This is a genomic window from Candidatus Falkowbacteria bacterium (assembly GCA_013336275.1).
In the GTDB taxonomy this organism is placed as follows: domain Bacteria; phylum Patescibacteriota; class Patescibacteriia; order Patescibacteriales; family GWE2-39-37; genus JAAXUA01.
This window is the reverse complement of record JAAXUA010000002.1, coordinates 1-115,343: the sequence shown is the minus strand read 5'-3', so window position 1 is coordinate 115,343 and position 115,343 is coordinate 1. Positions and strand designations below refer to the sequence as shown.

Sequence of the window (115,343 nt, the reverse complement as noted above, 5' to 3'; positions counted from 1 at the left end):
TATCAATCTGATAAAACTTACCCTCCCTGATCAAGGACTTGATAGCCGGCGTACCGATAAGGACTTCCGCGGCTGGAATCAGTCCTCCGCCCCGCCGCGGCAGCAACTTCAGGACCACGATCGCTGAAAGCACGTCAGCGATAGCGTGGCGGGCGACTTCCTCAGTCATTCCCGAGGCTACAGCACCGACCATCAGGTGCTCTATCGCTTTGACGACATTGCTTGCAGTTATCTCTGCTATCACCATGGCATTCCCTGCGGCCAGCTCTAGGGCCAGCGAAGCAGCAGAATTGAAATTCTCTCTTGCATCGCCGACATAGACCAGGTCAACATCTTCTTCCAGACAATATCTTAGGCCTGACAAAAAACTTGGCGTATCGACCCCGACTTGGCGCTGTTCGACGATCGACTGCTTGCTGACGAATGAATACTCGACCGGATTTTCGAGAGTGACAATGCGTCTTTTTTCTGTCCGATTTATCTCTTCGATCATGCTGGCAACTGTTGTGGTCTTGCCTGCACCGTAAGACCCAGCGATGACGCACAAGCCATTCTTGTATTTGGCCATGTCGCCGATAATCGGCGGCAGGTTAAGGGTCGCGAATGTTTCGATCGTATCAGGAATATAATAGAAAGTGATGGCCGGTAATTTTTTCTGATAAAAAAGGTTGATGCGGAAACGGAAGGCGTCAGCGATTTTTTTGACCACGACCAGCTCCCTTTTTTGGTTCAGCTCCGCCAGCTCCTCCTCGGTCAGAACCACGCCCAAAATTTTGACGATAAGATCGCTCGTCATGATGTCCGTATCGGGCATGGGCATAAGTTCGGTGCTCAGGCGCCAGATAGGCTGGCTGCCGACGGTCAAGTGCAGGCTCATCGCCTTCTTGCGGGCGGTTTCCGATAATATGCGATTCAAAAAAATTGAGGGGACTTCCATATTATTGCTTAGCCAATATCTTGTTTACTTTGTCCACCACTTCGGATGGCATATAGTGAGCTTTGATCAGATAATCTATCGCCCCCAAGGCTAAGCCCTGCTGGACTTCGCCCCTTTGGCTCAAGTTGGTCAAAAGCAGCACTTTTATATCTTTGGTCTCCGAATTCTCCTTAAGGGCCTTAAGCACCTCGAAGCCGTTCAACTTAGGCAGCAAGACATCCAAGAGGATGATGTCCGGCAATTCCTTCTGGGCTAATTTAAGTCCTTTTTCACCATCCTCGGCCGTAACTACCTGGAAATTTTCCAACTCGAACTTGGTGGCGTACATGGTAAGCAGGAACGAATCGTCCTCGATTATTAAGATTTTGCTTTTGGTGGCTGGCATATATTTGATTATAGCAATAAATAAGGTTAAACAGAATCAATCACGCATTACCCGCATTACCTCCTGGATAGTCGTCAAGCCCTTCAGGGATTTGATGATGCCATCCTGCATCATTGAAATAAAAATTTGGCTTTCCCTGATGTCATCATCCTTGATGGCATGGCCATGCTCGATTATCTTGTGTCTCAGGTCATCATTGACGTCGACTATCTCAGCAACGGCGACTCGTCCAGCATATCCTGAATTGCCGCAGCGAGGGCAACCTTTGCCTTTGAAAAAGGTGAACTTATCGAATTTTTCATCACCGAATTCATCAGCGATGATCTGCTTGGGTATTTTTTCGAACTCTTCTCTGACTTCAGCGATCAAGTCGTCGGGCATAGCATCTTCAACCTTGCAGTTTTGGCAGATTTTTCTGGCTAGACGCTGAGCCAGGACAGTACTTAATGTCGAGCCTAACAAGAAAGCCTCGACTTTCATGTCCAACAATCTCGGAATGGTGCCGACAGCGCTGTTGGTATGCATCGTCGAGAGCACGAAGTGACCGGTCAAGCTGGCATGGATGGCCAGTTCGGCGGTCTCGCTGTCACGGATTTCGCCGACCATGATGATGTTCGGGTCCTGGCGCAAAAGAGCGCGCAACCCGCTGGCAAAAGTGAAACCGACTTCGGATCTCACTTGAGACTGATTGACTCCTGGCATAAAATATTCGACCGGGTCTTCGAGCGTCGAGATGTTAACCCCCTCCTTATTGACCATATGAAGCACTGAGTACAATGTGGTCGATTTGCCTGAACCGGTAGGACCGACTACTAGGAACATCTTGTTAGTCTTCTTGATGTTTTCATTGATAGTGGCTAGCGACCTGCCGCTGAAGCCCAAGTCTTCCAAGGTCGGAGCGCCCTTGGTCACATCCAAAACGCGCATCACGACTTTTTCCTCGCTGACCAAAGGCAGGGTTGAGACACGGAAGTCAACCTCTTTGCCGTTTATGACCTGGCGGATGCGTCCGTCCTGCGGGACGCGAGTCTCATCAAGCTTCAGATTGGACAACACCTTGATGCGAGCAACGATAGCTTCATGGATATTTCTGGGCAGCACCAAGGAAGTGCGCAGGATGCCGTCGATACGATAGCGTACACGAGCCTCTTTCTGCATCGGCTCGATATGGATATCACTAGCACCGCCCTCCACGGCATGGCGCAAGATGACAGAGACGATCTTGATCACCGGCGCGCTGCCGATGATCTCTTCAATCTCCTCTTCTTCTTTTTTCTGCTGCTCTTTGCGCTCTTCATCCTCATCTTCCTTAAGCTTCAGGGCCACTGAAATCTCCTTGGACAAAGAGCGGTACTGACGGAAGACATGATTGAAGCTATTGTTTGAAACCAGGAAGAATTGGACGAACAAACCCTGTTCTTTGGCCAAAAACTGTACGGCCTCGATCGCCTTGAAATTATCGGGGTCGATTACGCCGACCTTGATATGGGTGGCCTCACGATCGAAACAAATCATCTTATAATTCTCTGCGACTTCGGTCGGCAAGGTGTTAAGGGCAAATTCGATGACTTTCTTGGTCGTAAGATTCTCATACTGCAACCCGTAGGCGCCAGCTTTCAGTTCGGTCAGTTTCTCCAGTTCGATCAATTTATTCTCCAATAAAAAATCTTCGACCGCCTGCTGCTTGGCCGCCGCTTGTTCTATTGCCTTATCGACCTGTTCTGCGGTCAATATTTTTTTCTTTTTCAACAGTTCAAGAATCTCTTCTTGTTTTGTCATAATCTTTATTGGACGGGTTTTTGAGGCCTGGAAAACGGATTCAGGTTACCGAGCGCCGGCGTCGAACTAGGAACTACAGTCTCGGCTAGACCATTCAGCTCAGAATTCTGCAGAGCTTTTAGGTTCAGTGACTTTATGGCTCGTACGGTACTGGCCCTGGCCTTGTTGGTTCCAGTCAGAAGTTCAGGAAGGTCATTCGGCATCTTGGCCCAACTCAAGCTTTTGAGCCAGAACAAGCCTGCGCCAGTCAGGACGAACAGGATCACCAGTATTATCATGCCAGCTAAATTTTTATCAATCTTTCCCATATGCTATTGTACGCTCTTTAAATAATATGCGTAGATTTCCAAATTCACGGTTCCCAAAGCCGGATAATAATTAACGCTGAAGACATCCAGCAGGCGCAGGCTGTGCTCAAGACTGACCAAAAAATCCTTCACCAGATTATAATCGACATTTTTCGCGGCTAAACTTATTTTGACTCGGCCGATGTCGGCGGCCAGACTGGTGTTTCCCCCGCTATTATTGGCAAACGGGCTAGAAGCAGCCTTCTTACCCTCAGGCGACATATTCAGATTGGTCATGCTCAGACTGTGCCTATTGGCAAGGGCTTCTATCTGGACTAACAAACTCTCCGTTTCCGGCTCAGTAGGCAAGAACCTCCTCATTCGCTCCAAGCTGGCCTGGTCGATTGCCCGGTATTCCGCATTGACTTTTCTTAAGTCGGAAACATATTGGGAGACGGTCCGATACTTGTTCTCTTGGTCGGTCAGGGTCTCGTTTATTTCACGAGAGACCTCTTGATATTTCGGCAAGACGACAAAAAAAGCGCCGATTGAAAAAACCGCTAAAACCATGATGGTGGCCAGCCAGCGGAAATAGTCGATCAGAAAATCATTTGCCGCTTTGATCAATTGCTTTTTGTCTCTTTCGATCTTCATTCAGATTATTTTTTTTCAAGGAAGACGTCGCTCTTAATGACGAGGCCCAAGTCGAAGTTGACGCTCTTACTCACCGGATCGACGCTGCCGCCGGAAACCTCCACGGATATGACCTTGGGGTTGTGCCTTAGAACATCTATCTGGTGGGCTACCGAATAAAAACTGTCCGCATGGCCCTTAAGCGAATAACTGCCGTTGATCGACCCGCCGAAGCTGTCAAAGTAGACGTTGGATAAGGTATTTTCTTCCAAAAATTTGAAAAAGCTGGTCCAGCGGATATGCCGATTCAGCAGGAAGGTGACCTGATCCAGTTTGCGCTGGAGATCGATAATCTTGTCCAGGTCGACCTCTTCGCGTTTCTTTTCCATATCCAGCAGATTGAATTGCTGGATTACCGATTCGATCTCTTTCTGCTTCTGGGCCTGCCACCATTCTACGCCGCGATAACCGGCGAAAATTATGATGAAATCTATGGCCAAAAACGTCGCGAGCAGGGTCAGGTTGCGCTGCCAATCAAAAAAGGTTATGACTTCGCTCTTGATCAGGTCGGTTGCCAAAACGCCTTCGCTCCGCTTCGGTCTGGAAAGGGCTTCTAACTTCGCTTTGATCTTTTCGGAAATCCGCTTAAGCTGTTCTGTGACCATCTCCGGTTTCGGCTCCTCTTCTTTGATTCCCAATGACAAATCAATGGGCGCTTCCCCATTTCTACCAGACTCACTGGATCTTTTTATTTTCTTATTTTCTGACATCTTAATTTGAGTCGAGCTGCCTCAAGGCCAAACCGACTGCAACGGACATTCTCGGACCGATTTCGTCAAGCACCGGCTTTAGTTCGCTCGGGTATGATAATCTATTCCACGGATCGCCGATGATTACGTTAAGGTTCAGTTCCTTGGCCAAATAACCCGAAAAACTGGCCAAGAGCGATGCTCCGCCAGAAAGCACGATCTTTTCAACTCTCTTATTATTCTTGCTTTCATACATATTCAGAACATATTTGACCTCATTCAGGATCGGGTTGATCGTCTCGATAATGGTCTTAGGAACGACATCTTGGCCTGAGGACTCCAAAGCATTGCCGCCCATATCGTACTTGAATTGCTCAGCCCTTTCGAGGCCGACGCCCAAATTGTCGCCGATCGCCTTGGTAATGGTCAGTCCGCCGACATCGATGCTCCTCGAAAGGACCGGGATGCCCTTATCTACGACCGCTATGTCAGTGGTATTGGTGCCCAGCTCGACCATCATGATTACGCTCTTATCCTTGCCTAAAAGCGCTCGGACGAGCGAGAATGTCTCCGTCTCCAGGCTCAACAGGTTTATTTGCGCCTCTTTGAAAATATCGATGTATTTTTTGACTAATGTCCTGGGCGCGCCCGTAAGCAAGATTTTGAAATTACCCGGTACTGCCGCCTGGCCAGGCTCATCTTCGATGCGCCGCCAGTCAAGAATCATGTCTTCTAAAGCTACCGGGATGACTTTTTTTGCTTCCCAGCGCACAGCGGCATCAATTTCCTTAGGATCGACGTTGGTCAGATTCAAAACTGAGGAGAAAACCGCGTAAGTCGGCAAAGCGGCCACGGCCTGACGGCCAGCGATACCAGCCTCTTGCCTGATCTTATTGATTACCTGCGCCGCTTTCTTGGGATTATTCTGCCAATCGATACTCAGGCTCGAATCCTTGCCCTCGCTGAAACCGTAAGAAGAAAGTGCCGGCCGGCCCTTAACCTTCTTCAATTCTACTATTTTAATGCTTGAGGTGCCGATATCGATTCCTAGATAGCTAACGCTTGATAATAATCCCATATATATGGCAGTTACTCTTTAATAACTTTCGTTAATATTATATAATATGATTGAGTTCACGGCAAAACATTTCTTCAATTAATTATAACACAAATCAATAATTCAATAAAATAGCTCTATGGATTTTTTCAATAGATATAAAAAAATATTCCTAGTTCTGGGCTTTGTCGGAGTGGTGATATTCATCGGCTATTTTCTCTATTCCCTATTCTTTAAATCAACGACTCCAGAGGGTCTGGAAGGCGACCAAAATGCGACTTCTACCGGCCCTGGCAGCGGCCTCCCGGCCGCCAACACCGGCACCGGCGGCCAAATAATCGATAACGGGGGCAAGACTGACGGATTATCCGGTGCGGCCACTACTTCCGCTGGAACAGCCAAACAGCCCGACCAAATCGCTTCAGGCGGCGTCACCAAGACTGAAACCCTCACCAAGACACCAAGCTTGGGCGCCACTATCTCAAGCGATGGCAACGGCTTGCAATACTACGACAAGAATGACGGAAAATTCTACCGCATCGACCCAGCTGGCAACGCCAAGGCCATCTCCGACAAGGTCTTTTACAAAGTCGACAGCGTAGTCTGGTCGCCGAACAAGAACCAGGCCGTATTAGAATACCCCGACGGTTCTAATATTATCTACGACTTCAACAACCAGAAACAGATAACTCTGCCCGCTCATTGGAAAAATTTTTCCTATTCCCCAGACGGAGGCAACCTAGTCTTCAAAAGCATGGGCCAGGACCCCGACAATCGCTGGGTGGCCACGGTTTCAAGCGACGGTAGTCAGGTCCGAGGCATCGAGCAGCTTGGCGACAAGGATGACGAGGTCTATACCGAGTGGTCACCCAACAACCAGGTGGCAGCGCTTTACGCCGAGGGTAAGGATTTTGATCGGCAGGAGGTTTATTTCATTGGTTTGAACGGAGAAAATTTCAAATCGACCATCGTCGAGGGCCGCGGTTTCGACCCGAAGTGGTCTCCTCAAGGCAATCAGCTGGTTTACAGCGTCTACTCCAGTCAGACGGAAATGAAGCCTGGACTATGGGTAGTCGATGCACAGGGCGACAATATCGGCTCAAACCGCCGCAACCTGAACATCAATACCTGGGCCGAAAAATGTAACTTTTCCGGTGGAACTAACCTCTTCTGTGCTGTCCCTCGCGAACTCGATGAAGGCGCTGGCCTATTCCCAGAGCTGGCCAAGAACACAGTAGACGACCTTTACCAAATCGATTCAGCCACAGGCGCCAAAAAACGCATCGCCATCCCCGAGGGAGACTACACCATAGATAACATCATGGTCAGCGCCGATCAGAAGTACCTATACTTCAGCGACAGTGCCTCAGGCCAGCTCCACAAGATAAATCTAAAATAACGACTGCGTGTGAGCAGTCGGTTCTCCGCAGGGTCCGCAAGGACCAAGGAGAACGGCCTTAAGAAACTTCTCCGCAGGGTCCGCAAGGACCAAGGAGAACGGCCTTTAATAAAATCCAACCTCTCATGAAAAAATCCATCTTCAAACAGAAATTCTTCACCCCCTTATTCATCGCTTCATCAGCTGTTGCCATCTTCATCTTTATCTTCAGCGTCATGCTCTTGCGTGGCATCATTTTTTATAACCAACCGGCCGCGGCCGAACAGTCAACCTCCCCTGATCCATATGCCGAATTTCAGACCGACCCCTTCATTACCAAAGTGCCGACAGCCAAAGATCTTATCACCAAGCCGATCATCAACGGCAGCGACCCCATCCTCGGAGACATGAAGTCGCCCATAACCATAATCCAATTCTCAGATTTTACCTGCTCATACTGCGGTTCTCAAGAATTGCAGATCCGTAAGCTGATGGACGAATACCCGGGCAAAATCAAGCTGATTTGGAAAGACTACCCGGAAAAAGACACCGCCTCTATCTCCCACCGGGCAGCCATCGCTGGCCGCTGCGCCGCCAGCCAAGGAAAATTCTGGCAGTATCACGACCTAGTGTTCCAGGGCGGCTCCAAAATCAGCGCCGAGTCTTTGACTTCGATTGCGAAAAAGCTCACCCTGAACATGATCGATTTCAACAAATGTTTCAAAGACAGTCTGACTGCTCAATCGATCAACAACAACATGATTGAAGCTAATGCTCTTGGCATCACAGGCATCCCCTTTCTCTTCGTCAACGATAAGGAATTCATGGGTGAGGTTACTTTCGCCGAACTGAAGCAGACCGTAGAATCGTTGCTAAAATAATAAGTTATAAATCAAAAATTAACATAAAAACAGCAAGGGGTGCTGTTTTTGTTTGAACATATGGCCAAACTATCAACAGTCTTCGTTTGCAAGAAATGTGACGCGCAATTTCCCAAATGGAGCGGTCGCTGCACCGAGTGCGGCTCTTGGGGCACGCTCGAAGAACAGAGCCTAACCCCCCAAGAGCAAAAGTCGCAGAGCCAGAAGCCGGCAGCTGCCAATATCATCAATCTCAAAGAGATCAATGAACGCAATTTCAATCGGCTATCTACCGGTTTGGCCGAGTGCGACCGCGTCCTGGGCGGCGGCTTGATGCCTGACTCGTTCGTCTTGCTGGCTGGCGAGCCTGGTATCGGTAAATCGACGCTGGTGGCCCAGCTGGCCGGACATCTGGCCAAAAAACAGCCGGTCCTTTATGTCAGCGGCGAGGAATCAGCCCACCAGGTCAAAGAACGGCTCGAACGGCTATCGATCGACCCGGGAACTATAGGCTTCCTCAATGAGACCAATGTCGAAAAAATTGTCGCCACTGCCGAAGAATCCAAGCCGGTCGTCTTGATCGTCGACTCAATCCAGACCATCTACTCTTTCAATCTACCCTCTGAGGCTGGCAGTGTAAGTCAGATACGCGCCAGCGCCGTCAAGCTGCTCGAACTGGCCAAACAAAAAAGCGTGGCAGTCATCCTGATCGGCCATATCACCAAGGATGGCGCTGTGGCCGGACCGAAAAGCCTTGAACACATCGTCGATACCGTCCTGTACCTCGAAAGCGAAACCCAGCATGATTACCGCCTTCTTCGGGCTAGCAAGAACCGTTTCGGCTCAGTCAATGAACTTGGCGTCTTCTCCATGACCGGCTCAGGCTTCGAAGAAGTGGTCAATCCTGGCGGCATCTTCTTGGAAGCGGACAGCGAACATCTGGCTGGGGCGGCAGTAAGCTGCATCCTTGAGGGTACGCGCCCCTTCCTGGTCGAAGTACAGGCCTTGGTCACCAAGACGGTCTTCGGATATCCTCAGCGGAAGGCTTCCGGCTTCGACCTCAACCGCCTGCAAGTCCTGATCGCCGTCCTCATGAAACGAGCCAAAGTTAATCTCTCCAACCAGGACGTCATCATCAATGTCGTCGGCGGCCTCAGAATCAACGACCCGGCCCTGGACCTGGCAGTCTGCGCCGCCATCATCTCTTCCCTTCTGAACGAACCGTTACCTGCGCAGACCATCGCCCTGGGCGAGGTCGGCTTGGGCGGCGAAGTCCGTCCGGCCTCCAAGCTAGGGCAGCGCCTGAATGAGGCGGAAAAACTCGGCTTCGTTCAGGCCATGGTCCCGGCCAAAGCGGAAGGCGGCAAGAAGATAAAAGCCCTGCCGGTCAAGAACGTCGACAACCTGGCCTCTTTCTTCACTTTCAAATAATGCTGCTACCAAAAATATTCTACGATCAACCGACTTTGAAAATAGCCCAAGACTTATTGGGCTGTTTTTTGGTGCGCCGCTTACCTGACGGAAAAACCGCGAAATACATGATTGTCGAGACCGAAGCTTACGATGGGCCGCTTGATAAAGGCTCGCACGCCAGCCGGGGACGCACGCCCAGAAACCAACCGATGTTCGAGACCGGCGGCATCGCTTATGTCTATTTCACCTATGGTATGCACTACATGCTCAATGCCGTAACCGGGACCAAAGACTACCCGGCAGCCGTGCTTATTCGCGCACTTGAACCCTCGACCACAAGCTCCGGAAAAACCGATGGCCCTGCCAAGCTAACCAAAACTCTTGAGGTCGACAAATCATTCAACGAGCTTCCACTATATACCAAAAAGCACGGCCTTTGGATTGAGGGCCGTGCTAAAAACTTCATTTTAAAACCCGAGGACATCGTTGCTAGGCCTCGCATCGGCATCAACTATGCCGAAGAATACAAGGATAAGCCGTGGCGATTCTATATCAAAAACAGCACCTTCATTTCAAATAAATAACTCAAAGGCAGGATTGTTTTATTTCTCACTCCCAATGGATATTGCCGCGCCAATGCGCCGACTCACTTCTCAATAATTCGCTGCCGGCCAGCTCCGGGTCGCGATCCAACAGATCGCTAACCGCTTTCTTGGCCATTTCCATCAGATCATAATCGAACAACGAAGCCAGTTTCAGCTCTGGAAAGCCTTTCTGCAATTGGCCATAGACCTCGCCTGGCCCGCGCAGCTCCAAATCTATCTTGGCCAGAGCAAAGCCGTCATTGTGCTGCTCCAGGGCCTCAAGCCGCTTCAGGGTCTCTGGCGAGTTGCTTTCCGTAAACAGCAAACAATATGATTGATGGTCGCTTCTACCGACCCGGCCACGGAACTGGTGCAACTGGGCTAAGCCGAAACGCTCAGCCCCTTCGATCATCATGACCGTGGCATTCGGCACATCCACGCCGACCTCCACCACCGATGTCGAGACCAGAATCTTGGTCTTGCCGGATGCGAAGTCAGACATGACCTGCTCCTTCTCAGCCGCTTTGAGCTTGCCGTGAAGCAGCCCTACTTCCAAGTCCGGAAAAATCTGCTTATTCAGTTTCTCGTGCTCATCATTGACCGATTTGACTCCTAGCTTGTCCGAGGGGTCGATCAACGGACAAATGACAAATACCTGCCGTCCAGCCTCGATCTGTTCGCGGATAAATTTATAGGCCAACAAGCGCTTCTCTTCGGACACGATCCTAGTCTTGATGGGTTTCCGGCCAGCTGGCAACTCGTCCAAAATCGAAATATCTAGATCGCCATATAAGGCCAAGGCCAAGCTTCGCGGAATCGGTGTCGCCGTCATAGACAAAAGATGCGGGGAGGACCCTTCAATTCCTGATTTTTCCAAAAGATTCTGCCGTTGAGCCACGCCGAAACGGTGCTGCTCATCCACCACCACTAAACCAAGCTTCTCAAATCTGACATCCTCCTGGATCAAAGCATGCGTACCGACAATGATGTCCGACTGCTGGACAACGGCTGAGGCGTTCAGCTTCTTAACCTTCTTCTTCGCGTCATCGCTTGCCGTCTCTTCGTCATCTTTGCTCAATTTCTTATCACTCCGCGTAACCAGGCCGACCGTTATATCGAAACTTTCGAGCAGCTTGGTGATGCTAGCGAAATGCTGCTTGGCCAGAATCTCCGTCGGAACCAAGATGGCCGACTGCCACCCATTGGCTACCGCATTGAGCGCAACCAAAGCAGCGACGACCGTTTTGCCGCTACCGACATCACCCTCGAGCAACCGAGTCATCGGACTGTCTTGCTCCAGATTCTTCAAAATCGCCCACGCCGCCTTGCGTTGGGCGTCGGTCAAGGTAAAAGGCAGATTAGCCACGAACTTCTTGGTAAGCTCCTCGTCGAAGACGATGGATGGTGCCTTGGATTTCGAAATGCCTCGCTGGTTCTGCTGCGCCACCAGCTGGATCAAAAATAGCTCATTGAAAGCCAGGCGTTTCTTAGCAGAGTGGATATCGTTAACATCCCGCGGAAAATGTATCAGTCGCACAGCTTCGGCCAAAGTCAGCAGCTTGTTCTGCCTTCTGATCGATTCCGGCAACCAATCGCTCAGCCTGGATGATAATCCGATAACCTGCTTCATCAAGAAGCGCAATTGCTTCTGTGTTAGGTTGGCTGTCAGATGATAATTCGGCACCAAGCCCTGGGTGTGCACAGCGCTATCATCATCTGACAACTTCTCATAGGTCGGACTAGCCAAGAATGGCCCGGCATAATCCTCCTCAACCTTGCCCGCCAGCGATATTTTATTTCCCTCCTTGAGGTTCTTGATGATGAATGGCTGGTTGAACCACACGACTTTGACCGAGCCGGTCTCATCGCTGACCAGCGCCTCGGTTACTGAAATGTGCTTCCGAAAGCTGCGCTTATTCTGCAAAAGTTCGACCTGGCCAGTCAAACAGGCATTGGTGCCGGGAGTTAATTGGTTGATTTTGACCGGCTGACTATAATCGTCGTAACGAAAAGGAAAATACAGCAAAAGATCCTCGACCGTCTCGATATCAAGGCCTTTGAGCTTTTTGGCTGTCAGTTCCCCCACCCGGCTCATTTCTTTGATTGAAGTCCCTAGAGTTAGCATACGAACAGCATAACACAAACCCCCTGTTTTTCAATAAAACAAGGGGTTTGTATACTGTGCACTCGCTAGGAACCTGCCTGCCGGCAGGCAGGTCTAAGGGGCGGAAGCCCCACGCCGACACTTAGCTTTTCGCATCTAACAATCCCACAAAAAGAAAAATCCCCATTCGGGGATTCTTCTTTTTGTGCACTCGCTAGGAATCGAACCTAGATTACAAGCTCCGCAAGCTTGTGTCCTATCCGTTGAACGACGAGTGCAAAATTGCCAAATATTGGCTAAAAATAAAATAAAGTCGGTCAAAATCGACTCAACTCATGCATAGTAACACAAAACTACAGTTTTAGCAAGCGTGACAGATTTTCAGATAACGGGCGGTTGGTCCGATCCAGGTCTTCTGGCAGATACTTAAGTAACTCCTTTCTGACGGCTAAAGGATCCTGCTCCATTAGGGGAATCGATAATCGCTGTTTCATTGGCGACTTAAACTCGAAATAAAGATTCTTGGCACCTATATTAGGTTTATATACGATACCGAAATTATTCAGTTGATCATAGTCGTAAAACTTGCGGCCAACAACCACCCCCTCATCTGTTAGGGAAATTTCCACCTGCGGCGCCTCTTGGGTCTCATTTAAAACCAGAATAAACGAACCCAGAAGGATTATGCCCATAAATAGGAAATTATCAGTCCAAAAAGCGTAAACAACCAATAAAACAACAACCACGCCGGCTAAGATATACCAGCGGCGATCGCGTTCATGCTTTTCGTATTCTGGCACGCGCCAAGTCATTTCGGCTACACCAAAATCCTGTTCAATCTGTTCTTTCATATCTATATTATGCCAAAAATTTCGGATTGAGTAAAGCTAAAAACTGGACATTAAATAACGCCCGCCTGGGTTAACGCCACAATTTGCAGCTGCTGACGCTTTTTTCATCCCCGCCACCGCCCTTCTTGACTGGCAAGCCCAAAGAATTCCATGTAAAGACGCCCCCATCCAAGTTGGCTACCTTATTGTATCCTTTGCCAACCAGGAACGTGGCCGCATACAGGCTTCTGCCGCCGCCAGCGCAAGCGATAACCAGCTCGCGGTCTTTGGGCAACTCTTGATAACGCTGCTGCAGTTCAGATAAGGGCAGCACCAGTGTCTCCGGAACGTCGCAGGCGAACTGATCGACTTCATAGGCTTCACGAACATCGACCAGCAACGCTCCCTTCTCCAACTCGGACTTCGCCTCGTTTGGGCTCAATTCTTTTACCATTTCAAATAAATTAATTTATAATTCTGCCGCCAACTCCTTTGTAAGGGTTTCTTTGTCTCGATAACCGATATAGTCACTGATGACCTTACCTGATTTAAACAGCTTTAGGGCTGGAATAGACTGAATCTGATATTTTACGGCAATTGCCTGATGGACCGGGTTATCAACATCCAGCTTGGCAATCTTCAGCTTGCCTTTTAAATCAAAAGACAGGTCATCCAAGACTGGCGCCATCATGCGACAAGGACCACACCAAGGGGCCCAAAAATCAACCAAAACAGGCACTTCTGTCTGCATCACTTCCTTATCCCAATTTTCATTTGTAAGAGTAATTACGTTGCTCATAAGTTTTATTATTATTTATTATTTAATTTATTAGCTAACCAGAACGAGCTCGGTATCTGCACCAAGTATGCCATCACCGCGACAATAAGCGTCAGACTATAAGTCGGGTCCTGATAAACGATGGAAATTGCCAAACCGAGCGCCAAGGTGATGTAACGCAAATAAGTCCCCCAGACCAACGACCTGCCCCTCTCGCCCCCGACAACTTTTCCCAAGCGCCAAGACAAGAGCAAGCTCGCGCCATAGAAAGCCAGTAGAGCCAGCAGAGCTTTCGGAATCAGATCAGGACGCGAAAAGATGATTTGATTCTGCTTGATGGACATCAACAGGAACAAGACCAGCAACAAGCCAAGATTGCTGAAAGATGCGTACCTGGCCTTGATCGTCTCGAATCTTTCTCGTCCGGCTTTCAGATAATGCTTCTGCGTAAGATACGCCAACAACAGTGGTATAGCAACGATAAAGATGATCGGCAACGCTATCTTTGCCGGACTTATCGAACCCGCTCCGCCGAAAGCGCAATCAAATATGCCTCCGGTAGCTTCGGACACCGTGCAGCTGCCAGCCGGCTGATTCACAGCCATCGTCGCCAGCTTATTCATGGCCGCGGAAAGATAGAAAGGGGACAAGATTATGGCGGCCAGCAGGTTGGCGGTCACGATATTCACTGTCAGCGCTATATCCGCTTTCGACCGATAGGCCCAGATCGTCACCATACCGCCACCGGGCAAGACAGAAAGCAGAATCAAGCCCAGCCACAAAGCCGGCTCATCAGCCAAAAATATCCGGCCGACAACCACCGCCAGCAATGGCGCAATGATGAAATTAGCGGCCAAGGAAACGGCCACCAACATTTTGTGCTGGCGGACCGAACCGATTTTCTTAAAGTCCAGCGGCACCAATGAGGGGTATATCATCAACAGGGCCGCCAATAGGCACAACAAGGGCGTAAACGCGATGCCTCCCATCAAGCGGACAGCCGACAAGCCGGCCGCGATCGAAAGGACAATCAGTAAGAACAGATTCTTCTGCACATACTCTAGAATTTTATCCAGCATGGCTATTTAAAGTTTTGCTTAAGATACTTACTAATGCTGGCGGCGGCAATTGCGCCTTCAGCTGCCGCCGTAACAATCTGCCTGAACTTGTTCGAACCATCTGTCAGGTCGCCGGCAGCCCAAATACCTTTGGCTGTCGTCGAACCGTCGGCACCGATCTTCACGAAGCCCTGCTCGTCAGACTCCACTCCCAACTCTTTGAACAGCTCCGTATTCGGCTCGGAACCAATCTCGACAAAGACGCCATCCACTGTCAGTTCCTTCATTTTACCAGCCAAATTAAGAGTCTTGATTCCGCTAACTTTTTCTGTTCCGACTATCTCGGTCAAATTAGTATTATAAATGATCTCAATTTTTGGATTATTGGCGATGGCTGTCTGCCAGAAATGTTCAGCGCGCAACGGTTCCTTGCGGTAGACCAAGTAGACTTTTGCTGCAATATCTCCCAGATAGGTGGCAGCCATGGCTGCGGCATCGTTGCCGCCGACAACTGCCACAACCTTATTTTTATAAAAGAAGCCGTCGCAAGTCGCGCAATAAGACAGGCCTTTGCCGATATACTTGGCCTCATCCGGCAACCCGAGATGCCGGTGGCTAGTGCCGGTTGCCAGAATGACCGCCTTGGCTTCGATCGGTTCTGAACCGGCGATCGCCAAACTGAATCCCCCGTCAACGGCCTTAATGTCTTCGACCATCCTTTCGATGATCGGCGTCTCATAGCTTTTGGCGTGGTCAAGCATATTCTGCACAAGTTCGAAACCGGTAATCTTTTTCACCCCCAGCCAATTGCCGATTTCGTGGGTCGTACCGGCCAGTCCGCCGGTCACTGCGCCGACGACGACCGACTTCAGGCCGTATCGCGCGGCATAGATCGAGGCGTTCAAGCCGGCAGGACCGGCACCGATGATTGCGATGTCGTACATATTTCCGATATTTTAGTTACTAATATTTCACCCCCTTTTCAGATATACCTTGACGAAGCTTGATTTGAGTTCTGCTACTTGCTTTGCCAGCTCATCTTTATTTGCCTGTCCCTTGGCAAGTTCGAGCAACTGATCCAAATTTTTCCTGATGGCCTTGATCTCATCATCACTCGCCTCCTCTTCGACCGCTTTCAGCTTCGAATCGGCGTCAGCGTAAGCGTCCTGGACTCCTTGCGCATTGCCGGCACTTGCTGGGTCCAGCATCTTTTCCATGGAATCGTGGAAATCGACCAAAGCGACGGCCAGCATTGAATAGCCATTGCGCTTGAAGATATCCTGCCAGAGAGGGCGAACTTCCTCTAGCTTAGTGTGCGCCACTTTCAAATCGCCGCTCCGCACCTCTGTTTCGACATCCTTGATCAGATTATCGACCTTAATCAGGTCGCTGGTCAGCTCCTTGTCTCTGCGCAATGAAACCGGTCTGAATTTTCCATATTTGTCCTTGAACTCAGCGTAAGCGCTTACGAGCTGGCTATAGTTGTCTATCGATTCCTGACGCTTTTCCTGACCAGTATTAAACAGTGCCTGTTTGTAATAATTATTCATGTAATTGAAGTCCTCTAAAAAGAACTTTTTGCTGAAAAAGCTGCTTGCGTAGCTTCCCGCCAAGGGCAACACGACCAAAACTGCCACCAATCCGGTGATAAAATATTTTCTTGGTGCCGCAAATGACTTTTTAGTGTCCACTCCCATGACTAAGTACAAGCTGCAAAAACCGGTAACGGAGGTAATCAGCATGGCTGCACCCAGGACGTAGGCGACTGCTTGCCACGCCCCTGCAAGCCAAAAATAGCCGACAACAAATAAAGCCTCGGCCAATACCCCCCTCAAAAGCCTGTCAGTCAGATTTTCGTTTTGTTTTAACATAATTTTACTCTTTAATTTATATGTGAGTTATTCAAGATAGCTCCCCAAGCGCTTTAAGCCCCTGGCCAGTTCCCGCTCATTGAGGCGGTAAACGACCTTCAAGCCTCGCTTCTCAGCAGAGATTAGGTCGGCATCCTTAAGCACCCGCAGATGATGCGAGGCGAGGTTTTGCGATAAATCCAGCTTTTTCCAAATTTCCCCTACGCAGCACTCGTTTTTCAAGTGCCTCAAGATACGGAGTCTGGTCGGCTCACCGATCGCTTTGATGAATTGCAGAAGACTTTGGTCCATACTGCCTACTATATCAATTTATATTGATATAGTAGGCTACGATGCATTTCTTGTCAATAGCCGCCGACTATCGATCATTATTTGCTGGATTTGCGGATGACTTCGCGGAAATCCTCAGTTTCCAGCGCAGCACCCTCTGAGTTCTTGAGGTCGTATTTCAATCCTATTTCTTTAAGCAAAAGCGAGGTGTCGACATTCGCAGGCAGATTCAATTCCCTGACAAAAACCTCGAGCGGCACACCAGTCTCTTCGATCACCTTTTTCAGCGAATTACTCCCGCGGATGTTAGCGACATCGACCTGCCCCTGGGAATCGACGATATTTGACGGGGCCTTGCTCTGCCACAACGGGGTCATGACCGCAGCGCCCAGCGGGATAAAAAATGCTGCTACGGCTATAATCGCGAACTTCTTAGGCGTCACCGCCCTGCCGAAGACTTTAGCGCTCAAGCTGCTTTCGGGGCAGCCATTCACGCAGTTCAGGCAGCTGATGCAATCGGCCGAGTCAGTGATGTCGGCATCCTTGATGTCCAAGTTCGCTGGACAGGTCTTGTCGCACAGACCGCAAGACACGCAGGTGGCCTTGTCCCGTACGATTTTGAAAGGGCTGATTTTTTTTATCATGCCCAAAAATGCGCCCATCGGGCAAAGATAGCGGCACCACCAGCTCTTCGAGAAAACAGACGAAATGGCCACGACGCCCAAAATGCCGTAAGCGAACATCTTTTCTTCGAACTCATTGCCAAAATGCATCAAGGCGTTATAAGGGTCATAATTCCGGAAAAAAAGATCACCTACCCGGTAAGAATAATAAGCTACGAAAACCAGAACCAGGTATTTCAGATATCTGGCATATTTATCAACCTTTGCCGGCAGCTCCACATCTTTCTTGATGCCCATTTTTCTGCCTAGCCCCCTGAGCCACTCCTGGAGCGCCCCCAGCGGACAGAGATAGGAACAGAAAACCCGCCCGAAAAACAGCGTGACCAGGATGGTTATGGCCATAAGGATAAATGAGCTGGTCCAGATACGATTCAGATAATTGCCGGAGGAAACCTTGGTTAAAAAACTCTCCACGGCGCCGTAAGGGCAGTAGGCGTCAATCGAAGCGGCTTTTTCGATGCCATATTTGATATGGCTCAACGACAAGAAGATCAGCAAGGAAAAAACGGCGATTTGGACGGTTCGCCGAAAGAGATTATTTTTTTTCATAATATTTTGATAATTTCGAGATCCTGGGCTAAAAACCGCTTGAGCGGTTTTCGGATCATTCGAACAGTTCCCCGCCCGAGCAAGCCGGGCGAGGAACTGTTGGTCATTATTTACTGCGCGTTATTCTGCTCGGCACGATCGCAGATGCCGTTATTATTGGCATCCACGAAGCCTGTACCGGCGCCGCGCATCCCGCAACCGCCTTGGCGGCCGGCGCTGTTATTCATGCCGCAGCCCCTGCCCTGGTTGCCACTACCTAAGCCGAGATCGGTACGGACTTTTTGCGCCTCATCATACTTGCCTTCGGCCATCAGCCGATGCATCTCGGTGAACTTGTCGAAATTCTGCTCGTTCACCACGGTAGTGGCCCGGCCGGCGCGGGTACCCATGGCATTCCGCCAAGCCTCATAGCTGCCGCTTGCGGCATAGGCGGCCGAAGCGGCCGTCAGAGCCAGACCGACGCCCAGGCCGGCCAAAAGATACGTCTTTTTCATATTCTTTCTTTAATAAATAAGAGTGAAAGCTAAACCTTTCACTCTTACTACGCACCCTATCTCATTTTTCTTTCACTATCTCATCATCCCGCAAGAACCGCCATTCTGCATCATCCCGCAGCTGCCAGGCCCCATCCAGGGACGAACATCATCGGCCGTGAAGCCATCCCCCTTGGGCGTGCCGATCAGCTTCACTTTGACACCGGCCGCTGGCGCCAAACCATGCCGCCAAATCGCCCGCGAGCCGTCGACCAGCCAATCGTGGCCGTCGAAATCGCGGAAGGTAAAACGGCCGTCAGCGCCAACACTCGATATTTCTCCCGCCAACAAACCCTCGCTTGGCCGCTGCCAGACGCTTTTCATATAGGACTCCCGATCCTGATACAAGGGCGAACTGCTGAAAGCTCGGTCCATGCGCTGGCTGACACCGAAGAAATTCAGAGCCCAGCCCGAAATCACTGCCAGAAGCAGGAGCGCCACTCCGATTTTAATAAGCGGGTAGCGATAACCTCGGCCGGTGCTGCTGAAATCAACCAAGGCCAACACCCAGCCCAAAGCGATCAAGCCAAGAAAAACCAGAGGCATCGGAGAGAAAAACAGGCCCATGGAGCGCCCACCGTGCAACCAAGGGCCGTCAGACCAGAAATACCATAACAGACCGAGGGCGAAAGCCGCCAGCAGCGAAAGCATGATGAAGCCCGCCCACCGTCCGCCGTCGCGCAGCCAGAACTGCCAACGTGGGCGCGGCATTATGTGCTCTTTTTTGATTTTGTCTAATACTTTATCGGAAATCGTGCTCATATTATTCATTTTAATAATTCCCCCTCTGCAATTTTAGCCAATTGCTTTTTTGCCCGATTGACCAAGGTGGCAATCGTACCCATCGGTTTTTTCAGGATGTCGGACATCTCGGAATAATCCTTGTCTTCGAAGTATTTCAATACCAGAACTTCGCGATATTTAGGCTCGAGCTGCTCTAACATGGCCTTGATCCTGCTCGCAAGAAGATCTTGATCGAATTTTTTTCCTGGGCAGCTGTCGCGCACCATCTCCTGCCACGGTTCAAGATCAGATAGTTCTACGGTCGGCCTGACGTTCGATTTGCGAAAAGCCGTAATTGCCTGATTGTGGGCGATACGATAAATCCAGCTTGAAAACTTCAGATTTTTGTCAAAATCATTCAGATGCAGATAAGCGCTCAAAAAGACCTCTTGCAAGATATCATCAGAATCAGCGATGCTAGCACCAAGCCGAATCACGTAACGCCGCAAAGCCTCAGAATAACGATTGACCAGACAAGCGTAATAGTCAGGGCCTTCCAACACCAATCCGACCAATTCCTCGTCATTATATTTTTGACAGTCTGTTTCCGTAACCATAATTAAAGTGTAGCATTACTATTACGCTATGCAATCATCATTTCTTTCAAATTAGCAATCATATAATAAAACACCGGCTATAAGCTGGTGTTTTAAGTGCGGAGGGAGTGAGATTCGAACTCACGGGCCCCGTGAAGAGCCAACAGTTTTCAAGACTGTCTCCTTAAACCGCTCAGACATCCCTCCTAGAGAAACACAAGGTGATTAGGCCTTGTGTTTCTTAGTATTGTGGTAATATAACCTATTTTTACTCTTCTTGCAAGACCATGGGCTGACCGCAGCAGACTAACTCGCCACCGCCGGCATCAACTACTTTGACGCCATTTCCACAGACATTACACTTATAAATCTGATCTACTTGTACCATATTTTTACTAATATTAAATTAATACTGCTCACATTTGACCTGATAATAGGCCTTCTCATGATCGCAGGACGGACACTTTTCCGGTGGGCGCTTGCCGAAGTGCATGTAGCCGCACTCACGGCAATACCACCAAACCTCAGTATCTTTCTCAAAGACCGTGCCAGATTCAATCTCCTTCAACAGCTTCATGTACCGCTCTTCGTGGTGTTCCTCGGCCTTAGCAATCGAACGCAGGCGAGCAGCTACCTGGGGCAAGCCCTCTTCTTTGGCAACCTCAGCAAATTCCGGATACATGATGGTGTGCTCATAATTCTCACCGCCGATGGCTGCGGCCAGATTTTCCTTGGTGGTGGCATAAACGGTTGGCACTCCGGCTGGGATGCTGATTTCTTTGTTTGCCTCGCCGGCCTCGGCCTGCAATGCGCTGATCATCTTGAACAGCTGGGCGGCATGCTCGCGCTCCTGGTCAGCAGTCTCTAAAAAAATCGCTGACATCTGTTCGTATCCTTCCTTTTTGGCCACTTTGCTATACATGGTATAACGGTTGCGGGCCTGGCTCTCTCCGACGAAAGCCTTAGCTAAATTTTCTAGTGTTTTCATCATACGGTTTTATGTCCTTAACGGCTCGTAAACCGCCTCGGACCGATTACATAAAATCTTTATATAAAGGCTCCAGATTGCGCGTAACGATAGGTCTAGTCGCGATCGCCTTGCCCTTTTCCTGAGGCAGATCGTCTTCATAGGCCTCTCGAGTATCCTGATAAACCAGGCCCAACGGAATCTTTTCTCCCCACTCGCGCGCCTTGATGAAGGCGGCATTGAAATCGGATGAGTCGTGCTTGGCCTCAGCCAAATCATATACCCTTTCATTATAATACTGATACGTATTGATCTTATTGAATGTAACACAGGGCTGCAAAATGTCAACAAACGAAAAGCCCTTGTGCTGGATGCCCAATTTGATCAGGTCCTTAAGCTGTTGCGGCCGTCCGGCATAACCGCGAGCCACGAAACCGCCGCCAGCCGTCATCGCCAGGCTGACCGGATTGGTCGGCACTTCGATGAGGCCTTCGGGGGTGGATTTGGTTACAAACCCCTTGTCCGAGGTCGGAGCCGATTGGCCGGTAGTCAGGCCATAGACCTTATTCTCATGGATAAGGTAGGTGATATCCACATTGCCGCGCAAGGTGTGGATGAAATGACCCATGCCCTCACCTAAGCCGTCGCCGTCGCCAGCAACCACGATAACGGTCAAATCCTTGTTAGCTAGTTTGGCCCCAACGGCGGTCGGCAAGGCGCGGCCGTGCAGCGAATGCCAAGCATAAGTATTGACTGTGTTATACATATTGCCAGCGCAGCCGATGCCGTAAACGATCAGCGTCTTGTGTGGCGGGATCTTCAGCTCATCCAGGGCGCGCTTGATCTCGTTCCAGATGCTGTAATTGCCGCAGCCGGGACACCAGGTCGGCGGATTGATGGTGTTGAACTGTTCAATGGCCATATGTTTATTTCATTAATTTATTAATCTTTTCCGCCAGCTCCTCCGGGAAAAATGGCCGGCCGTCATACTTGAGAATCTTGTCCTTGATTTCGATACCGGTTTCCTGGCGGATGATCTGCCCGAGCTGGGCCTGGGAATTGTTCTCGATCAAAACCACCTTCTTAGGCTTAGCCAAAAGACCCGTGACCGGCTTGATGGCCTCAGTCACTTTCTTGTTCGGGAAAGGCCAGATGATGTTCAGATGCAGCAAGGCGATCTGCTTCTGCTTGTCTGCCGGCAACAGTTTGATGGCGTCCAAAATCGGACCCTTGGTCGAGCCCCAAGCCACCAGAGTGATTCTGGCCTTAGGCGAACCGTACCAGTTGGCGCCGTCCAAGTCCTTGGCGGCGGTCACCAGTTTGCGTGCGCGCTTATCCACCTGAGCGATGCGGTCTTCGATCGTCTCGCTCGAAAAACCTTGCTCGGTGTGTTCATAGCTATCAGCCCAATAAATGCCGTCCTTCATACCTGGCAGAGTACGCGGTGAGATGCCGTCATCAGTAACCTTATAGCGCTTATAATTCTTCGGGATCTTGCCTTCAGCCAAAAGCTTGCCTCTTTCTATCTTGACCTTGCTGGTATCGAATGGGTTGACCGTCCCAGTTCCCTCGCCCAAAAACTTATCAGACAAAAGAATGACTGGCAGCTGATATTTTTCGGCCCAATTGAAGGCCTCGGCGGTAATGGAGAAACATTCTTCGATGTCTCCAGGCGCGGCCACGATGCGGGGGAACTCACCCTGGGCACTGTGCAGAACAAATTGCAGGTCTCCCTGGTCGGTCCAGGTCGGCATACCGGTTGCCGGGCCGGGACGCTGGACATCAACCATGACTAACGGCGTCTCACTGACCGCACACAAGCCTAGACCCTCGCCCATCAAGGCGTAACCTCCGCCCGATGTACCGCACATGGCACGAGCGCCGACATGAGCTGCACCCAGGGCCATATTGATGACCGAAATCTCGTCTTCGGCATGTTTGACAACCAGTCCGGTCTTGACCGCCTGGGCTGCCAAGAACAGCATCAATGAAGTCGAGGGCGTCATCGGATAGGCGGCGAAAAAATTGACTCCAGCCGCCAAGGCCCCCATGCCCATGGCCTCGTTGCCAGCAATCAGCAAGCGCTTCTCACGGGCGATGGGCTCAAGTTTGACCTTGAAATCGATCTTGCCATAATGCTTCTTGACGTATTCTTGCCCCTGTTTCAACGCCTCTATATTCTGGTCTATGACCTGGGGCTTGGCCGCGAATTGTTCCTTGATGATATCGTTCAAAATTGACAGTGGTAAGTTGAGCAGTCCGGCGGTGGCGCCGATGGCCACCACATTGCGCATGATTTCGCCGCCCGTCGCGGCGCTAATCTCTTTCAGCGGCACGGAAACCAGGCTGATTTTTTTGGCTTTGAATTTGGCCGGATTCAGCTTGATCTCACTGCCGTCATAAATGATGGCCGATCCCTCGGTCATTTCTTCGAAATGCTTGTCGATCGTCGTCTTATTCAGGGCAACCAGGACTTCCACTTCCCGGCTGGCGCTGAAAACCGGCTCCGTAGCGATGGTGATCTGATAGGTGTTGTGGCCGCCGCGGATTAGTGACGGATATTCGGTATAATCGAAGGTGTGATAGCCGGCACGCATGCAAGCCTTGGCGAACGACAAGCCAGCCAGCTTGATGCCGAAACCGGCCTCGCCGCCAACCTTCCAGGTGAATCGAAAATGATGCTTGAGCATATATGTTTTTATTTAATTACGCTCTTTCATTATATAAAAAAACTGCCCTTCTGAACAGTTTTTATCGACTTCCTTCGGTTTGTCTGCCTACTCTTGGGCCTGTCTGCTCTTCGCAAGCAAAAGCGATAAGATTACCAATAAAAAAGCGGTCAGGGACATCAGAGGAATCGTGACATAGCCATATTCGACTATATATTGCTGAGTGCAGGATATTTCCCCGATAGCCGAACAGAAAGTAGCAGTTACTGCCTGATAAACGATGTAATTATGATACAAGGAAATGGCTAAGCCGATGAAAAGCAGGGGTAGACTATAGCAGATGACAACCATCTCCCGCCTCAGGAGGGCTAGCCCCAGCAGGATTGCCTGGGGATACATAAAAATGCGTTGGAACCAGCAGAGGTCGCAGGGTTTGAAACCGGCGATTTCCGATAAATAGAGGCTGCCCAATGTCGCAACCAAGGCCGTGGCAAAGGCCAGGGGCAAGGATAGGTGCGCCAGAAAGCCATGCAAGCGGGGCAACTTGCCCCGGAAAACCAATGAAACCAGAATTATCGCCGATACCGCTTGGGCGGCTATAACTAGCGTAGCTAAAAATTTGATCACCATGTTGCCTGTTTAGTTTATTTCGATATCGATGTGGATAATGCTCGGTATCTCACTCTGGATCTTTTCTTCGATTTCGTTGATGTAATTGCCAACGATCCGGGGCACCCGGTCAATATAGCGAACAGCGAACTTCTTGAATTCCTCGAAGTCGCCATCGATTTCCTCGAATTCTTCCTTGAGGTTGCCTTGGAGCTTCTTCAGGAGATGGGCGCCATTGAACTCGATCTCGCACAAGACGTGATAAGCTCCGACATCCAAAATGGATGATTTGAAATTAATGACCCGCTCGACCGCCGGTTCGGCCTCAAGAATGTGGATTATCTGCTCTTTTACCTCTTCAGGGATGGCTTTGCGGATAAGGTACTGGCGATTTTTCCTGATCAGCACCACAGCTATGACAGCCAGCATCAACCCGATCACGACAGAGCCCAGGCCATCCCAATAATGTTGGCCTGTGAGCTTCACCAAGGTGACAGAGGCTAAGGCGACCAGTACGCCGATCAAGGCGACACCATCTTCGTAAATCACCGCGATGGTGGTCGGGTCGCCGTCCTTGAGCAGCTCACCGAAGCTTGCCTCCGGGTCGGAAGACTTGAGCTCGCGTACGGCGACAATGAAAGTCACGGACTCCACGATGAACGACACCGCCAATATGGCAAAAACCAGGGGTCCGATAGTGATCGATTCCGGATGCTGCATCGAGTTTATTCCATTGACTGCGGTTACGCCAGCGCCCAAGAAAAAGATGCCACAAGCCGAAATCAACGCCCACAAAAATCGCTCTTGGCCGTAACCGTAGGTGTGCTCGGAATCGGCTTTCTTGATAGAGCGTTTGATGCCGACCATCAGCAAGGACTGGTTCATGGTATCAGCAAAGCTATGGACCGACTCGGAAAATAAGGCGCTGGAGCCTGAAACCAAAAACCCGACGAATTTAATAACCGTAATTGAAGCATTGCCTAAAATAGCTAAAGAAACCGAAAAAAAGCCAGAAGCATGGTTATGCTTTCTCATATTTATTATTATTCATAACTTATTCTTTACAGTACTAATATTAGTCCTTTTTTTAATATAGTACAAATGTTCAAATTATGACCGCATAAATTAGGGCAAACATATTGACTGGCCGACTATTTATGATAAAATACCGGTAATGATTACCATGACTTACACAATCAGGAAAAAACGCCAACTGCTTTGGCGTTTTTTTAAAAATCCGACCGTTCACTGATATCCCGTGAATCGGGATATTTTTTTGTCCTTTAAAACCAGAGAAAGGAGAACGCCGATGAAAAAAATCCTTGAAAAACCAGCGTATGTCTTTGAACCGTCCAGCTATGAACAGATCCTGATCGATTTAGCACGGCGGCACGGCGGCTGGATCAACGCCCACACCCACCTGGACCGAGCCGACACCCTTGGAGCCAACTTCTGGGTCCATGCCGGCATCGATCCGCTTGAGGCCGCTACCCTACCCCTGTCAGTCAAGCAGAACCTGACCGGCGAACTGCACAAAGGGTTGGCCTACACCAAGGAAAGCCTGAAGGAGCGGATGGAGAAGCAGCTGCTGCAAATGATTGCCAACGGCACGAAGGAAGTCGTGTCATTGATCGACGCCACCCCGGATATCGGCATGGTCGCTATCGATACGGCCTTAGCCCTCAAGAAGAAGTACAAGGGTCAGATCGATTTCAAGATTGGCCCGCAACCTATCTTCGGCTTCAAGCAGGAAAAATCCGAGCGTTGGGATTTCTTCAAATCCGCTGCTCAGGTTTCCGACGTACTGGGCAGCTTACCGGAAAAAGATGACGCCCCGAATAAAATCGGCTACGACGAGCATCTCAAGCTGGTACTGAAATTGGGCATCGAACTGGGAAAGGAAGTCCACATCCATGTCGATCAGGCCAACAACCCCTCGGAAAACGGCACCGAAACCTTGGTCGAGGCGGTCAGATGGCTCGGCAGCCCGAAGATAAAAGATTCGACCGAGCCCGGCGTCTGGGCTGTCCATGCCATCTCCCCGTCATGTTATGACGAGTACCGCTTCAAGAAGCTGCTGGACAACCTCAAACGCTACAATATCGGCATTATCTGCTGCCCCCGAGCGGCTCTGTCGATGCGCCAGATCAGGCCGATCGAAGGTCCGCTGCACAACAGCATTGCCCGTTTGCTCGAGATGATCAAGTGGGAGATTCCGGTCCGCCTCGGCACCGACAACATTGCCGATATCTTCATCCCCAGCGGGTCGAACAACATGCTCAATGAAATCGGCTACCTGTCAGACTCCCTCAGATATTACCTGACCAAGCTCTGGGTCAAAATCGCTTGCGGCGAAACCCCCAATGACATGGATCGGGCCAGCATCTCCCGAGCTCTTTATGAGGACAGCAAGGTCTTCCGCGAATACCGCCCCGATTTCCCACGGATAGACATCGGCTGATTCACCTCAATTAAAACCAAAAGCCGCGACACAAGTCGCGGCTTCTTTGTTTGTGCGGAGAGGGAGAGATTCGAACTCTCGAGACTATTTCTAGTCTAACACCTTAGCAGGGTGCCCCTTTCAGCCACTCAGGCACCTCTCCAAAATTTAATCTATTGATAACAAGTATTTTATTCGTTCTCTTCCTTTGCCAGTTTTTAAAAACTGCTCTTCTTTTCTTGCATCATCTTTGCTCAGGAAAGCTTCATAATACACCAAATCCCAAGGTCCATTATTTCTGGTAAAGTCTGAATGGCCAGAATTGTGTTCCGAAACTCTTCTCTTCAAATCATTAGTAAAGCCTTTATAAAGCTTTCCGTTCCTTCTACTTTTTAGTATATAGACATAGTACATAAAACAGCCACTCCCCGCCCAAGGCGGGTCCGCCTTGGGCGGAAGGCACCTCTCCTTTTTTTGCTATTTTTACACAAAAATAACCAAAATTCTTGGTTATTGAGCGATATACACATTCTAATATATACCACTCTTTTTGTAAACCCTCCAAGCCACGTCTCGCCTATCCCCTGATCAGTGCTAAGACATCGACAGATTTGGCTCCAGCTCGTTTCAAGACTAAGGCGCAGGACTCGACTGTGGCGCCAGTCGTAACTACATCATCGACAAGCATCACCCTTAATCCTTTCAAATTCAAACCGGATCTGACAGAAAAGCAGCCATCAACATTAAGGCACCTCGCGCTTGATTCCATTTTCGCCTGAGGCTTTGTGGCCTTATGACGGAATAAGATACCGCTATCATAGCTCCAGCCGAAATAGCTAGCTATGGCTTCAGCTAATAACGCCGATTGATTATAACCCCGCCAACGATGACGCTTGCCGTGTAGTGGAACGGGCAAAACTAGCAACTCCTTGGGAATATTGTCCTGTCTCGCCAAAAAATCCGCCATCAGAGTCCCAAGAACCTGGTCCGCAGATCTTACAAAATCATATTTGAATATTTTTACCAGCCTCACGGGTATATCTTGATGATAGCTGAAGGCGCACAACACCCGTCTGCTGTGTGCCAAGGGTGCGCAATGGGTACATTTGCCGCCATCCTGGTTCGGTTGGCCACAAACCAGGCAATCCTGCTGCGGCCGGAAAAATAATATGCCAGAACAGGCTTTGCACAGCCATTCACCTTGCTTGCCGCAGCCCGCACATCGTTTTGGAAAAATGGCATCAAAAAAACAAGATCCGAGAATCGAAATCTTGTTTTTCAATATCTCAAGCCTGCACATTATTGCCTATCTTTCCAATACGCCTGATCCACCTTCCAGGTACCTCCCTGCTTCAAAAGAGTAATTTCAATAGCTTGCCCAAAACTGACCGGCGCTCCGGCCTGGCCGATTGTTTCCCTTCGTTGCGACTGAATTGAAACCTTGGCCACGCCCTTCGCCTCATCAAACTCCACCATCTTCTTGGTTATAGCCTTGGTCGTAATGCCGTAGTAGTCGGTCTTGCCGGCCTGTTTCAAGGCCTGTGTTTTAACGAAGTCCTCAGACCAGGCCTTCATCTTGTCTGTCATGAACAGCTTCAAGTCATCCATATTCTGAAAATTGGAGTGGCTGGAATAGCTGCCGAAACGCTCGGCAAAACTGGCAGCTAGACGCTTGATCCCCTCTTGATCAAGCTCCGCTTTAGTAACTGGCCTGGCATCGATAATTTTCGGGGGCTCGACTACGGTCTTGACGACCGGCTGTTCCTTGGCCGGTTCTGGCTTAGGAGTTTCGGCCGCGGGCTTGTTGAACTTGAAGAAAAACAGGAAATAAATTATCAGGATCAATATGATGACCCCCAGGCCGATAAAGAAAAAGCCAATAAATCGACGATCCATATGTTTGGTTGCGCCGAAGCGCGGTTATTATAAATCAATATCCATGTCCTGCGGCTGTGAAGATCCGGCATCATTGCTTGCCGCGAATTCACGCTTAGCCTCCTCGATCTCCAAGAGCTGCTTCGGGTCAGTGGTGATTAGCTGGTCTTCGGTGTATGAAGCCACAACCTTGATGGCGGCATGCCGCGGTCCGGCAAAAAATATCCCCTCGCCCACGCCGCACTCCATCAGCAGATATTTCTCGCCCTCAGTCAGGCTGAAAGTTTTTTGGATCATCTCGATCGAGGCCGGCGACTGCTTCAATAGAAGCTGCAACGACGAGTTGGTCACGATGGCCTGACCATAGGGAGAGCGCAAAAAGTCATTGACATCCTGGGTGATCGTAGTGACACCGAGATAATATTTACGGCAGCGCTTGACCAGAGCGAAAATGAACTTCGCCGAATCCTCATGCTGCATCATCCACCACGCTTCGTCAATTACCAAAATGCGGCGCTTGGTTTCTGAGCGGACGATATTCCAGATATAGTTGATGATCGTATAAATGGACATCGGCCGCAATTCGTCTTCAAGGTCTCGGACAGAGAAACAGATCAGTTGGTTATCCATTTTGACATTGGTCGGGTTATTCAAAAGACCGGCGAAAGTGCCCTCGGTATATTTTTTCAGACGAACAACCAAGTCAGACGAGCCCTCCATGCCCTCAAGGATATCCTGAAAGTCCTGCAAAATCGGCGACTCGACCTTGGAAAGATCGGCGTCAGGCGTGATATCCTTCTTGGCATAGGTTTCCAAAAGTGCTCTATCGATTATTGAATCCTCTTCGTTGGTCAAGGTGCCTAACATGATTTTCAACAGGCCTTTGACCGTTATGACCGCGCTGCGGATGATGTCCTCAGCTCTAGCGTCACCGCCGATGGAGCGCGGCAAATCGAAAGGATTGATTTTGTTTTCGCTAGACAAGGAAATGTTGATATAAGTGCCGCCGACAGCATCTGAAAGGTGCTTATATTCATACTCCGGGTCGATGATTATCACATCCGTACCGACCATCAAGCTGCGCAATATCTCAAGCTTGACGGTATAGCTCTTACCCGAACCTGAGGTGGCAAACACGACCGAATTGGCGTTCTGCAGGCTGAAACGATCGAATAAAATCAAGCTGTTGTTATGGCGGTTAATACCGTAAAGGACGCCATTGTCCGTTGTCAGCTCCGAGGACATAAAAGGAAAAGATGAAGCGACCGGCGATGAATTCATGTTAAAGCAGATGAATAGCTCGTCATTGCCCAAAGGCATGGTTGAATTGAATCCCTGCTCAGCCTGGAAAAAAACCCGGCGGGAATACACCAGCCGCGAACCGAAAATATTCTCTATCTCATCAGAGAGGTTATCAAGCTCCTCCTTAGAATCGGCGTACAAGGAAACGTACAGGGCGAATTGGAAAAACTTTTCAGTTCCCTGGGTCAAGGCATCGCGCAAAGCCTCGATATCGCGCAAGGCCGTTTCACGCAACGGGTCGCGGGCGGCTCCCTTTTCCGCATCAGCGATAATCTGGGCCTCCAGGGCGCCTACCTTGTTCTTTAGCTGCTTTAAGACTACGCCGGCCGCCACCGGATAAAAAAACATAGCGATATCGAAGGTTGAATTCAGGTTGATGATGGGGGAAAACCAGCCCACACTGATGTAGCGGGGATAATTGATGACGAACAAGGTACGAACATACTTCTCGCCCAAACGGAGATAGTCTGAATTTATCTGGAAGCTGGCAGGGGCGATAAGGTCACGAATCGAAACGACACCCCGACGAAAAGCCTTTTCCTGTTCGATAATGTCGCGAGCCTCTTTCGATTCTTTGGGGTCAACCACAGGCATAACCGGCTTCTGCGCGGCAGCCTGCCCTGGTTGCTGGGTATTTTGGTTTTTTACATCGTTTAAGTTGAACATGCTATTCTGTTACACGCAATTTTTTAACGTCGACCAGCTTCTCATGAGCCGAGACGACCGGATTGTAAGTATTGTAGTAAAGCTCTATCAGGCTCTGCGTGTCCAATTCTACGGACTTGAGGCCGATTGAGGCCAAGCCGCTCATCACGTTATCAACCCGGCGGGTCAGCTCGTGGCGGCGTCGCAAAAAGGTTTCCCGTTTCATTTTGACCAGATTAACCGGCTTGAATGCCTCTTTCATCGAACTAAAGAAACCCTTCTGCTTATCCGATAGCGGATTGAACGAGATTACCACGTAAAATCGCTTGCTCATGATCTTGCCGATGGAAATCAGTTCGCCGATATACTGGATATAGTCGTTGATCTGAATCTTCAAAAGCTCGTTGGTCTGCTCCTTCTCCTTCTGCTTAAGGCTGTTCAGGTATTTCTCTATATCCAGCTCACGTGACTGGATTACGATCTGGACAGGAAAATCGATGTTATTCAAAAAACTGACATAAGACGAAATGACGGCGTTCTGCTCATCTTCGCTCTTCAGGGAGAAGTTTATGCTGGAAACCAGCAGCACCGAACGCATGGTGCTATCTTTCATGATTACCGTATCATCGCGTATTTCCGCTATGTCTAGATAGTGCTGCGTCGATTTATTTATTTTGCCTGTTGCTAACTTATTTTCCATAATTGCTTTTTATTTTCTGATTTCGCCTCGGTAAGCGCCCTGCGTATCGACGATCAATGACATCTCATCCAGCCTGGAACCGCCCAAAGTGTACTCCTTGACCGGAACAGGTTCGAACCGTTTAAGTGAAGGATCTTCTGCTTCGACCGAAGATTCGACGCTTTCGTCCTTGAGCCAGATTCTGGTCTTTGGTCGCTTGAAGGTCTGGATGACATTCAACATAAAAAAATGAAACGGTCGGCCGTTGATCTTCACGAATGCCAGCACAATCATAATTGCAAAAATAATTATTCCGAAAAAAATGAAGGCTGAAAAATCAAACAATCTGTAACACAAAGCGATAATCAAAAATGATGCCAGGATAATAACGAATTGGCGCGTGGTAATCGGGCCGATAATCTTATCTTCAACATCGATAAACTGAGGTACCGTGAATTGTTGCATACCCTAGAATCTTAACTCTTGATTTAACTTCATTATAGCCTCAAACTCGGCCTGATTCAAACAGTCCTCATTGGCCTGGCTTTTCTGGGTGATTACCTGGTCGATACTCAACCCTTGACTTAGCGCATTTTGCGTCATTGAGACATACAGCTGATTCAACGGGCTTTGCCGCCAAGCCTTGATGCCCTCTAACTTTTTAGCATATTGCTCTTTTTCCAAAAGAGTAATTTTGTCCCTGAGCTTAGCTGTACTTTCAGCCGCCACCTTGCCCAATCGACGAAAGCTCACGGTATCCATGAAGCGCAGCTCATCGATCGGACCCATAGTCTTGGGGACGAATTTGACGTCTTCCATCTTCTTTTTGCCGATGGCATCAGAATTGCGAAAAAACGAGAATGTCTTTTTGGCCGGTTCGGCGGGCAGTTGAGGTTTTAACTGGATTGTTGCCGCTACTGGTGCGGCGGGAGCTGGTTGAGGTGCTGCCGTCTCTGCCTGCGCCTTTTGGCCATCACTCGGCTGAGCCTGATTCTTGCGCTCCTCTATCGCTTTGCCTAAGTCGTACTCAACATCACGAGCTCCAATCTCCTTTAGCACGGCCATTCTGTCGGAAGCCAGCTTGTCCTCAGGCAATACTATCTTTTTCGGTTGCTCCATTTTTGCATCTCCATCGACCGCCACGTACTTCTGGGCCAGCTGCATGATGCGTTCTATTTCCGCATCATCAAGATTCAGCCCACCCGCCTCAATCGGCTTGAGCATGGCATCTTTAGTCTCAATCTTCTTCCGAATGCCTTTCAAATAGGTGCTGAATATCTGCCTGAAACGGTCGACTAGGATTTGGCTGGAAAAACTGATCTTACACTCTTCGATCAGCTTGGATAGATTTTCTTCGGTCGGGTCCGTGGCCGGTTTTTCAATGACATCCATCTGCTCTGTCAGAACTTTAATTTCCGTTTCATCTTCTTCATTGAAAATATCATCCTGTCTTCCGGTCTTGAGGTCTAGCTGTAAAGTCTTTTCCCGATTAAGCTCTTTCAATTCCTGAGAAAGATCCAAAACCTCCTCCTCGGCATGGCTATGATTGGCTGGAGCGTCAGGAAGATTGTGCTCGATTTCAACCAATTCCTGTCCTTTAGCCACTGGAGTCGGGCTCTCGGTCATAAGATATTTCATTGCTGGCGACAGGATCTTCTCCCTTAGGGCGGCAGCAACTGCGACCGCCTCGGCCGGACCCATCTTCAAATCTATCAATAAATGATTGTCTAATTCGGCCAATCTGACCTCCTTGACCAGGATGCGCATGACCAAGCTGGCCAGGTTGACGTGGTACTTCTCTTCCAATTCATCCAAAGAAGCCATCGCTTCAGGCGAAGAAGCCGCCGCCTTGACTTCGGCCGGCAGCTCGTTGAATTTTCTCAAATAATCGAAACTCATAATTGTTTTATTTATTCAAACTTGCAATTTCCTGCTCAATAGCCCGCCGTTCGAGGCTATTGGGCGGAAAAGATTCAGACATCTTCTTAAGCTCCTCTGCCCTTGTCTGTTCTTTTTTTTCTTCCGTAATGAGCGGTACATTTTCATTTTTCTTAATCACTTCAACTCGTTTAGCCAGGCTTGCCTTCTTCTGTTCGGGGCGGTTATGTGGCACGATAGCCCACTTATGTGCAGGCAAAGCTTCCATGCTTTGGGGGAAAAACTTCAAATTTCTGTAAGTTTCAAAAACGTCACCGAGCAAAGTTCTTTCTTGACCTGAAAGCTGCTTGGTATTCTCAGAATTTGTAAGATACTCAGTCAGAGAAATATTATTGAAATAACTACTGCCATTCTTCTGTATAAAATCCTTTATCCAATTAGCTATACTCGGCTCAACTGCCTTCCCGTCAATATTAATGTTGCTTGCTGTCAACCTCTCCTGGTTTGTAACAAGTCGTTTGACTAACTCATCCTTAAAATCTGCCTGATGATTTAAAAGATAAATCAGTCCGGCATTGAGCGAAGACAAGGTTTCAGATGAGCTAGATTTTATCACGTCGACAAAATTGAAGGAAAAAAGTTCCAATGAAGCTGAAGCTTCGCTTTTTAAATCAATAGTTTTTTCATATTCATCCATATACTCATCCAAAGCATCCAGCAGCTCTTCTTCTAATTCATTATTGAACTCCTCAAGATAAATCGCATACTCATCTTCATGACCTCCAATTTTAGCAAATTCCTGCTTTATATTTACATTTTTTAAAAATGCAGATAAGGGCAGCAATAAAACCCCAAAAAAATCTCTCAATAAATCACCCTGCTTCTCCCCAACGGCTGAAAAAAATTTTGATTCTATTTTTTTTGGCAACTTTGCCAAGTCAAAATCATCGACCGCTAAATCCAACATCAATTCATTTAATGAACCTGCTGCAAGATTATATTTTTCTGCTAAATCTGCCACCGCTATCACCAGTGACTTCGATTCAAAATAAAACTGGACCTCTTCGGGATATTTAGAAATCTTGCTGAAAAAATTAGAGATATTTGTATTCATATTTTTATTAAGGAATCTGATTCTGATTTTGAGGCGGGTTCGGAGCAGCAGGTTGTCCGACTCCCAGATCGGCTCTCATCTGCTGCGCCGCAGCACTGTTGCCATTGATATAAAGCCTGACGTTTTGCGAAAGATTATTCTGATCACCCCCGACCGCTGATCTTATGGCGTTGGTTTTCGCAGGGTCAGACTCCTCTTCGAATATTTCCTTGATTTGCTTGACGCTCAAACCTTGCATGAATCGTGTTGCCCCAGCCTGATCATTTCTAAAGGCTCTTTGGATATTCGTTACAAAAGCCAGTTTTGCCTTTGCCTCATAAGTAGTATTTCTATCAAGAGCATCGATAAGCGCTTGCTGTTTGGCAGGGTTAAGATCTTTATACTCTTTAACGAACTGCCCATTCTTCATGCCCAAGGCCAATTGATTTATTGAGTCACGCAAGGCATCCACACCCAGATCTTTTAACTTGACGTCGCCACTTGCAAAATCATCCTGAATCGAAAGCTGAGCCCTGCGTGCATCATCCTGTTTTCCTGGAGTTTGGTCTTGGGCAGTGTGCCATCCGAGACTAGCGCCTTTATAATTCTTATCAACAATAGCTTCGAAACGGCTGTTGATTTTCTTGTCGGCCCATGGCTGAGCTGCAGCATCTGGAGCGACATTCGGTCCTCCTAATTTTCCTTGGAATATGTTGCGGTATCTGTTAACGTCCTGTTGGCTGAGCAAATGACGGTCCATTGCTTCCATGACAGCTGCCAGCCTAACAAAAGCACTCTTGCTTTCATCATTGATATTTGCCAAAACAGTGCCGTGATTATCATCCTTCATGTCTCCCTTGGCCTTAGTAATCTGTTCAATTCTAAATTTAGAAACTAAATTGCCGTCAGTCTTGCCAGCGCCCTTGAACCTTTTGCCCATTTCACCAAGTGATCCATATGCCATCGGGGCAGCAGCTACCGCACCAAGACCAGCTGAAGCTGCCAAGGCGCCGCCAGCTAGGGCTGCACCGCCGGTAGCCGCACCAAGTGTTGCGGCTAAGCCGAGTTTACCCAAACGATCAAATCTCTTCTGTCTAGCTTGAGCAGACTGAGCCAAAGACTCTCGACGATCCATGTGCCGCTGAAGAGTAGCCTGCCTTTGTTGTATCACTGGAGTTAACTGAGCCTTGAATTGGTCAGTCTTAATAAGCTTCTCTTTTATTGCGCCGTCCTCAAAATAGCGCCCAGTATTATCAGTCCAGCCCGTCCCGGTCCGGCCATACCTTTCGTTACCTATGGTCACCGTACGTTGACTCATCATGTTAGATGCAAGGCGATCTTTTGCCTTTTCAAATGCCAAGCCCTTGCCTTCATTCAGTTCTTGCATCTTAACCCGATCCTTATTGTTGGTGTCACGCAATTTCTTGGCACTATTGCCGCCGAATCTACCCCACTGCTCAGTTGCAAAACCGCTCACCTTGCCAACTGTCATTTCTTTTGCTTTGCCAACACCATAAGCCATCTGATTGGCCTGCAGCTGAATTTTTTCCGTTCTGGCACCCTCTTTAGAGGCTCGGTACTGTGAATAGTACTCCTTTGCAGCGCTGATACGGGTTACATCTTGGAAGCCACGATTAAACTTGTTGCCAGCCCAGGCCTGACCGCTCTTAATCTTATTAGTGCCCCAGTTGACAGCCTTGGCGCCTGCGCCACCCACAGATTGGGCAGTAATAAGCCCACCCACCATCATGCCAAGCATGATAATAAACTTCTGTAATTCACCTGTACAAAACATACCACTAACGCCGGCGCAAACCTCTGTGCTGCTGGCCGATAATGACATGGTGCTGGAACTTGCTGTTCCAAAGGCCAATGCTAGCCACAGGAAAAAAGCCAGCACAGGACCGACAATAAGCTGCTTAATGAAGTCAGTCCAAATCTGTTCGGTATATTTGCCGACTGGCGGGAAGGCCCAGCCCAGGAACACAAAAGGTGATAAAATAGTATAAATCCAAAGCATGACAATACGTATAACTAGAACCGCAAGAATGACCATCACCATTATCAATGCAACAGCAGCTGCAAATACGGACAAAACCATAGCAACGACAGTTCCCCATTGAGTAGCCGCGCTCGAGTCCTTATCGTTCATGTTAAAGGAATACCACTTCTGCACTCTGAACGCATCCATGAACCAGCCGCCCCCATTCTTAAAGGCGACCACAAAGGTCAACATGACGATCTGTGAAAAATCAATCAACAAGCCGAAAATAGTCTTGGAAAAATTAATCAAGATAGCCATTATAATCAGCTTGGGCAACAGCCGTTTAGCGCTGTAATTCTCTATTCGCAAAATCGTCGCAAAAGCGATGATCAAGAAAATCAGCACGAAGAACATATTGCACAAATCACGGATAATGACCCACCCCTCCCTAACTGCCGGAACATTGATTATGTCGCTGTACAGAGCAACCTGGACCAAGAGGGCTGCCATGGCCGTTAAGGCCAGGCCGAAAACGGTGGTTAGCAAATAAGCAAAAATACCCACAACCGTAGTAACGGCAACGCCGACTGCGCCAAAAACCGTACTCAACTTATCCTCACCAGAGACAGCATAAACATGCTGTCCCAAGAATAATGAAGCACAGAACAAAAGAAAAACGACTGCCTTGATTTTATGATCTTTCAACTTTTTTATAGCTTTTTTCATTTTGTCGTGTTATCTCATTAAGTCCCACAATGACTTGAAAAATTCCCACCCGTTTTGCTGTATCGTTTCCCATGGACTCGTGATAAGTTGGGCTAGTAAGTAAAGCCAGAAACAGACGAAAGCCAATATGGCCAAAATCAACAAATCAAAAAGGATAAGCTGCATCGCTTCAACCAAAAACAACCCGGTACTGGCGGTCTTGCCAGCTGTCCCCGTCTTGCCAAGCGACCACTCCTCGCCAAGCTTGCAAAACATATTCGGACCAAGCACCATGCGCAGAAAAACGTGGATATTGATGTAAACCAGCCCCAGAAGAAAGCCGACGATCGTGCCTTCGCTCATCCAGGCAGCGCGCAGCAGCCTGGCGGTAGCGAATTTAACGCCTTGACTTGCCGTTTCCCCACCTCCACTGGACAGCTTGTTGGCTGCGACCTTACTGATTTGATCTTCTTGTTTTTTGGCCAACAGACGCCTTTGGCGCAATGACATCTCCGGTCGTTCAACAACTGACTCCTCGGGCTCGACACTGTTACGCTCAGCCGCTTGCGCCAAACGCAAATCCAACGCCGCTTGTTGTTGATTTAATTCTAACATCTTAATTCGAGAATACCGATACCACAGGACCTGTTGCGGTGAGGCTTTCAGTGCCCCAGTTATCCATCAGAATAACTGTCGGCCTTAATGTATCAGACACACCATCGCCATTAGTGTCACCGCAAGGATCGGTCGAGCAGCCTTGGATATCATTATATTCATAGCGATGCGTGACAACATGGGGGTTATTAGCGTTCGGTCGATCGCTGAATTCACCCGTAACAACCGTATCAGGCTTTCCGTCACCCCAAACAATCTTGTAATATACGACTGGCAGTTGGTTGACGTCAACATGGGAATTGAATGTCAATATGACATTATCCCCCTTGTGAACAACACTCTTATCTACCAGCACATTGTCGACTGTAGGTCTGATGCGGCAATAGTCATTGGTCACGGCAGGAACCCAGGCTGGTCTTGGGGAGGCGCAGAAACCTGCTGCTGGATCGTTGTTGATGTCCCAATTTTCAACCGGATTGTTATCTTTCTCATAATGTTTAGTAGCAGGATTCCAAACCCACACGCCATAATTCTTAGCGAACATGCGCTTCAAATTTTCCAAGGCCGGGTAGGTCTGAGCTGCTGTTCTGGCAACCTGAGGAGCTGCTACTGGCCAATCTGGCTGCGGCGTGATTACACACTCTTCGCCATATTCACAGGCATACTCCGGTGAGGTCCAGGTTCTGGCATTTGGGTTGGTTGTCGAGGCTGACGACGGGTAAATCATTGCCAAGTTGTCAGAGGGGCCGCCAGCTGCGGCTGTGGTAACGTTGGTCACGCCTATAACCACAGTGTTGCAGGACGCCGCTCCCACAGGACCGCTACAAACACCCGGGTCGCAGTAGGCACTGGCAGCATTTCGGCAAATTGTAGCATTTGCAGGAGCAGGACCAGGCAAGCCAGTAGGCTGCGATATGCAGTTACAGCCAGCTGTACTCTGAGGAGTACAGGCAAGGCCGGTGGCAATCCTAGTACACTCAGTTGACATAACATTCACTGGAACTACCTGAGTATTTTCAGCCGTATAACAAAGATTTGGAGTTGCGTAGGCGGCGCCAGAAACGGTACCGGCGGCTCCTAGGGTTGCGCATAAATCAATAGGTTCTGTAACAGTGGTTAATGAAACACAAGTTCTGCCGCTATCGGCGCAATGACCAACCTGGGAACACTTTGCACCAGTACAGGCATAGGGCGAGCCAGCCCTGACTTCCTGACTTTCCGGCAACTTGAATGAAATCGGTTGACGGCCGGTCTTAGAGTGGCCATCCCAATCATACGGATTGTCTTCGGGGCTTGGCGGCACAGCTGAACCGAAGGGTGCATCATCCTGCTTGAATTGGTAGCCGAGACCAAGCGGAGAATATCTCGAATCCTCACCTAACCGGCCAAGCCAAACCTTGTTTTCCCCGGTCTCGCTGACGGTCTGATAGAACTTCTTACATGGCAGGAAGTCATATTTACTCGGATCAACCAACTCGCCATCGCTAGTGCCCGCCACAGCCTTGCTCATATCAAGAATTTTTACACTATTATCGATTTCGGTTGTCACCGGACCAGCCAGCCCTTGCCACTTGAGCAGGCTGCCGTTGAATTGATACCAGGCTCCGCCAGACCACTCGTTATTAGTCTCGCCAGCATTGCTGACAACATATTTCCTCGATGCTGGCAAACAATAGGTATAATAATGCTGAGTACAGTCCGTATCCCAAAAACCGCAGCTGCAATCTACTTTCGCTGTCTGGGTCAGGTAGCCCGCTCCGGTCGGACAGTAGGGTCCACCAGAGGCCGAGGTGCCATTGTATCCCAAGATGTCGAAGCCGCCTAAAATTGACCAGCCTCCGGTCGCGCCGAGAATCAAGGCATTGAAGAAATTTCCCCAAAAACAAGCCTTGCTTGAAGTCTGGTGCAACACCATTGCGGCCGAGCGCTTCTCAACATAGCGATAATTACCATCAAGCTCTGCGCAATAATAAGCTGGGAATTTGCCATCGTAACCCTTAAAGGTATTTTCTTTGCTGAATGGATCACCGTTAATCTTGTCTACTGGCCACCAAAGCAAGCAGGCATCCTTAGAGCCTGGGTAACGGTCTTTTTCCAAGCAGTAGCCATACCAGCCATTATATCTAATGCCCATGGAGTCCTGATACTGGCAAGACTTCGCCTCAGATTTAGGGTATAGGCGGCAAGACTGGGATGTATATTCATTCTGACGAGACTCCAACACCGGTTTAACTTTGACATCGTCGACAAAGAAATTGCCCTCCATGCCATTATCTGCTGAGAAACGGACCGATGCTCTGGAACAATTGTTCGGAATCTGCACTCTGGGCGACATTACTTGGTGCCACAACTCACCGGGGAGTATTTGCCTGTCGTCCATCTGGATTTCAATCATGGCATTATCCGTACAGAAAAATCGCATATGCACCCGATCCGCGTTGTCATCACCCTTCAGCCTGGCCGTATTTGCCATGGTCTGCAAGACATAAAACTCTCCGCCCTTGACCGTAAATGAGTTAGACGTAATTTCGTGCCTGACACCCAACTTCAATATGCCGTTGCCTTCAGGAGCGCTGCCAACACCTTCATTCTGGACCCCTGCTACCGTATTGATCACCTTGAAAGATTTTTCATCCCAAACGTCATTCGAATTATAATATTTCCAACCAACAGGATAGCCATCATCGCCAGCCAATTCCATGTTGCCATTATATACATTGGCTGCTGCACCGTATTGGATCATCGAGCCGAAAGGAATCTGAGCATCTGTCTGTCCGGCCTGATTTTTACCGACCTTCGCATAGCCGCTGATATTGCCGACCTGGCTTGCGCTTAGCAAGCCGCCGCCAAGATTGGGATAATTATAAGTCTGATTATTCCTGTCCTTGCTAATGGTGCCGTTACAGCCGCCATCAAACCCGAATTGATTGCAAAGGGCGATATCCAGACATACATTTTTGTCGTTTCCATCCTGATCTTTTAGGGTGACTGATGATCGGCAAGACAGCCACTTGTCACAAATGCGGTCTGGGGCTACTTTCAGAAGAACATTGGAATCCCTTTCTAATCCGGCGTTAATCGAAGGTGTACTGCTGCTAGTATCAGCGTCATAATTGAGGTTCAAAACAGATGCTCCATCCTGACTGCGTTTGTTGAACAAAACGCAACCTTGGCTTTGATCAACTAAGCCATTACAGCCCGTTGCATCAAGACCTTTGTCTAGCTGATAATCGACAGCTGCTTTATAGAGCCCCAGGTCCAAATTAGTGACCACGCCAGCCGGCACGATGCTAATCTGGCATTTGATTGAATTATTAGAATAGAAGGCTAGGCTCGTCTTAACTGGATTTGCCCCCAAATTAAGAGTAATAGCAGCCTGTGGAGCGTTTAATGTGTTGGTGTTGGCGCTCAGAAGACTGACATTAGACCCGCCTGAAGCCGACGTGCAGTTGCCAACAGTCACGCTGCTTCCAGCATTACCGGTTCCGCTCAGGATATAAAGAGTGTTAGCATCCAATTTGACACCCTGGACATTTCCCGGCCAACCATCACGATTAGGCTCATCGGCCAGATTTATGTTCTGTGCAAAATCATTGTTAAAGATTAAATTCTGGTTAAAGCTACTTTTCGGATCAACCAATTCTGTGCAGCTCGACTCTTCTGCTGGACAGAGGCCAACCCAATTGGTACCCCCGACATCGCGTGTCGGCTGGGAGGTACGCTGGCCGGTTCCGATTCCGAAGGTCTTGGGATTGATTCCGAAGTCGGTTGAACACAGATGGTCGACCCTGTCCTCGCTGCAAGCAGACCGGCAGACTCCCTTGTCACAGACATTGTTTTGCGGGGCTGGGGTGGCGGGGTTGCACTGGCTGCTCTGCGTACACGCAACACCGACATAGCCAGGAGCCGCGGAACAACCGGCATTATCTGCGCACAACGCCCCTTCACCGCTTCCATCATTATTGACGTCGCAACGATTAACTCGTTTCTTGTACCAGCTATAGACATTTTTCGGTCCGGGACGCCATTCGCAAGCCAGGTCGTAAGGGTTTTTGAAATAGCTTACGCTATCATCAGAAGAATACTCATCGCAGCTCAATCCAGGATAGTCGCACATCGCAGTCTTGTAATTGTCCGGATTATTTTTCAGATAGACATCCGAGTGGAGGCGTTCGCCGGAATAGTCATATGGCTTGCCCAAGCGCTGGCAACCGACATCTTCGGATTTGCATAATTTTTTCTTGTCATAAACTGCATAAATATAATTATCAGCCAAAACCGTGAGGTCATCTTCTGTCTGAGCCGTGCCGGTATTGAAGTTTTCTGATTTTGGATTAGTTGAATTATGAATATCAACCATCAGCTCGCAACCGATCGCATCATCCTTGCATAAATATGAAAACGATCTCAGATAATACGTTAGATTGTCCCTATCTTTATACTCGTTACAACCAAGCATATATAAAGGATAAGGCTTTTTGTTCAGGTCCTGATTGCAGGTCTCGGGGGTGTTCCAGGAGTTCTTAAGCAAATAGAACCTGTTGGAAATTTCGGAGAGCTTGATGTTGTCGACAAAGAACTCGGCCGGCACATCGGCTTCGATGATCAGATTAATGGGGTCAATAACGGTCATGTCAGAAAGGTTTGCTCGATACATCTGCCAATCGGCAGTAAGCGCCCCAATGCCGATGAAATCGACATTGGCCGCGGCTGCATTAGTTGAACGGACCTTGAGATTGACTGGCGTCCTAGTCTTAGCAATCAAAGTTATGGCATATGAACTGCCGGTAAGCATAGTCGAAGTCGGCATGGCCAAAACTACGCCCTGGTTATTCGCAGTTGTCTTAACATAAAGCGAATGTCCGCCCATATTTATTGACTCCGTACTCAAAATTGGAACATCGGCCCCGTTGAAGCTGGCCCAGCCCTGCAATGTGCTATCTTCAAAATCACTATTAGATAATATCTTGACCGTTTGTCCTGTATTTCCGGTATACTCGCGGCAACCATTGGCGGCGGCCGAGCACTGGGTTCCTTGGCCCGGAATCGCTTGATAGATACAAGCTCCCTGCTGCGCGTTCCAAACACCACCATTAATGCAAACTGCACACTCAGTGGTGGAAGCATTCCAATTCTTATCAGCACCGACACAAGCTGCTTGAAGTGTTATCGATGGGTCGATATTGACCTCGGTTCGCCTATAAGGATGGCAGTTGGAGTCCTCGCTTATAGTCTGACTGTAAAGATGGTACGATTTAACACCAGCAGTATTATAATATTCGCGACAATCAGGATTGTAGCCGGGGTCAGTCTGTTTCAATTGATAAATTTTCTCATTACATTTTGCCACTTCCAGCGCTCGTGTACCTGTAACTGCTGGGTCGCCAACATAATCAGCGATGTCGGGCGTTACCGGGTTGCCATCCAAATCAAGAGGCACATCATCTGTGTCGTCATCAGCCTTAAGGCTTACGACTTTCAACTGAAAACCTGTCTCGTTCGAGCCTTCCCAAGTGTAGAACTGGGTGCCACCGGAGGTGACGCACTGTCGGAGATATGAATAATACTCTGTCGCCTCGGCGCCACTGCCCAGCTTATCTAAATTAGTGAACTGATCGCAACCGTTAAGCTCGGCACTGCAAGACTTGGCTGTCTTAGGAATAAAGTAATCGGGGCGCAACGAATCAAAAGTAGTCTGCGATTGCAAATAAGTATCAAAGCCAACGCACTCTGCTACGCAGTAATCACCCGGTTTGACCTTGCCAGGAACAGGCAGCCCCCCATTAGTTGGGGTATATAGTTCGCAACCGACTTCTTCAAATTTGCAGCTTCGTGCAAAATCCTTGCACTCTGCTGGGTCGGCAACGCCGTCGCAACCAAGATAGCTCGGTGCATACTTCTCGGTAATAAGACCTGTTGCACCATAATCGCTATAAGGCGTGGCACCGATACTCTTCTCCATCTTGATCGCGTCAATCAGACAGCTTGAACCAGCAGGTGTATTGAATTCAAAATCGAAGCTCGGCCCGGAGCTTAAGAAGACGTGTGATAACGAGAATAACTGCCAAGTTCCGCCCGATTCGATCGATGCAGATTCTGTATTGGCTCCATCTTTCAACGAGATCGTGCTGCCGGCAGGACAGTTCTTAGAATAAAGCGAAATCGTATAAGACTCACCCTCTACATTATATTCACCGCCGACATAAGCTAATCCTGGTCCGGCGCTAAAATTCTTAGTCATGACGCCCGGGTTCAAAAGCAAACTGCTGAACCCAGAAAAAGCATCGGAAGATGTAGCGCCAATAGCACTCCAGGTGCCGTTGGCCAAATCTTCCTCAAAGCTTGAATTCAACAAAAGATTGGCTCCAAGACCGTCCCTGGCTCTAATAAAGGAGGTGCATCCTTCTGATTTTGAATCACAAGACTGGGCATCTCTATCCAAAAAGACCTTATTCCCAGTAGAGCTCGCTGTGCAGGAATATTTACCGGTTGAGAAATTATACGCGGTGCAATAATCAGTACACCCTGCATTATCGACTGTGCAGCCGCTATAATCCAAAGTATTCTTCAAATAAGAAACCGAGGCGCCATCTTCCTTTTTAAAAGTTTGGCAAGTGTTATACAAAGGTTCACAGGAATCGGTATTGAACTTCCATTTACGCCTCTCTTCGGTGCAGTAACCATAGTATTCACAAGAACCATCGGCCTTTTCCTTGATACAAGACTGCTCGTCGGCGCAATATTTATCATTCCTGACCAAGGTCGAGTCGTCGTCCGAGATGTTTTCCGGACCAGGCCCCTCTCGGCGGCAATAGTTCAGTGGTGCTTTTAAGAGCCAGTGCGGATCGACTAGACCCTGGCACCAAGCGGCAAAATAGCCCGGAAATTCATCATTCTGATCAAAACAAGCCATCAAATCAGCCAAGGTTTTAGGACCGACTCCGTTCGGCTTAGTTGAATCAAGGTTGTCCCTAATATACTGGGCGGCAATCTCCCATCCAACTGGCAAGATGCGGAATTTGCGCAGGATAAGCAAAGTTCTATAAGGATAAGCGTCGGTGTAGCGTGGTTCGACGCCATCGCTGCTAAAACCAACAACCTTTTCACCATTAAGATAACCGAGTCTGACAGCTTCAGCCACGGTCTTCTTGTCCAGAATGCCTTGCTTGAACTTCTCATCGATAACGCAGTTGGTCGGCCCTGCCCTGTCCGGTTTCGGACAAGAGCTCAGTTCGGACAATATATTGTAGTCTCCGCGAACATTGAACTGCGGTTCGACAATCTTGCGGAGCTGGTTCTTGGTAGCTGTAATACCTCCGCCAATTGTGGCGTCTGGCCCGGCACTAAAGTTACTGATCAGGCTATTCCAGTTGCCATAGCTGGAAGTATAGCTTTTACCCCCCAGCTTTTTCATCAGTTCATTAAAAGCCGTTACGGCAAGCTGATTAATAAAGACGTTGGCAGCGTCAACCAGCGCATAGCCAGTGTATTGGGTAATTGCATTAGCCTTCATGCCAGAGTCCAAAACATTTTTTCTTTCAACCTCTGATGCGATTGGTATGCCCAGCGCGCCGGAAATCTTCCCCGTTGGGTCGTTGACATATCCTTGACCCTCCTCTCGGGTTAATAGTTTTGAATATTTATCTTCAGCAATCTGTTGGAACATGCCCGTCTGCAAAGAGAAAGCCACTCCGAAGTCGTTATTATTCGGGTCGAATGAAGATTGTATCTTTTGCATAAAATCTTCACTAGTCAACTCATTTTCCCAATTACTGACAAGTTTTGTGAAGGTACAGGCAGGAGCCGATGGCTTAACTGACTGGACCAAACCTAAACCTATTTTCATCTGCAGGGCGAAATTCGGTTTGCAAAGATTGAACTTGGCATAGCCATTCTGTTTGCCAAGCTGTTCGACAAAAGTTCCAGCAGCATTATCGGCCACGTTGGTCAGGTAGGCGCCCCAGCCTTCGGTGTAAAACAACGGCTTCTGTCCATTCCCGCCAGAACCCAGCCAGGTGGCGGTGTCCATGGCAATCGTGTTAAGAGCCGAACGCATAGCCGACCCCAGGGCTTTGGACCCTCCAGCCAATATCACCTCTTCCCACAAGTCTTCCTGAAACCAAGACGTTAGCTGGTCCAATTTACGCTCAAAAAAACCCTTGTTGGTATCTTGAGCCAAAAGTGAGTATTTTTTATTTAAAGCTGGGATGTATTTGAGCTCTGGCGCTTGTATTTTTATTGCTGAAAAGTCAGGCACGGTCGCTTCCGCTTGAGTGTCGGCAGCCTTGTACGCTGGGTTTACTTCAAGACTTGGCGTCTGGAATGCACCTGCGGCGAAAATCGCCCTTATGACAAAAAACTGTCCCACCAACAATAGGAAGAAGATTATGGAAATCTTGAGTGCACCATTTTTTTTAGGGGTTGGCATAATGGTTATTTTCGCGTCTTATTGAAAATTCGAATTTATTGGCTGGTCAAGGACTGCTTATAGCTCTTCAGCAGGTCGTCGTCGCTCAACTGTTCCAACAGCTTAGGATCTGCCCCTGATTTGAGCAAGGCTTGGCGCAAAGCGGCAGCGCTCATATTACCCTCGAGCATACTTTTCATCTCCTCATCGGACAAGCCGCTCGATATCGTTCCTGGCTGGGTCTGTTTAGGGGCAGCGGCCGGGGAGGTCGTCGCATTCTGATCCATTATCAAAGCCGTAGATGAGGCCACGTCGCTGGCTGGAGCGGTTGGCGCTTCGCAATTTTTGCCTTCGGGACAATTCGGATTGCCGCCAGACTTAATTTCATTGCCGTCGCTGATGTTGTCGCCGTCCGTATCATCAAGATATGGCGAAGTTCCATAGGTATTAAGCTCATCGACGTCCCAAAGGCCATCGTTGTCCGTGTCTGTCTGTTCTGTTGTATTATTGTTGGTGACGTTACTATTTTCGGGCGAATTTTGGCTATTTTTCGGTTGGAATGGCTGGGCAATTCCTTGCCGTAATTGTGCTGCCCAGAGTCCGATCATGGAAAAGCCGATTAAAACCAAAATCGCCAGAAATAACTTCTGGTTTCTATTTATACTAGGGCGCACTGCTTGGGCCGGTTCTATCGGCTCAAGCTCTGGATTGTTGACCTCCTTAGAGTCCTCAAGCATGGGGAAATATTTATACACTTATTATAACACAAGCAAACAAAAACCACCAAGGTCACCCCGCTATTTTTTCATATCACCCTCCTGTGTTTAGACAAACCACAATCTATAAAGAACAAGCCACTGAGCCAAAGAAAGATCTTCGGCTCTCACCCTGCCGTCCAGTCCAACTTGCTCTATTTTTGCCTGTGCATCAGCCACAGGAACATGAAATCCAGCGGCCAGGTTATTCTTTAACATTTTGCGCTTAGCACTGAAGCCAAATTTTGCCAGACGGAAAAATTTCTTTTCATCGATACCGGACAAACCCCTAGTTTCCGTCTGCTGCTCGTCAAGAGATCTGATCCTGATTATGGCACTATCCACTTTAGGCGCAGGCCAAAAAGATTTAGGCGGAACATCGGCGATTATCTCCGGCTCGGCATAGAATTGCACCGAGAGTGCCAAAAGATTCATATCACCAGGCTTAGCCACGATCCGCTCAGCTACCTCCTTCTGTATCAATAATGACATCAGCACAGGCCGATGTTCGCTAGTCAAAAATTTGCGTAAAAAGAATGAAGTTATATTATATGGAAGGTTGGCGGCAATCTTATACTTGGTAGAGCTGCCTAAATTCAGTGATAATTTGGTCACATCTTCATTAACTATAGCCACATTGGAAATTTTTTGGCTTATCATTGCCATTTTTAAAAAATCGGCCAGCTTTTCATCTATCTCCACGGCAACCACTTGCTTTGCCCGATCTGCCAACCTGGCTGTCAAAAAACCCAAACCTGGCCCCACCTCTAAAACCGTGTCATTCTTATTAATTTCCGCAGCCTCAACCACCTTGTCATAGACATCTTCTTCAATTAAAAAATTCTGCCCCTTGGAGTGGGCAGGCTTGATGCCATAAGTCTGGCAAAGCTCTTGGGTTTTTTTTAGCAGGTCTATCATCTGCTATAACCAATTGAATAAATGCTTGAACGAATCAACCAAGCGCTGAGCCCGGCTGGCCGCCATGGTCGGTATACCGATAACTTGCGGCATGACATTACTGATGCCACCAGCAATAATGCCAGCCCCCATCATTGGAACAGTACCGCCCCCCTTATACATGAAGCCGGCCGGGACGCACATGAACATGGTCCCTTGCTGACCGGTAAAATTGATTTGTGTCGAACCATCACATGCCGCATCGCACAGGGCGCAGCAACATTTCCCGACACAGCTCCTAGTACAGCCCATCTGAACATAAGAAATCTTGCCGGCATCTTGCCAGGGCAACCCTCCAGTCGCACTGGCCACATTATTAAACTCCCTTAACTGAACGAGGCCGAAAATTACCAGAATCGCCCCGCTGACCGCAACTGAGGCCAGTGACCAGGCCAACAGCTTTTTATATGATGGCTTCATAAATATCATTCTATGGTTTATAATTCAATTATACCAAATATCCCATGAATAACCAGCACCACAAGCTAATAATTTTCGCCCTAGGCGCCTCTGCCATCGCTTTCGGCTATGCCGCCCATGCCGCTGAACTGCTCATTCTCAGGGTGGCGGGCCGCATACTTTTGCAAGTTGAAAGCCACGGCGAGGCCTGGTACGTCAATCCGCTTGACCAAAAACGCAGCTACTTAGGGCGCCCGACTGATGCCCTTGCCACCATGAAGCGCCTCGGCGTGGGCGTAACTAATGCAGACTTGTTTCACATTCCCGTCGGTCTCATTGCAGTCAACGGCAAGGATGGCGATGGCGATAAGCTGAACGACGATCTCGAAGAGGCGCTAGGCACTAATGCTCTCGACCTCGACACTGACAAAGACGGATTCTCTGATAAAGTCGAGATAGAAAAGCAATTCAATCCGCTTGGCTGGGGCAAGCTGTCTGTCAATTCTAGCTTGATTGAACGAGTCAGAGGCAAAATACTCCTGCAAGTTGAAAGCAAAGGCCAAGCCTGGTACATAAATCCGGTCGATAAAAAGCGCTATTACCTCGGTTCGCCGACTACTGCCCTGGCAGTCATGCGCCAACTCGGCCTAGGTATTTCCAACGCCAACCTTGAAACTATCACCATCGATTATTCCTACCTGACAATTGCCACCCACACATCCACCTCGACCAGCGACACGATTATGGCCGAGGCGGCCGAGGCAATCAGGACAAACAACCTAGGCAAAACCCTGTCCTATTTTACTCCATCAATGCAAAGCCAGATTTCTTACACCATGGGCTTCCTGAAAAACGACGGCCTATTGTCTTTCGCCAATATGCTTTCTGGCGCCAGAATAACCAGCGAATCGGCTATGCAGAAAATCTATTCGACCGATGTTTATTTCTCCCTGGGAGGCTACAAAGTTACTATAAACTTCTATCTAGACAAGCAGCCAGACGGAAAATGGCTTATCAGTAAAATATAGCAATATAAAAAAACAACCGCTTTCGCGGGTGTTTTTTTATGTCTATGCGGCTACGATATTTATCAGCTTATCCTGAACGTAAATAACTTTTTTTATCTCCTTGCCGTCAAGCCATTTCAGCACAGCCTGATTGGCCTCAGCCAAAGATCTGGCAGAAGTCTCGTCAAGGCCTGGCTCGACATCAACCATCTCCCTAACCTTGCCATTGACTTGGATTACCAACTTGACCACCTGATCCTTGGTCTTTTCAATATCATATTCCGGCCATGTTCCGAGCGCTACACTGCCCCCGCTGCCTAAGCGCTGCCAAAGCTCCTCGGCCAGGTGCGGCGCAAACGGAGACAACAAGACGGTAAATAATGAAAAATATTCCCTAGGAATTTCTTTTCTCTTTTCAAACTCATTCAGCATGATCATCAAAGCTGAAATGGCGGTATTGAATTTGAAAGCTTCTATATCTTCAGTCACTTTCTTAATGGTCTTGTGCATCAATGATTCCATGTCCTTATCTAGTCCTTCTAATGGCTGGGTGCTAATTTTCTCTTGCAATTGCCATGTCCTGTCTAGAAACCTGGTAATCCCGACAATGCCTTGAGTGTTCCAGGGTTTCATCTCTTCAAGGGGGCCCATGAACATCTCGTACATTCTCAAAGCATCGGCCCCAACCAAGGCGACCACTTCGTCAGGATTGACGACATTGCCCTTTGATTTGCTCATCTTGTTGCCGTCGGCGCCCAGAATTATGCCTTGATGGCGCAACTTCAAAAATGGCTCGTTGAAATCCACGTAACCCAACTTATGTAAAACTTTGGTGAAAAAACGGGCATACAACAGATGCAGTACCGTGTGCTCTGCTCCGCCCAGATAGACGTCGACCGGCAGCCAGCGCTTGAGCGCTTCATCGCTGGCGAAGAACTCATCATTCTTGGGGTCGGCATAGCGCAGATAATACCAAGACGAGCACACGAAAGTATCCATAGTATCGGACTCACGCCTGGCCTTCGCTCCGCAATTCGGGCAAACAACGTCATGGAAAGTTTTCGAACCGACCAAGGGCGATTCACCGGTCGGCTTGAAATCGACGTCCGTAGGCAGTATGACCGGCAAGTCTTTTTCCGGTACCGGCACGGCGCCGCAGACATCGCAATAGATGATCGGAATCGGTGCACCCCAATAACGCTGGCGGCTGATCAGCCAATCACGCAACTTATAATTTACTTTAACGCCGCCGTTGCCGGTCTCAACCAGCCAAACCGAGAGCTGCTTGCGGGCAGCCGCTGAAGCCAAGCCATCATACTCTCTAGAATTCACCAAGACTCCGTCATCGGTAAAAGCCGCCTCTAAAGCGGGGTTTCCCTCGCCCGATGAAATCACTTCGACTATTTTCAAATCATATTTCTTGGCGAATTCCCAATCGCGCTCATCGTGAGCCGGCACAGCCATGACCGCACCCGTGCCATAGTTGCCCAAGACGTAGTCGGCCACGAAAACCGGCACCTCTTCGTTGTTGAAGGGATTGATGGCGGTTATGCCTTCAAGGGCGATGCCAGTCTTATCCTTGGCCTCCATGCGGTCCAGGTCGGTTTTGGCTCTGGCAGACTCCAGATAATCAGCAACCTGCTGGCCGTTCTTTATGGTGTCATTCAAACGTCCGATCAGGGGGTGTTCGGGTGCCACCACGACATAGGTGCAGCCGAAAATAGTATCGACACGAGTGGTGAAAACCTTTATTTTCAGCTCGCTGTCTTTGATTTTGAAATCTATTTCTGCGCCCTCTGAACGGCCAATCCAATTTTTCTGTGCCGCCTTGGTAGATTCGGGCCAATCAACGTCATCCAGGCCGGACAATAGGCCCCTGATCGTTTTGCCTCCAGCTGTCTGGTCCTCTATGAAATCAGAAATCTTGAAAAACCATTGCTCCAGGTCCTTCTGCACCACCGAGCTGCCGCAGCGATCACAGACTCCGCCCTCGGCCTGCTCGTTAGCCAAAACCGTCTGACAGCTATCGCACCAATTGACCTTGGCCTTTTTCTTATAAGCCAGCCCATTTTTGTAAAACAACAAAAACAGCCACTGTGTCCACTTGTAGTACCCGGGATCAGAGGAATTGACTTCGCGCGACCAATCATAAGAAAAGCCCATCGAGTTGATCTGCCTGATGAACGTAGCGATAGACTCCTTGGTTGTTTCCGAGGGGTGAACTCCGGTCTTGATAGCATAATTCTCTGCCGGCAAGCCGAAAGCGTCCCAGCCCTGGGGATGAAGCACGTTGAATCCTTTTAGGCGGCAGTAGCGTGAGTAGATATCGGTCGCCGTATAGGACTCGACGTGGCCGATATGCAGCCCTGCTCCGGAAGGATAAGGAAACATGTCCAATATGTATTTTTTAGGCTTTTTTGAGTCATCATCAGCGGCAAATAAGCCGTTATCCAGCCAATATTTTTGCCACTTGGCTTCATTTTCAGAAAAATTATACTTTTCCATAGTATTTTAGGCTAATTTAAGCAAATATAATTACTAGGTAATTTTACCCTTATTGTGAAAATAGTCAAACCCTGATTTTCGAACGCTTGATAATCAATTTTTGCAATTCTTTGACCGAAGTACCTGCTACGCGCATCTTTGGGCGCCCCTTTTTCTGGCGGCGACCAGCTTTTTGCTCAACCATTTTTTCGGCCGTTTCATGATTTTGTTTGCTCATGATTATTATGGTATAATAAAAATACTTTTTATCCAAATGGCTCAACTTGATCCTCAAACAAATATAATAAATAAACGTCCGTGGCCTTTGCGCTGGTGGGCGATTTTATTATGGATTTTTCTGGCCCTAGTCATCACTGTTTTTACAGCTGCCTTTTTTGCCGCCAAAAATTACCAAAGCAAACAGCTTTCCAGTGTCGCCTCGGGTAACAACTACTCTGATACGGAAGGACAAGATAACTATTGGTTCGGCACCAGCTCGCCTAAGATAACCATAGTAGAATTCAGTGACTTTTCTTGTCCGAATTCGAAATCCAGCTTCTCAAAAATACGCTCGCTAGGTTCAAAATACCAAGACGACGTCAAAATAGTTTTTCGTGACTACCCTAACATCAGTGAACAATCTCTTGATTTGGCCTTAGCTGCGAGGTGCGCCGGACAACAAGGAAAATTCTGGCCTATGCACGACAAGCTTTTTCAGAATCAAGGAAAGATTGCCTCAACTTCAGACCTGGTCAAATTAGCCGAACAAGTCGGGGTCAAGCCCTATGGCTTTACCAAATGTATGGCGAGCCAAGGTGAACAATACAAGATATTGGCCAACCTGGAATATGCAGACAAGATCGGCGTCAAAGGCACGCCGACTTGGCTGATTAACGGTACCAAGGTTGATGGTGATTTGCCGCTAGACATCTGGCAAAAAATAATCGACGATTTAATCAAAAAATGAACCCTATGGTTATGAGTAAAAAAATATTCATCATAGTAAACGGCTTAATATTTCTGTCGACATTATTGTTTTTTGTAAGCCTAGCCGATAGCGCGTCTGCGACCGAGGTTAAATTCACCCCTCAAGTGCAGATTCCAGGACAGCCGAATCAAATCGATTTCACCAACGTCACGGACACTCGTCCAATCGCGGAGTACATCAAAACATTTTTCAAATATCTGTCCGGTGTCGCCGGCATCCTGGCTACTGTATTTATGATGATCGGCGGTGTAGTCTGGCTGACGGCAGGCGGCAGCCCGGATAAGATTAGTTCAGCCAAAACATATATCACTTCATCGATAACCGGATTGCTTTTAGCATTCGGCGCATATATTTTACTGGCGACGATCAATACTGACCTGGTTAATCTGCGAACGACTGGCATTGCCCAGATAAAAGAGAAGAAGGCTGACCCCAATACCGGCACCGGCGGAGAAGGCTGCTGTCCGCAGCAAGAAGGATGGTCAAGCTGCCAAGCAGGCGTTCCCAAAAGCCGCTGCCCCGATACCTGGATGTCCGGCGGCATGTGCAATACTACTACAAAAAAATGCGAGAACCCTTACGCTATCACGACCCAAAGCGGCTGCTGTCTCTTAGGAAAAGATGGCTCCGAATGGAAAGAGTGTAAATCAGCCAATGACATTTCAAGTTGCTCACAAGCCTCCCTTAACCCGACTTACGCTGGCACATATTCTTTCGAAGCAAACAAGATGTGCGAATTTTATACATCGTGGGCCAATGTCGTGGCAAGATGTAAAAATAAATAATGAAATACTCCCCAAAAAAAATCCTTCTCCTGTTTTTTATCATTCCTGCATTCTTTTCGGTTTTTTATCCTGCGCAAGCATCTGATGTTGAAATGCCGAACATCAAAAATCCCACTGATAGCTTGCAGATAAAAATTCCTGGAATGCAGCGTTTCAGCGAGCCGGCCCAGTGCGGCGACAACATGTGCAATAATTGGATTTGGGAATACATTGCCGGCCTCTACAACTACGCCGTTGCCGTAATCGGCATTATTGCTACTGTGGGCATGATGTTCGGCGGATTGCTTTGGCTTACCTCAGCCGGCAATGCCACGCGGATTTCCGAAGCCAAGGCATGGATCGGTGGCAGCATAACCGGATTAGTTCTAATGATGGCATCTTACACTGTGCTACAGCAAATAAATCCGGCTATCATAAATGGCACCTCTCTGGAAATAAAAATCATCGAAAAATATAACCTTGGCGACACCGAAGACTCTCTTGACTCTGGCATGACGACCACTGCATCGACAGCGAAGCTGCTGCAAAGCGGAAGCGTTGCTGATATTGTCGCCTCAGCTGTCGGGAAAGTCACCTACGGCTTGAACTCAACCATTAAGCCTGGCGATTGCTTCGGCAAAGGCGGCCAAGGGCCTAACGGAACAATCTGCTTTGACTGTTCAGGCTTCGCTGCATATGTCCTAAAAAGCAGCAAAAACATCAGCATTAACGGCGGCACTGGAACGATATTTTCCAATACCGCTATAAAAAAATATGACACCGGAACGCTTGGTAGTTTGCCAGAAGGAACGCTAGTTGGATGGAAACAAGGGGACAACGGAAAAACATTCGGTCATGTCTTAATTTCTCTTGGCAACGGCCGGTATGCAGACTCGCACGGCAACAAGGCAAGGACACCAGGGGGCGCTATTGGTATCTATACCGCTGCACAAGTCAACAAGATGTACGGCTCTAACGGTTTGCGAGTCAAACAATACTGATTATGATTTATTTTACCGCCTACGCCAATCAAAAATTCGATATCCTACAGAAGCATAAGGTTTACGTCATCAAGGAGCAGATACAGGACGCCATAAAATCTCCAGATAAAGTTTCCAAAAAGGGAAAATATTTTTCCGCTACCAAGGATGAATGGCGAGTAATTTATCAAAAGCAGGCCGAAGTCATCCGCGTTCTCACCTTTTACCCAGTAAAAGTCTAGATGGGACAATATGCAATACGACACTGAATCAAATATCGCCTGGTGGGAACTGGCAGCCGACCCCATTGCCCAAACCAAAGAATTCGGCAACCTCATTATCCACTTCTCTGCACTTGGTAAGCCGGTTCTCATAGAAATGCTCGATGCTTCTAAATTCCTGGGCGACTTTGAAAAAGCTAGTGCCAGTCCGAAGTTGAAAAAATTTCTCTCTACGCTCGATACTCAGTAAATCAAAAGACCTCCGATGAATCGGAGGTCTTTTGATTTAGTATCTTAAAGAACAGATAAACTAGTTCTTTTCTCGATGCTTGTAACCGGTGCCGGCCGGGATCAAACGGCCGATGATAACATTTTCTTTCAAGCCCTCGAGGTTGTCGATCTTGCCTGTAACTGCGGCCTCGATCAGGACCTTGGCGGTCTCCTGGAACGAAGCGGCAGAGAGGAAGCTGTCGGTCGAAAGCGAAGTCTTGGTCATGCCCAAGAGCAATTCATCGCCCTTAGCTTCAACCTTGCCGTCAGACACAGCTGCCTCGTTAGCGCGGTCGAAGATCGATTTCTCCACGACTTCTCCAGGCAGCAAGTCGGTTTCGCCGGCATCCTGCACAAAGACGCGGGAGAACATCTGGCGCGCGATTATTTCGACGTGCTTATCGTTCAATGGCTGACCCTGCGAAGAATAAACCGATTGGATCTCGCGGATGATATATTTCTGGGTCTCGATGCGGTTCCTAAGCTGATAGAGCTGCTGCAGGTCCATATTGCCCTCGGTCAGCTGATCGCCGCGCTTCACTTCCTGGTCGTTCTTGACCCAGACATTATAGCCTTTGGGGATAATATATTCCTTCACCTTATCCACTTCGCTGGTCACCTTGACGGCCTTGTCCTCGATCTTGACGGTACCGCTCTGCTTGGCAGTCATCACGACATCGCCGACAGCGAAAAGCTCATCGCCCTTATGTACGGTCTGGCCTTCCTTGACCAAAACCTTAGCCACGACCTTCTTGGCCTCTTTCTTATTCTCGGCCGCATCAGCGAATAGGTACTTCTCGGATTCGTGGCCGCGATGATATATTTTTAGGATCTTGACTTGAGGATTGGAAACGAGGACGGTCTTGCCGTGCTCATCTTCGATCGTGCGCTGCGCAGTCTCGATCTTGACCGTGCCATCGACATCGGAAATGAAGGCTTTGCGCTTCGGGCTGCGTGATTCGAAGATTTCTTCGACGCGCGGCAAACCTTGGGTGATATCTTCAAGGCCAGCCACACCGCCGGTATGGAAGGTTCTCATGGTCAGCTGGGTACCCGGTTCACCGATGGACTGTGCGGCAATGATACCGACAGCGGTGCCCATCTTAACCGGCTGGTTGTAGGCCAAATCGTAGCCGTAACACTTGGCACAGATACCCTTATGCATCTTGCAGCTTAATACGGAACGGATATTAGCCTCTTCGATCAACTCGCCTTTCATGTCATCGGCTTCCTGCTCTGTTACCAGAGTATCAGCAGCGAGAAGGACCTTGCCTTCAGCGTTCTTGAGATCCGAGGCCAAGAAACGGCCGACGATACGCTTCAGCAAGTCATGGCCGGACTCTTCGCTTTCTTTCTTGGTATAGACAATGCCCTTGGTGTCGCCGCAGTCATCAGACATGATGACGACATCCTGGGAAACATCGACCAAGCGGCGGGTCAAGTAACCGGCGTTGGCGGTACGCAAGGCGGTATCGGACAAACCTTTACGCACACCATGGGTGGAGATAAAGTATTCCAAAACGCCGAAACCCTTATTGAAGTTACCGCGGACCGGCAACTCGATGATGTCGCCTGAAGGCGAGGTCACCAAACCTTTCATACCGATAATCTGAGTCAGCTGAGCCCACGAACCGCGAGCGCCGGATTCGATCATCGAATAGACCGGGCCGTCGACCGGCAAGCCGGTCTTACAGAGGTCGGTGATCTTTTCCTTGACGTCGGTCCAGGTCTCAATGACCTTGCCGTAGCGCTCGCTGTCGGTCAGCAAGCCCTCTTCGTACTGCTCCTGGATCTTGTCGACCTTGTCGTTGGCCTCGCTGATCATCTGTTCGCGCTCAGTGAAGTCGGGCAGGTCGCCCATGCCCCAGGACAAGCCGGATTTGGTGATATATTTTAACGTAACATGCTTCAATTCATCGACGAAACGCACGGTGCGTTCCTCGCCGTAATGGCGTAAGCAATCCTTGATCAGATTCTTCAGCTTGCTCTTGCCGACTACGGAGTTGACGAACTGCAATTTTTCCGGCAGTACGTCGTTGAAGAGCAGGCGTCCGATAGTGGTGCGGATCATCTCGCCGTTGACGCGGACGCGGACCAAGTCATGCATCTTCAATTCGCCCAAGCTGTAAGCCAACTCAGCTTCAAGCGCCGAGGAGAAATTCTTGAGATATTTGTCTTCCTTCTCTTCGCCCTTGATGACAGTCATATAGAAAGCGCCCCAGACGATGTCTTGAGCCGGTGCGACGATCGGATCGCCGGTCGCCGGTTTCAAGAGGTTGTGAGAGGCCAGCATCAGGTCGCGGGCTTCGGCCACAGCCTCCTTGGTCAGCGGCACATGGACGGCCATCTGGTCACCGTCGAAGTCGGCGTTGAAAGCGGTACAGACCAAAGGATGGATTTGCAGGGCCTTGCCTTCGATCAAGATCGGCTTAAAAGCCTGGATACCTAGACGATGCAGGGTCGGAGCGCGGTTCAGGAAGACATAAGCCTCGGAAATGATCTTTTCCAAGATGTCCCAAACTTCGTCGTGTCCGGCTTCGATATAGCGGGAAGCGCTGCGGACATTGTGGACTATTTCTTTTTTGATCAATTGGCTGATGATAAACGGCTTGAACAGCTCGATGGCCATAGTCTTCGGCAGACCGCACTGGTCAAGATGGAGATTCGGGTTGACCACGATAACGGAACGGCCGGAGTAGTCGATACGCTTACCGAGCAAGTTCTGGCGGAAACGGCCCTGCTTGCCCTTGAGCGAATCAGCCAAGGATTTGAGCATGCGCTTCTGGCCGGTCGAAGCCACCACGGTCTTGCCATGGCGAGCCGAATTATCGATCAAAGCGTCGACCGCTTCCTGAAGCATGCGTTTCTCGTTGCGGCAGATAACTTCCGGAGCGGATAGGTCAATCAACTGTTTCAAGCGGTTATTGCGATTGATGACGCGGCGGTACAGGTCGTTCAAGTCGGAAGTGGCAAAACGTCCGCCATCGAGCGGTACCATCGGGCGCAGATCCGGCGGGATGACCGGGATGACAGTCATAATCATCCATTCCGGCCTGATGTCATTGGCCTGCAAGCTCTTCAACAGCTTCAAGCGGCGGACCAGGCGGGACTTCTTGGTCTCGTTGGCTTCAAGCATCTCCTGCTCCAGCTTCTCAATGGACTCGGCTAAGTCGATGCTGGCCAACAGGCGACGGATAGCCTCCGCGCCGATACCAGCTTCGAAGATATGGCCGTATTTCAAGCTCAAATTCTGATAGGTGCTCTCGGAGATGATGGCAAAAGGCTTCAGTTCCTTCAATTCCTTCTGGGCCTGCTCGAAGGCCTGGTTCAGAGCCTCGGTCTTCTCGTCGCGGATCTTGGTCAAGGATTCGATTTCCTCATTGATTTCCTGATCGATCTCCAGCTCGGTCTTGCCCTGCTGCAACAGCTTGGCCTTGCGGTTCTTGATCTCGTTGACCTGGTTGGCGAACTCTGATTCCAAAGACTTCTTCTTGGATTTGAATTCCTGCTTGATCTGCTCGATAGTCGCCTCCTTCAGCTCTTCGTTGACATCCATGATGATGAAGCTGGCGAAATAGACTACCTTCTCCAAAGCCTGCATCGACAGATCGAAAATCAAGCCGATCTTCGAAGAGATGCCGCGCAAAAACCAGATATGGGTTACCGGAGCCTGCAGGGTGATGTGACCCATGCGTTCGCGGCGGACGATCGAGCGGGTGACTTCCACGCCGCACTTGTCGCAGATGATGCCCTTGTAGCGGATCTTCTTGTAGCGCCCGCAGTAGCACTCCCAGTCCTTCGACGGACCGAAGATGCGCTCGCAGAACAAACCGTCCTTTTCCGGCTTCTGCGTCCTGTAATTGATCGTTTCCGGCCGAGTCACTTCGCCATGTGACCAGCCCATGATCGCGTCCGGAGAAGCGAGCTTGAGCTTGATCGCATCGAAGTCGGTCGTTTTGATAGGATTAAGCATAGTATGTCGAGTGTTATAATTAATTAATCTAGATCTTCCGATTTTTCTGCCTTTTCTGCCTTAACTTCAACTTCGATCGCTGCGGCCTCGACAGCGGCCAGACGATCATATTCCTCTTCAGCTTCTGCGGTCGTGCCCTCGCCGATCAATTCGACATCCAAAGCCAAGCCCTTGAGCTCGCGCACTAAGACGTTGAACGATTCCGGCACGTTCAGCTTGCGGATAGTCTCACCCTTGATGATGGACTCATACGCCTTGGAACGCCCTGGCACGTCGTCAGATTTGATGGTCAATATTTCCTGCAAAGTATGGGCGGCGCCGTAAGCCTCCAAAGCCCAGACTTCCATTTCACCGAAACGCTGGCCGCCGAACTGCGCCTTGCCGCCCAACGGCTGCTGGGTGATCAAGGAGTACGGACCGATCGAGCGCTGGTGGATCTTGTCCTCAACCATATGGTTGAGTTTCAACATATATTTATAGCCGACCGTAACCTTGTTGTCGTACGGTTGGCCGGTTTTGCCGTCATACAAAGTGACTTTGCCGTCGATCGGCAAGCCAGCCTTGGCCAATTCCTCGCGGATCTGGTCCTGGGTAACGCCGTTCAAAGCCGGAGTCACGGCCTTGTAACCGAGCTTGGTAGCCGCGAAGCCGAGATGGGTCTCGAGGAGCTGGCCCAGGTTCATACGGGAAACGATACCCAAAGGCGACAGGATGATGTCGACCGGGGTGCCGTCCTCGAGGTAAGGCATATCTTCAATGGAAACGATGCGGGAAATGACGCCCTTATTACCGTGGCGGCCAGCCATCTTGTCGCCGGATTGGATCTTGCGCAGATTGGCGACCGAGACCTGGATCGACTGGATGACGCCGGTGGCTAATTTGTCGCCGTCCTCACGGGAGAAGACTTTGATATCGACGACTTTGCCGTGTTCGCCGTGTTCGAGATAGAGCGATGAGTCGCGGACATCTTTGGCTTTTTCGCCGAAGATGGCACGGAGCAACTTCTCTTCTGCCGACAACTCAGTCTCGCCCTTAGGCGTGATTTTGCCGACCAGGATGTCGCCCGAAGAAACCTCGGCGCCGATGCGGATGATGCCGCGATCGTCCAAATCCTTCAATTTCTCTTCACCGATGTTCGGGATGTCGCGAGTCACGACTTCCGGACCGAGCTTGGTATCGCGGACATCGATAGTATAATCTTCGATATGGATGGATGAGAATGAGTCTTGGCTGACCATGCGTTCGGAGATGATGATAGCGTCTTCATAATTGAAGCCTTCCCAAGACATGAAAGCTACAAGCGCGTTGCGGCCCAAGGCCAATTCGCCCTGATCGATAGCCGGACCGTCGGTCAGAACCTGGCCGGCAGCGACCTTATCTCCCTTGCGGACGATCGGGCGCTGATTGATGCAGGTTGAGGCGTTAGAGCGCAAGAATTTGACCAAAGGATATTGAGTAACCTTGCCGTGCTCATCTTTGACTGAGATGGAACCGCCGTCGACCTTGACGACTGTGCCATCCTCTTCGGCGACGACGACTTGACCGGAATTGATTGCAGCGGTAGCCTCGGCGCCGGTGCCGACGACCGGAGCCTGCGGCATGACCAGCGGCACAGCCTGACGTTGCATGTTCGTACCCATCAAGGCGCGTTGTCCATCGTCGTGTTCCATGAACGGAATCAGCGAAGTGGCGATGGAGATGATCTGGTTCGGAGCAACGCCGATGAAATCGATCTTGGTCACGTCGTCAGCTGTCGGATTACCGTAGCGGCGGACTTCGAAACGCTCGACCAAAAAGTGGCCGTTCGAATCGAGCGGAGCGGTGAACGAGGTGGTAATATATTTTTCTTCCTCAAAAGCATCGAGCCAGACAATCTCGTTGGTGACTGAAGGCTTGATCGGAATCAGGACATGATGGCTGACTTTTTCACTGATCAATTTGGCCTTGGCCTCGTCGATCCGCTCTCCGGCTTTGACGACCAGCTTATTTTTGTCATCGAAAATATCTTCGCGAGCGATCTTGCCGACGGTGATTTTCGGATCATTGGTTATATCATGCAGAATGCGGCGATATGGCGTCTCGATGAAGCCATAGCTGTTCAGGCGGGCATAGCTGGCCATGTGGCCGACCAGGCCGATATTCGGACCTTCAGGAGTAGCGATCGGACAGATGCGGCCGTAGTGGGTGGCGTGCACATCGCGGACGTCGAAACCGGCGCGTTCGCGGGTCAAACCGCCGGGACCCATGGCTGACAAGCGGCGCTTGTGTTCCAACTCGGCCAACGGATTGGTCTGATCCATGAATTGCGACAGCTGAGAAGACATGAAAAATTCCTTGACCACACTGATGACTGGGCGGGCATTGATGAGCTTGTTCGGGGTCAGGGTGTCCATATCCATGGTGGACATGCGGTCCTTGATAATACGCTCCATGCGGGCCAAACCGACGCGGAACTTGTTCTGAATCAATTCGCCGATCGCACGGACACGGCGGTTGCCCAAGTGGTCGATATCATCTTCCTTGTCCTGGGAAACGTTCAAACGGATGACCTCTTTGACGATCTCAACCAAGTCCTCGCGGCGCAAGATGCGAGTTTCCTTATTATTAGGAATGTCGAAGGCGAATTTGCGGTTCAATTTGTAGCGGCCGACACGGTCGAAGTCATAACGGTCGAAACGGAAGAACATCGAGTGGATCAGCTGGCGGGCATTCTCAGTAGTAGCCAGGTCGCCTGGGCGGATACGCTTGTAAACTTCCTTCAAGCCTTCGGCTTCGCTCTTGGCGATGTCCTTGGAAATGGTCGCATCGATATATTCCTGGCCGCCAGTCGGCAGGTTCTTGAATAACTCCAAAATTTCCTCGTCAGTGCCATAGCCGAAGGAGCGCAGCAAAGAAGAGACTGCCACTTTGCGCTTGCGGTCGATGCGGACCCAGATCACGCCATTGACGTCGGTCTCTATTTCCAGCCAGGCACCGCGATTAGGGATGACCTTGGCACCGTAATATTTTTTGCCCTTGATGAACTCTGAAGAGAAGATAACACCGGCCGAACGGATCAGCTGGGAAACCACGACGCGCTCGATGCCGTTGATAATGAAAGTGCCGCGCTTGGTCATTAACGGGAAGTCACCCAAGAAAACCTCCTGGGAAGTGGTATGGTTGGTCTTCTTGTTGACCAAGCGGACTTTAACGCGCAATGGGGCTTCGTAAGAGATATTTTTGGCACGGCTCTCAACCTCGTTGAATTTGCATTCATCAAGATAAAAATCATCGAAATATAACTCGAGGTCGCGGCCGATGAAGTCGGTGACCGGAGAAATCTCGTCAAAAAGATCCGGCAAACCTTCTTTCAGGAACCAATCATATGAATCCTTTTGGATCTCGATCAAATCAGGCATTGGCAACGCTTCACGGTAACCCTCGAAGTGTTTGCGCAGGCCGAGACTCGCTGGTCTCGCTTCGATAGTTTTATTGGACATAAAAAAATCTCAAGTTTAGTTACTCTTGAGTTATATTAATTGATATTTAATTTACCTTGGAAAGATAGCCACTCTATTTTTAGAAATTTAACGCACGGGGAGAAAATTATTAAATATTCGGCCCTTGTATGCAAGCCGATAATTATCTAACTTTAGCACAATAAAAAGGAGAGGCGGTCAGTCAAAAAAATAAAAAAACGGTATTCGATATCACAACTCTGTGACAGTGTTCCGTTTTCTTCTAAAAACTATCTAATAGTTTTAAATGTTAAGTATTTTGAGACTTTATTATCTTAACAACCTTGGGCGAAGTTGTCAAGAGTAGATGCAAAAAAAATAAAACCTGGCAAGATTTGCCATTTTTTATTTAATATTAGCTTATTTTACCCAAAATATCGTCAGACAAAATTCAAGAAGGTCCACAACTTATCAACAGCCGATAACCGTGTCAAATACCGAGCTTGGCTAGCTCTTCCCTAACGACTTTCCGGTCGTCCCAAACCTCGATTTTGCCATGCGGACCGACTATGCCCTGTTCTGAGCCTTTGCCCGTAATAAGCACTATATCGCCTGCTTGAGCCAGGCCAAGAGCTTTGGCGATGGCCTGTCGGCGGTCCATAATCTTGAAAAGGTCCTCGTTCAAGACTTTTCCGGCCTTTTCCGCTCCGACGATCACCTGGTCGACAATTATCTCCGGATTCTCATCGTAAGGATCCTCATTGGTAACGATGACCGTATCTGCCCTTTCTCCGGCTATTCTCCCTAAAATCGGCCGTCTTGAAGTATCCCGGCCGCCGCCAGCCGAACCCAACACGTGCAGCTTGCGCTGATGCGGGATGGCCTCGATAGTCTCATAAAGCTTGCTGACTGCATTAGGCTCGAAGGCATAATCGACAATTACGGCGAAATCCTGACCTGCATCGATGCGTTCAAGCCGGCCGGGAACCCCGAGGATTGTTTCAAGCGCGGCCCTGATGCGTCCCAACTCTTTGCCCTGGTCCATAGCTACCGCGATGGCGGTCATGGCGTTTGTGGCGTTGAATTCCCCCAGCAATTTCAAGCGGAATTTCGTATCATTGACGGCGAAGTTTAGTCCTGACTGAGTGTTGATTATGTGGTCATAGGTCAAGACGGAAAGCTCGCGGCTGGAACTGTATTTGCGCCGGCTGAAACCCCACTTGCTTTCCGACCAGAATCCGCCGAAATAATCCACATGCTCATCGTCAAGATTAAGAATGATGGTCTTTTTGACGCGCTGCAGGTCAAGCTTCTTGATCGAGGTTTCGGCCAAGCTGACCCGCTTCTGTTCGTCGATATATTTAGTCTTGCAGCTCTTCAGATGGGAGAACAGCCGCCCCTTGGCCTGCTTATAATTTTCGAAGCCGCCATGCGATTCGATGTGTTCCGGGTAAAGGCCGGTAAAAACCAGGATGTCGTAATTAATGAAACGATGGCGGAACTGACGAATACCCTCAGAGGTTGTCTCGACGATCGCATACTGGCAGCCGTTCTCGACCATCTTGGCCAAAATCGCTTGAGTGAAGAATCGCCCGGGCATCGTCATTTTCTTATCGTTGAGCCACTCCCGTTGGCCATCGTTGAACATGGCCGTTGAAGTGTAACCGACTTTGTAGCCCAAGGCGGCAAGCGTCTTGGCGATCAAAAAAGTGCTGGTGGTTTTACCGGTGGTCCCAGTAACACCGATGACTATTAATTTATTCGATGGGGCACGATAGGCGACCGATGCTAACCAGCTCATTGCGTAATGGTAGCTCGGCTGGAGCGACTTGAACAGTTTTTTGGGAATCGCGCGTTTTATGATATTTAAAATTGTATTCATGATGATAATTTAATTGCTTCTGAACAATACCAGCTCTGCTGCTCGTCTTCTAATTACAAAAACCCTGTGCTAAAAACTTCTGCGCACTTGTCTCACCATTTTGTAGATGGCATACCAGCCTTGGTCGAACACGAGGTCGAAAGTTCCGGGATACTCGATCTCCGTGCCACCGAAGCCTTGCTTGAACTTGGTTACGCCGGGCCACTTCTTCTCATCAGCGCCATGCAGGTCGTAATAGCTCAGACCCTGCGCTTTAGCCATCAATATAGTCTGCCACTGCAAGGCATAGGGTGCCATGACATTGCGCTCGTCATTGGCCGAGCCGCCATGGAGATACGTCGCGGTATCGCCGAAAAACGAGACGATACTGGCAGCAATCGCTTTGCCTCGATATTCGGCAAAGAGCAGCTTCAAAAAATCGCTTGGCAGGTCGAGCATCTCTTGGTAGTAGCTCCGTCCATGCGGCCGGAACTTATCTCGTCCAGTAGTCTGATCCAACAAGGTCCAAAATTCCTCGAATCGCTCCTTGCCGGCCTCAACCACCTTAATGCCTTTCTTCTCCGCTAATTTGATATTATAACGGGTCTTCTGATGCATATTCTTCAAGATTTCTTCAGGCTCGCCAGAGATGTCTACGATCAATGTCTTGCTCGGCTGCACATCGGTCGTCTTGAAGAACGGACGATCGCCAGCCAGCCGCTGCATCTCGTTGTGACAGTCGAAATAAGGATCGAAGCGCATGAACATGACCATCTCATCTTTGGCAATACGCTCGATTTCCGCATAAAGCAGCCGCGCAGCCTCTTCGTGCCAGACTGCGTCGGCGAAAATCGGACCGCGGCCGCAATAGAAATAACTCTTGCCCATGGGCAGGTCCTTCTTAATGACCTTGGCTGAGGCCACCAGCTGGCCGGCATCCTCAACTGCGATACGCCAGACATTGCCGCTGACATCTTTTTGGAACTCGCCCCACTCCCATGACTGGATGAACTGGCTATTCTTTTGGCCGCCGACGAAATCGTCAAGCTGCTTCTTGTCGGAAACGTGTACGATATTCATAGAATTGTTTTATTTGCCTAAGGTTTTTAATGCCGCCCTGATGCGCTCGCTGGAATTCTTCAATGACGGATCGATCTCGCGCAATGCTTCGCGCGCTTGCTGTAGGCTGTACCCCAAAGCCAACAAGGCATCGATCTCGTCGCTTTGCGCCATGCCTGACGATGAGCCGCCGCCAGCGATCATTTCTCCGGTGCCGATCGCCGCAACCTTGTCGCGCAGCTCGAGCACGATGCGCTCGGCAGTCTTGCGGCCGATGCCGGAGACCTTCGTCAGAATCGACGAATCTCCGCGCGCTATAGTCACCTTGAGCTCCTCGGTCTTGGCGACCGACAAGATGCCCAAGGCAGATTTCGGACCGACGCCCGAAATAGACAAAAGCAGCTCGAACATCTCCAGCTCTTCCAAACCCTTAAAACCATAAAGGTCTAACGCATCTTCCTTGATGTATTGATGGGTGTACAGCTCGATTGGCTGCCCGGCAACAAACTCTGAGAACAGTGTCTGATTGACGAATACCTGGTAGCCGACATCAGCCACTACCACGATGAAATAATTCTTATGCTTGCCTTTGAGTTGTCCTTTCAAATATGAAATCATCTTTACGCGTTATGCTCCTGCCTGCCGGCAGGTTATGCGATTTTAAACCCTTCTTCTCAAAACACTGAACTCCGGCACGTCCCTCTTAAAATCAAGAAGCGCCATCCTTCCCTGGCCGCCATGGGCTGATTCTAAGGGTTCGCCCGTTTCCGCATCAATAATCCTATCCACCTTTTTCCTTATTATATCATACCCGGGCAAAAGCGCCTCAATCTGGTCTCCAACCCGCAAAGCATTATGTATTTTGACTAAAGTAAGTCCATTTTTTGAACCAATGACTTGGCCGCAAAACTCCCAAGCACATTCATTATGAGAATTTGCAAGATTCTGAGCACTCTTGCCCTCGCCAAACATAAACCCCTCGGTATAGCCGCGATGGACCAATTTTTCTTCCAGTTCTTTGAATAGCTTCTTGGCCAGAAGCTTTTGCGCCCGGTCATCCGTTTTACCACTTGATAATTCATCAATGGCCTTACGATAGGCGCCGACGACGGCCGCCAGATAATAAGCGCTCTTGGCTCGCCCCTCGATCTTGAGAGAATCCAGGCCGCTGGCCATCAATTCAGGCATGCGCTTCATCAAACACATGTCATTGGAATTCAGGATATAGGAACCATGCTGCTCCTCGACTAATTCGAATTCCGAATCGTGCCCATCCGGCTTGATGGCGATACTAGCCGAACCGTAATTCCAGCGGCACGGCTGGACGCAGTCTCCCAGATTGCCGCTGCGGCCAACCAGAAATTTCGAAAGGAAGCAGCGCCCGGAATAGGCCATGCACATGGCGCCATGGATGAAAGTTTCCAGCTCCAGCTTCGGCACGGCCTTTTTTATCGAAAGGATATCTTCATAAGCGACTTCCCGGCCCAAGATGACGCGCTTGACTCCGCTTTTCCACCAAAACTCAGCCGCTGACGAATTCGTGCAGTTAGCCTGGGTCGAGAGGTGGATTTCCGCCTCCGGCCACTGCTTCTTGATCATGCTGATTACTCCCGGGTCGGACACGATCAGCGCATCGGGCTTGATCTTCTTAAGCTCTTTCAAATATCCCGGCAATTTAGCCAGATGCTCGTTATGGGCGAAGATATTGATCGTCACATAGACTTTCTTGCCCCGTTCGCGAGCATACTCGACAGCTTCTTTCAGGCTGGCCAAAGTGAAGTCATTGATACGCGTACGCAGGGAAAAGTCCGGAATGCCGGCATAAACAGCATCCGCTCCGAAAGCGAACGCAGTCTTCATCTTTTCCAGATTGCCCGCCGGTGCCAACAGCTCCGGTTTTCTGATACTATTTTTCTTCATCTTTTTTTTCTAATTCCTCTAATTTCGCCCTGGCTCTTACGCAGCATTCGGACTGCGATTTGAGAATCGTCTTAATCGCGTCATCAACCGGGTTGTTGCGCTTTTTCGGTTTCAGTTTTTCCTGCAGTTCCTTATTGCTCATGGTCCCGTTTCTTGATTTCATAACCCTCGAAATAATCATCCGTATCGGATAACACCTTGGCCACTTCATATCTGCCCTTGGTGAATATTTTACCGTCTCGAACGAAGTGCGTGACTTCCTTGATGATCACACTGGCCTTGGGCAGTGATAATTTTTCTCCACCCTTGGTCTCGCGCAGCGGCAGTTCGCCGAACAGCCAGTAAAGCCGCTGGTCTGATTTCAAAAAATCATATACCGCGCCCTCGGTTAGCTGCTCAGGCAGGCACTCCGCCTCGAGCCGCCTGCCTGCTCGATATTCTGAAATGTCGCGCAAGCAAAGGTCAGGATTGAATTCGACTCTGATTCCCATATGTTTATGCCTGATAAAATGCAATATATGACTGGTAGGCCGAGTAGATGTCGGCTTTCGAAGCGATTTCCATCGGGGCGTGCATATTCATCAAGGCCACGCCGATATCGATGACCTCCATATTGCGTTCGGCCAAAAACTTGGCGATCGTGCCGCCGCCGCCCTCGTCGACTTTTCCGAGACCCGCAGTCTGCCAAATCACCTTGTTCTTATTAAAAATGGTGCGCAAGCGCTGGACGAACTCGGCGCTAGCCTCGGTCGTGCCGTATTTGCCGCCATAGCCGGTGTGCCGCTCAACCGCCACGCCGCAGCCGATCTTGGCTACGTTCATCGGGTCGTGGACGCTCTTGTAGTCCGGGTCGTAACCGGCCGTCACATCGCTCGAAAGCGCCTCACTCTTCTCCATTACCTGATAAACCTCGCGCATAGTGCCCTTCTTGCCGGTTTTTTCCAGGAGCTCGGCCACCAGGCTTTCGATAAATATCGATTTAGCCCCGGTCGTGCCATCAGAACCGATCTCCTCGCGATCGACCCACAGGCAGACCTGAGTCCGTTTGCCCGCTTTGCTCTTGAACAACGCAGCCAACGAAGCGTAGGCACAGACACGGTCATCCTGGCCGAAGGCGGCAACGAATGAACGGTCAAAGCCCAGGTCGCGCGCCTTGGCCTCAGGCATGGCCTCGATTTCGGCGCTGAAAAAATCTTCGCCTATAATCCCGTATTCCTTGTTCAGATGTTCCATGATCGCCAATTTGACCTTGGCCTTAACCTTGTCATCTTTGACCGGCAAAGAACCGACTAAAATATTCAGCTCTTCACCCGCCACGGCTTCATCAATGCTCTTTTTCGCCTGGCTCTTGCCCAAATGGGGCAGCAAGTCGGTAATCATGAAAATCGGATCGCTCTCTTTTTCGCCGATCTTGATTTCAACCTTTTTGCCGCTCGCCAAAACGACCGTGCCGTGCAAGGCTAAAGGCGTGGTGGGCCAATGGTATTTCTTGATCCCGCCGTAATAGTGGGTCTTGAAAAAAGCCATCGCCTCATCTTCGTAAAGCGGGTTGACCTTCAAATCAAGATGCGGCGAATCGATGTGAGACATCACCAAGCTGAAACCGTCTTCGACCATATCTTTGCCAACCACTACGAGCGCCAAAGTCTTATTCTTGTTCACTGCGTAGACTTTGTCTCCGGCTTTGAGCTTGCCAGACTTGTCCAAAGCCTTGAAGCCGGCCTTTTCAGCCAAACGGACGCCAGCCTTGACCGACTCGCGCGCGGTCTTAGCCTCATCTAAAAACTTCTTATACCCTTCAGAAAAATTCATTGCTTCTTTGGTCTGCTTTTCGTCCCAAACCTCCCAAGCATTTCTCTTTTCGAAGAATAATTCCTTTTCCATTTTTTGATAATCTGTTTTTGGCATATTATTTTATCTATTATTTGTTAATATCTTTGCGCTAGTCCGGCTTTCAACATCATTTTTATCGCGCATACGTACCCGTCTAAGTGATAAAAATGATGTTGAAAGCCGGACCTACGAAGATTATTTATAATAACTTTCCTAGTTAAATCATAACCAACTCTTTTTGAACATCGGTCGTTATGATGAGTTCCAATTTGTCGTCTATATAGAAATCGATTTCCGAGCGCACGCCGAACCTATTTTCCAGATAGACCCCTGGTTCGATGGTGTAAGCCAGATTCTTGATCAAGGGGCGCTCGCTTTTCCAGTTGAGCCCGAATTCCTTGCCGTGAGGCGAATCGAAACCCAAGCTATGCCCGGTGGTGTGGAGAAATTTATCGCCGTAACCAGCGGTCGCAATCACCTTGCGCACCTCATCGTCGACCATCTTGCCGGTCGGCATCTGTCCCTTTTTCAAATTTCTCCTAATCAGCTTCAAACCGGCATCCCTGGCCTTGATCACTAAAACGTATACGGCCGCAATCTCTGAGGCTGGTGAATCTCCATAGTAAGCCATCCAGGTGATATCTGCAAATGGCGCGTCATCCTTATCCAGCCTGGCCCAAAGGTCGATCATAATCAGCGACTCCGGTTCTAGCTGCTTACACTCTTTGGTCGGATAATAGTGGACGAAAGACGTATTCGTATCAAAGGCAACAATCGCGCTGTCGCGATCAGTCACTAAGCCGTTACGGACGAACTGTTCGACGATGTGCTGCTGCACCTCATACTCGCTGACATCGCGTCTGCTCGCGATCAATGAAAATGAGCTATCCTTTATCTGGCAGAGCAGCCTGGCGGCCTGGGCGTGGTCGGTTATTTTCTCTTGATTCCACATAACCCTTAAACCCCCTGGCTTCGCAGAGCTTTGATGCGCTCTTCGACCGGCGGATGAGTCATGAACAATTTCGAGAACCAGCCGATTGCCGCCTCGCCTTTGAGCGGCGTAACGATGTACATGTGAGCCGTGGCCCGGTTGGCCACTTCTAGCGGCTCCTGGTCGGCAGATATCTTTTCCAGTGCTCGAGCCAAACCTTCCGGATAGCGGGTCAAAAGCGCACCGTCAGCATCAGCCAAAAACTCACGCTTGCGCGAGATGGCAAACTGCATCATATAGGCGAAAATCGGAGCCAGAATCGACAAAACGATTGCCAGCACCGTAATGATCAGGGTAATGCGGCCGTCACGATTGTCGCTGTCTGATTTGCTGTGACCGAAAAATGACCAGTGCCTGAACCAATCGGCTAATAGGACTACTACGCCGACCAAGACCGTGACGACCGTGGAAATCAGGATGTCACGGTTGCCGATGTGCGACAGCTCATGGGCGATTACGCCCTCAAGTTCAGCCTTGTCCAACTTCTGAAGCAAACCGACAGTCACGGCCACGACCGCGTGCTCCGGGTCGCGCCCGGTTGCAAAGGCATTAGGCGCCGTATCGTCGATGATGTATATCTTCGGCAACGGTAACCCGGCCGTAATGCAGAGATTCTCCACCAGATGATAAAGCTCCCGGTTGGAGTCGTGGTCGATTTCCTTGGCTCCGCTCATGGCTAGAACGATCTTGTCGCTCCACCAATAGCTGACGAATGACGAGACTACGCTGAAGGCAACCGCGATATAGAGGATGATCGAATCGTTCATGGCCTGACTGAAGACATAGCCTACCAGCATGATGAATATCAAGAAACCAGTCATCAAGAACCAGGTCTTGCGAGCATTCGAATCGGCATTGTTATAGATTGTTGGCATATATTGAATTTATTTTAAAAAATTTCCAGGCAGATAATTATTGCTACCCATCTTTCGGAAATAATTTTTATCGCGCATACGGATTCGTAGCTATTTTCCCGCAATATAATCATAATCAATATTATTTTGCGGGAAAATGCACAGATATCCGTCTAAGCAGGAGAAATTATTTCCGAAAGATAAGCTTACCAGCTACCGCCTCCGCCTCCGCCGAAACCGCCACCCGAGTGGCCGCCGCCGGACAAGCCACTGTGGCTGCTGGCCGCCGTTCCAGAGGAGGCGAAACCGCCGCCGAAAGAGGAAAGGCTCTGAGCGAAAATGACCGGTGCGAAAGGGCGGACCGGGTCATTGTACCAAGACGGACTCTGCTGATAAATGCCCTCGAATTTCTTCGCCCACTGCTCTGTCACGTCCAGGGCGATAGCGTACGGGAGAAGCTTCTCGAATTGAGCAGGGTCCTTTTCCGGTGCGTTATGGAACTCTAGCCGGTCCTTCTCAGCCACAGACAGATACATCTTAAGTCCGAGCAAGTGCTCTTTGGCTTCCACCCCGGCCAAAGTCTTGACCGGCATGAAATAACCGAAGGCCATCACGATAATGCCCGCCGGAAATAATCCGAACAAGCCGATGAAAACTCCCAAAAGCATCAACCCGCCGATACCCATATAGTTATTCCTGACTTTCTCCGGATTTGCGGGGAAGAAACCGAGAGCGACCACTTCTTCATTGACTTCTTTATCAAGGGCATCGATTTCCGAAACCCTCTTATTCGCTAAGCTGCTCAGCTTGACTGAATCGCCGCCCTTGAACAGCATCTGCATCAATGACTGCTGATATTTCTTCAGTCCTGCGTCCTCAGACTTCAGTCTGACCAGCTCGAAATCTTCGTTAGTGACGAAAAGCACAGTGCTTTGCAGGCGATTAATTTTCAGATAACCCTTTATCGCCAGATTTATGATTTCCCCCGAATAGGCATCCATGGTCGTGGCGTCATCAACGATGACACCGACCAGCGATGGGCTGATATTCGCTGGTGCATCATACTGCGGGATTATTGTTCCGACTTTAGGATCGCGGCCGAAACGCCGCCAGCGCCGATACATAACGACAAAAGCGACAATCGGAGCCAATATATTAAGAATAACGTAAATGACAACCAAAATTCCCAAAATCGCTAACGGCTTCGATTCAGCCCCAGGCACCTGCTCGATATAACTGACTAAACCCTTAGGAAAGCCTATGACGGCGGTCATTCCCTGCCCGGCTTGAAGACCGGCGCTGGAGTAACTGGCAGACGGCTCGCCGGAAAGATCCAAGGCCGAGCCGCACTTGTCCTTGCTCCCGGCCTTTCCGTAATAGCAATAGGTCGATAGCAGGCTGCTCGAAGCAGCGCCGGCTACCGAAATCTTCGCGCTAGCTAACGCGATCGGCACTTGCCAATCGTTGCCGGTCACATTCCAATAAAGTTCGTCATGGTCATCGAAATAATTGATCGCGCCAGCGACACGGTATCTGATGCGGTAGGTCTTAAGTCCGGTAACGGTCACATCGGGGTTGCCGATCTTAATCTTTTTCAGGCTGCCCGTTCGCGTCTCGGAAAAAAGCTGAGCTGCGCCCTTTTCATCCGTAACCGAAACTCCGGATATATCGACCTCCCGGCTGCCGCCATCAGTCTTATACGAGACTGGGAGATCGCGGAATATGCCGTGCCTGGAGGCCGCACCGAAATCATAAGCGATCACTTCAACCACATCAAGGCTGGCATCGCCATTGATGGTAATGTCGGAGCTGAAGGTTTTGATCTGTTCGCTGGCAGATGCTGGATATTGAGGCAAGAATAATGCCGCTACCGCCAAGAATGCCGCAAAACCGAGCTTGATGGTTAGACGCATGAGCTTCGAAGCTAATTATTACGCTCCGGCGCCCGATCGATCGGGCGCCGTCAGCCTGACAATTATCTTAGAATTTGACTTGGACGTTTGCCTTCTCCTCGGCTGCTGCCTCAAAGAAATCACGGGCAGTGAAACCGAGCTTCTGGGCGAACATATTGGTCGGGAAGACCTGGATCTTGGTGTTAAGATCGCGAACATTGCCATTGTAGAAACGGCGAGCGGCTTGGACCTTGTCTTCTGTGTCAGTCAGCTCACGCTGCAGTTCCAAGAAATTCTGGTTAGCCTTCAAGTCCGGATAAGCCTCTGATAAGGCAAAAACGCTCTTCAGTGCTCCGGTGAGCATGTTCTCGCTTTCTGCCAATCCCTTTGCATCGCCCTTTTCTTGGGCGGCCATGGCCACATTGCGAGCCTTGATAACGTTATCCAGGGTTGTCTGCTCATGAGTGGCATAGCCCTTGACCGTCTCAACCAAGTTCGGGATCAAGTCGTGGCGGCGCTTAAGCTGCACGTCAATGTCGCTCCAGGCTTCATCGGTACGGTTCTTCAAACGGATTAACCCGTTGTACACGGCAATGAGATAGATGGCGGCTAAGGCCACGATGCCGAGCACGATCCAAAGTGCTGTCATATGTTTGTGTTTTAAGTGGGGTATCGATTGCTTATCGAAATCGGCACCCCGTTAATAAGATTATTTGATTTTAAAAATCACATCAACCTTCATGCCTCGCGCCTTATTGGCATAATAGCCGGTTATCAGGGAAACGACGGAGAAGAGGCCCGATTCATTCTGATGTTCTCTCAACAGCGCTTCTATCCTTAGCTCGCGTGGTACCTCGACGCTTATCCTGTCCGGGGCATCAAGCCTGGTTTTGGCGTGCGCCACCACGACTGGTCCATAAACTTCGTCAACCTCAGCCAAGACATCGCCCGGCCGGGCCAGCTTTAGCAGCTTCTCGTTCTCTTCTTCATCCCGCCCGACAACGATCAAAACGTTCTCTCCTCTCAGCTTCAACCAGAAACTGCGTCCAAGCTTGATGAAAGCGACGTCCTCGCCGGTGCAATCGGGCCAATTGATAATCATCTCTTTCAACTTCTGCCCGAACACCGGGTCGGTTAACAAACAGCCGCCTGCAGGGCTAGGGTAGTCGACCAATCCGTACTGCGCCGCCAATTCGACTTGGCGGTGGCGGGAGCGTCCGTTGATATCCAACAATTTATCCCGATCGACCTTGCCTTCTTTTTCTGTAATAGTCTCTGTCAGCAGTTTGGCTGACAGGGGGCGGAGCAGGCGATCACCGACGCCGGAATAATCAGCCACTATATTCAAAGCCCGCCTATTCTGCGACATTGGCCGCTGGCCCAAAACCTCGCCCGTGGCAATAAAATCATATTCCTGCGCGACAGCCTTGATTGAATTATCAGGATAGACCAAGACCATCTCTTTGCCTTCCATTATTTCCTTGGCTTCACGCAGCATCATGGCGTGGCAGTCGATACAAGGATTCATGTTCTTACCATAACCGTGCTTCGGCTGTTTGACCATCTCCAGGTGTTTGGCCGCGAAATTGGTCGGAATCAACGGAATACCCAACTGCTTGGCCGCTTTCATGCCGCGCTCAGCGCCGAAAAAATTACTGATGAAAGTTACGCCAACTACCTCGACGCCCTGCTCGATCAGTGTCCGCGCCGCCAGCATTGAATCAAGGCCTCCGGATAACAATACGATTGCTTTCGACATTTAAATTTTCTTAATGCCTAGCCAAACGGGTTCGCCGTTAGCTTTGACTTCCTTTTCTGAATCAATATCCGTAGCACGCTCTTCTTTTATCACGTCAGCCAAGACATCTTTAGCCAGAGCATCGCCCAGTTCGCCAATCACTTTCTTCACCAGCGGTTTCGGAAAATCGGAATCAACAGCGCTCCAGTAGACCGCTATCCTGTCCTGAATAGTCAAACCGGCATTCTTGCGCATAGCGTTGATGAAGCGCACCAATTCTCGCTTGACGCCATCCATTAGCAGCTCTTCGCTCATTTCCGTCCCCAATTCGTTCGCGCCGAATCGCACTTCCAAGACATTCAATTCATCCTTGATAATCTCAACGTATTCGGCTGACAGTTCCTTTGCCAAGTCGGTCGAGTAATGTGGTAACGCCTGACGAATCTTGATACCGGCCTCGTCGCGCTTGGCTAACCCGGCCTCGACGATTTTCCTGATCGCCTCCATCTGCCCAAGTACGGCCTTATCGGTGGTGCCTGGTTTCGGCCAACTTTCAAGATGGACGGACTTGCTATCATTGCCGAAATTATTGCCAGTCACTTTCTGCCAGACTTGCTCGGCAATGAACGGCATGAACGGCGACATGACTTTGGCGAGTTCCGCCAAGACAAATCCGGTGGTCGCCAAGGCGGCCTGCTTGTCCGCCTCGTCTTCTCCCTTGAAGCGATCGCGCGAGCGGCGGATATACCAAGTCGACAGTTCGTTGATAAAATCGCCGATCGGGCGCACCGAACGCGGCAGGTCATAGGCATTCATATTCTTGGTCACTTCTTCGATCAATTCATCCAGCTTAGCCAATATCCACTGATCCAAAACGTTGCCAGATTCGTTACGCGTTACGCCTTCCGAGTCACGAGATTCTGCGGCATACATCTCATAAAACTTATAAACATTCCACAGGATCATGATATTTTTCCTGAACAGGTCCTTGACCTCGTTCTCATTGAAGAACAGGTTTTCAGCATGCATGACCGTCGAGCCCATCAGATAGGCCCGCAATGCATCAGCGCCGAATTCATTGATGACTTTGTACGGGTCAGGATAATTCTTCTTTGATTTGCTCATCTTTTCTCCCTTCTCGTTCAAAATAACGCCGGTGGTGATGACGTTCTCAAAGCTGTGGCTGTCGAACAAGCCGGTTGAGATGGCATGCATCACGTAGAACCAGGCCCGGGTCTGCGAGATATACTCGCTGATGAACTGGGCCGGGAAATTGTCCTTGAATTTCTGTTCGTTCTCGAACGGATAATGCATCTGGGCGAACGGCATCGAACCGGACTCGACCCAGCAATCGAACACTTCCTTGATGCGTTTCATCTCATGGCTGCATTTCGAGCATTTCCAAGCGAGGTGGTCGATGTTGTGATTATGGATATCGCTGATTTCCGAAGCGCCGCTTTTCTGTTCTAGCTCTTCGACGCTGCCTACCACTTCCATCTCGCCGCACTCCTCACAGCGCCAGATCGGAATCGGCGTAGCGAAATAGCGGTTGCGCGAAATATTCCAGTCCGGCGCCTGCTCGATGCCCTTGGCGAAGCGGCCATCCTTGAGATGCTCCGGGTACCAATTGACCTTCTGGTTGTTCTCGAGCATCTTCCCTCTAATCTTGGCGATATTCAAAAACCAAGCCGGAATGGCGTTATAGAACAAGGCCGTGTCACAGCGATGGCAGTGCGGATACGAGTGCGACACTTTGACATTGGCAAACACCGAACCGCGTTCGGTCAACTTATTGATAATCAACTCATTGGCTTTCTTGAAATACAAACCGGTAAACTCAGGCACGGTCTGGGTGAAGTGTCCTTTCTCGTCCAAGGTCGGGATGATCGGCAATTCGAATTTCTGACCCAGCTTGTAGTCGTCTTCGCCATAGACCGGAGCGATGTGGACGATGCCGGTGCCGTCGTCAGTGGTCACGAAATCTCCCGGCACGACATAATAGGCCTTTTTGGATTGTTCTTCTTCTGGCAATAGAATGTCCAAAAGCGGCTCATACTCCAAGCCGAGCAGCTCGGCGCCTTTTAGAGCTTTAACTATCTTAGCTTCCTTGTCTTTGAATACTTCGCTTAAACGCTCTTTGGCCAAAATGTAAGTTGAGCCATCTTCAACGATTACGTAGTCGATATTTTCTCCCACCGCCAAAGCGACGTTGCTCGGCAAGGTCCAGGGCGTAGTCGTCCAAGCCATCACATACACATCGCCGTCGAGCCCTAATTTTTCCTTGGCGTTAATCGCTTTGAATTTTACATAAAGAGTCGAGTCGGTCACGTCCTTATAGCTGTTGTCCATGGCGACCTCGAAGTTCGAGATCGGGGTTTCGCAGCGCGGGCAATACAAGAGGACTTTGCGGCCTTCGTAAATCAGGTCCTTGTTCCACAATTCCTTGAAGCCCCACCAGACAGACTCCATGAAGGTCGTATCCATGGTCTTGTAGGAATTCTTGAAATCGACCCAGCGGCCGATGCGCCGCACCATGCCGTCCCAAATATCAGCGTATTCCAAAACGCGAGAGCGGCAGGCTTCGTTGAAAACAGCTACGCCCATTTCTTCGATCTGCTTCTTGCCGCTGATCTTCATGTCAGCCTCGATGATATTCTCGATCGGCAAACCATGACAATCCCAGCCCCAGCGCCGCTCGACACGGTAACCCTGCATCGTCCAATAACGCGGGACGACGTCTTTGGAAACGCTCGACAATATGTGGCCATAGTGCGGTTCGCCGGTGCCGAAAGGCGGGCCGTCATAAAAGACGTAGTCGCCCTGGGGCGCCTCACGCTCGACCGATTGCTCGAAAATTTTAGCCTTATCCCAAAAAGTTAAGACCTCTTCTTCCATCTGTTGGAACTGGTTAGCTCCCTGCGGGTTGGTGGTTGGTTCTGACATATTAATAAATAGAAGGCCTAGCCCTCGGCTAAGCCCCTTTTTTGCCTTGATTATAGCTATAATTTAACCTAATTTAAGCTATTTGTCAAAAAAAAGCCCACTGGTGTGTGGGCTCTCCGAATAAGTCGGATAGTTAAGGTGCGTTTGGTCTTTAAACCACGAAAACTGATGGGCTACCCAGGAAAGTTTCTTGATAACTTACCTAACATTAGGTCATTTCTTGTCAGCCTACTCCTTGAAGGCGTTTTCCAAGAAATTCATGGGGCTATCGACGGCAGCAACGGTCACGATCAGGTGCGTCCTTCCCTTGTTGGCCAAGAGAGTAAAGGCCGCTTCGCATTCGCCGAAGATCCTGACGCAGACATCACAGTCGGTCTGTTTGGCGTCCAGCGCCAAGATGGAAATCTTGTTTCTGGCGTCAGCATCGAACTGCAGGGACAAGGCGTGTTTGGTCTTGACGTAATCGACGTAGCCATCGATCGAGGCCTGATGTTCTTTGTCTGCTGCTACCAGTCGCAATGCTTCCTCCTGCCGCTCAGCATAGCCATCATTCAGCGCATTGATGAATTCCAACGGCTCGATGGTCCCGTCAATCATGGGCAGGGTGAAGGTCAACTTCGTTACCGGCGTCTCGGAGAGGTGGGTTTCATAAACGCCGATGGTTGCCTCGAATGCGGCCAACAGCCCCCTGGCACCGGTGCCTTCGGATACGGCCAGTTTGGCGATGTGACGCAGGACGCCATCTTCGAAATCGACATCGACGCCGTATGACTCCATTACTTCGCTGAAGTGCATGATGATGGGTGCCTCCGGATTGCGAAGGATGGTGAACAGCTGTTCTTCGGTCAGCTCGTCCAGCATAACCCTTACCGGTACGCGGCCGAGGAGCTCCGGTTCCATACCGAAACTCTTCAGGTCTTCGTTGGTCGTCTTGCGCAAAAGGTCCTTGTTATCGGACTTGCGACGGATTTCGGCGCCGAAACCGAGCTGTTTCTGGGTCAACCTTTTGCCGACTATTTCCTCAAGCCCGGGGAAAGCGCCAGCGAAGACGAACAGGATGTTCTTGGTACTGATGGTCTGAGGCGGTATTTCCTTGCCCTCGCTTGCCAGCTTGTAGGCCCGGACAATCTGCTCGACGTCCGGCTTCTCTTTCAGCGAGACTTCAGCGTCCTCGATCAGCGTCAGCAAAGCTTGCTGGACGCCGCGGCGGGAAACGTCAGGACCGATCGAGCCGTTGCTCGAGGCGATCTTGTCGACCTCGTCGATGAAGACGATGCCGAACTGGGCTAAGGCGACATCTGTCTGTCCGTCTTTCAGCTTGGTTTTGCGTGCCAAGTCCCGGATGATGTCCTCGACATCGCCGCCGACATACCCCGCTTCGGTGAACTTGGTAGCATCGACCTTGACGAAGGGCACGCCGACGATCTTGGCGATCAGCTTCAAGAGGAAAGATTTGCCAGAACCGGTCGGTCCGACCAGCAGGATGTTCGACTTGATGCGATCGACATCGTCCATCGGGTTAGAACCCTTGGCCAGCCGCGAACGTACGGCGTTGTAGTGGCCGCAGATCTTGGTGGCCAGGATCCGCAGCGCTTGTTCCTGTCCGATGACCTTCTTCTCGAGCTGGGAAATCAGTTCTGCCGGCCTCATGGTGAAGTTAGCGATGAAATCGCTATCTGCGCGCTTGCCGACAGCTTCACCCGACTCGTCCTTTTCGCGCTTGGAAATCGTTCCCAAAGCATCAAGAACACGTTTTACCTCATCCGCAACCTGTTGACCATTCCGTTTCTCGTCCATGTCGTTCTCCTTGTGTGCGTGGTTAAAGTGGATTGTATAGAACCATTTGCGTAAAAACTGCTATTAATAGCCAATTTTGGCCGAATAACTAATTTTGACGATATTCCAAATTAACATAAACTTTATATTTTGTCAATAAATATATATTGACAAAAATAGTAAAATATGCTATTATCTCTAATTATACAGACTTTTTAGGCCAACAACCACCCAAAGGAGGAATGACCCGTGGAAAACGCAAGAAAAGTGGCCCTGATCTTTAACAAGAGCTTCAAAAGCCAAACCAGACAACGCTCCAACCCCGGAGTAAGGGCGGCCAACCTCTTTTGGCCCAAAGTCATCAACTGCATCGAAAAAAATGAGATTGCTTGTGAACTGACCGAGGACCGCGTCCTCAAAGAGCATTTCGCCGTAGGCTACTCGGCAGCCAACCAGCTCAAGGAAGCCTATCTGAGCGCTTCTGAAATCCGGGTGGTCCACGCCATCGACAGCCGCGGTCTGCCCACCGTCACTGCCCTTTTCTTCAAGAACCCCCAACCGAGCCGTTATTATGAGCTCGCCATCTCCTTCTGCCCAGAAACCGGCGACCCCCTCCTTGCTGGAAGAGCCTTTCAGCACAATACCAGGCTCGCCGCCTAAAACGGCACCCATCCCGCCCCTAACCGGCCCCGTCTTACCACGGGGCCATTCTTTTTGCCAAAAGTGGCAGACATTGTTATATTGAACATACTTTTATGGATTTCATCTTTGACTCAAAATTCAAACCGGCCGGCGACCAGCCCAAAGCCATCAAGGGCCTGGTGGACGGCCTCAAGCAAGGTTTCCGCGACCAGACGCTTTTGGGCGTGACCGGTTCGGGCAAGACTTTCACTATGGCCAAGGTCATCGAGGCGACTCAGCGACCGACGCTCATCATCTCCCACAACAAGACCTTGGCTGCCCAGCTTTACGGCGAGTTCCGCCAATTCTTTCCCCATAACGCCGTCCATTATTTCGTCTCCTACTATGACTATTACCAGCCCGAGGCCTACATCCCTCAAAGCGATACCTATATCGAAAAGGAGGCGACCATCAACGAAGAAATCGACCGCTTGCGCCACGCTGCGACCCAATCGCTCCTGAATCGCCGCGACGTCATCATCGTGGCTTCCGTCTCTTGCATTTACGGCTTAGGCGAAAAAGCCGACTACGAAGCCCTAAGCAAACACTTGGCCGTCGGCCAAGTTATCAAGCGCAACGAGCTCTTGCTCGAGCTGATCCGCCTACAATACCAGCGCAACGACGCCGAGTTCCTGCGCGGCCAGTTCCGGGTCAAAGGCGAGACCGTCGACATCCACTTGGCCACCGGCGAAGCGATGATCCGCGTCCTGATGTATGGCGACACCATCGAAAAAATCTATCTCTTTACCATCGTCCCCGGCAAGCAATTGCCCTGGGCCGAGACTTTCCATAATAAGCAGGAATACGAAATCAATGAAGTCCGCATCCTCCCCGCCAAGCACTTCATGACGCCGGAAGAACGGATGACCGCCGCCGTCGAGACGATACGCGAAGAATTGAATGAACGCTTGAAGCAGCTGACCAAAGACGGCAAAGACGTCGAAGCCTACCGCCTTCAACGCAAGACCAATTACGACCTGGAGATGATCGAACAGGTCGGCTACTGCAACGGTATCGAGAATTACTCACGCCACCTCTCTGGCCGTGCGCCCGGACTGCCGCCCGAAACCTTGATGGATTTCTTCCCGGATGATTATCTGGTCATGGTTGACGAATCTCACGTCACGCTGCCCCAGATCGGCGGCATGTACGCTGGAGACCAATCACGCAAGCAGAATCTGATCGATTACGGCTTCCGCCTGCCTTCAGCCAGGGATAACCGCCCCTTGAACTTCATCGAATTCAACGAGAAGGTCAAGCAGATTATCTACGTCAGCGCCACGCCAAATGCCTATGAAATCAAGAATTCCAAGCGCGTCGTAGAGCAGATCGTCCGACCGACCGGTCTCTTGGATCCGGTGGTCGAAGTGCGGCCAAGCAAGGGACAGGTGCCCGACCTGATCAAGGAAATCGAGGCCACTGTAATCAAGGGCCAGCGCGTTCTCGTAACCACCCTGACCAAACGCATGGCCGAAGAATTGTCAGCTTTCTTGCAAGAACAGCACATCAAAGTCCAATATTTACACAGCGAGATTGATACCTTGGAACGGGTCGACATCCTACGCGACCTGCGTTCCGGCAAATACGATGTCCTAGTTGGCATCAACCTCCTGCGCGAAGGCTTAGACCTGCCTGAAGTATCTCTCGTTGCCATCCTTGATGCCGATATGTCCGGTTTCTTGCGCAACGAGACTTCACTGGTGCAGACCATGGGCCGTGCCGCCCGCCATCTCGAGGGACGAGTCGTCATGTACGGCGACAAGGTGACGCCGGCCATGCGCTACGCCTTGAACGAGACCAAACGCCGGCGCAAAATCCAAGAAGCCTACAACCAGAAACATCACATAACCCCCTCATCGACGACAGCCAGGATGCACGATAGCATCATGTAGAATCAAATAAAAAAACACCGGCCAGACGGCCGGTGTTTTTTCGCTATATTATTCAGCTTTTTCTTCTGTTTCTTCTTTCTTTTCTACCTTAGCCTTCTTCTCTTTCTTCTCTGCTTTTTCTTCCGGTGCTTCGACAGCCGGATTAGCTAAGCCCAAGCGATGCTCGCGAGGCTCGATGGAGATAATCTTGAAATCAACTTCTTCGTTAACCTTATAGAGCTCCTCGATCTTCTGGCCAGGAGCCAGAGCCAATTGGCTGACATGGGCCAAGCCATGGATGTCATCATCAAGCTTGACGAACAAGCCGAACGGATTGACCTTAAGGATCGTGGTCTTGACCACATCACCAACCTTGAACTTCTCGCTGATATTGTCCCACGGATCGCGGGCTAATTTCTTGGCTGAGAGGAAAATCTTGGAACCATCGATATTAATGATCTCAGCTTCGATTTCCTGGCCAGTCTTGAAGAGGTCGGCTGGATCATCGATACGCTGCCAAGCGAGCTCGGAGATGTGGATCAAACCTTCCAGGTTATCGCCAAAGCTGATGAAGACGCCGAAGTCGGTCACAGCAGTGATCTTGCCGGACACCCTGGTACCGATCTTGTACTTGGCGATTACGTCCTTCTGCTTCTCGTTCCAAGCCTCCTTTTCGGAGAAGATGATCTTCTCACCCTTATCATCCAAAGTCATGACGCGGACTTCGATCTCGTTGCCGACGAAAGACTTCAATTTTTCTAAAATGCGGCTCTTGTCTCCGCCGGAAACGCGCGGATAGTTTTCAGGAGCCAACTGGGATACCGGCAAGAAACCGGCAATCTGGCCGAAGCTGGCCAAAAGCCCGCCGCGGTTGGCGTCGATGACGCGCACCTTGATGACGCTCTTGTTGGCGAAAGAATCGCGCAAGCCGGCCCAAGCCTTTTCCTGTCCAGCATAGCGGAAGGACAATTCGATATTGCCGTGTTCGTTCTCTTCCTCGATGACGGTTGCTTCGATGGTGTCGCCTGGCTTCAAGCTGGCGTACTCCGGTGCTTCGTCATACAATTCGCGGCCGCGGACGATACCGATGAAGGTGCCGTCGATGTCCAAACGGACTTCGGCCTTGGAGGCGGAAACGACCAGACCGGTGACGGTCTCGCCGACCTGAGGAACATGGATCGCCTCTTTTTCTTTAGTTAAGATTGCTGCAAACTCGTCGCTTTCGGGAGTCTGCTCTGCTGTTACCACTAGGTCAGCCTGTTTTTTTGCATCTGCCATATGATATTTTTTCAACTTGCCCAATAAAAAAATCGGGTTTACCCTGCATTTTTTATGGCAAGTTCCCTGACCACCTCCTCCGCCTTGGGCGGACTGAAATCTGGGAGTTTATTATAGGTGTTTATTCATTTGTAATGATGGGTCTATCTTACAATATTATGCCGCATATGTCAACCCTTAAGAAAACCCTCAGAACCGGACATAATCCTGCCAGATTTTGTATAATTCAGCTGTCGCGATCAGATCCCAGCTGTTATACCCAGCGATATCCTGATAGCGCCGCTCCTTGAAAAACCGGCCGACCTCTTCCCCCGTGATGCCATTGGCCTTAGGGCTGGAGATACCGAAAGCGCGGCAGTACAGGTGGAGGCTGTTCTTGCGCCTGACCGCTCCGTAAAACGACAGTTGGTCCATCAGGTCGATGTGCTTATGCTCACGCGATTGGCTCGAAAGGTAGCGGTTCGACAATAGGTCGACCGTCGGCCTGATCCGATTGACGGCCGAGCGGATCTGCATGAACGGCACATCGAAGCCGCGGCCATTGAAGCTGATGAATTCCCGATAATGCTTGGCCCCTTCCCAAAAGGCATGGAGCATCTCGGCCTCGGTCCTAGGCTTGAAGGTGAAGTTCTCTTCTTGATAATCCTTGAGCTCCAGTTCGGGCGATTGGAAATAAACCACGCCCCGATCCTTCTCCGTGTCATAGATACCGAGCGCCACGATTTCGCCGGTCAGCGGCGAGAATCCCAAGCCATCCTTCATCTCAGCCAACAAATGATCGTGCTGCTCTTGGTTGCCGCCGGCTTCGCGCCTGATCCAACGGGTCAATTGTTCCTGGGTAGTCTTGTCGAGCTGTTCGAAATCAAGACCGACCGTTTCAATATCGAATACCAATGCCATATTTTTACGCAAACGGGCAAGGATCGCTCCTTGCCCGTTTGCTATTATGATTCCCTTGTTTACTGGCCGCAGCCGGCAGCGCCGGTGCTTCCGCCCTGGGTCGTGCCATCGCCGAAACCCGGAGCCGGTTCGGCTGAAGACAGCTCAGTCGAACAAGCTGCCGGAGCCTTGTTGAAGGCTGAGCAGATGGTCTTCAAAAGTTCAGACGGTGAACGTCCTGAACTGATCTGCTCGCCGTTGATAACGAGAGACGGAGAGCCCTGGACGCCGTATTTCTCATTGTCAGCCTTATGGACATCGAACGGTGGGAACTGACCGGTCCAGCCTTCCTTGTTCTTGTATTTTTCAGTGACTTGGAATTTTTCATCAGATGATTTGACGCAAGCATTGACCTTGCCGGTATTGACTTTGACCTCGGCTAGGCACTTGGCGGACTCATCGCTCTTCAGGAAGCACTTGAGGTAAGGCAGGAGTTTGGAATTATCTTCCTTGTCGATGCAATACTGCAACAAGTTTTCCTTGATTTCCTTTTCGTCATGCATGGCGTAATTGACGAACTTCAAGTTGAAATCGATGGACTCGCCCAGCTTCTCGACAACCGGGATGATGCCCTTCTCGATCTGGGTGCCATACGGGCAGTAGCTCATGACGAACAGCTCGACCTTCGGCTTATCCGACTTCGGTGCGACGGCAGACGGCTTTTTCTGCTCCGGGCTGCTCTGGTCGCCACCTTGGCCAGCGGCCTGTTTCTCTATTTCTTCCAGATTCAAAGACTGAGGGAAGAAGGTCTTACCATCCTTGGTGAGATAGGCCTCGATCGGCTTGCTGTTGCCAGGGATGCTGACCTCGAATTTATACATATTCGTATCGGCATCAAGAGCGAAGTTAGCCAACGTCGCCGTCTGCTGTCCGCCCAGAAGAACCTCGTTGATAAACTTTTCAGCTTTGGCCTGCGCCTCGTTAGGCTTCAGCACGACCTGTCTCTTGCCGCCCAGAGTGCAGCCGGTTGCGATAAGCACGACCGCCAGGGAAAGCATGATTATTTTTTTCATAAAAAATAATTATATTAGTTAATGACTTATTAAATCCAAGTTACGCTGGCCACCTCGTCGCCGCCTTCTTTGAGCCGCATCAGGCGGACACCCTGCGTGTCGCGGCCAAGTTCCGGTACGCTCTTGTAAGGCAGACGGATCACTTGGCCCTTGTCGGAAATCACCACCAAATCACGGTCGTCCATGACATCGCGATCCAAAACGAAAGCGTTGACCAGCTTGCCGGTCTTGTCGGTGACCTTGGCAGTACGGATGCCGGAACCGCCTCTTCCCTGAACCTTGTACAACGCGAGTTCGGTCCTTTTGCCAAAACCGTGAGCCATGATAGTCAGGACCTGCGATCGCTTGACCTTTTCCTTATCGGTGCCAATGATGCCCATGCCGACGATAGCATCAGTCTTCTTCAGGCGCATACCGAAGACGCCGGCCGCACCGCGTCCCATATCACGGACATCGGCCTCCTCAAAACGGATAGCCTGTCCTTCGGCGGTGATCAGCTGGACCTGGTCTTTGCCGCTGGTCGGCTTGACCCAGATCAGCTTGTCGTCCTCCTTGATCTTTATGGCAATCAAGCCGCTGCGGCGGACATTATCGAAAGCATGCAAATCCGTCTTCTTAACCAACCCCTTCTCGGTAGCAAAAAACAGGAATTTCTTGTCAGCTATCTTGTCGAGAGGCAAGACAGAAGTCACTTTCTCGTCGCTAGCCAATTGGAGGAAATTGACGATCGCGTTGCCCTTGGCAGTACGCGAGGCCACCGGCACGTCATAGCCCTTGAGCTGGAAGACCCGGCCCTTGGTGGTGAAGAATAGTACATCGGAATGAGTCATGATGGTAAACATGAACTCGACCATATCCTCTTCCTTGGTTGTCGTGCCTATGACTCCCTTGCCGCCGCGTCCTTGCACCTTGAAGGTTTCCGGGGAAACGCGTTTGATGTAACCGTCCCGGGTCATAACGACCACTGCCTGCTCATTCGGCACCAGGTCTTCGACTGAAAAATCGCCTATGGCATGCTCGACGACACGGGTGCGACGTTCATCGCCGAATTTATCCAGAAGCGCGCTGGTCTCGTCCTTGATGATGATGCGGATCTTTTCGGGTGACTTCAATATTCCTTCCAATTCCTTGATCAGTTTCTGCTTGTCTTTCAATTCCTGCTCGATCCTGATGCGTTCCAGGTTGGCCAGCTGGGCCAGGCGCATCTCCAATATGGCCATGGCTTGGCGCTCGGTCAATTTGAACTTCTTGATTAAGTTCTCTTTGGCGACATCGCGGTCTTTCGACTCCTTGATAGTCTTAATGATGGCATCGATGTTGTGCAAGGCGACCATCAAACCTTCCAAGATGTGAGCGCGATCCTTGGCCTTGTCGAGTTCGTATTGGGTGCGGCGGCGGATCACATCGGCGCGATGTTTGATATACTCTTCCAACACCATCTTCAAAGTAAGGACTTTAGGCTGGATGCCGTCGACCAGCGCCAGCATGTTGACGTGGAATTTTTCCTGCAGCTGGGTCAGTTTGAACAGGGCGTTCAAGATCTTTTTCGGATATGCTTCTTTTTTCAGATCCAAGACTACGCGGATACCTTCGCGATCGGACTCGTCGCGCAGATCCTTGATACCTTCCAGCTTCTTGAGTTTGACCAGGTCAGCGATCTTTTCTACCAGCGTGGACTTGTTCACCTGGTATGGGATTTCGGTGATGACAATCTGAAAATTGCCTGCCTTGTTCTCGACGATCTCGGCCCGGCCTCGCATGACGATGCCGCCTTTGCCGGTCGCATATGCCTGAAGTATATCCTGTTTATTGTAAATGACGCCTCCGGTCGGAAAATCAGGGCCCGTAATGAATTGCATCAGGTCCTCGACCGTGGAGTCGGGGTTATCGATCAGATGATTAATGCCGTTGACCAGCTCGGTCAGATTGTGTGGCGGAATATTGGTGGACATGCCGACGGCGATGCCCATGGTGCCGTTCAAGAGCAGCTGCGGCAGCTTGGCCGGCATCACGCGAGGCTCTTTCTGCGAACCGTCGTAATTCGGCGCGAAATTGACCGTATCTTTGTCGATGTCGAAGATCAGCTCCTCAGCTATGGCTGCCAGCTTCGCCTCGGTATAACGCATGGCCGCCGGGCTGTCTCCATCAATCGAACCGAAGTTGCCTTGGCCCCTGACCAACGGGTAACGCATGGAAAAGTCCTGAGCCATTCTGACCATCGAATCGTACACCGCAGTATCGCCGTGCGGATGGTATTTGCCCAAAACTTCACCGACGACGGTCGCCGATTTGCGGAATTTGGCGTTGGAACGAAGGCCGATGCTCCACATGGCATACAGGATGCGGCGATGGACTGGTTTCAAGCCGTCACGTACATCCGGCAAGGCGCGCGAAACGATCACGCTCATGGCGTAATCCAGATATGACTTGCGCATCTCTTCGACGATCGGCTGCGGCTCGACGATGCCCCAAGCCGTCATGGCTTGGTCATTTATAAGCTTAACTTCTTTGTCTTCCTTTTTAGGCTCATTAGCCTCCTCTTCCTGAGGATTCTTGGGCTTGGCTTGTTTGGCCATAGTAATATCTGCTTAAACGGCAAAACCGGCAGGAGCAATCCAAAACCGGTTTGCACTCTATTAAACTAATTTTATCTTACGGACGAGGTGGCTTCAGTCGTGCCTCGATTCAGGCGCAACTCCAATTCCTTGATGGTATTCTGGATCGCCTCTTCGTTCAGCGAGGTGGTGGTAGCCATCTCTTCGGTGGTGGTCGAAGTCAGGTCGCGCTCGGTCGTAGTGGCCGACACCACCGTCTCCGGTGTGCTGGTCGGCGTAGTCGAGGCCAGCTGTTTCAAACTCTCGTTGGCCTCGCGCATGGCATTGGTTATGTCATCGCTCACCTTCTTGAAATCAAACTGGTCAGTCGGCTTTTCAATAACCTCGCTCTGCAACTGCAGCTTGATGCTCATGAACCACAGTCCGAAGACCATGATCATGATGAAAATCACTGCCGTCCACATGATCATCGACTTCTCTTTCTCGGAATATGGCCTGGTCGGTTTCGCGGTTACCGCTTGAGCTTGGACTGCCGGCTGAACCGGTTCTTGCTTTGTCGGACTGGCCAAGGGGGCCGGAGAAACCGCTTCAAACGGCGTGGCTGGCATAACTGGAGCAACGGGAACAGGGGCGGGCGCCGCCTTCACGGGCGCTTGGACTGCGACTGGCACGGCGGCAACAGCCGGCTTAGCCTTCTCTTTCAAGACGCGCACCGCCACGCCGACTCGTTTCTTTTTCTTTTCCGATTTTACAGAGCCTGCGACAGCATCCGTAGATACTGCTTCTTTTTTCCTCCTTGGCATACTTTTTTTATTTGAAAATTTATTTTACAGATTCAAGATCACCAGCTCCATCTCATCCTGAGGGAGATCTTTTTTAGCGATCTTCAGCTTCTCTTCGTAGCGAGGCTTGATGCCGAGTTCTTTGACGAATTTTTCCACGCCCTCGATATCCAATTTCAAGCCTGGAACATGGTAGTGCATCGGGATGACGATGCGCGGTTCGATCTGACTGACCACCTCGACCGCTCTCTTGGCATCAATGGTGTATTTGCCTCCGACTGGAATCAGCAATATATCCGCACCGACCAAGCTTTCCAACTGCTTCTGCTCAAGCGGCTGCCCCAGGTCGCCTAGGTGCACCACCACGATATCGTCCATATCTATGCGATAAATGATATTCTTGCCGCGATCAGCTCCTTTGTGTTCATCATGGAAAGACTCGACGCCTTCAACTGCCACATCTTTAATCTCGAATTCTCCGGCAGTATCGATAACATACGGCGTGCCTTTGATCGCTTCACGGTTGCCGTGATCATGGTGGTCGTGCGACATCGTCAGGATGTCCGCCTCCAAGCGCGGAACCTTCAAGCCGAGCTTAGCATCAAATGGATCAGTTACTAAAGTCACGCCATCGGATCCGATTTTATCCTGAATTTTAAAACAAGAGTGGCCCAGCCAAGTGATATACATAATTTCTAAATGCTAATTTTAGGTAAATTCAACCAGCAACAAACTGGACAAAAACCGCTAAAAATGGCTTAATTTAAACAAAATAAAACTACTTCTATTTTACTAGAAGTAGCTCAATAAATCAAGGATTTTCCCAAAGAAAAATCTGGTAAAAAAATAGAATAATAAAGGAATTGCGGTTATTTTTCCCTAGCTCCTTTGAAGATGATGGTTGATGTTTCCCGGTAATTTCCACCCAACAAGCGTTGGAGCTTGTCTGCGGCCTGCCCTCTGACGGTTTCATTCTGGCTTGCCAAGTCTCTCATGCTTACAGTCAGGATATTGGAAAGCACCCTAGAGCTGCGCAGCTCGGCTCCGGTCAGATTGCGGCTATTCCTGATCTTATCCAGGGCAACGGCTAGATTTTTTTGCTCAACACCCCCGATTTTGACTCCGCGCGCCTCAAGGTATTGGGCTGCCTCGCCATTATTAAGCTTGGCGATATTGCTCACATTGCCATCCCTCATTATATAGTTCAGCTGCTTCAGCCGCTCTTCCCCTAGTTTGGGGCGTTGGATATCGCTAAGGCGCAAGTCCTTGGCCGGGGCTTTGATTTTTTCCTGTTCAGGAACAGGGCGCTCGGCCTGGACGGCCTCCTTTTCTTTAGGGGCTGCAGTCGGTTCGGTCGGACGCTCGGGCACGGTTTTGGCCTGTTTTGCAGCAAACTCTTCCTCCGGCTCATTAGCAACCATGGCGACCTCTTTTTTCGGCTGCGGATATTCTTCATTGCCCGAAAAGCGCTGCTCATTCAAGCGATTAAGATTGTCGATATTCCTGATATTATGCGTCAGCTGGCGCAGATTCTTGGCATCTAGCTCCAACATCGGCTGGCCATTCCTGATACCCAGGTCGCCCTTCCAAAAATCCCAGCGGCCGAAGCCCAAGAAGCTGTTCGGCTGCATCATGCCGATCTTGTTGTGACTGATATAAACATCGACTTCTCTGGCAGCACCCGGCAACTTGATGCCCTCGGCCACAACAACGCCGTCATCCCGCATATTCAGCTTGAAATTCAGCTCCTTGAGATGTCCTAAGCCGACCATGTCCCGGACTCCGTCCCTGGCCATATCGACATACCCGGCGCCGCCGAAAACCTTAAGATAACCGACTGCCCGCACCGGCAAGGCCTTCATGTCCTCCGGCATCTGGGTGTATGCCTTCAGCAGATGCCCGTTATATTCGACTTTGGTCTTGTCCGTGAAAGCCCGATCGACTAAGCTGAAAAATTCCTTGGCCCGGCTGCCTGTCGGCAATTCGCCTAGATGCTCTTTCCAAAAAACCAGCTTGCCTTTCTCGTCAGGCGATATGCCATCGTAAAAATTTATGACTTTGGCTATTTCCGTATCCTTAATCAGCAGGTTGCCCTGGCCATCCTTGCCGACGACATCTGCCAATTCATTGAATCTTGCCCGTGCCAACTTGACCGCTTCGCTCTCGATACCGTGAGGATCTTTGGCTAATTCACTAGCCTCTCGCTCGTTCTGTTCTAACAGTTCCCGCATTTCTGGCGGCATATTCTCTGACTGGCTGCCATTACCGCCTCCCCTTTCCGCCAAATTACCGCCCGTTACTCCTCCCTTGTGCACGTACTCGTAGCTCTCGTGCTTATTGCCCTCAAAAGCTGAGCCGCTGGCATGAGACTCTTCTTTCTGGAACATTTCCTGGCTCGGCTTATTATTGAAATATTCATGCACCTCGAATTTGCCGTCGCCCTTGCGCTCAAGCACATAAGCAGCCCGTCCGATAGACTTGGTGCTTAAGCGGACTTCTTCACCCGTTTCACGGTTCCAATATCCGGTCTCGGCGGCCGCTCTTGCGGCCGTAGCCGAAGCGTATTTTTCCACGGCGGCCGCATCATCGGCATCGCCCTTGAAGCCGAACTCCTCCGGGCTCTCCACGATCTGACGTTTCAGCACCCGGATTACGCCATCCCCCTTGTGCACGACCGCACTTTCCGAAAAGTTCTTATTCGGATCGAATGGAGCCGTCTCTGCGGCATTTTTCGGTGCAGCAGGAGCCGGGACTGAATCAGCACCTGAGTTGGCCTTAAGTTTGGCCGAAGCGTGCTGTTCTTGGATCGGCGCTTTCGTCTTGGCTGCAGCTGGCTGTTCTGCGGCGTTTGCCGGTTGAGCGGGTACGGTCTCAGGGGCTGGTTGCCCTGCCGCCATTCCAGTTGCCCTGCCGCCAGTGGCCGTGGTCCTGTTTCCGAAGTTGGCGGAACTTGAACCATCCTGACCGGCCGGGGCCTTGCCATCCAATTGGTTAATCAACTTCTCATTGACTGCTGCGGCTCCTGCTGGCAGCGGGGTGGCTTCCTTGCGGACATCCGCCAAGGAGCTCTTGGGACCCAAGCGCCACTCATTAACGGCGTGGGCCATTTCCGGCAGCTGCTGCATCATCAGCCTGATCGAATCGATAAGCATCACGTTGGCGGCGGCTTTGCCGGTCCACTCGGTCTTCTTGGCCGCATAAGCCAACCAATCGACCACTCCCTGATCACCGATCATGCGGTCGAAATCTTTTAATAATTTCTCGCTCGAAGCGAAAATCGCCTGCTTTTTTCTAGTCTTCTCCTCCGATGAAAGTTTCTGGTTGTTATCGATCTTCTCTAAATCATCGTTTACCGATTTGACCGCCCACATGATATCGCCTTTCAAAAATACCTTGCCCAGCAAAGAAGAGCTGGAAACATCAAGGCGGTCCAAGCGTTTTTTCAAATCTTCGGGCAGATGCTCCAAGTAGGCCTTGTCCATCGCCTGCTTGGCTTCGGCCAGTTTGGCCTGATCGATGTTTCCATCAGCATCGGCGATCCTGATATCCTTGATGCCAGCCTTTTCGTACAATCCCCAAGCCTCCTCGGCGACTCGATCCATTTCCTTGTCCAGCTCTTTCCTTTCTTTCTTGGTCATCTTCGCCTCGAAGTCGACATCCGCCAGCGTGCGATTTTTACTAATCACTTCCTTGTTGCCCAAGCGCACCTCTTTACCTGCCTCAGCACCACGAGCGACAAACAAGGCTCCGGCTGTTACATGCCGGAAAGGATTGAATGCTCGCAAGCTGCCACCGGCCACATCATAAGCGATTCGGCCGACCCGCAAAAGATTGCCTGCCATAGCCCCCAGGCCGGCCGCACTGCCCAAAACTCCTTTTTTCTGTCCGAGCATCTTTTCTGCCCTGGCAGCATCGCGCTCATGTGTCTTGGCATATTCAGTTATATACTTATTCCAGGAACCATCTTTATCCTTGCCCATCGTCATACTTCCGGTAACCCTTTTAAAAACATTGCTCTTGGTCTTCTGCAGCCAAAAGCCGAAATTGGCCATACTCTCAACGATTCCTGCCTGCTCTTTCGGCGGCAACTGGCTGATGCGCTCAACTTCCTCATTTAATTGGGCATCGAGTTGCGCCTCCAAGTCGGCCAGGGAGTTTTCCGAACTGCTGTCAGGCGACAGCGAGTCATCAAGAGCCGGCTCCGCAATCGGCAAATTATCAGGCGCTGTCGCAACAGGCGCCGCTTCATCAGCCTGATCGGGATCCAATCCATTTTCAAGCTCGGCTATCTGTAATCTTAATTTTGCCGCTTCTCGTTCGAACTCCTTCCGCGCTTCGCGGTTATACTTCGGTTGATTACCGTTATTCTTCCTGGCACTGATCTTATTTTCCAAAGATTTCAAGTTGTGCTTCAGCGCTTCAAGCTCTTTCAGCTTCTGTTCTGCCAACTCCGCACCGGCCGCGACCGCTGCTCCGGCTGCATCCAGCTGCCCCTCCAAGTCCGCTTCTTCGGCGTCATCAAAAACCGAAAGACCATTTTCGGTGCCTTTCAGCTCTTCATTTTTCTGTTCGACCGCTACCTTCAAATCAGAATAAAGCTGTTCGATCGGCTCTCTGGCAGACAGTTCTTCCAATCCTTTGAGCAGCTCCTTGTTATTCGTATTCTCGCTGACAATCTGCCCCCACGAGGTCGGTGGCATAAAAACGACCTCCCCGTCGGCCGCATCTTCAGCCTTGATGGCTCGGACTCTGTTGATTTCAGCCCTGAAAGCGCTGACTTTTTCAAAAAAGAAGGCCTTGGCCTCTTCGGCCCTCTTTTCGGCCCGAGCCTGTTCAACCACGCCCTGCACGTCGGCCACGCCTTGCTCTTGTCCTTTCTTAACCAGAGTGTCGTGGTCTTCCTGCTTCAGTTGTCCGACCTCGTCAATCTTGGACTGTATCCGGTCGCGCAAACCTTCAAGGTCATTGCTTAATTTCTCGTATTCTTCGATGGCCTTAGGCGGGATGCCGCCTACAGACAGAATCAGATCATGAATGGAGCCTTCTACTTCAGACAGCTGCTTATTTTTCAAATCAACCAAAGAGGTCTCAGCGCCATTGAGGCCGTCAATCAGCCGCATGGACTTGGCATAGAAATCCTTTTTTAACCCCAAAGAGTTGTCATCCGACTCCAACTGTGTCAGATATTCCGCAAAGTTATTCTTATAGCTTTCGACGGAGCGCTCGATCGATTCGAAACGGTCATTATAATGTTGGATCTTTTCGACTTCTGGCGCCATGGATTCAGAAAACTGCGCAGCCTCATCCGAGCCGGCTTTCTTTTCCCGCTTCTTCTTGCCTTTGGCCGTATCATGGTCTTCCTGCCCGCTTTGGCGTTTTGATTTTTTTTCAAAACCGTCGACAGTTCCCTGTCTGCTCATATTTTATATCTGAAAAATTATACTCTAAGAATGCTTTCCCTGAAAACGTGATTATTTCTTCTTTCCTTTGACCGATTTGGTTTCAGTCACTGCCAAATCGACCGACAATTGGGCGATCTTTTCGGCCGTTATGTGCTGCACTTCGTCTAACTTATTTTCCAGCCGGAACAGAAAACTCTCCACCTGCTGCACCCGATCATTCAAATCGGTATTGGGAATATTGTCAGCCAAACCGATCTGCGTCATCGCTTGATGGCCGTCGATAATTCCCGAATGGTCGACTTCGGTCTTTTTGAACAGGTCAGAAATATGATTCAACTTATTCCCCCGAAAGCGATCGAGCTCTTCGATCAGCTGCTGGCCGACGTCGTTGATCATGTCATCATGAACCGACTGGGCCAAGCCGACGCGCTTCTGCTCCAGTATCTGATTGAAGTCCTCACGAAATGTTCGGAGCTTCTTGGCTAAGATAGCCAGCTGGGCCTCGTACTCGGTAATCTTGCTAAAAAGATCTTCGAGCTGCCTTTTCTGTTCCGGGGTGACGTTTGCCATGATATTTATCTTGAAAAAAGTTTATCGAAATCATCTGGGCTCATCGGCCTCTTCGGTTTATCGTTAGTTTTGGAGGAGGTTTCACGTGATTTTTTCGGCTTCTTATCCTCTTCGACTTCTTCTTCATCCTCTTCTTCCGGCTCATCTTCTGTCTCTTCTACTGCATCCTCTTCCTCGTTTTCGTTTTCGTTTTCGTTTTCGTCCTCATTTTCTTCAGACTCTTCCTTATCTTCTTCATTTTCTTCCTCCTCTTCCTCAGACTCTTCATCGTTTTCCTCGTCATCCTCCTCTTCTGGCAGATAGTGCTCCGGCGCTTCGGCCTCATCACGACGATGCAGGCTGACGCCAGCCGTGCCTTGGTCGATAAAAGCGGCATACTGTTCTTTCGAGATCATAATCTCGCGCGGCTTGTTGCCGACGGTCGGACCGACAATGCCGGCTTCCTCAAGCATGTCCAGTATCTTGGCGGCACGGCCATAGCCGATCGACAGCCGGCGCTGTAACAGCGAGGTCGAAGCCTTGCCGGCGTTTATGACTAGTTCCTTGGCTTCTTCGAGCAGTTCATCATCATCGTCGCTGCCACTGCCAGAACCGAAACTGGCCATGCCTTTGACTTTCTGGCGCTCAGTCACATTATCGATATATGTCGGGCCGTCAGAGTTAGCTTTGATATGCTCGACTACGCGGCGGATTTCCTGGGTGCTGATGAAGGCGCCCTGTAACCGTCGTGGCTTGGCCTCTTCCGCGTTGGTGAAAAGCATATCGCCTTTGCCAAGGAGCTTCTCGGCACCAGAGGAGTCAAGAATGGTCTTGGAATCGATGGCTGAAGCCACAGCGAAGGCGACGCGGGCAGGCAAATTGGCCTTGATCAAGCCGGTAACCACGTCGACACTCGGGCGCTGAGTGGCCAGGATCAGATGGATGCCCGTAGCGCGCGCCATCTGAGTCAGTCGGATGATGCCGGCTTCGACATCTTTGGCTGCCACCTGCATCAAGTCAGCCAGCTCATCGATAATGAAGACGATGTAAGGCAATTTTTCCAAATCCTTGCCCTTCTTCTGTTTGGCCTGCCATTCATTATAATCTTTGACGTTGACTTTGTGGTATTTCTGCAATAGGTCGAGACGGCGCTCCATCTCGTTGATGCACCATTTCAAGGCATTGACCGTCTTTGAGACATCGGTAATGACCGGCACCACCAAATGCGGGATGCCGTCATAGTTCGGCAATTCGACACGCTTCGGATCGACCATGATGAAACGCAAGTCATCCGGATTATTCTGGTAGAGCAGGCCTATGATGATGGAATTCAAGCAGACGGATTTGCCGGAGTTGGTCTGGCCGGCGACCAGCAAGTGAGGCATCTTAGTCAGATCATAGACCCAGCCCTTGCCGTTGACGTCCTTACCTAATACCACCATCGTATTATTCTTGCGCTGTTCGAAAGATTCGGACTCCAATATCTCGCGGATGCCGACGACTGCCTTAGTCTGATTCGGCACCTCGATGCCGACCAATGAACGTCCTGGAATCGGCGCCTCGATACGGATCGATTGCGCTGCCAAAGCCAGAGCCAAGTCGTTCGACAAGGCCGTGATGCGTGACAGCTTAACTCCTTCGCCCGGGCGGAAGGTGTATTGGGAAACTGTCGGTCCGACGGTCACATCGCCCATCTCAACCGATATATTGAAGTGTTCTAATGTCCTTTGAATGGTGGCGGCGTTGGATTTGATATCGCCTGCCGCCGGCTTGCCCACTTTGTTGGAAAGCAGGTCATAAGGCATATCGATTTCGATTTCCGTCTGTTCCCAGGTCTTGGTCGGCTTCTCGGACTGCTTCGCGCCTTCCATGAAGGCCGGGACGGCTGCCTTGGTGAATTGCTGCGGCTCCTCCTCGCCCTCTTCTTCCTCTTCACTTTCCTCTTCCTCTTCCTCTTCGTTTTCTTCTTCCTCCTCCTCGCCCTCTTCTTCCTCTTCACTTTCCTCTTCCTCTTCCTCTTCGTTTTCTTCTTCCTCCTCCTCGCCCTCTTCACCTTCCTCATCATCCTCATCTTTTCTGCCGCTCAGCTTGCCAGCTAGCCAATACACCGGGAAAAGCATCTTGCCCACCAGGCTGTCGCGGCCGAACATGGCTGAAAGCGTCTTGTTGAACAGGAGCATCAAAGAAATCAGGAATAAGCCGACGAATAATATCAACGAAGCCCAAAAGCCGAAAAGCTTGGCGAAGGTATCAGCCAAAAAATAACCGAGATAACCGCCACCCTCGCCCAAATCGATCGCTTGCTGCCATTCGAGTTGAGGTACGAAAAAATGTAAAACCGACAACAAAGTGATCACTGACAAGAAAAGTCCGAGATAAGTCGCTCCCTTGATGCCAGGCCCTTCCTGGCGATGGAGATTCCAGCCCCAAAAGAACAAAGCAGCTGGAAACAGCCACTTGCCCCAGCCGAAAATGAAGATCTGTAGGCGCTCCAATTGACTGCCGACAATCCCGGCCATATCGAAAAGGCCTAATAGGCTGATGAAGCCCAAGACCAGGATCACGACTGCCCAAATATTGCGTTTTGTTTCCGGTTCCAGGTCAAGTTCCGGTAGCTTAAAAAATCCTGATGGCCCGCTAGAGAGCCATCCTTTCTTTTTCTTTCTTGCCATAGCTAAAATTTTTCAATTCAATTATCCCTATTTTACCACATTTCGCGGTTTTGTGACAAAACGACTTGCGTCCGGTCAATTCGCTGCAACCAATACTATCAATTCCCCACTTTGCCCACCCAGCCGAAGATATCCTCGAAATTCTTAAGAATCAACTGGAAGACCGACTCTTTCTGGCGCGGCGCCAGGATGGTATACGCCTTGGAAATATTCTTGTTGCCCGAATAATCCTCGATAGCGATGCGGAAAGTATAGATCTGGCCTGGCTGGAATTTGGTAATCAGGGCCATATGCTTCTTGGAGAAGGTGGTTTCTGGAGTGAACTTCTCAGCCAGGACCTCGTCCGTGGCATTGACGCCCGCCTGATAAGAGAGCTGGCCGATAGTCGGTTCGCTGGTATTCCAGGTGATGACCGTCTGGACCCGCTGGTCCTTGCCCTGGGCCAAAGCGCTTTCGGTCTGGACCCCCTTGCTCCTGCGGAGCCTGCGGGGAACTGGCGGCTCACCCGCCGCCAAAAATACCAAAAAACCATTGTGAATCCTTTGGCTTAGATTTCACAATGCCTAATCAAAAAAATGCATATTCAGTTATGCATATTATACCATTTTGGCGGGAGTTGAGACAAATGGATTTCGGCATGAAAAAAAGGCCCAGCGTTGCTGCTAGGCCTTTCGGGTTGTGAGCCTTGTCCGGCTCTGGTTAGTGGGTGGTTGCACCCTTGCACTTGACGCAAGTGCGGGTAAAAGGAACAGCCTTCAACCGCCCGATCGGAATTTCTTCTTCGCATCCGTCACAGATGCCATACTCCCCGGATTTGATCCGGGCCAGAGCGCCTTCGATGGCGCCGATCTGTTTGGAACGATTGTCGATCAGGGTTTCCAGCACTCGGCGGGGGGAGTCCTCAAAGGAACGGTCGGCTTCATCGCCGCTTTTTCTTGAGTTTCCCTCGACCAATGCCAGCTCTTCGCTCTGCCTTTGATAGCTTTGGAGCTCAAGCCGTGCCGTATCGAGCATCGATTCCATGATTTGCTGAAACTGCTCAGCGCGGCTGTTGGCGTGCTTCAGGGCGCACACCGGGCAATGTTCGGTGAGGGCATCACCATTGATGATGGCATCAGCTGACAACGAAGTGCCGCAACTGCATTTGCCGAAAGTACCGGCATCGGCGCGGGACAGGGCCCGGGCCAGGCGTTTCCTGAATTCAGGGTTTTCCAGCATGTCGTCGGATTGGCGATCGATAAAAGACTCGATAATCCGATGGGCCGTGGTCTTGGCCAGAGTCTTCGGGGTGGTGCCGCCGGTGTTGATGTAGGTCACTTTCGGACCGGTGGCGAGACCGATTTGGCGGGCACGAGCGATGATGTCGCCCAAACCATAGACCAATAGATGGCTTCCTGCTGACTGTGTTGCGGCGGAACTGCTTTCAGGCATGGTACTACCTCCCTCTGGAGTGGAATAAGCCGCGATATCGCGGCGTGACGATTGAAAAAGGGCTAATCAAATATTTGAAATATTAGCATATTTTGTCATTTTTGTCAATACTTCAAACCTTTAAACAAGCTCGCTTGAATAAAAGCCAAAACTAGGCTAAAGTACGACGATGTCCAATAAATCGCAGGAGGTGTCCCATGGCAATGCCCTTGAATCTGATTCTGGTCCGTCACGGCGAATCTGAAGGAAATGTAGCGACCGCCCTTTCGAAAAAGGGTGACGACAGCAAATTCACCGAGGAATTCCTTAATCGCCACAGCTCGACCTGGCGCCTAACCCCAAAAGGCGTCCAACAAGCCATCCAGTCAGGCGATTGGGTCAAGCAGAATATCGGCGGCCGGTTCCATCGTTGCTATGTCTCGGACTACGACCGGGCCAAGGAAACGGCGGCGGGTCTTGGCCTCACCGATGCCGAGTGGTTTGTCACCTACTATCTGGTCGAACGCTGCTGGGGCGATCTCGACGTCATGCCCTTTGAAGAACGCAAGCAGAAGTTCAAGGAGAACCTGAGGCGCAAATCGATGGACCCCTTCTATTGGGTGCCGACCAACGGCGAATCGATGCTGGACCTGCTCTGCTCCCGCCTGGAACGGATCCTCGACACGCTGCACCGCGAATGCGACGGCAAAGACGCCATCATGGTCGTCCACGGCGAAGTCATGTGGGGCTTCCGCTATATCCTGGAACGGATGAGCCACGCCGAAATTATGCGCCTGGAGCATTCCGACCACCCACACGACAAAATCCACAATGGACAGATCTTGCACTACACCCGCAAAAATCCTGTGACTGGCGAGGCAGCGCCCTATCTCAACTGGATGCGCTCCATCTGTCCCAGTGACCTCACGCTCTCGAGCAATGGTTGGAAAGTCATCGAACGCAAGCGGTTCACTAACGACGAGCTGATCGAGCAAGTCGAACTCCGTCACATCCAGCTTTGATCTTTCAATCGAATGCAACAACGCGAAAGGCGAACCCTAGGGTTCGCCTTTTTCTTTTGTGCCGAGGAGAGGACTTGAAAGGGCGGAAGCCCTGTCCATCAGTAAATCACCTCAATCAATTTATAATATTTTTAAATCATTCACTTTCCTGTATTTTTTAACCTATCTCAAAGATGTTTAAGTTGACTCATCCGCAACACATATAAAACGACCCAGAAATTCTGGGTCGTTTTATATGTGCCGAGGAGAGGACTTGAACCTCCACACCTTGCGGTACTTGCTCCTAAGGCAAGCGTGTCTACCATTTCACCACCTCGGCATTCGATTGCATTATTATTTTTACACTACTTTTTCACATCATGTCAAATTATGCTATAATATAATATGTTTAACTCACTCTAATCGTCGTATCACAAGTCGACAAATATTATGGCCGACAAAAAAACCCATGGCGCCTCAAGCGATACTGCCGATATCAAGGAAAACTGCAAAATCGCAGCGCTATCCTACATCTTTATCCTCTGGCTCATCCCGCTGCTCTTGAAACCGCACTCCAAGTTCGCCCAATTCCACGCCAAGCAGGGCCTGGTCATCTTCGTCCTCGACGTCTTGGTCGCCCTAGTCTCCTGGGTCCCCTTCTTCGGCCAGCTGCTCTTTTTGGCCATGATCGCCCTGTCGGCCTTGGCCTTCATCCGAGCGCTCTCCGGCCAATCTTGGCAGATTCCCTACGTTTACGAATGGAGCCGCAAAGTCACGATCCACTAATCAATATTTAACATAAATAAAAAAATTTATGCCTCAATTCATCAAATTCTTCGAGGAACTCCGTATCAAGGACGTGCCGATTGTCGGCGGCAAGAACGCCTCTTTGGGCGAGATGTATCAGACCCTTTCCAGCAAGGGCATCCGCGTGCCGAACGGCTTCGCCACAACTTCCGAAGCTTATAATTACTTCCTTGAAGGCAGCGAAACCAAAAAGAAAATCACCGAGATCCTCAAGGGATTGGATACCAAGGACGTCAACGACCTGGCCAAGCGCGGCAAGGCCGTACGCGAGACCATCCTTAAGGCCACATTGCCAGCCGATCTGCAGAAAGAGATTGTCACCGCCTACAAGAAATTATCCAAGCAATACAAAACCGACAATGTCGATGTCGCCGTCCGCTCCTCGGCCACTGCCGAAGATCTGCCCGATGCCTCATTCGCCGGCCAACAGGAAACCTATTTGAACATCCGCGGCGAAAAGCAGTTGATGCAGTCCGTCAAGGAATGTATCGCCTCCCTCTTCACTAACCGCGCCATCTCCTACCGCGTCGACAAAGGCTTCGACCACTTCAAAATCGCCCTCTCGGTCGGCGTACAGAAAATGATCCGCTCCGACCTGGCTTCTTCCGGCGTCATGTTCACCATCGACACTGAGTCAGGCTTCTCTAATGCCGTCCTCATCAACTCGATTTACGGTCTAGGAGAAAACATCGTCCAGGGCAAGGTCAATCCGGATGAATTCTATGTCTTCAAGCCGACCATGAAGATCATCTCCCGCGCCATGCGCCAGAAGACGATCAAAATGATCTACAACACCGGCGCCAATGCCGACCGCCCGGTCAAGGACGTGCCGATTCCAGCCAAAGACCAGTATACCCAATCGATCACTGATGTTCAGGTTCTGGAACTAGCCAAATGGGCGGTCGAGATCGAAAAGCACTATGGCCGACCGATGGACATCGAGTGGGCGCTGGACGGCCAGACGAATCAGCTCTACATCGTCCAAGCCCGACCGGAGACTATCCATAGCGTCCGTAATTATAATGTCATCGAAGAATACAAACTGGACAAGAAGAGCCAGATCCTGGTCACCGGCCACTCGGTCGGCAACCGCATCGGCACCGGCGAAGTCAACCGCATCATGGACGTCTCCCAGATCGACCAATTCAAAAAAGGCCAAGTCCTGGTTACGACCATGACTGACCCCGATTGGGAGCCGATCATGAAAATCGCCTCGGCTATCGTCACTGACTCAGGCGGCCGCACCTGCCACGCCGCAATCATCTCCCGCGAACTCGGCATCCCTTGCGTTGTCGGCACCGGCGACGGAAGCAAGAAGCTGAAATCCGGCATGAAGGTGACGGTCGATTGCGCCGAGGGCGATGAAGGCTATGTCATGGACGGCATCCTGCCATTCAAGATCAACAAGACCGATATCAAAGGTATGCGCCGGCCGAAGACCAAAGTCATGATGAATATCGGTTCCCCGGACATCGCTTTTGCTACTTCCTTCACCCCTAACGACGGCGTCGGTTTGGCCCGCGTCGAGTTCGTGGTCAACAACGTCATCAAGGCCCATCCGTTGGCCTTGATCAACTATGACACTTTGGCTGACAAGGACGCCAAGAAAAAGATCGATGAGCTGACCGTCGGCTACAAAGACAAAAAGCAATTCTTCGTCGATAAATTCGCCGAGGGCGTAGCCACGATTGCCGCTGCCTACTATCCGAAAGATGTCATCATCCGCCTATCTGATTTCAAATCCAACGAATATGCCAATCTGATCGGCGGCTCCGCTTACGAGCCGATCGAGGCCAACCCGATGATCGGCTGGCGCGGTGCCTCCCGTTACTACGACCCGAAGTACCAGCCGGCATTCGCTCTCGAATGCCAGGCTCTGGCCCGCGTCCGCAATGAGATGGGCCTGACCAACTTGAAGGTCATGATTCCCTTCTGCCGCACGGTCGTCGAGGGACAGAAGGTCCTTGAAGTGATGGCCAAGCATGGCTTGAAGCAGCACGTCAACGGCCTCGAGGTCTACGTCATGGCCGAAATCCCGATCAATATCATCCTGGCTGAGGAATTCGCCAAGGTCTTCGACGGCTTTTCCATCGGCTCGAATGACCTGACCCAGTTGACGCTCGGTATTGACCGTGACTCGGGTATTCTGAATATCGCCGGCGAATCGAATGAGAAGAGCGAAGCGGTCAAGGACCTGATCCGCTATCTCATCGCCGTCGGCAAGAAGACCAAGACCAAGGTCGGCATCTGCGGCCAGGCGCCGTCCGATTTCCCGGACTTCGCCCAATTCCTGGTCGAGCTTGGCATCGACTCTATCTCGCTGAATCCCGACACCGTCATCAAGACCACACTGAGCATCCTCGAGCAAGAAGATAAGATGAGCGGCAAGGGCAGCAAAACCAAAACTCCGGCCAAGGCGACAGCCAAGGCTAAGCCAGCAGCCAAAAAGCCGGTCAAAGCGACAGGCAAGACGAAAGCTAAAAAATAGATTCGAATACGAAAAACAGCCCCGGCAACGGGGCTGTTTTTAATTTAAAAAGTGGGACATTTGACTCGAACAGCGACCCTTGGGGCCGGCGTTTTTGAAAGAATAAAAATTCGTAAGTTTTTGGCAAAAAACCACAGAATTTTTCCTGACTGAAAAGACGCCGGCCCCAAGGGTTGCGAACAATTGCCTCAAATAAAAAAATAGGCTAACCTGGAAACAGCATCATTAAAAACTGAAACCAAAAAGGAGGCCTGCCGATGAACCAGCCGTACAAGAACCAGCCGGTTTCCCTTGAAGCTGCCCGCCTAAGCACCCGTGAAATCAGGGTTTTTGCTCGCAACCCCAGCCAGCCGCTCGATGAGCACTTGCTGAACGACACCCGCTGGATTGAGCTGCCTTACAGCTCTTTTTCCATGCAAGTCCGTTATGACAGCCTATTGGAAAGGCTGTTCCGAGAAAAGATCTTCCTGAGACAAGCGGGCATCAACCAACTGCAACACCTGGTCCCGTCGAATTGCCCGGAAGACGAGCTGAAAAACATCCCCTATTTCCCTCACTCCCGCCTGACCCACGCCAAGATAGTGGCCGCCATCGGCCTTGTCCTGCTGGGCCGCGAAGGTTATAGCACGGTTGATCAGCTCCGTTTCGCCGCTGCAGCCGCTTTCCACGACGCCGCTACCCCGGCCGGCGGTGACACTGTCATCCGCATCGACCGGGATAAATTCTGCGAAGAGGCCAATTTCGCCAAAGTCATGGCAGATAATCAGCTAGACCGGCGCTGGCGTTTTTTCGGGTTCAACCTCGAAGAAGCGCAAGAGTGGGTATCCGGCCAAGGCCGCTTCGGCCAGCTGTTAGATACCCTCGACAAGATCAGCTATACCATCCTTGATGTTTATTTTCTTATCAAGAGCGGACACGCACCGAAGACGCTGCTCGCTTTAGTTGAAGGCGATACCTTTTTCGGTGATGTCTGGCAGGATCTGTCATTCAAGGGCGGCCAGCTGCACTTCAAAGATAATCTGCGTCTGCTCCGCTTCTTGCAGATCCGCGCTATCATGCACGACCAGCTCTACAAGAACCCCCAATGCCGCAAGCTTGAACTGGCCTACTCGCGCGCCATCGAAAACCTCTGCCTAGCCAACGCCATTACCACCGACAATCTTCTTAACGAAGACGATACTTGGCTGGCCCGGCAGCTCGAGCCCATAGACCACGTCCGCATGAATGCCAAAATCAAGCATCGTCATTTCCGTCGGCAAGCGCTCTGCGACGCCTATCGGCAACGCCTGAACGGCCGCTTCATCTTCACTGAATACGCCAAGGCCTTTTCTACCGGCCTTGATTGGCTAGTACAGCAGCAAGCTGGCCCATCACCCCTGGCCGATGTCCTCAGTCCGTACCAAGTCGACAACCTGACACGGCTCTCCGGACACCGCGAAGGCTGGCACATGTTCTTTTATGCCCAAACTTAAACCGCCAATAGACCGGCGGTTTTATTTTACGCCTACCGAATGCCCTGATATAATGGAGATGACCTAAAAAATAACCTCATACTATGAATTTTGAAAAAATCCTCGGCCATGATGCGCCCCGGACGCCGGATGCACCGGCAAGGCACGAGCTGAAGAATACCGTCGAGCTTTCGACCGAGAATGCCGATTACCTCCTTTATTACACCCGGCACGATGTCCAGACCAGCCCGGAGATAGTGCCGGCGGCTGATGCCGTTATTCTCGAATCTATTACCGACCTCTCGAGCGACAAGCGGACCAAGGAAACCGTCAGCCGTGCGCTTTTCCAAAAGGACCGAGCTTACCACGAAGTCGTCCGGGCAGCCGCCGAACAAGGCAAGCCTATTTTTCTCCTCGACCTCTCGCTCAAGACGGCCAAAAACCAGGACATGATGCCTGCCCAAAACGGTGAGAAGGATGAAATGGCCGAAAACGACCTCCGCCTGATGATTGCCGAAACCCTTGGGATGGGCGCCATTATTTGGGCCGCATCCGACCTCAAAAAAGCTTTCACAGACAACCCGCAGATGAGCCGACGCAACTTCTTCAAATTCTTGGGCAAAACTGCGGCCGGGGCAGCACTGGCTTCGCCCTTGATCGGCAGCATGTCAGGCTATCTATCGGCTAGCGGTCCCAAAGGAGAGCCGGACGAATCGTCTGTCGCGCGCAAAATCCAAAAAACCATCGAAGATGCCAACTACCACGCCCACCTTGGACGAAGCAAGGTGATTCATGCCCGAAATGATCTTTGGGCGCAAAAAAGCGAAACAGTGGCCAAGTTGCTTGAAAAAGACTTGGGACGTAAGCCCAAACTCGCCATGAGTATGGGAGCGGACCACGTCGGCATCGAACGCTCGCTCAAGGATAGCGGCACCAACCGCCTCGGCCGGCTGGCTGAAAATTTCGGTGCTGATTTCAAGCAGGAGGGCCTGATCGCCAAAATCAACCTGACCCCGGAAAAGGGCTCAGACCGAATCAAGGTCGAGGTAACGATTATACGTGACGAGAACTTCAAATAACCGCCAATAATAGACTAAAAAAATCCAAAACCATTGACAATTTAATAAAAATGTGCTATGGTAATATTCACCATAGCCCTTTTTATTACACACCCTTCATAAAAGAAGGAAAAACCATACGAGGAGAGAACCATGAATGCATTTTGGAAAGTAATGCTTTTTTCCCTGCTTATCGCTGTCTGTGCCATTTCCTGCAAGGAAACCCCTTCCATGCTGATGGGAAATTTTGCAAGGACTCCTGCGGACCTGGTCGATCCGGAATACCGGAACGGCAATGAGTATGACCACCAGCTTATCTGGGGAGTCGAGGCCGTTCTCAAAGAGAACCGAGGGTTTGCACCTCAAACCTACAAATACCTCATCCGCGGGCAGCGACCAGACAAGTACTCCTTCAAAGAGTACAAAAAGCTTCATCCAAACGACCTAGTAATCCACTATGGCAACGGCAAGAAGCTCGCCATCTTCACCAACGACACCCCCACCCCCGATATGCAAACATGGGGAATCGTCTGGGACGCCAATCCTCCAAAACTGCCTCAGCGTATCCGCTGAACCAAAAGCAACACCCTCCTTCAATCGCCCCGGCATCAAACCGGGGCATTTTTTTATTGAATCTTTGGAAATTCAGTGTGTTTTGCCCGGTTTTCGGCATTGTTTTTTTGCGCATACGTACCCTGCCTGCCGGCAGGCAAGTCGTCTAAGCAGGAAAAACGATGTAGAAAGCCGGACACCACGAAGTATGTTACCGCAATATTCCTACAATATTGACTAATGACTCAAAACCGTCGAAAATGATAATATGTTCAACTTCCTACATACCGCCAATCCCGAACAGATCCTATTCAGCCTAGGCCCGATAAAGGTCTACTGGTACGGCTTATGTTTGGTCTTGGGCATCGTCGCGGCCTTGGCAGTCACAAAATATCTAGCCAAACTACAGCAAATAAGCCAGGAAACTGTCGACGACCTCTCGTTCTGGCTGATTATCAATAGCATCATCGGGGCCCGTATCTATGACGTCCTGCTCGAGCACCAGTACTACGCCCAGCATCCGTTAGATGTCTTAAAAATCTGGCAGGGCGGCCTGGCTATCCACGGCGCAATCATCGCCGGGGCAGCCACTATTTTTTGGTACTGCCGCAAAAACAAGCTGAACTTTTGGCAATTCGCCGGCTTGATTGTTCCGGGGCTTGCCTTGGGCCAAGCCATCGGACGCTGGGGAAATTACTTCAATCAGGAGCTTTTCGGCCAACCGACCAATCTCCCCTGGGGCATTCCTATAGATATCTTCAGCCGCCCGGCACAATTCTTGAATAATGAATATTTTCACCCGACTTTCCTATACGAATCGTTGGGCAGCCTGGCCATCTTTGCCTTGTTGTTATATTTGACCCTATACACCGTCAAAAACCGCAAGGACGCTCTATTGCGCACCGCCACTTCGAAGTTCTTAGTCTTGGCATATCTATTTCTTTACTCCCTTTTACGCTTTTCTCTTGAATTCATCCGGATCGATTTTGCCCCAACCTTGTTCGGGTGGCGCTGGCCGCAACTAGTCAGTCTAGCCGCCTTTCACGTCGCCATGATAATTATGCTCAAAAATTACTTCAAAAAGCCGCCCGCCGCCCTTGACCAACCAGACTAATTGTGGTATTGTCATTTTATCTCTCACACTATAAATTAAAATTTACTAAGAGAACAAACGGAATATGCCAAATCGGAAGTCAGCCAAAAAAGAATTGCGCAAGCGCGATGTCCGCACCGAATTCAACAAGAAGGTGAAGGACACCACTAAAAGTTTGGTAAAAAAGAGCCTAAAGGCTATCACTGCCAAAGATGAGAACGCCAAGGTTGCCGTCGCTAAAGCCCTCAAGGCTTTGGACAAGGCCGCCCAGAAAGGCATCATCAAGAAAAACACCAGCAACCGCCGCAAATCCAGACTGGCCAAAAAATTGAACACGATCAAAGCTGCTAAATAGCTACAAAAAAAGAAGCGCTCAAAAGCGCTTCTTTTTTTATTTCTTCAAAGTTGGGCGATAATACGATCCAACTCGACTTTAGGCCGGCCGCGGCCAGTCTTGACCAGGTAATCGATATCGATGAGTTTCAATAATATTTTCTTCAGTTGATCCAGGCTGAAATTCCTGACTTGGCCGACGCTCTTCTGGGCGACGAACGGGTGCAGCTTCAGTTCGGTGGCAATTTTCTTGCCGGTCAAGCCGCTATCAAGCGCCTGGCGCACTTGGACCAGGATCTTGAATTGCCTGGTTACCATATGCAGGAGATACTCCTCGCTTTCTCCGCCACGAAGCTGTTCTTCCAAGAGCTTTGCCGCCAAAGCGCGATTGCGCATGCTCAGGGCATCGGTCAGGGCAAAAACCTGTTCATCAAACACTCCGACAACCAGATCGCGGACATCGTTGAGTTCGATCTTGTCGGGAACGACAGCTGCACCCAGCCCCAACTTCTGTCCGGCCTTATAGTGGATCAATTTATTGAGCTCTTGGTCTATCTGCCACAAATCACCGCCAGTCAAAGCGACCAGGTGGGTGGCTGCTTCGCGGCTGATGTCGCCGCTGCGCTTGGCCACTTCTTCACGTACCCAGCCGAACAATTCGGTATTAGACAATGGCTTGAACTCTTGCGCATATTTCTGTCCGGCCAGCCAACGGAAAAGCTGCCCGCGCTCCTTGGTCAGTCCCTTTTCCTCGCTTGAGACTTCATCCCAAAAAATCACGATATTGTCAGCCAGGCCCGCCGGTTCGGCCTGAAGATATTTATACAAGTCAGCGAAAAAAGACCCGTCTTTGCGACTGAAGACCTGCTCGACCACCAACATGCGCTTGCGGGACAGCAAGGAACCGCTGCCCGCCGCCTGGCCGATAGCGCCGACAGTCGCTTCAGCCGAAGAAAGCACGGTTAAGCTATGACCAGAGGCATCAACCTCTTTCAAAAAGCGCTCCACGAACTCACTAAGCTTGCGTTTGCTCCTAAAAGTGTCTTGTCCGTATAAAAAAATAACCATCTTCCAAAAAACTTACTATTTTGCTAAAATTAAAATAATTATAAGTAAATTAACACATTCTCGCCTTTTATGCAAAAAGCGCTTTGCCTCACCTGCCACAGCGAATTGATTGTCGACAACGAAGTGGTCGTGGGCGATCTGGTTACTTGCAACAACTGCCAGACCGACATGGAGGTGCTGACCCTGCACCCGCTCAAGCTGGAAATAATACCGGAAGAATAATAGCTTTGACCGATCAAAAAAACAAAACCAACCGAGATGCGAATCTTAAGTTGGTTTTTTTATTATAATATCTGGAATTATGCTGATTTAGCCCGGCTTCCGGCATCGTTTTTATCGCGCATACGTACCCGTCTAAGCAGAAAAAACGATGCCGGAAGCCGGGCTTACGAAGATCGTTTGCCAATAGAATTTTATAATAAGCACTATATAAGCTGGCTGACCTCTTTCTTAAAAAGCTCTCCCCGTTCCTTATAATTCTTAAATAGCCCAAAACTGGCACATGCCGTGGACATAACTACAGCTTCACCAGCCACCGCCAAGGTGGCGGCCTGGCTCACTGCCCCAGGCATGCTGTCTGCCAAAAATATCTTCCCCTCGGGGTAACCTGCTGAGAGCAGATCGGTCTTCAACCGTGGAGTTGCTTGCCCTTGAAACAATATCACTGCTTTTACCTTGCGCTTGGCCACCAACCTGGCCAATGGTTTGAAATCAGCTCCTTTGTCGGCCCCGCCCGCCAATAATATGACCGCTTTACGGAAAGATTTGAGGGCGATCATGGTGGCCTCCGGAGTCGTAGCGAAAGAGTCATCGAAATAATCTACGCCTTTGGACTCGCGCACGAATTCCAGACGGTGTTCCAGGCCGACAAACGCCTTGACTGCGGCTTGTGCCGTTTCGGCGTTGATGCCGACAATATCAGCCACTAAAGCGGCAGCGGCCACATTCTCTTGATTGTGCTTGCCGATCAGCTGGCTCGGCCAGGCCAAGCGGGAGAAATATATCACCTGGCCCTTGGGCAGTTCCTTGCCGATACGCTTACCCAATTTTTTGTTGGCGATAAGATAATCATTCATTTGCTGGTTGCCTGCGATCTGCCACTTGGCTTGCCAATATTCTTTCAAGGTCTTGTGAAAATTAGGGTTATTGGGATCGGCCGGCGCCAAGTGCTCGCGGGAGAAATTAGTCATGACTGCGATGTGGGGGCTGGCCTTCATGCCTTGCAACTGGAAGCTGGAAAGCTCCAGCACCGCCCAGTCTTCCGCCTTGATCTCATCGATAAAATCAAAGGGCGCTACGCCGATGTTTCCGCCCAGCCAGACCCTCTTGCCGGCACTCTTGATTATGGCCGCAATAAGGGATGAAGTCGTGCCCTTGCCTTTGGTTCCGGTAACCCCGACAGTGTTCTTGGTCGGGCATATTTTCAAAAATAACTCCATCGGACTTGTCAGTACGACTGAACGGTTGTTTTTCAGGGCCGATTTTATTCCAGGACAAGCCATAGTCCAACCCGGTGACCGGAACAGATAATCGAACGGCTCCAGGCCTTGATTGAATTCGGCGCCAAGTTTCCAGCTGACATTGGGCTGGGCGGCGAATTCGCTGAAGCGCTCGCCTAGCTGTTCTTGCGAACGCATGTCGCAGATCGTGATCAAACAATCTATTTTGTGGCGCAAAAAGAACCTGGCTAAGGCTAAGTTTTCTACGCCCAATCCAAGCAGGGCGATTTTTTTACCCTTGATCTCTGCAGCTGTGCTTTCTATGGATGTCATATTGAAAATTTGAAAACACCGGAGCGGGCTCCGGTGTCCTGATTGCTTATTCCGCCTTGGGATCCCTGATAATGACCGAGCTATAATGACTTTCCTGAAAATCGGTCAATTCCCGGATATCGGTATCGCTGATATTCCCAGCACCCTCCGGGATGACGACAAGCTTGTCATCTGGATCATCGGTGCGATGGATTACCGCGACGCATTTACCGGTAAAATCGGTTACCGGTTCCTCCACCCCCAAAATATAGGCGTTTATCTCCTTATCATCACCGCCAAGAGTGCCTGGCAAAAAGCCGTAATTCACGGGATAGATAAAACCGTACTTCGGATTTTCCGAACCCATAGGACGATGCACCTTTACTTTGACCGTTTCATTGACGAAACTGTAAACATTATCCATTTTTTTATCTAATATTATGATAATTAATTACTCAAGTTCACCCCAGCTCTCGCCCATTTTATGCTCGACGATAACTGGTACCTTTAATTGTAGCACATTTTCCATAATTCTTTTAAGCTCTGGTACGGAATCTTCGATGGCGTCGCGCTTGATTTCGAACAGAAGTTCGTCGTGCACCTGCAAAAGCATCTTAACCTCGCCCTGTTGGTATTTCCGCCTTATCAATTCATGGATTTCGATCATCGCCGCCTTGATCATATCGGCAGCCGTGCCTTGGAGCGGCGTATTGATAGCCATCCGCTCGGCCGCCTTGCGCACCTGCATCACTGATGAACTGATTTCCGGCAGATTGCGCTTACGTCCGAATAACGTCTCTGCGAAACCAGTGGCCCTTGAATCCTCGATGGCCTGATCCATCCACTTCTTCACTCCAGGGTAGGCCTCGAAATAATTATCGATAAATTGTTTCGCGCGCCAAAACGGAATGTCGGCAGCTTGGGATAGGCCATGCGGCCCCTGGCCGTAAAGAATGCCGAAATTAGTAGCCTTCGCTTCTCGGCGCATCTCTTTGGTCACGTCCGCTGGCTCGACTTCATTGATGGCTGCCGCCGTCGCGGTGTGGATGTCTTCCTTTTCTCTGAAGGCTTTGATCATCCTTTTGTCGCCAGAAAAATGCGCGGCCAGCCTGAGCTCGATCTGCGAATAATCCAGGCCAACCAACTTGTAGCCCGGTGAGGCAACAAATGCCTTGCGTACCGCCTGCCCCCAATCGCCCTTCACCGGGATATTCTGCAGATTCGGGTCGGATGAGGATAGTCGACCGGTCGCTGCCACTGTCTGATTGAAGCTGGTGTGGATACGCTTAGTTTTCGGGTTGATCAATTTGGGCAAGGCGTCGATATAAGTGCTGGTCAGCTTGGCAAGCTCGCGGTATTCCAGAATCAGCCTGACGATTTCATGCTGGTCGCGCAGCTTTTCAAGTTCGTCAGCCGCCGTTGAAAGACCGGTCTTGGTCTTGCCGACGCCATGCGTCGAAAGTTCAAGCTTTTCGAAAAGCACCTCCTGCAGCTGCAGCGGAGAATTGATATTGAATTCCTGGCCAGCCTGTTCATATATTTTCTTTTCCAGAGAAGAGATTTTCAAATGGAGTTTGTGGCCAAGCTTGCCCAAATAATCCTTATCCAGACTGATGCCCAGCTCTTCCATGCGCGCCAAAACGGGCACTAACGGCATCTCCATGGTTTTGAAGAGTTTTGCCAGTTCATGAGCCTTGAGTTCAGGTTCGATCTTTTTGACCAAACGCCAAGTGATATCAGCATCCTCGCAAGAATAATTAGCCAGGCGCTCTATCGGCACCTGGTCGAACGTGATGCGGTTCCGTCCAGTGCCTAAAAGATCGTCCTTGGAAATCTTTTCGAAGCCCAACTCGCTGAAGGCTAGGCCGTCCAAGTTATGCTGGCGACTGCCCGGATTCAAAAGATAAGAAGCGATCATGGTATCGAAAGAAATTCCCTGGACGGGCACCCCTTGCGACGACACTACCTCTAAATCGAATTTGGCATTGTGACAATATTTTTTTATCTTACTGTCTTCGAAAATCGATCTAAGCTCCTCAAGCCAAGTATTCCCCGTCGTCTTCTCATTATAATTAAACAGATCGTGGCTCTTCTTTTCATTCCCGCCCGAACTTTCGATTTTTATAAAATATGCCTCTTCGCTTTTCCAAGAAAAGCTGATGCCAAGAAGGCGGCAGGTCAGCGGATCAAGCGAATCGGTTTCCGTATCGAAGACAAAAGCTTTTTGTTCCTTGATTTTCTTCAAAAATGACTTGAATTTCTTGTCATCGTCAACCAGCTCATATTTGAAGGCCTGGCGGTTGCGCTCGAATTTGTCGATTCCGATGACGGTTTCTGCCTGATGCTTGCCGCCCTTCTTGCCTAGATCCTGGACGCGGGGTAAAAGCGACTTGAAGGCCAGTTCGCTGAAAAGTTCGACAACCTTAGTGCGGTCAAAATCACCGAAACTGGCTTCGGCTAAATCGAATTCGATCGGCGCAGTTTGATGGATGGTGGCCAAACGATAAGACAGCTCGGCTTCGGCCTGTTGATTGCGCAGCAGTTCGCGAATACGGTCCTTAATCGCTGCCGAGTCCAAATTGTCGTATAAATTTTTGAGGGTGCCGAATTCCTTAAGCAGTTCGACTGCCGTTTTCTCACCGATGCCTTTGACTCCCGGAATATTATCTGACGGGTCGCCCCTAAGCGCCTTGTAATCGATCACCTGATCCGGCTTTAGCCCGTAGCGAGCAATGACTGCCGGTTCATCGTACAGGACGCCGTCACTGATGCCGCGGCTCATGGCGTACACCTTGGTGTGGTCATCAACCAGCTGCAAGGTATCCATGTCGCCGGTAAGGATTATCTTGTTGAGTCCGCTATCCACTTGCTTGCAGATCGTACCGATTAGGTCGTCTGCTTCGAAACCTGATAATTCATAAAGCGGAATGCCGAAGACGGCTGATACTTCCTTTACGCGATCGAATTGAGCATACAGCTCGTCCGGCGCCTTCACGCGCGTCGCCTTATACTCCTTATACTCTTCGTGCCGGAAAGTCGGTCCCTTCTTGTCCATGGTCAGGACGACGTAATCCGGCTTGAATTCTTTGACCGCCTTGATAAGGGCGGCGCTGAAGCCATAAACAGCGTTAACCATTTCACCCGACTTAGTGATCAGCGTGGGCGGTAAAGCGTGAAAGCTGCGATGGATCAAGGCGTTTCCATCGATTATCAATAGTGTCCCTTTTGGTTTATTCATACCCCTATTACATCAAAATTTGCTTATTTTGGCAAACCAAAAAGGGGCGGTGCCCCTTTTGGATATTTTATCTGCTAATTACCTACTTGTCCGACCCAACCGAAGATATCCTCGAAGTTCTTGAGAATTAGCTGGAAGACCGATTCCTTCTGCTTGGGGGTGAGGATGGTGTAGATCTTTGAAGTAACCGTATTGCCAGAGGAATCGGTGGCGGCGATGCGGAAGGTGTAGACCTGGCCGGAATCGAACTTGGTGACGACTGCCACGTGCTTCCTGGAATAGGTGGCCTCAAGCTGTGTCTTGTCCGGGAACTCCCTGTCGTCAGTTACAACGCCTTTTATGTAAGAGACGTAACCGACAGTCGGCTCGTTGGTCTGCCAGGAGACGATGGTCTGGACTTTCAACTGCTTGCCCTGGGAGAGGGCCGACTCGGTCTGGACGTTAGTGATCTGCGGAGGCAGGTTGTCCTTGGTGGTCGAGAACTGTTCGATGGTATCAGAAACTTCATTGCCCTTGGCATTGCGGCTCTTCATCGTAATCTGGTAGATCACTCCACCCTCGAGGTCCGTGGCAGCCAGCTCATGGGTCGTAGACCTGTGATCATCTGTAACTTCCTTAAGCTCTTCGATATTGATCTTGCCGTTACGATACGGCGCATATGTCAGCTTAGCGTCGGTCTCCTGGTTGGTTGCCCATTTAAAGACCGCTTTCTGGTCAGAGATATTCTGGATAGCCGTATTGATTATTTCCAGGGCCTCATCCGAGGTGCTGAAGGTGAAGTCGCGTGATCTTGCTTCGGGTCCGACAGCCGCCTTGCTGCGAAGTTGGTAGTGGTAGGTCGTGTTAGGTTTCAAGCCGAAGAGCTTGACCTCGTGGGTCTTTGACAAGTCGTTGGCCTGGCCGACGGTCTGGATATACGACTGGTCACCGACATCTTTCAGATAGCTGGCAGCCGGGACATATGCCACAAGCGAACTGGCCTCCTTGTTAGTCAGCCAACGAATGGTGGCGGATGTCGCTCCGGCCACGACGTTCGGCTCGCCACCCAACACCGGGGCAGGCAATGAACCGGCCAATTTCTCGATGGTGTCGAACTGGGAGAGGAGGGTGGTCTCGAGGGTGCCGAGCGAGACTTGGTTAGCCACCTGACTCATGATCTCCATGGCTTTTTGAGCGGCGGCCAGGAGGATGTTAGTCTTGTTCTCTTCCGGGGCCTGGGCCTCTTCGACCAGCTTGGCGATCTCCTCTTCGGTCTTACCCTCGGCCTGGAGCTGCTCTTCTAACGACGGCGTCTGGAATATCTGATCCTGGCTTGTCGCCAAATTTCCGGAACTGTCCGCACTCTCGATGCGATAATGGTAAGAACTATTCGGTTCTAGATTTTTCAATTGGAAGAAGTGGCTGGTGAACTGGTCGGAATAGCCGGAAAATTCGCCGTAAGCGGTCGAGGTGCCGTAGCGGATGAAGCTCGAGGCTGGCTCATCCGTGGTCCAGCTTATTTTGGCTGAATCGCTCTTGATCTCGCTCGTACGGATGGCTGAAATTTTCGGCGCTACTTTGTCGGTCTTATCGACAACCAGGACGCCGCCGCCGGACGGTTTTTCAGCCGAAGCCAGCTGCTGCTGCAGGCTGGCAACCTGGGACTGCAAGGCGGAAATTTGGGCAGCTGTCGCCCCCTGGCTCGAGGTGGCGGCAGCCAGCTGAGCCAACAGGTCGTTGATCTGGTCGAGCTTGGCCTGGTAATCAGCCGGGTCGATCGAGGCGGTGGTAGTGAATGAATATTCGCTCGAAGTGGCCGTCTGGCCCATGACATCGCTTGAAACCGCACGGAAATAATAAGTGGTGCTAGAAGCTAGTCCGGTCAGGATAATGGTGTGCTCGCTAGTCGGAGCAAGGTTGGTTTTTGACTGGCCGTAGGTGCTAGGAATAATATCGTAGACGACCACCGAATCCGCCGCTTGACCGGTCGACCAGGTGATGACGGCCGAGTCGCTCGTGACCGTACTGGTCGCGACATTTGTTATAGTTAACGGCTGCAGCACGGTCTGGAAGGAGTCAAGCGTGGTAGTGGCAGTATTGTTGGCCGCATCCGTGGAACGGAGGCGGAAATAGTATGTGACATTAGAAACCAAACCTTCCAGGGTGACCGAATGATTCTGAGCCAATTCGCTCCGACCTACTTGTTTGTATACGCTCTCGAAGGTGCTCGTCACCGAGGTGGTGGCGTATTCGACGTAGCCGGTGGCGTTCTCGGTGGCCGTGTCCCAGGTGATGACCGCCCCGGTCGGGCTTGTGGCTACGTTCAAGCTCGAGATAATCGGGGC

The 115,343-nt window shown here is 50.3% G+C and carries 95 protein-coding genes and 4 tRNA genes (1 of these 99 running past the window's edge); 22 read left to right on the top strand and 77 right to left on the bottom strand.

The genetic code is table 11. The features are described from left to right. The 7 genes from tadA to pilM all read right to left on the bottom strand — a co-directional run. Window positions 1-937, bottom strand: the 5' portion of a protein-coding gene (gene tadA / locus HGA34_02195; GenBank protein NTW22337.1) for a Flp pilus assembly complex ATPase component TadA. Its footprint begins 113 nt before the window's first position; 937 of the gene's 1,050 nt are visible here — the first part of the coding sequence; it begins with the start codon at window positions 935-937; the stop codon falls past the left edge of the window. Window position 938: 1 nt separating this feature from the next. Further along, window positions 939-1,322, bottom strand: coding sequence for a response regulator (locus HGA34_02190; protein NTW22336.1), 384 nt, complete (start codon window positions 1,320-1,322; stop codon window positions 939-941). Window positions 1,323-1,358: 36 nt separating this feature from the next. Further along, entirely contained in the window at window positions 1,359-3,101 is a 1,743-nt protein-coding gene (locus tag HGA34_02185; protein NTW22335.1) for a type II/IV secretion system protein, read from the bottom strand. A 5-nt stretch (window positions 3,102-3,106) separates the two neighbouring features. Beyond that, the gene (locus HGA34_02180) at window positions 3,107-3,409 is read right to left on the bottom strand and encodes a hypothetical protein (protein NTW22334.1); all 303 of its coding nucleotides are present in this window, start codon (window positions 3,407-3,409) and stop codon (window positions 3,107-3,109) included. A gap of 3 nt (window positions 3,410-3,412) precedes the next feature. Next, window positions 3,413-4,042, bottom strand: a complete 630-nt coding sequence (gene pilO / locus HGA34_02175; protein NTW22333.1) for a type 4a pilus biogenesis protein PilO — start codon at window positions 4,040-4,042, stop codon at window positions 3,413-3,415. 5 nt (window positions 4,043-4,047) lie between these two features. Further along, a complete protein-coding gene (locus HGA34_02170; GenBank protein ID NTW22332.1) occupies window positions 4,048-4,725 on the bottom strand; it encodes a hypothetical protein in 678 nt (225 codons plus the stop codon). Between the two features lie 67 nt (window positions 4,726-4,792). Continuing rightward, window positions 4,793-5,848 (bottom strand): type IV pilus assembly protein PilM, encoded by a 1,056-nt coding sequence (gene pilM / locus HGA34_02165; GenBank protein ID NTW22331.1) that lies wholly within the window; start codon window positions 5,846-5,848, stop codon window positions 4,793-4,795. A 118-nt stretch (window positions 5,849-5,966) separates the two neighbouring features. Here pilM and HGA34_02160 point away from each other — a divergent pair, with 118 nt between their 5' ends. The 4 genes from HGA34_02160 to HGA34_02145 all read left to right on the top strand — a co-directional run bounded on the left by HGA34_02160 (window position 5,967) and on the right by HGA34_02145 (window position 10,062). Next, on the top strand, window positions 5,967-7,226 hold the full coding sequence (locus HGA34_02160; GenBank protein ID NTW22330.1) for a hypothetical protein: 1,260 nt from the start codon (window positions 5,967-5,969) through the stop codon (window positions 7,224-7,226). Between the two features lie 125 nt (window positions 7,227-7,351). Beyond that, window positions 7,352-8,086, top strand: coding sequence for a DsbA family protein (locus HGA34_02155; protein ID NTW22329.1), 735 nt, complete (start codon window positions 7,352-7,354; stop codon window positions 8,084-8,086). A 60-nt stretch (window positions 8,087-8,146) separates the two neighbouring features. Continuing rightward, window positions 8,147-9,496, top strand: coding sequence for a DNA repair protein RadA (gene radA, locus HGA34_02150; protein ID NTW22328.1), 1,350 nt, complete (start codon window positions 8,147-8,149; stop codon window positions 9,494-9,496). Beyond that, complete coding sequence (locus tag HGA34_02145) at window positions 9,496-10,062, top strand: DNA-3-methyladenine glycosylase (protein NTW22327.1); 567 nt, start codon at window positions 9,496-9,498, stop codon at window positions 10,060-10,062. The genes radA and HGA34_02145 overlap by 1 nt, the downstream gene beginning before the upstream one ends. A 25-nt stretch (window positions 10,063-10,087) precedes the next feature. Here HGA34_02145 and recG read toward each other — a convergent pair whose 3' ends face one another. From recG to HGA34_02045, 20 genes are all read right to left on the bottom strand, one after another. After that, a complete protein-coding gene (gene recG / locus HGA34_02140; GenBank protein NTW22326.1) occupies window positions 10,088-12,187 on the bottom strand; it encodes an ATP-dependent DNA helicase RecG in 2,100 nt (699 codons plus the stop codon). Window positions 12,188-12,372: 185 nt separating this feature from the next. Next, window positions 12,373-12,444, bottom strand: a tRNA-Arg gene (locus tag HGA34_02135). A gap of 75 nt (window positions 12,445-12,519) precedes the next feature. Next, entirely contained in the window at window positions 12,520-13,017 is a 498-nt protein-coding gene (locus tag HGA34_02130; GenBank protein NTW22325.1) for a hypothetical protein, read from the bottom strand. A gap of 70 nt (window positions 13,018-13,087) precedes the next feature. After that, window positions 13,088-13,450, bottom strand: a complete 363-nt coding sequence (locus HGA34_02125; protein ID NTW22324.1) for a rhodanese-like domain-containing protein — start codon at window positions 13,448-13,450, stop codon at window positions 13,088-13,090. Window positions 13,451-13,465: 15 nt separating this feature from the next. After that, window positions 13,466-13,795, bottom strand: coding sequence for a thioredoxin (trxA, locus tag HGA34_02120; GenBank protein NTW22323.1), 330 nt, complete (start codon window positions 13,793-13,795; stop codon window positions 13,466-13,468). Window positions 13,796-13,806: 11 nt separating this feature from the next. After that, window positions 13,807-14,853: an arsenic resistance protein gene (locus HGA34_02115; protein NTW22322.1), complete on the bottom strand. Its 1,047-nt coding sequence runs from the start codon at window positions 14,851-14,853 to the stop codon at window positions 13,807-13,809. Between the two features lie 2 nt (window positions 14,854-14,855). Then, window positions 14,856-15,776, bottom strand: a complete 921-nt coding sequence (locus tag HGA34_02110; GenBank protein ID NTW22321.1) for an FAD-dependent oxidoreductase — start codon at window positions 15,774-15,776, stop codon at window positions 14,856-14,858. 27 nt (window positions 15,777-15,803) lie between these two features. After that, window positions 15,804-16,703: a DUF2892 domain-containing protein gene (locus tag HGA34_02105; protein ID NTW22320.1), complete on the bottom strand. Its 900-nt coding sequence runs from the start codon at window positions 16,701-16,703 to the stop codon at window positions 15,804-15,806. A gap of 27 nt (window positions 16,704-16,730) precedes the next feature. Next, window positions 16,731-16,994 (bottom strand): winged helix-turn-helix transcriptional regulator, encoded by a 264-nt coding sequence (locus tag HGA34_02100; protein NTW22319.1) that lies wholly within the window; start codon window positions 16,992-16,994, stop codon window positions 16,731-16,733. A gap of 77 nt (window positions 16,995-17,071) precedes the next feature. After that, the gene (locus tag HGA34_02095) at window positions 17,072-18,205 is read right to left on the bottom strand and encodes a 4Fe-4S binding protein (GenBank protein ID NTW22318.1); all 1,134 of its coding nucleotides are present in this window, start codon (window positions 18,203-18,205) and stop codon (window positions 17,072-17,074) included. Window positions 18,206-18,315: 110 nt separating this feature from the next. Further along, on the bottom strand, window positions 18,316-18,699 hold the full coding sequence (locus HGA34_02090; GenBank protein ID NTW22317.1) for a hypothetical protein: 384 nt from the start codon (window positions 18,697-18,699) through the stop codon (window positions 18,316-18,318). A 75-nt stretch (window positions 18,700-18,774) separates the two neighbouring features. Continuing rightward, entirely contained in the window at window positions 18,775-19,500 is a 726-nt protein-coding gene (locus HGA34_02085; GenBank protein ID NTW22316.1) for a hypothetical protein, read from the bottom strand. Between the two features lie 5 nt (window positions 19,501-19,505). Continuing rightward, complete coding sequence (locus HGA34_02080; protein NTW22315.1) at window positions 19,506-20,078, bottom strand: RNA polymerase sigma factor; 573 nt, start codon at window positions 20,076-20,078, stop codon at window positions 19,506-19,508. A 99-nt stretch (window positions 20,079-20,177) separates the two neighbouring features. After that, window positions 20,178-20,264 (bottom strand) — tRNA-Ser (locus tag HGA34_02075). Between the two features lie 61 nt (window positions 20,265-20,325). Beyond that, window positions 20,326-20,445 carry a desulfoferrodoxin FeS4 iron-binding domain-containing protein gene (locus HGA34_02070; GenBank protein NTW22314.1) on the bottom strand — a complete coding sequence of 40 codons (120 nt, stop codon included), beginning with the start codon at window positions 20,443-20,445 and terminating at the stop codon, window positions 20,326-20,328. An 18-nt stretch (window positions 20,446-20,463) separates the two neighbouring features. Beyond that, a complete protein-coding gene (locus HGA34_02065; GenBank protein ID NTW22313.1) occupies window positions 20,464-21,048 on the bottom strand; it encodes a rubrerythrin family protein in 585 nt (194 codons plus the stop codon). 43 nt (window positions 21,049-21,091) lie between these two features. Then, window positions 21,092-21,946 carry a 2-oxoacid:ferredoxin oxidoreductase subunit beta gene (locus tag HGA34_02060; protein NTW22312.1) on the bottom strand — a complete coding sequence of 285 codons (855 nt, stop codon included), beginning with the start codon at window positions 21,944-21,946 and terminating at the stop codon, window positions 21,092-21,094. Between the two features lie 4 nt (window positions 21,947-21,950). Further along, window positions 21,951-23,714: a 2-oxoacid:acceptor oxidoreductase subunit alpha gene (locus HGA34_02055; GenBank protein NTW22311.1), complete on the bottom strand. Its 1,764-nt coding sequence runs from the start codon at window positions 23,712-23,714 to the stop codon at window positions 21,951-21,953. A gap of 87 nt (window positions 23,715-23,801) precedes the next feature. Beyond that, window positions 23,802-24,323, bottom strand: coding sequence for a disulfide bond formation protein B (locus HGA34_02050; GenBank protein NTW22310.1), 522 nt, complete (start codon window positions 24,321-24,323; stop codon window positions 23,802-23,804). Between the two features lie 9 nt (window positions 24,324-24,332). Further along, entirely contained in the window at window positions 24,333-25,337 is a 1,005-nt protein-coding gene (locus HGA34_02045; GenBank protein NTW22309.1) for a cation diffusion facilitator family transporter, read from the bottom strand. 274 nt (window positions 25,338-25,611) lie between these two features. Here HGA34_02045 and HGA34_02040 point away from each other — a divergent pair, with 274 nt between their 5' ends. Then, the gene (locus HGA34_02040) at window positions 25,612-26,763 is read left to right on the top strand and encodes an amidohydrolase family protein (protein ID NTW22308.1); all 1,152 of its coding nucleotides are present in this window, start codon (window positions 25,612-25,614) and stop codon (window positions 26,761-26,763) included. Window positions 26,764-26,818: 55 nt separating this feature from the next. On the opposite strand, the gene HGA34_02035 is transcribed toward HGA34_02040, so the two are convergent. From HGA34_02035 to HGA34_01965, 15 genes are all read right to left on the bottom strand, one after another. Continuing rightward, a tRNA-Ser gene (locus HGA34_02035) sits at window positions 26,819-26,905 on the bottom strand. Window positions 26,906-26,910: 5 nt separating this feature from the next. Then, window positions 26,911-27,156, bottom strand: coding sequence for a GIY-YIG nuclease family protein (locus tag HGA34_02030; GenBank protein ID NTW22307.1), 246 nt, complete (start codon window positions 27,154-27,156; stop codon window positions 26,911-26,913). A 163-nt stretch (window positions 27,157-27,319) separates the two neighbouring features. Next, a complete protein-coding gene (locus HGA34_02025) occupies window positions 27,320-28,042 on the bottom strand; it encodes a ComF family protein (GenBank protein NTW22306.1) in 723 nt (240 codons plus the stop codon). Then, the gene (locus HGA34_02020) at window positions 28,042-28,638 is read right to left on the bottom strand and encodes a hypothetical protein (GenBank protein ID NTW22305.1); all 597 of its coding nucleotides are present in this window, start codon (window positions 28,636-28,638) and stop codon (window positions 28,042-28,044) included. Before HGA34_02020 ends, HGA34_02025 begins: the two co-directional genes overlap by 1 nt. Before the next feature lie 27 nt (window positions 28,639-28,665). Continuing rightward, complete coding sequence (locus HGA34_02015; protein NTW22304.1) at window positions 28,666-30,513, bottom strand: DUF87 domain-containing protein; 1,848 nt, start codon at window positions 30,511-30,513, stop codon at window positions 28,666-28,668. A 73-nt stretch (window positions 30,514-30,586) separates the two neighbouring features. After that, window positions 30,587-31,264, bottom strand: coding sequence for a hypothetical protein (locus HGA34_02010; GenBank protein NTW22303.1), 678 nt, complete (start codon window positions 31,262-31,264; stop codon window positions 30,587-30,589). A gap of 9 nt (window positions 31,265-31,273) precedes the next feature. Further along, on the bottom strand, window positions 31,274-31,708 hold the full coding sequence (locus HGA34_02005; GenBank protein NTW22302.1) for a PrgI family protein: 435 nt from the start codon (window positions 31,706-31,708) through the stop codon (window positions 31,274-31,276). A 3-nt stretch (window positions 31,709-31,711) separates the two neighbouring features. Next, window positions 31,712-33,142, bottom strand: a complete 1,431-nt coding sequence (locus HGA34_02000) for a hypothetical protein (protein ID NTW22301.1) — start codon at window positions 33,140-33,142, stop codon at window positions 31,712-31,714. A 7-nt stretch (window positions 33,143-33,149) separates the two neighbouring features. After that, complete coding sequence (locus HGA34_01995; GenBank protein NTW22300.1) at window positions 33,150-34,235, bottom strand: hypothetical protein; 1,086 nt, start codon at window positions 34,233-34,235, stop codon at window positions 33,150-33,152. Window positions 34,236-34,242: 7 nt separating this feature from the next. Beyond that, window positions 34,243-36,924, bottom strand: a complete 2,682-nt coding sequence (locus HGA34_01990; GenBank protein ID NTW22299.1) for a hypothetical protein — start codon at window positions 36,922-36,924, stop codon at window positions 34,243-34,245. A gap of 9 nt (window positions 36,925-36,933) precedes the next feature. Next, the gene (locus HGA34_01985) at window positions 36,934-37,518 is read right to left on the bottom strand and encodes a hypothetical protein (protein ID NTW22298.1); all 585 of its coding nucleotides are present in this window, start codon (window positions 37,516-37,518) and stop codon (window positions 36,934-36,936) included. A 1-nt stretch (window position 37,519) separates the two neighbouring features. Further along, entirely contained in the window at window positions 37,520-45,946 is an 8,427-nt protein-coding gene (locus tag HGA34_01980; GenBank protein ID NTW22297.1) for a hypothetical protein, read from the bottom strand. Between the two features lie 35 nt (window positions 45,947-45,981). Continuing rightward, window positions 45,982-46,662, bottom strand: coding sequence for a hypothetical protein (locus HGA34_01975; protein NTW22296.1), 681 nt, complete (start codon window positions 46,660-46,662; stop codon window positions 45,982-45,984). An 87-nt stretch (window positions 46,663-46,749) separates the two neighbouring features. Continuing rightward, on the bottom strand, window positions 46,750-47,598 hold the full coding sequence (rsmA, locus tag HGA34_01970) for a ribosomal RNA small subunit methyltransferase A (GenBank protein ID NTW22295.1): 849 nt from the start codon (window positions 47,596-47,598) through the stop codon (window positions 46,750-46,752). A 3-nt stretch (window positions 47,599-47,601) separates the two neighbouring features. After that, window positions 47,602-48,057 carry a hypothetical protein gene (locus HGA34_01965; GenBank protein ID NTW22294.1) on the bottom strand — a complete coding sequence of 152 codons (456 nt, stop codon included), beginning with the start codon at window positions 48,055-48,057 and terminating at the stop codon, window positions 47,602-47,604. Between the two features lie 44 nt (window positions 48,058-48,101). Here HGA34_01965 and HGA34_01960 point away from each other — a divergent pair, with 44 nt between their 5' ends. Then, on the top strand, window positions 48,102-49,064 hold the full coding sequence (locus HGA34_01960) for a hypothetical protein (GenBank protein NTW22293.1): 963 nt from the start codon (window positions 48,102-48,104) through the stop codon (window positions 49,062-49,064). Window positions 49,065-49,106: 42 nt separating this feature from the next. On the opposite strand, the gene HGA34_01955 is transcribed toward HGA34_01960, so the two are convergent. Further along, window positions 49,107-51,548 carry a leucine--tRNA ligase gene (locus tag HGA34_01955; GenBank protein ID NTW22292.1) on the bottom strand — a complete coding sequence of 814 codons (2,442 nt, stop codon included), beginning with the start codon at window positions 51,546-51,548 and terminating at the stop codon, window positions 49,107-49,109. 64 nt (window positions 51,549-51,612) lie between these two features. After that, window positions 51,613-51,765: a hypothetical protein gene (locus tag HGA34_01950; GenBank protein NTW22291.1), complete on the bottom strand. Its 153-nt coding sequence runs from the start codon at window positions 51,763-51,765 to the stop codon at window positions 51,613-51,615. A 36-nt stretch (window positions 51,766-51,801) separates the two neighbouring features. On the opposite strand from HGA34_01950, the gene HGA34_01945 reads away from it, so the two are divergent. From HGA34_01945 to HGA34_01925, 5 genes are read left to right on the top strand one after another with little or no spacing between them, the layout of a single operon-like run. Then, window positions 51,802-52,494, top strand: coding sequence for a thioredoxin domain-containing protein (locus HGA34_01945; GenBank protein ID NTW22290.1), 693 nt, complete (start codon window positions 51,802-51,804; stop codon window positions 52,492-52,494). An 11-nt stretch (window positions 52,495-52,505) separates the two neighbouring features. After that, window positions 52,506-53,300, top strand: coding sequence for a hypothetical protein (locus HGA34_01940; GenBank protein NTW22289.1), 795 nt, complete (start codon window positions 52,506-52,508; stop codon window positions 53,298-53,300). Further along, the gene (locus HGA34_01935) at window positions 53,300-54,280 is read left to right on the top strand and encodes a C40 family peptidase (protein ID NTW22288.1); all 981 of its coding nucleotides are present in this window, start codon (window positions 53,300-53,302) and stop codon (window positions 54,278-54,280) included. Before HGA34_01940 ends, HGA34_01935 begins: the two co-directional genes overlap by 1 nt. Window positions 54,281-54,282: 2 nt before the next feature. Then, window positions 54,283-54,501: a hypothetical protein gene (locus tag HGA34_01930; GenBank protein ID NTW22287.1), complete on the top strand. Its 219-nt coding sequence runs from the start codon at window positions 54,283-54,285 to the stop codon at window positions 54,499-54,501. Window positions 54,502-54,511: 10 nt separating this feature from the next. After that, the gene (locus tag HGA34_01925; GenBank protein ID NTW22286.1) at window positions 54,512-54,730 is read left to right on the top strand and encodes a DUF2283 domain-containing protein; all 219 of its coding nucleotides are present in this window, start codon (window positions 54,512-54,514) and stop codon (window positions 54,728-54,730) included. Window positions 54,731-54,790: 60 nt separating this feature from the next. Here the strand turns inward: HGA34_01925 and rpoC are convergent, their stop codons facing one another. The 16 genes from rpoC to HGA34_01845 all read right to left on the bottom strand — a co-directional run bounded on the left by rpoC (window position 54,791) and on the right by HGA34_01845 (window position 79,048). Continuing rightward, window positions 54,791-58,723: a DNA-directed RNA polymerase subunit beta' gene (gene rpoC / locus HGA34_01920; GenBank protein NTW22285.1), complete on the bottom strand. Its 3,933-nt coding sequence runs from the start codon at window positions 58,721-58,723 to the stop codon at window positions 54,791-54,793. Between the two features lie 23 nt (window positions 58,724-58,746). Next, window positions 58,747-62,121: a DNA-directed RNA polymerase subunit beta gene (locus HGA34_01915; protein NTW22284.1), complete on the bottom strand. Its 3,375-nt coding sequence runs from the start codon at window positions 62,119-62,121 to the stop codon at window positions 58,747-58,749. A gap of 529 nt (window positions 62,122-62,650) precedes the next feature. Then, window positions 62,651-64,042 (bottom strand): UDP-N-acetylmuramyl-tripeptide synthetase, encoded by a 1,392-nt coding sequence (gene murE, locus HGA34_01910; GenBank protein NTW22283.1) that lies wholly within the window; start codon window positions 64,040-64,042, stop codon window positions 62,651-62,653. 69 nt (window positions 64,043-64,111) lie between these two features. Next, window positions 64,112-65,101 carry a peptidoglycan bridge formation glycyltransferase FemA/FemB family protein gene (locus HGA34_01905; protein ID NTW22282.1) on the bottom strand — a complete coding sequence of 330 codons (990 nt, stop codon included), beginning with the start codon at window positions 65,099-65,101 and terminating at the stop codon, window positions 64,112-64,114. Window positions 65,102-65,110: 9 nt separating this feature from the next. After that, a complete protein-coding gene (gene ruvA, locus HGA34_01900; GenBank protein NTW22281.1) occupies window positions 65,111-65,698 on the bottom strand; it encodes a Holliday junction branch migration protein RuvA in 588 nt (195 codons plus the stop codon). Between the two features lie 42 nt (window positions 65,699-65,740). Beyond that, the gene (locus HGA34_01895; protein ID NTW22280.1) at window positions 65,741-67,000 is read right to left on the bottom strand and encodes a hypothetical protein; all 1,260 of its coding nucleotides are present in this window, start codon (window positions 66,998-67,000) and stop codon (window positions 65,741-65,743) included. After that, window positions 66,987-67,142, bottom strand: coding sequence for a hypothetical protein (locus HGA34_01890; protein ID NTW22279.1), 156 nt, complete (start codon window positions 67,140-67,142; stop codon window positions 66,987-66,989). The genes HGA34_01895 and HGA34_01890 overlap by 14 nt, the downstream gene beginning before the upstream one ends. Further along, a complete protein-coding gene (locus HGA34_01885; GenBank protein NTW22278.1) occupies window positions 67,132-67,491 on the bottom strand; it encodes a hypothetical protein in 360 nt (119 codons plus the stop codon). The genes HGA34_01890 and HGA34_01885 overlap by 11 nt, the downstream gene beginning before the upstream one ends. 4 nt (window positions 67,492-67,495) lie before the next feature. Next, window positions 67,496-68,908: an aminopeptidase gene (locus tag HGA34_01880; protein ID NTW22277.1), complete on the bottom strand. Its 1,413-nt coding sequence runs from the start codon at window positions 68,906-68,908 to the stop codon at window positions 67,496-67,498. 142 nt (window positions 68,909-69,050) lie between these two features. Then, window positions 69,051-69,785, bottom strand: a complete 735-nt coding sequence (locus tag HGA34_01875; GenBank protein NTW22276.1) for an aminopeptidase P family protein — start codon at window positions 69,783-69,785, stop codon at window positions 69,051-69,053. Between the two features lie 5 nt (window positions 69,786-69,790). After that, on the bottom strand, window positions 69,791-70,645 hold the full coding sequence (locus HGA34_01870) for a M48 family metallopeptidase (protein NTW22275.1): 855 nt from the start codon (window positions 70,643-70,645) through the stop codon (window positions 69,791-69,793). Window positions 70,646-70,884: 239 nt separating this feature from the next. Then, the gene (locus HGA34_01865; GenBank protein NTW22274.1) at window positions 70,885-72,591 is read right to left on the bottom strand and encodes a DUF2207 domain-containing protein; all 1,707 of its coding nucleotides are present in this window, start codon (window positions 72,589-72,591) and stop codon (window positions 70,885-70,887) included. A gap of 67 nt (window positions 72,592-72,658) precedes the next feature. Beyond that, window positions 72,659-73,219 (bottom strand): LemA family protein, encoded by a 561-nt coding sequence (locus tag HGA34_01860; GenBank protein ID NTW22273.1) that lies wholly within the window; start codon window positions 73,217-73,219, stop codon window positions 72,659-72,661. Between the two features lie 60 nt (window positions 73,220-73,279). Beyond that, window positions 73,280-74,329, bottom strand: coding sequence for a hypothetical protein (locus tag HGA34_01855; GenBank protein ID NTW22272.1), 1,050 nt, complete (start codon window positions 74,327-74,329; stop codon window positions 73,280-73,282). Next, window positions 74,330-77,251, bottom strand: a complete 2,922-nt coding sequence (locus HGA34_01850) for an isoleucine--tRNA ligase (GenBank protein ID NTW22271.1) — start codon at window positions 77,249-77,251, stop codon at window positions 74,330-74,332. Between the two features lie 228 nt (window positions 77,252-77,479). Then, window positions 77,480-79,048, bottom strand: a complete 1,569-nt coding sequence (locus HGA34_01845) for an AAA domain-containing protein (protein NTW22270.1) — start codon at window positions 79,046-79,048, stop codon at window positions 77,480-77,482. A gap of 228 nt (window positions 79,049-79,276) precedes the next feature. Between HGA34_01845 and HGA34_01840 the strand changes: the two genes are divergently transcribed. Continuing rightward, on the top strand, window positions 79,277-79,687 hold the full coding sequence (locus tag HGA34_01840) for a hypothetical protein (GenBank protein ID NTW22269.1): 411 nt from the start codon (window positions 79,277-79,279) through the stop codon (window positions 79,685-79,687). Window positions 79,688-79,782: 95 nt separating this feature from the next. Beyond that, window positions 79,783-81,600 (top strand): excinuclease ABC subunit UvrB, encoded by a 1,818-nt coding sequence (gene uvrB / locus HGA34_01835; GenBank protein ID NTW22268.1) that lies wholly within the window; start codon window positions 79,783-79,785, stop codon window positions 81,598-81,600. A gap of 48 nt (window positions 81,601-81,648) precedes the next feature. On the opposite strand, the gene HGA34_01830 is transcribed toward uvrB, so the two are convergent. The 11 genes from HGA34_01830 to HGA34_01780 form a co-directional block, all read right to left on the bottom strand. Continuing rightward, the gene (locus HGA34_01830; protein ID NTW22267.1) at window positions 81,649-82,857 is read right to left on the bottom strand and encodes a S1 RNA-binding domain-containing protein; all 1,209 of its coding nucleotides are present in this window, start codon (window positions 82,855-82,857) and stop codon (window positions 81,649-81,651) included. A 189-nt stretch (window positions 82,858-83,046) separates the two neighbouring features. Beyond that, a complete protein-coding gene (locus HGA34_01825) occupies window positions 83,047-83,757 on the bottom strand; it encodes a hypothetical protein (GenBank protein ID NTW22266.1) in 711 nt (236 codons plus the stop codon). Between the two features lie 59 nt (window positions 83,758-83,816). Beyond that, window positions 83,817-84,809: a hypothetical protein gene (locus HGA34_01820; GenBank protein NTW22265.1), complete on the bottom strand. Its 993-nt coding sequence runs from the start codon at window positions 84,807-84,809 to the stop codon at window positions 83,817-83,819. Between the two features lie 29 nt (window positions 84,810-84,838). After that, window positions 84,839-87,289, bottom strand: coding sequence for a DNA gyrase subunit A (gene gyrA, locus HGA34_01815; protein NTW22264.1), 2,451 nt, complete (start codon window positions 87,287-87,289; stop codon window positions 84,839-84,841). A gap of 167 nt (window positions 87,290-87,456) precedes the next feature. Further along, entirely contained in the window at window positions 87,457-88,167 is a 711-nt protein-coding gene (locus HGA34_01810; GenBank protein ID NTW22263.1) for a hypothetical protein, read from the bottom strand. A gap of 24 nt (window positions 88,168-88,191) precedes the next feature. After that, entirely contained in the window at window positions 88,192-88,836 is a 645-nt protein-coding gene (locus HGA34_01805) for an MBL fold metallo-hydrolase (protein ID NTW22262.1), read from the bottom strand. 179 nt (window positions 88,837-89,015) lie between these two features. Continuing rightward, entirely contained in the window at window positions 89,016-93,566 is a 4,551-nt protein-coding gene (locus HGA34_01800) for a hypothetical protein (protein ID NTW22261.1), read from the bottom strand. Window positions 93,567-93,617: 51 nt separating this feature from the next. Then, window positions 93,618-94,118, bottom strand: coding sequence for a hypothetical protein (locus tag HGA34_01795; GenBank protein ID NTW22260.1), 501 nt, complete (start codon window positions 94,116-94,118; stop codon window positions 93,618-93,620). A 5-nt stretch (window positions 94,119-94,123) separates the two neighbouring features. Further along, on the bottom strand, window positions 94,124-96,769 hold the full coding sequence (locus HGA34_01790) for a DNA translocase FtsK (GenBank protein NTW22259.1): 2,646 nt from the start codon (window positions 96,767-96,769) through the stop codon (window positions 94,124-94,126). A gap of 98 nt (window positions 96,770-96,867) precedes the next feature. After that, complete coding sequence (locus tag HGA34_01785; GenBank protein ID NTW22258.1) at window positions 96,868-97,293, bottom strand: hypothetical protein; 426 nt, start codon at window positions 97,291-97,293, stop codon at window positions 96,868-96,870. A 175-nt stretch (window positions 97,294-97,468) separates the two neighbouring features. After that, window positions 97,469-97,792 carry a TraR/DksA family transcriptional regulator gene (locus HGA34_01780; GenBank protein NTW22257.1) on the bottom strand — a complete coding sequence of 108 codons (324 nt, stop codon included), beginning with the start codon at window positions 97,790-97,792 and terminating at the stop codon, window positions 97,469-97,471. Between the two features lie 605 nt (window positions 97,793-98,397). Between HGA34_01780 and HGA34_01775 the strand changes: the two genes are divergently transcribed. Beyond that, window positions 98,398-99,201 (top strand): phosphoglycerate mutase family protein, encoded by an 804-nt coding sequence (locus HGA34_01775; GenBank protein NTW22256.1) that lies wholly within the window; start codon window positions 98,398-98,400, stop codon window positions 99,199-99,201. A 238-nt stretch (window positions 99,202-99,439) separates the two neighbouring features. Here the strand turns inward: HGA34_01775 and HGA34_01770 are convergent. Then, window positions 99,440-99,520 (bottom strand) — tRNA-Leu (locus HGA34_01770). A gap of 110 nt (window positions 99,521-99,630) precedes the next feature. Here HGA34_01770 and HGA34_01765 point away from each other — a divergent pair. The 7 genes from HGA34_01765 to rpsT all read left to right on the top strand — a co-directional run bounded on the left by HGA34_01765 (window position 99,631) and on the right by rpsT (window position 106,984). Beyond that, complete coding sequence (locus tag HGA34_01765) at window positions 99,631-99,966, top strand: hypothetical protein (protein ID NTW22255.1); 336 nt, start codon at window positions 99,631-99,633, stop codon at window positions 99,964-99,966. 28 nt (window positions 99,967-99,994) lie between these two features. Continuing rightward, complete coding sequence (ppsA, locus tag HGA34_01760) at window positions 99,995-102,475, top strand: phosphoenolpyruvate synthase (GenBank protein ID NTW22254.1); 2,481 nt, start codon at window positions 99,995-99,997, stop codon at window positions 102,473-102,475. A 257-nt stretch (window positions 102,476-102,732) separates the two neighbouring features. Continuing rightward, window positions 102,733-103,947 (top strand): hypothetical protein, encoded by a 1,215-nt coding sequence (locus HGA34_01755; GenBank protein ID NTW22253.1) that lies wholly within the window; start codon window positions 102,733-102,735, stop codon window positions 103,945-103,947. Window positions 103,948-104,030: 83 nt separating this feature from the next. After that, window positions 104,031-105,005, top strand: a complete 975-nt coding sequence (locus HGA34_01750) for a hypothetical protein (protein ID NTW22252.1) — start codon at window positions 104,031-104,033, stop codon at window positions 105,003-105,005. 132 nt (window positions 105,006-105,137) lie between these two features. Further along, window positions 105,138-105,557 carry a hypothetical protein gene (locus HGA34_01745; protein NTW22251.1) on the top strand — a complete coding sequence of 140 codons (420 nt, stop codon included), beginning with the start codon at window positions 105,138-105,140 and terminating at the stop codon, window positions 105,555-105,557. A gap of 247 nt (window positions 105,558-105,804) precedes the next feature. Continuing rightward, window positions 105,805-106,650, top strand: coding sequence for a prolipoprotein diacylglyceryl transferase (locus tag HGA34_01740; GenBank protein NTW22250.1), 846 nt, complete (start codon window positions 105,805-105,807; stop codon window positions 106,648-106,650). Between the two features lie 64 nt (window positions 106,651-106,714). Beyond that, window positions 106,715-106,984: a 30S ribosomal protein S20 gene (gene rpsT / locus HGA34_01735; protein NTW22249.1), complete on the top strand. Its 270-nt coding sequence runs from the start codon at window positions 106,715-106,717 to the stop codon at window positions 106,982-106,984. Window positions 106,985-107,028: 44 nt separating this feature from the next. Here rpsT and holA read toward each other — a convergent pair whose 3' ends face one another. Next, window positions 107,029-108,030 (bottom strand): DNA polymerase III subunit delta, encoded by a 1,002-nt coding sequence (holA, locus tag HGA34_01730; GenBank protein ID NTW22248.1) that lies wholly within the window; start codon window positions 108,028-108,030, stop codon window positions 107,029-107,031. Window positions 108,031-108,099: 69 nt separating this feature from the next. On the opposite strand from holA, the gene HGA34_01725 reads away from it, so the two are divergent. Next, complete coding sequence (locus tag HGA34_01725) at window positions 108,100-108,252, top strand: lysine biosynthesis protein LysW (protein ID NTW22247.1); 153 nt, start codon at window positions 108,100-108,102, stop codon at window positions 108,250-108,252. A gap of 203 nt (window positions 108,253-108,455) precedes the next feature. Here the strand turns inward: HGA34_01725 and HGA34_01720 are convergent, their stop codons facing one another. From HGA34_01720 to HGA34_01705, 4 genes are all read right to left on the bottom strand, one after another. Then, window positions 108,456-109,802 (bottom strand): UDP-N-acetylmuramoyl-L-alanine--D-glutamate ligase, encoded by a 1,347-nt coding sequence (locus HGA34_01720; protein NTW22246.1) that lies wholly within the window; start codon window positions 109,800-109,802, stop codon window positions 108,456-108,458. A gap of 46 nt (window positions 109,803-109,848) precedes the next feature. Continuing rightward, a complete protein-coding gene (locus tag HGA34_01715) occupies window positions 109,849-110,205 on the bottom strand; it encodes an inorganic pyrophosphatase (GenBank protein NTW22245.1) in 357 nt (118 codons plus the stop codon). Window positions 110,206-110,232: 27 nt separating this feature from the next. Further along, a complete protein-coding gene (gene polA, locus HGA34_01710; GenBank protein NTW22244.1) occupies window positions 110,233-113,019 on the bottom strand; it encodes a DNA polymerase I in 2,787 nt (928 codons plus the stop codon). A 74-nt stretch (window positions 113,020-113,093) separates the two neighbouring features. Next, the coding region (locus HGA34_01705; protein ID NTW22243.1) for a hypothetical protein at window positions 113,094-115,343 on the bottom strand (2,250 nt) is incomplete at its 5' end.

Bases quoted from the DNA above. Each gene is read 5' to 3' on its own strand.
- HGA34_02045 (NTW22309.1), bottom strand. From the start codon at position 25,337: ATGAGAAAGCATAACCATGCTTCTGGCTTTTTTTCGGTTTCTTTAGCT.
- polA (NTW22244.1), bottom strand. From the start codon at position 113,019: ATGAATAAACCAAAAGGGACACTATTGATAATCGATGGAAACGCCTTG.
- HGA34_02190 (NTW22336.1), bottom strand. From the start codon at position 1,322: ATGCCAGCCACCAAAAGCAAAATCTTAATAATCGAGGACGATTCGTTC.
- HGA34_01820 (NTW22265.1), bottom strand. From the start codon at position 84,809: ATGAAAAAAATAATCATGCTTTCCCTGGCGGTCGTGCTTATCGCAACC.
- HGA34_02055 (NTW22311.1), bottom strand. From the start codon at position 23,714: ATGCTCAAGCATCATTTTCGATTCACCTGGAAGGTTGGCGGCGAGGCC.
- HGA34_01895 (NTW22280.1), bottom strand. From the start codon at position 67,000: ATGAAGAAAAATAGTATCAGAAAACCGGAGCTGTTGGCACCGGCGGGC.
- HGA34_01800 (NTW22261.1), bottom strand. From the start codon at position 93,566: ATGAGCAGACAGGGAACTGTCGACGGTTTTGAAAAAAAATCAAAACGC.
- HGA34_01805 (NTW22262.1), bottom strand. From the start codon at position 88,836: ATGTATATCACTTGGCTGGGCCACTCTTGTTTTAAAATTCAGGATAAA.
- HGA34_01885 (NTW22278.1), bottom strand. From the start codon at position 67,491: ATGGGAATCAGAGTCGAATTCAATCCTGACCTTTGCTTGCGCGACATT.
- HGA34_02095 (NTW22318.1), bottom strand. From the start codon at position 18,205: ATGAAAAAAAATAATCTCTTTCGGCGAACCGTCCAAATCGCCGTTTTT.
- murE (NTW22283.1), bottom strand. From the start codon at position 64,042: ATGAATACAATTTTAAATATCATAAAACGCGCGATTCCCAAAAAACTG.
- HGA34_01995 (NTW22300.1), bottom strand. From the start codon at position 34,235: ATGAATACAAATATCTCTAATTTTTTCAGCAAGATTTCTAAATATCCC.
- HGA34_02030 (NTW22307.1), bottom strand. From the start codon at position 27,156: ATGTACTATGTCTATATACTAAAAAGTAGAAGGAACGGAAAGCTTTAT.
- HGA34_01990 (NTW22299.1), bottom strand. From the start codon at position 36,924: ATGAAAAAAGCTATAAAAAAGTTGAAAGATCATAAAATCAAGGCAGTC.
- HGA34_01915 (NTW22284.1), bottom strand. From the start codon at position 62,121: ATGCCTGATTTGATCGAGATCCAAAAGGATTCATATGATTGGTTCCTG.
- rpsT (NTW22249.1), top strand. From the start codon at position 106,715: ATGCCAAATCGGAAGTCAGCCAAAAAAGAATTGCGCAAGCGCGATGTC.
- trxA (NTW22323.1), bottom strand. From the start codon at position 13,795: ATGAGCAACGTAATTACTCTTACAAATGAAAATTGGGATAAGGAAGTG.
- HGA34_02070 (NTW22314.1), bottom strand. From the start codon at position 20,445: ATGGTACAAGTAGATCAGATTTATAAGTGTAATGTCTGTGGAAATGGC.
- HGA34_01790 (NTW22259.1), bottom strand. From the start codon at position 96,769: ATGGCAAGAAAGAAAAAGAAAGGATGGCTCTCTAGCGGGCCATCAGGA.
- HGA34_02180 (NTW22334.1), bottom strand. From the start codon at position 3,409: ATGGGAAAGATTGATAAAAATTTAGCTGGCATGATAATACTGGTGATC.
- HGA34_01720 (NTW22246.1), bottom strand. From the start codon at position 109,802: ATGACATCCATAGAAAGCACAGCTGCAGAGATCAAGGGTAAAAAAATC.
- HGA34_02145 (NTW22327.1), top strand. From the start codon at position 9,496: ATGCTGCTACCAAAAATATTCTACGATCAACCGACTTTGAAAATAGCC.
- pilO (NTW22333.1), bottom strand. From the start codon at position 4,042: ATGAAGATCGAAAGAGACAAAAAGCAATTGATCAAAGCGGCAAATGAT.
- HGA34_01715 (NTW22245.1), bottom strand. From the start codon at position 110,205: ATGGATAATGTTTACAGTTTCGTCAATGAAACGGTCAAAGTAAAGGTG.
- HGA34_01980 (NTW22297.1), bottom strand. From the start codon at position 45,946: ATGCCAACCCCTAAAAAAAATGGTGCACTCAAGATTTCCATAATCTTC.
- HGA34_01870 (NTW22275.1), bottom strand. From the start codon at position 70,645: ATGACTGGTTTCTTGATATTCATCATGCTGGTAGGCTATGTCTTCAGT.
- HGA34_02060 (NTW22312.1), bottom strand. From the start codon at position 21,946: ATGGCCATTGAACAGTTCAACACCATCAATCCGCCGACCTGGTGTCCC.
- HGA34_01935 (NTW22288.1), top strand. From the start codon at position 53,300: ATGAAATACTCCCCAAAAAAAATCCTTCTCCTGTTTTTTATCATTCCT.
- HGA34_02100 (NTW22319.1), bottom strand. From the start codon at position 16,994: ATGGACCAAAGTCTTCTGCAATTCATCAAAGCGATCGGTGAGCCGACC.
- HGA34_01890 (NTW22279.1), bottom strand. From the start codon at position 67,142: ATGAGCAATAAGGAACTGCAGGAAAAACTGAAACCGAAAAAGCGCAAC.
- HGA34_02155 (NTW22329.1), top strand. From the start codon at position 7,352: ATGAAAAAATCCATCTTCAAACAGAAATTCTTCACCCCCTTATTCATC.
- HGA34_02040 (NTW22308.1), top strand. From the start codon at position 25,612: ATGAAAAAAATCCTTGAAAAACCAGCGTATGTCTTTGAACCGTCCAGC.
- HGA34_01930 (NTW22287.1), top strand. From the start codon at position 54,283: ATGATTTATTTTACCGCCTACGCCAATCAAAAATTCGATATCCTACAG.
- ppsA (NTW22254.1), top strand. From the start codon at position 99,995: ATGCCTCAATTCATCAAATTCTTCGAGGAACTCCGTATCAAGGACGTG.
- HGA34_02020 (NTW22305.1), bottom strand. From the start codon at position 28,638: ATGGATCGTCGATTTATTGGCTTTTTCTTTATCGGCCTGGGGGTCATC.
- pilM (NTW22331.1), bottom strand. From the start codon at position 5,848: ATGGGATTATTATCAAGCGTTAGCTATCTAGGAATCGATATCGGCACC.
- recG (NTW22326.1), bottom strand. From the start codon at position 12,187: ATGCTAACTCTAGGGACTTCAATCAAAGAAATGAGCCGGGTGGGGGAA.
- HGA34_01850 (NTW22271.1), bottom strand. From the start codon at position 77,251: ATGTCAGAACCAACCACCAACCCGCAGGGAGCTAACCAGTTCCAACAG.
- HGA34_02160 (NTW22330.1), top strand. From the start codon at position 5,967: ATGGATTTTTTCAATAGATATAAAAAAATATTCCTAGTTCTGGGCTTT.
- HGA34_01795 (NTW22260.1), bottom strand. From the start codon at position 94,118: ATGGCAAACGTCACCCCGGAACAGAAAAGGCAGCTCGAAGATCTTTTT.
- HGA34_01725 (NTW22247.1), top strand. From the start codon at position 108,100: ATGCAAAAAGCGCTTTGCCTCACCTGCCACAGCGAATTGATTGTCGAC.
- HGA34_01830 (NTW22267.1), bottom strand. From the start codon at position 82,857: ATGGCAGATGCAAAAAAACAGGCTGACCTAGTGGTAACAGCAGAGCAG.
- HGA34_02185 (NTW22335.1), bottom strand. From the start codon at position 3,101: ATGACAAAACAAGAAGAGATTCTTGAACTGTTGAAAAAGAAAAAAATA.
- HGA34_01955 (NTW22292.1), bottom strand. From the start codon at position 51,548: ATGGAAAAGTATAATTTTTCTGAAAATGAAGCCAAGTGGCAAAAATAT.
- HGA34_01765 (NTW22255.1), top strand. From the start codon at position 99,631: ATGGCCGACAAAAAAACCCATGGCGCCTCAAGCGATACTGCCGATATC.
- HGA34_02025 (NTW22306.1), bottom strand. From the start codon at position 28,042: ATGTGCAGGCTTGAGATATTGAAAAACAAGATTTCGATTCTCGGATCT.
- HGA34_02125 (NTW22324.1), bottom strand. From the start codon at position 13,450: ATGGTAAAAGAATTGAGCCCAAACGAGGCGAAGTCCGAGTTGGAGAAG.
- HGA34_01860 (NTW22273.1), bottom strand. From the start codon at position 73,219: ATGACAGCACTTTGGATCGTGCTCGGCATCGTGGCCTTAGCCGCCATC.
- HGA34_02010 (NTW22303.1), bottom strand. From the start codon at position 31,264: ATGGAAAATAAGTTAGCAACAGGCAAAATAAATAAATCGACGCAGCAC.
- HGA34_01810 (NTW22263.1), bottom strand. From the start codon at position 88,167: ATGCCAAGGAGGAAAAAAGAAGCAGTATCTACGGATGCTGTCGCAGGC.
- uvrB (NTW22268.1), top strand. From the start codon at position 79,783: ATGGATTTCATCTTTGACTCAAAATTCAAACCGGCCGGCGACCAGCCC.
- holA (NTW22248.1), bottom strand. From the start codon at position 108,030: ATGGTTATTTTTTTATACGGACAAGACACTTTTAGGAGCAAACGCAAG.
- HGA34_01925 (NTW22286.1), top strand. From the start codon at position 54,512: ATGCAATACGACACTGAATCAAATATCGCCTGGTGGGAACTGGCAGCC.
- HGA34_01975 (NTW22296.1), bottom strand. From the start codon at position 46,662: ATGCTTGAGGACTCTAAGGAGGTCAACAATCCAGAGCTTGAGCCGATA.
- gyrA (NTW22264.1), bottom strand. From the start codon at position 87,289: ATGACGGCTTGGGGCATCGTCGAGCCGCAGCCGATCGTCGAAGAGATG.
- HGA34_02050 (NTW22310.1), bottom strand. From the start codon at position 24,323: ATGGTGATCAAATTTTTAGCTACGCTAGTTATAGCCGCCCAAGCGGTA.
- rsmA (NTW22295.1), bottom strand. From the start codon at position 47,598: ATGATAGACCTGCTAAAAAAAACCCAAGAGCTTTGCCAGACTTATGGC.
- HGA34_01940 (NTW22289.1), top strand. From the start codon at position 52,506: ATGAGTAAAAAAATATTCATCATAGTAAACGGCTTAATATTTCTGTCG.
- HGA34_01865 (NTW22274.1), bottom strand. From the start codon at position 72,591: ATGCGTCTAACCATCAAGCTCGGTTTTGCGGCATTCTTGGCGGTAGCG.
- HGA34_01880 (NTW22277.1), bottom strand. From the start codon at position 68,908: ATGCCAAAAACAGATTATCAAAAAATGGAAAAGGAATTATTCTTCGAA.
- HGA34_01745 (NTW22251.1), top strand. From the start codon at position 105,138: ATGAATGCATTTTGGAAAGTAATGCTTTTTTCCCTGCTTATCGCTGTC.
- HGA34_01950 (NTW22291.1), bottom strand. From the start codon at position 51,765: ATGAGCAAACAAAATCATGAAACGGCCGAAAAAATGGTTGAGCAAAAA.
- HGA34_01875 (NTW22276.1), bottom strand. From the start codon at position 69,785: ATGTGGAATCAAGAGAAAATAACCGACCACGCCCAGGCCGCCAGGCTG.
- HGA34_01965 (NTW22294.1), bottom strand. From the start codon at position 48,057: ATGAAGCCATCATATAAAAAGCTGTTGGCCTGGTCACTGGCCTCAGTT.
- HGA34_02110 (NTW22321.1), bottom strand. From the start codon at position 15,776: ATGTACGACATCGCAATCATCGGTGCCGGTCCTGCCGGCTTGAACGCC.
- HGA34_01855 (NTW22272.1), bottom strand. From the start codon at position 74,329: ATGTCGAAAGCAATCGTATTGTTATCCGGAGGCCTTGATTCAATGCTG.
- radA (NTW22328.1), top strand. From the start codon at position 8,147: ATGGCCAAACTATCAACAGTCTTCGTTTGCAAGAAATGTGACGCGCAA.
- HGA34_01825 (NTW22266.1), bottom strand. From the start codon at position 83,757: ATGGCATTGGTATTCGATATTGAAACGGTCGGTCTTGATTTCGAACAG.
- HGA34_01780 (NTW22257.1), bottom strand. From the start codon at position 97,792: ATGGAATCGATGCTCGATACGGCACGGCTTGAGCTCCAAAGCTATCAA.
- HGA34_02015 (NTW22304.1), bottom strand. From the start codon at position 30,513: ATGCCTGTGGTTGACCCCAAAGAATCGAAAGAGGCTCGCGACATTATC.
- rpoC (NTW22285.1), bottom strand. From the start codon at position 58,723: ATGCTTAATCCTATCAAAACGACCGACTTCGATGCGATCAAGCTCAAG.
- HGA34_02080 (NTW22315.1), bottom strand. From the start codon at position 20,078: ATGGTTACGGAAACAGACTGTCAAAAATATAATGACGAGGAATTGGTC.
- HGA34_01905 (NTW22282.1), bottom strand. From the start codon at position 65,101: ATGAATATCGTACACGTTTCCGACAAGAAGCAGCTTGACGATTTCGTC.
- HGA34_02090 (NTW22317.1), bottom strand. From the start codon at position 18,699: ATGAAAAAGACGTATCTTTTGGCCGGCCTGGGCGTCGGTCTGGCTCTG.
- HGA34_02000 (NTW22301.1), bottom strand. From the start codon at position 33,142: ATGAGTTTCGATTATTTGAGAAAATTCAACGAGCTGCCGGCCGAAGTC.
- HGA34_01750 (NTW22252.1), top strand. From the start codon at position 104,031: ATGAATTTTGAAAAAATCCTCGGCCATGATGCGCCCCGGACGCCGGAT.
- HGA34_02115 (NTW22322.1), bottom strand. From the start codon at position 14,853: ATGCTGGATAAAATTCTAGAGTATGTGCAGAAGAATCTGTTCTTACTG.
- HGA34_01960 (NTW22293.1), top strand. From the start codon at position 48,102: ATGAATAACCAGCACCACAAGCTAATAATTTTCGCCCTAGGCGCCTCT.
- HGA34_02130 (NTW22325.1), bottom strand. From the start codon at position 13,017: ATGAAAGAACAGATTGAACAGGATTTTGGTGTAGCCGAAATGACTTGG.
- HGA34_02005 (NTW22302.1), bottom strand. From the start codon at position 31,708: ATGCAACAATTCACGGTACCTCAGTTTATCGATGTTGAAGATAAGATT.
- HGA34_01740 (NTW22250.1), top strand. From the start codon at position 105,805: ATGTTCAACTTCCTACATACCGCCAATCCCGAACAGATCCTATTCAGC.
- HGA34_01755 (NTW22253.1), top strand. From the start codon at position 102,733: ATGAACCAGCCGTACAAGAACCAGCCGGTTTCCCTTGAAGCTGCCCGC.
- HGA34_01845 (NTW22270.1), bottom strand. From the start codon at position 79,048: ATGGACGAGAAACGGAATGGTCAACAGGTTGCGGATGAGGTAAAACGT.
- HGA34_01945 (NTW22290.1), top strand. From the start codon at position 51,802: ATGGCTCAACTTGATCCTCAAACAAATATAATAAATAAACGTCCGTGG.
- HGA34_02085 (NTW22316.1), bottom strand. From the start codon at position 19,500: ATGAGCACGATTTCCGATAAAGTATTAGACAAAATCAAAAAAGAGCAC.
- HGA34_01775 (NTW22256.1), top strand. From the start codon at position 98,398: ATGGCAATGCCCTTGAATCTGATTCTGGTCCGTCACGGCGAATCTGAA.
- HGA34_02065 (NTW22313.1), bottom strand. From the start codon at position 21,048: ATGATGAAAACACTAGAAAATTTAGCTAAGGCTTTCGTCGGAGAGAGC.
- HGA34_01985 (NTW22298.1), bottom strand. From the start codon at position 37,518: ATGTTAGAATTAAATCAACAACAAGCGGCGTTGGATTTGCGTTTGGCG.
- HGA34_02105 (NTW22320.1), bottom strand. From the start codon at position 16,703: ATGTTAAAACAAAACGAAAATCTGACTGACAGGCTTTTGAGGGGGGTA.
- ruvA (NTW22281.1), bottom strand. From the start codon at position 65,698: ATGATTTCATATTTGAAAGGACAACTCAAAGGCAAGCATAAGAATTAT.